The following is a 115,111-nucleotide window of genomic DNA, read 5'->3' as shown; positions in this document are numbered from 1 at the left end:
CGAGGCCGCCCTGCGCCCCAAGGACCTGGGCGAGTTCATCGGCCAGGAGAAGGTCCGCGAGCAGCTCGACCTCGTCCTGCGCGCCGCACGCGCGCGGGGCGCCACCGCCGACCACGTACTGCTCTCCGGCGCCCCCGGCCTCGGCAAGACCACCCTGTCGATGATCATCGCGGCCGAGATGGGCGCACCCATCCGCATCACGTCGGGCCCCGCCATCCAGCACGCCGGCGACCTGGCCGCGATCCTCTCCTCCCTCCAGGAGGGCGAGGTCCTCTTCCTCGACGAGATCCACCGCATGTCCCGGCCCGCCGAGGAGATGCTGTACATGGCGATGGAGGACTTCCGCGTCGACGTCATCGTCGGCAAGGGCCCGGGCGCCACCGCCATCCCGCTGGAGCTGCCCCCCTTCACCCTGGTCGGCGCCACCACGCGCGCGGGCCTGCTGCCGCCCCCGCTGCGCGACCGCTTCGGCTTCACCGCCCACATGGAGTTCTACGAACCGGCCGAACTGGAGCGGGTCATCCACCGCTCCGCGAACCTCCTCGAAGTCGAGATCGAACCGGACGGCGCCGCCGAGATCGCCGGCCGTTCCCGCGGCACGCCCCGCATCGCCAACCGCCTCTTGCGCCGCGTCCGGGACTACGCGCAGGTCAAGGCCGACGGGCTGATCACCAGGGACATCGCCGAGGCCGCCCTCGCCGTCTACGAGGTGGACGCTCGCGGCCTCGACCGCCTCGACCGTGGCGTACTGGAGGCCTTGCTCAAGCTGTTCGGCGGCGGCCCCGTCGGCCTGTCCACGCTCGCGGTCGCGGTGGGGGAGGAGCGTGAGACCGTGGAAGAGGTCGCCGAGCCCTTCCTGGTCCGGGAGGGACTCCTGGCCCGCACTCCGCGCGGCCGGGTCGCCACCCCCGCCGCATGGGCGCATCTCGGCCTCACCCCGCCCCGCTCCCAGACCGCCGGAAACGGACAACAGGACCTGTTCGGGGCGTGACGGCGCCGTTACGGCTCCGGGACGGCGAGGCCAGTGGCCGGAGCAGGAACCCCGGTGCCATGCTGAGCGTTGTTCCATGCGCGCGGACTCGCTTAGACTCCGCCGATGCCGCCTTTGTCGGCGGCGTACACACCCCCAACCATCTGGCCGCTCACAGCGCGGTCGTGTGAAGGAAGTACCGACCCGTGAGTCTCCTGACCCTCCTCCCGTTCATCGTGCTCATCGGGGCCATGTTCCTGATGACCCGGTCGGCCAAGAAGAAGCAGCAGCAGGCCGTGGAGATGCGGAACCAAATGCAGCCCGGCAGCGGTGTCCGCACCATCGGGGGCATGTACGCCACGGTCAAGGAGGTCAACGAGGACACCGTCCTCGTCGACGCCGGTCCGGGCGTCGAGCTCCTCTTCGCCAAGAACTCCATCGGCGCCGTCCTCACCGACGACGAGTACAACCGCATCGTCCACGGCGTCGAGCACGACCTGAAGTCCGACGCCGACATCGTCCCGGACGACGCCTCCTCCCTCACCGAGACCGGCGACTCCGCCGCCGACGCCACCGCTGACGACAAGGCCGTCGACCTCGGCAAGAAGGACGCGGCCGAGGAGCCGGCCGACGACGCCCCGGCCGGCGAGGCGAAGACGGACGAAGAGCCGAAGAAGACCGACGGCGACTCCGAGGCGAAGTAGTCGCGTCCCGGGGTGCACGGGCCCGGCCCGCGCATCCCGGGACACGACCGGCTCGCACGGAGTCCCGACACCATGTGATGGCCGCCCGTCCGCCGATCCGGAGCGAGGCGGCCCGAGAGGGAGTACGAGAAGGTGGCCACACCTAAAAAGGGCCGGAGCGCGAGCGCCCAGAGCAAGCCGGGGCGCTCGCTGGCCCTGATCCTGATCGCCATCGCGGCGCTCACCGGTGGGATGTTCGCCTCGGGGCACACCACCCCGCGTCTCGGCATCGACCTGGCCGGCGGCACGAGCATCACGCTCCGCGCAGTGCCCGAGGCCGGCAACGAGGCGGCGATCAACAAGACCAACATGGACACGGCCGTCTCCATCATGGAGCGCCGTGTCAACGGTCTGGGCGTCTCGGAGTCCGAGGTCCAGACGCAGGGTCGCGACAACATCGTCGTCAACATCCCCAAGGGCACGAACTCCGAGCAGGCCCGCAAGCAGGTCGGCACCACCGCGAAGCTCTACTTCCGCCCGGTCATCGCCACCGAGGTCTCCGGCGGCGGTGGCGCGGCGAGCCCCTCGCCGAGCCCCACGGGAAGCCCCTCGGACCAGCCGTCCGGCAAGGCCACCGACAAGCCCGAGGCCACCGACAAGGGCTCCGCCTCCCCGTCCGCCTCTCCGAGCACCCAGGGCCGCGCGGTCACGGACGCGCTGAAGGCCGACGCGACGCCGTCCGCGAGCGCCTCGGACAAGGGAAAGGCCAGCCCCTCCCCGTCCGCGACCGGCGGCACGGCCGGTGACGACGCGAGCAAGCTGCAGGAGCAGTACGCCAAGCTCGACTGCACCAACGAGAAGACCCGCTCCACCGTGGGCGACGGCGTCAAGGCCTCCGCCCCGACGCTGGCCTGCGGCCAGAACTCGCAGGGCCAGTGGCAGAAGTACATCCTCGGCCCCGCCGAGGTCGACGGCACGGACGTCGACAAGGCCCAGGCCGTCCTCAACACCCAGACCGGTGCGGGCTGGACGGTCACGATGGACTTCACGGACGGCGGCGCCAAGAAGTTCGCGGACGTCACCGGCAAGCTGGCGCAGAACCAGTCGCCGCAGAACCAGTTCGCGATCGTCCTCGACGGTGACGTCGTCTCCGACCCGTACGTGCGCCAGGCCCTGACCGGCGGCAACGCCGAGATCTCCGGCAACTTCACCCAGCAGTCCGCCCAGGACCTCTCCAACATGCTGTCGTACGGTGCGCTGCCGCTGACCTTCAAGGTCGACAGCATGACCACGGTGACCGCCGCGCTGGGCGGTGACCAGCTGAACGCCGGCCTGATCGCAGGCGCGATCGGTCTCGCGCTGGTCGTCATCTATCTGCTGGCCTACTACCGCGGCCTGTCGTTCATCGCGATCCTCTCGCTGCTGGTGTCCGCCGCGCTCACGTACACGCTCATGGCCCTGCTCGGCCCGACCATCGGCTTCGCGCTGAACCTGCCGGCCGTGTGCGGTGCCATCGTCGCGATCGGCATCACCGCGGACTCGTTCATCGTGTACTTCGAACGCGTCCGCGACGAGATCCGGGAGGGCCGCTCGCTGCGCCCCGCCGTCGAGCGGGCCTGGCCGCGTGCCCGGCGCACCATCCTGGTCTCCGACTTCGTGTCGTTCCTCGCCGCCGCGGTGCTCTTCATCGTCACCGTCGGCAAGGTCCAGGGCTTCGCGTTCACGCTCGGCCTGACCACCCTGCTCGACGTGGTCGTCGTGTTCCTCTTCACCAAGCCGCTGCTGACGCTGATGGCCCGCCGCCCGTTCTTCGCGAACGGCCACAAGTGGTCCGGCCTCGACCCGAAGAGCCTGGGGGCCCAGCCACCGCTGCGCCGCACCCGCCGTCCCGCCGTCCCCGTCGACCCCAAGGAGGCCTGAGATGTCGAAACTCGGCAACCTCGGCGCCCGGCTGCACCGTGGCGAGGTCGGCTACGACTTCGTCAAGAACCGCAAGATCTGGTACGGCCTGTCCATCCTGATCACCATCACGGCCATCGTCGGCCTGGCGGTCCGCGGCCTGAACATGGGCATCGAGTTCGAGGGCGGCGCCGTCTTCAACACCCCGAAGAACACCAGCGCTTCGGTGTCCCAGGCGGAGGAGTACGCGGAACAGGCCTCCGGCCACGACGCGATCGTCCAGAAGCTGGGTGACGGCAGCCTGCGCATCCAGGTCGCCGGCATCGACACCGACGCGGCGAACACGATCAAGAACACGCTCGCCGACGACCTCAAGGTCGACTCGGAGCAGATCAACGCCGAACTGGTCGGCCCCAGCTGGGGCGAGCAGATCGCGAACAAGGCCTGGCAGGGCCTCGGCATCTTCCTGGTCCTCGTGGTGATCTACCTAGCGATCGCCTTCGAGTGGCGCATGGCGCTCGCCGCGTTCGTCGCACTGATCCACGACATCACCATCACGGTCGGCATCTACGCCCTCGTCGGCTTCGAGGTCACACCGGGCACGGTGATCGGTCTGCTGACCATCCTCGGCTACTCGCTCTACGACACGGTCGTGGTCTTCGACAGCCTCAAGGAACAGACGAAGGACATCACCAAACAGACCCGCTGGACCTACAGCGACGTCGCCAACCGCTCGATCAACAGCACTCTGGTCCGCTCCGTGAACACCACGGTGGTCGCGCTGCTGCCGGTGGCGGGCCTGCTGTTCATCGGTGGCGGTGTCCTCGGCGCCGGCATGCTGAACGACATCTCGCTGTCGCTGTTCGTCGGTCTGGCCGCCGGTGCGTACTCCTCGATCTTCATCGCCACGCCGCTCGTCGCCGACCTCAAGGAGCGCGAGCCGCAGCTGAAGGCCCTGCGGAAGCGCGTCCTGGCCAAGCGGGCCCAGTCCGCCGCCAAGGGCGACACCGAGGTCCACGGTGAGGACGAGTCCTACGACGGTGAGCCCGAGGACGCCGCACCCGCGGTCGTCGGCCCGCGCAACCAGCCCGCGTCCCGCACTCGCGGCCGTGGCCGTCCCTCGGGGAAGCGCCGGTGACCGACATCAGGGAGCTGCTGCTCAGCCGCATCAGGGACGTGGCGGACTACCCGGAGCCGGGCGTGATGTTCAAGGACATCACCCCGCTCCTGGCGGACCCGGCGGCGTTCACCGCGCTCACCGACGCCCTCGCCGAGATCGCCGAGCGCACCGGCGCCACCAAGATCGTCGGCCTGGAGGCCCGGGGCTTCATCCTCGGCGCCCCGGTCGCCGTGCGCGCCGGCCTCGGTTTCATCCCCGTACGCAAGGCGGGCAAGCTCCCCGGAGCCACCCTCGCCCAGGCCTACGACCTGGAGTACGGCTCGGCGGAGATCGAGGTGCACGCCGAGGACCTGTCCGCCGACGACCGCGTCCTGGTCGTCGACGACGTCCTCGCCACCGGCGGCACCGCCGAGGCATCGGTCCAGCTCATCCGCCGGGCCGGCGCCGAGGTCGCGGGTCTCGCCGTCCTCATGGAGCTGGGCTTCCTGAGCGGCCGAGCCCGCCTGGAACCGGCTCTGAACGGTGCCCCGCTGGAGGCGCTGCTCACGGTCTAGAAAGCGCGCGGCAGCCCGGTGAACACCGGCACGGCACCGCGGAGGCGGGCCCGGAGAAATCCGGCGCCCGCCTCTCGCGTTTCTCGGGTAGACGGTCCTCACATTGGCCTGAAGGCGATCCTGGGGTCCAGGATGGCTACCATGGGGTCTCCGGAGCCTGACCGGGGGACCCGGATCGCGCACGAGGAGCCCTCTTGCCAGACGAGGCCCAGCACCTGACCGCCGCCAAGCCCGAGTCCGCCTCGGCAGCCGCGGCGAAGCCCGCGCCGAACGCGCCCCACGCGAAGAACGACACCCGCGGGCCGGTCGAGCGTGCCCAGTCGGCGCCGGTCGACAAGCCGGCCGAGCAGTCGCGGCCCAAGCCCGTCCCGCCCCCGCCCGCCGTGCGCCAGTCCGGCAACCAGTCCGCCCGCACCGGCTCCTCCAACCGCGTCCGCGCCCGTCTGGCCCGGCTCGGCGTGCAGCGCGCGAACCCGTACAACCCGGTGCTCGAGCCGCTGCTGCGGATAGTGCGCAGCAACGACCCGAAGATCGAGACGGCGACGCTCCGCCAGATCGAGCGCGCCTACCAGGTCGCCGAGCGCTGGCACCGCGGCCAGAAGCGCAAGAGCGGCGACCCGTACATCACGCACCCCCTCGCCGTGACGACCATCCTCGCCGAGCTGGGCATGGATCCGGCCACGCTGATGGCCGGCCTGCTGCACGACACGGTCGAGGACACCGAGTACGGCCTGGAGGACCTGCGCCGCGACTTCGGCGACGTGGTCGCCCTGCTCGTCGACGGCGTCACCAAGCTGGACAAGGTCAAGTTCGGCGAGGCCGCGCAGGCCGAGACCGTGCGCAAGATGGTCGTCGCCATGGCCAAGGACCCGCGCGTCCTGGTCATCAAGCTCGCCGACCGCCTGCACAACATGCGCACCATGCGCTACCTCAAGCGTGAGAAGCAGGAGAAGAAGGCGCGCGAGACCCTCGAGATCTACGCGCCGCTCGCCCACCGCCTGGGCATGAACACCATCAAGTGGGAGCTGGAGGACCTCGCCTTCGCGATCCTCTACCCCAAGATGTACGACGAGATCGTCCGCCTGGTCGCCGAGCGTGCCCCGAAGCGCGACGAATACCTCGCCATCGTCACCGACGAGGTCCAGCAGGACCTGCGGGCGGCCCGCATCAAGGCGACCGTCACCGGCCGCCCGAAGCACTACTACAGCGTCTACCAGAAGATGATCGTCCGCGGCCGTGACTTCGCGGAGATCTACGACCTGGTGGGCATCCGCGTCCTCGTGGACACCGTCCGCGACTGCTACGCGGCCCTCGGCACGGTGCACGCGCGATGGAACCCGGTCCCCGGCCGGTTCAAGGACTACATCGCGATGCCCAAGTTCAACATGTACCAGTCGCTGCACACGACGGTCATCGGCCCCGGCGGCAAGCCGGTCGAGCTCCAGATCCGCACCTTCGACATGCACCGCCGCGCCGAGTACGGCATCGCCGCGCACTGGAAGTACAAGCAGGAGGCCGTCGCCGGCGCCTCCAAGGTGCGCACCGACGCCCCCAAGTCGTCCGGCAAGAGCAAGGACGACCATCTCAACGACATGGCGTGGCTGCGGCAGCTCCTCGACTGGCAGAAGGAGACCGAGGACCCCGGCGAGTTCCTGGAGTCCCTGCGCTTCGACCTGTCCCGCAACGAGGTCTTCGTCTTCACCCCCAAGGGCGACGTCATAGCGCTCCCCGCCGGTGCCACCCCCGTGGACTTCGCCTACGCGGTGCACACCGAGGTCGGTCACCGCACCATAGGCGCCCGCGTCAACGGCCGGCTGGTCCCGCTGGAGTCCACCCTCGACAACGGCGACCTGGTGGAGGTCTTCACCTCCAAGGCGGCCGGCGCCGGCCCCTCCCGCGACTGGCTCGGCTTCGTCAAGTCGCCGCGAGCCCGCAACAAGATCCGGGCCTGGTTCTCCAAGGAACGCCGCGACGAGGCGATCGAGCAGGGCAAGGACTCCATCGTCCGCGCCATGCGCAAGCAGAACCTGCCGATCCAGCGCATCCTGACCGGCGACTCCCTGGTGACCCTCGCGCACGAGATGCGCTACGCGGACATCTCCGCGCTGTACGCGGCGATCGGCGAGGGCCATGTCTCCGCGCAGAACATCGTGCAGAAACTCGTCCAGGCCCTCGGCGGCGAGGAGGCCGCCACCGAGGAGATCGACGAGTCGGTTCCGCCGGCCCGCGGCCGCAGCCGCAAACGCCGCTCCAGCGCCGACCCGGGTGTCGTCGTGAAGGGCGTCGAGGACGTGTGGGTCAAGCTGGCCCGCTGTTGTACGCCCGTGCCCGGCGACCCGATCATCGGCTTCGTCACCCGCGGTAGTGGCGTATCGGTTCACCGCAGCGACTGCGTGAACGTGGACTCACTCTCCCGTGAGCCCGAGCGCATCCTGGAAGTCGAGTGGGCGCCCACCCAGTCGTCGGTCTTCCTGGTCGCCATCCAGGTCGAGGCCCTGGACCGCTCCCGGCTCCTCTCGGACGTCACCCGCGTGCTGTCCGACCAGCACGTCAACATCCTCTCCGCGGCCGTCCAGACCTCCCGCGACCGCGTCGCCACCTCCCGCTTCACCTTCGAGATGGGCGACCCGAAGCATCTCGGCCACGTTCTGAAGGCGGTCCGGGGAGTGGAGGGCGTCTACGACGTCTACCGCGTGACGTCGGCGCGCAACAGGTCGTGACAGGCCGTGCCAGGTCGCCGCAGTCGTAGCGACCACGCGAAAGGGGGCCCCGTACAGCGCGTACGGGGCCCCCTTTCGTCCGGCTGATCAGCCTCCGAACTCCTGGAGGCCCTTCAGCGCCTGGTCCAGCAGCGCCTGGCGGCCCTCGAGCTCACGCTCGAGCTTGTCGGCCTTGGCGTTGTTGCCCTGCGCCCGGGCCTGCTCGATCTGGCCCCTCAGCTTGTCCACGGCGGCCTGGAGCTGACCGGTCAGACCCTCGGCACGCGCGCGTGCCTCCGGGTTCGTCCGGCGCCACTCGGTCTCCTCCGCCTCCTGGAGGGCCCGCTCGACCGCGTGCATACGACCCTCGACCTTGGGCCGGGCGTCGCGCGGCACATGACCGATGGCCTCCCAGCGCTCGTTGATCGTACGGAACGCGGCGCGGGACGCCTTCAGGTCCGTGATCGGCAGGAGCTTCTCGGCCTCCTCGGCCAGCTCCTCCTTGAGCTTCAGGTTCTCCGCCTGCTCGGCGTCCCGCTCGGCGAAGACCGAGCTGCGCGCGGCGAAGAAGACGTCCTGGGCGCCGCGGAAGCGGTTCCACAGGTCGTCCTCGTGCTCACGCTGGGCGCGGCCGGCGGCCTTCCACTCGGCCATCAGCTCGCGGTAGCGCGCGGCCGTCACACCCCAGTCCGTCGAGTTCGACAGCGCCTCGGCCTCGGCGACCAGCCGCTCCTTGGTCCGCCGCGCCTCCTCGCGCTGCGCGTCCAGCTGCGCGAAGTGCTGCTTGCGCCGCTTGGAGAACGCCGACCGCGCGTGCGAGAACCGGTGCCACAGCTCGTCGTCGGACTTGCGGTCCAGCCGCGGCAGCCCCTTCCAGGTGTCCACCAGGGCCCGCAGCCGCTCACCGGCCGCCCGCCACTGGTCGGACTGCGACAGCTCCTCGGCCTCGGCGACCAGCGCCTCCTTGGCCTTGCGCGCCTCGTCGGACTGCTTCGCCCGCTGCGCCTTGCGCTCCTCGCGGCGCGTCTCCACCAACTCGGTCAGCTTGTCCAGCCGGACGCGCAGGGCGTCCAGGTCGCCCACCGCGTGGTGCGCGTCGACCTGTTCCCGGATGTGGTCGATGGCGGCCTGGGCGTCCTTCGCCGACAGGTCGGTGGTCTTCACTCGCTTCTCGAGGAGGCCGATCTCGACAACCAGGCCCTCGTACTTGCGCTCGAAATAGGCCAGCGCCTCCTCGGGGGAGCCCGCCTGCCAGGAACCGACGACCTGCTCGCCGTCGGCCGTACGCACGTACACGGTCCCCGTCTCGTCGACGCGGCCCCACGGGTCGCTGCTCACAGCGCCTCCTCCACATGATGCCTGCGAGGGGCCTCAGCACCCCCGGGCATCGTCCACAGTTTCGTCACGGCCAACATAGGCGACCGGCGGGGGGCGTGTCCGCATCCCGCGCGACCGAAATTACGCAGTTGAGGGTCAGGATTTGGTGACCGTGGCCTTGTTGATCACGACCGTCGCGTTGGGCGCCGTGTTGCCCGTCTGAGGGTCGGGAGCCTGGGCTCCGGCGTCGGCGATTTTCTTGAGGACCTTCATGCCCGCCTCGGACACCGTTCCGAACGGTGTGTAGTCGGGCGGCAGCTGACTGTCCTGGTAGACGAGGAAGAACTGGCTGCCGCCGCTGTTGCGGCCCTGCTTCGTCTGGGCGCTGTACTGGTTCGCCATCGCGACCGTGCCCGCCGGGTACACCCCGCCCTTGAGGCTCTTGTCCTTCAGATTCTCGTCCGGGATCGTGTAGCCGGGGCCGCCCATGCCGGTGCCCTGCGGGTCGCCGCACTGCAGGACGTAGATGTTCTGGTTGGTGAGCCGGTGGCACTTGCTGTGGTCCAAGTAGCCCTTGCCCAGAAGGAAGTTGAACGAGTTGACGGTGTGGGGCGCCGCCGACGCCTTCAGCGCGATGTCTATCTCGCCGCAGGTCGTGTCCAGCTTCATCGTGTACTTCGCCGACTCGTCGATGGTCATCGCCGGTTCCTTCTTCCAGGTCTCCGACTTGACCTTGCCCGCGGCGGGCTTCTCACACGGGTCCGGGGCCTTGCTGGGCGAGGCGCTCGGAGTGGCCTCCGCGTTTGCGTTCTCCGTCTTGCCGTCGTCCTCGAACGGCTTGGTCAACACGGCCGCCACCACGAGCACGGCCGTCACGCCGAGAACCGAGGCGATCACGGAGTTGCGGATACGGGCCTTGCGTCGCGCCTCAGTGCGTCGCTGCTGCTGCCGCAAGTACTTCTCACGGGCGAGCTGACGCCGCCGCTGTTCCTGGCTGGACACCGGGTTCTCTCCTCATGCGTCTGAAACGTCGACCGGTACGCGTGGGGCCTGTGCGCCGACCGCCTGCGTGTGCCCCGTACCGTATATGGGTTCGCTGAGGAATCGGCAGCGCCGGTAGGCTCTGACAGCAGCCGCAGCCGCCCGTATCGACACAACGAAGGACGATCGTGCTCATTGCCGGGTTCCCCGCCGGGGCCTGGGGGACGAACTGCTACCTCGTCGCCCCCGCCGCCGGTGAGGAGTGCGTGATCATCGACCCCGGCCACCAGGCCGCCGACGGCGTCGAGGAAACGATCAGAAAGCATCGCCTCAAGCCCGTCGCGGTCGTCCTCACCCATGGTCACATCGACCACGTGGCCTCGGTCGTCCCGGTGTGCGGCGCGCACGACGTGCCGGCCTGGATCCACCCCGACGACCGGTACATGATGAGCGACCCGGAGAAGGGAATCGGCCGTTCCATCGGGATGCCGCTGCTGGGCGAGCTGACCGTGGGGGAGCCCGACGACGTCAAGGAGCTGGCCGACGGTGCGAAGCTGGAGCTGGCGGGCCTGGAGCTGTCCGTGGCGCACGCGCCCGGCCATACCAAGGGGTCGGTGACCTTCGGCATGCCCGAGGCGGCGGACATCCCGCCGATCCTGTTCTCGGGCGACCTGCTGTTCGCCGGCTCCATCGGACGCACCGACCTGCCCGGCGGTGACATGGCCGAGATGCTCGACTCGCTGGCCCGCGTGTGCCTGCCGCTCGACGACTCGACCGTGGTGCTGTCCGGCCACGGCCCCCAGACGACCATCGGCCAGGAGCGCGCCACCAACCCGTATCTGCGGCAGGTGGCGGGCGGCCAGGGAGCATCTCCGGCTCCCCGACGAGGAATGTGACGAGACCTTCCGTGAGCACCTTCAAGGCCCCCAAGGGCACGTACGACCTGATCCCCCCGGACTCCGCGACGTTCCTGGCGGTCCGCGAGGCGATCGCCGCGCCGCTGCGCAACTCCGGCTACGGCTACATCGAGACACCGGGCTTCGAGAACGTCGAACTCTTCGCACGCGGCGTCGGCGAGTCGACGGACATCGTGACGAAGGAGATGTACGCCTTCGAGACGAAGGGCGGCGACAGGCTGGCCCTGCGCCCCGAAGGCACGGCCTCCGTCCTCCGTGCCGCGCTGGAGGCCAACCTGCACAAGGCGGGCAACCTCCCGGTCAAGCTCTGGTACTCCGGCTCGTACTACCGCTACGAGCGCCCCCAGAAGGGCCGCTACCGCCACTTCTCCCAGGTCGGTGCCGAGGCGATCGGTGCCGAGGACCCGGCGCTGGACGCCGAGCTGATCATCCTGGCCGACCAGGCGTACCGCTCGCTGGGCCTCAGCAACTTCCGGATCCTGCTCAACAGCCTGGGCGACAAGGAGTGCCGCCCCGTGTACCGGACGGCGCTCCAGGACTTCCTGCGCGGCCTGGACCTGGACGAGGACACCCTGCGCCGGGCGGAGATCAACCCGCTGCGCGTCCTGGACGACAAGCGTGAGTCGGTCCAGAAGCAGCTCGGTGAGGCCCCGCTGCTGCGCGACTACCTCTGCGACGCCTGCAAGGCGTACCACGAGGAGGTCCGCGAGCTGATCACGGCGGCCGGCGTCGCCTTCGAGGACGACCCGAAGCTGGTCCGCGGCCTGGACTACTACACCCGCACGACGTTCGAGTTCGTCCACGACGGCCTGGGCTCCCAGTCCGCCGTCGGAGGCGGCGGGCGCTACGACGGCCTGTCCGAGATGATCGGCGGCCCCGCGCTGCCGTCCGTCGGCTGGGCCCTCGGCGTCGACCGCACGGTCCTCGCGCTGGAGGCCGAGGGCGTCGAGCTCGAACTCCCCGCCACCACCAGCGTGTTCGCCGTCCCGCTCGGCGAGGAGGCCCGCCGGGTCCTGTTCGCCAAGGTCACGGAGCTGCGCAAGAACGGCATCGCGGCCGACTTCGCCTACGGCGGCAAGGGCCTCAAGGGCGCGATGAAGAACGCCAACCGCAGCGGCGCCCGCTACACGATCGTCGCCGGTGAACGCGACCTCGCCGAGGGCGTCGTCCAGCTCAAGGACATGGAGTCGGGCGAGCAGACGGCGGTCGGAGTGAACGAGATCGTGGCGGAGCTGGAGGCCCGGCTCGGCTAGCAGCAGGCCCACGGCGAAGGCGCCGGACACCCACCGAGGTGCCCGGCGCCTTCGTCACTGCTCCAGGTCACTGCTCCAGCAGCCCGTACCGCATTCGCCGCCGTCCGGTCGTCCACCCCCATCGTGCAGCCCTCGGCGACGACCCGGCCCTTCGCGACGACGGCCGGCCGGTGCGCGCGGGCCTCCGCCTCATCAGCAGGATGGTCGTGCCCTCGTCGGCCAGGGCGCGGATCAGCGACCAGAACTGCCGCCGGGCCGCCGGATCGAACCCGGTCGTCGGCTCGTCCAGAAGCAGCAGGCCCGGACCGCCGATCACGCCGAGCGCCACGTCCAGGCGCCGCCGCTGCCCGCCCGACAGCGCCTTGATCCGGCTGTCCGCCTTCGCCTCCAGACCGACCAGGCCGATGACCTCCTCCGGGTTCCGCGGCCGTGGGTAGTAGCCGGCGAAGTGCCGCACGGTCTCCCGGACCGTCAACTCCGCGGGCGCCGATTCGTCCTGCCAGACGATTCCGACACGCGAGCGCCACGCGGGCGTGCCGGCCGCCGGGTCCGACCCGAGCACGGACACCTCTCCCGCGTCCCGGTCCCGATTGCCCTGGAGGATCTCCACCGTGGTGCTCTTGCCCGCGCCCTTGGGTCCGAGCAGGCCGAACACCTCGCCTCGCCGGATCCCCAGATCGATTCCGTCGACGGCGGTCACGTCCCCGTACGTCCCCGTACCGCTTGCGCAGCCCCCGCACCTCGACGGCGAGGTCGTACCCGTGTGCTGTCATGCGACGAGCGTCGGCCGGAACGCAACCCTCAGGGACGACCTTGTGGACACGCTTATGTCCACTGAACGGTGGACACAGGCCCTCGTGCGGCAGAATGGCCCTGACCGAAGCAGTCCGGGTCTCAAGTGACGGAATCGGCGGGATGAGCAAGACGACAGTCAAGGACGTCTCCACGGAGCCCGAACCGGAGCGCGCCGAGGTCGCGCACCGCAGCGAGGGCGGCAGCCGGGCCCTCGCCCTGCTGCTGGTGATCACCGGCGCGGCCGGACTGCTCGCCGCGTGGGTCATCACGATCGACAAGTTCAAGATCCTGGAAGCCAAGGTCGAGGGCACGACGTTCACCCCCGGGTGCAGCTTCAACCCCGTCGTCTCCTGCGGCAGCGTCATGGAGAGCAAGCAGGCGGCCGTCTTCGGTTTCCCGAACCCGATGCTCGGCCTCGTCACTTACGGCATCGTCATCGGCGTCGGCGTGAGCCTGCTCGCCGGTGCCCGCTTCCCGCGCTGGTACTGGCTCACCTTCAACGCCGGCTGCCTGTTCGGCGTCGGCTTCTGCGCCTGGCTGATGTTCCAGTCCCTGTACCGGATCAACGCGCTGTGCCTGTGGTGCTGCCTGGCCTGGGTCGCGACGATCCTCATGTTCTGGTACGTGACGTCGTTCAACATCCGCAAGGGCTTCCTGCCCGCCCCGGCCTGGCTCAAGGGCTTCTTCGGCGAGTTCACCTGGGTCATGCCCGTGCTGCACATCGGCATCATCGGCATGCTGATCCTGACCCGCTGGTGGGACTTCTGGATGAGCTGAGCCGGGAGCACCAGGGCCCGGAGAGATTGTCAGTGCCGTGATTTAGGGTTTCTGACGTGGAGCCCGACCTGTTCACCGCCGCAGCAGAAGAACGCCAGGAGAAGGAGCCGTCCAGCAGCCCCCTGGCGGTGCGGATGCGTCCGCGCACCCTCGACGAGGTCGTGGGCCAGCAGCATCTGCTGAAGCCGGGCTCGCCCCTGCGCAGACTGGTCGGCGAGGCCTCCGGTCCGGCCGGTCCCTCCTCGGTGATCCTCTGGGGCCCGCCCGGCACCGGCAAGACCACCCTGGCGTACGTCGTCTCCAAGGCCACCAACGCCCGCTTCGTCGAACTGTCGGCGATCACCGCGGGCGTCAAGGAAGTCCGCTCGGTCATCGACGGCGCCCGCCGCGCCTCCGGCGGATACGGCAAGGACACCGTCCTCTTCCTCGACGAGATCCACCGCTTCAGCAAGGCCCAGCAGGACTCCCTCCTCCCGGCCGTCGAGAACCGCTGGGTGACACTGATCGCGGCGACGACGGAGAACCCGTACTTCTCGGTGATCTCGCCCCTGCTGTCCCGCTCCCTGCTGCTCACCCTCGAACCGCTCACGGACGACGACATCAAGGACCTCGTCCAGCGGGCCCTGACCGACGAGCGCGGCCTCAAGGGGGCCGTCACCCTCCCCGAGGAGACCGAGAGCCACCTCCTGCGCATCGCCGGCGGCGACGCCCGCCGCGCCCTGACCGCCCTGGAGGCGGCCGCCGGAGCCGCTCTCGACAAGGGTGAGGGCGAGATCGGCCTGACCACCCTGGAGGAGACGGTCGACCGGGCCGCCGTGAAGTACGACCGCGACGGCGACCAGCACTACGACGTGGCCAGCGCCCTGATCAAGTCCATCCGCGGCTCCGACGTCGACGCCGCCCTGCACTACCTGGCCCGGATGATCGAGGCCGGCGAGGACCCCCGTTTCATCGCCCGCCGCCTGATGATCTCCGCCAGCGAGGACATCGGCCTCGCCGACCCGAACGCGCTGCCGATCGCGGTCGCCGCCGCCCAGGCCGTCGCCATGATCGGCTTCCCGGAGGCCGCTCTCACCCTCAGCCACGCCACCATCGCCCTCGCCCTGGCCCCGAAGTCCAACGCCGCGACCACCGCGATCGGCGCCGCGCTGGAGGACGTACGCAAGGGACTGGCCGGCCCCGTCCCTGCGCACCTGCGCGACAGCCACTACAAGGGCGCCACCAAGCTCGGCCACGGCCAGGGCTACGTCTACCCGCACGACCTGCCCGAGGGCATCGCCGCCCAGCAGTACGCCCCGGACGCGCTCAAGGACCGCGAGTACTACGAGCCGACCCGGCATGGCGCGGAGGCCCGCTACGCGGACGCGGTCGAGTGGACCCGGAAGAACCTCGGTCGAAAGCGGTCCTGAGCACCCTGTAAACTCGGTCGGAGTGCCGCGTCCCGTGCAGTCAGAACGGGACAGTCGGCCGGAGTCCGGTCCTCCCGGGGATCGGCTCCAGGAGCGTCGCGCACCGTCGAAGGTGTCGCGGGCAGCCCACCACCCCTCGTCCTGCGGACGAGACCGGTCGGTGGGCCACTCGCGTGCTGCACGTATGTGCCCAGACCAGGGGAGCGGCTGCCCACCGAGGTCCACCAGGACCGAGGCGGGTTTCCCCGGCTGCGGATGCGACCTCCCACAACCCTGACAAGCCGACACTAGGAAACGAGAAACAGTGGCGAACCAGTCCCGCCCCAAGGTCAAGAAGTCGCGTGCCCTCGGCATCGCGCTCACCCCGAAGGCCGTCAAGTACTTCGAGGCCCGTCCCTACCCGCCCGGTGAGCACGGCCGTGGCCGCAAGCAGAACTCGGACTACAAGGTCCGTCTGCTCGAGAAGCAGCGCCTGCGCGCGCAGTACGACGTGTCCGAGCGCCAGCTCGTCCGCGCCTACGAGCGTGCCTCCAAGGTCCAGGGCAAGACCGGTGAGGCCCTGATCATCGAGCTGGAGCGCCGTCTCGACGCCCTGGTCCTGCGTTCGGGCATCGCCCGCACGATCTACCAGGCCCGCCAGATGGTCGTCCACGGCCACATCGCGGTCAACGGCAAGAAGGTCGACAAGCCCTCCTTCCGTGTCCGTCCGGACGACGTCGTGCAGGTCCGTGAGCGCTCCAAGGAGAAGACCCTCTTCACGATCGCTCGTGAGGGTGGCTTCGCCCCCGACGGTGAGATCCCGCGCTACCTCCAGGTGAACCTCAAGTCCCTGGCGTTCCGCCTGGACCGCGAGCCGAACCGCAAGGAGATCCCGGTGATCTGCGACGAGCAGCTCGTCGTCGAGTACTACGCCCGCTGATCCCCGGCAGGCACGCGGTACTTCAGCCCGTCGTCTCCCCGCCCCTCCGGGCGGGCGAGGCGGCGGGCTTTCGCGAATCCGCCGTCGCCCGGCGGTAATCCGGTACGGAGCCGCAGCCCCGGCGCGATAGGCTCGTCGCACGACTTTTTCGATGTTCAGGCACGTTTTCAGGGAGCGGGTGCACACAGTGTCCGGTGGAGAGGTGGCCGGAATCCTGGTGGCTGTCTTCTGGGCGATCCTGGTCTCCTTCCTCGCCGTCGCGCTGGCGAGGCTGGCCCAGACGCTCAGGGCGACCACCAAGCTCGTGGCGGAAGTGACCGATCAGGCCGTCCCGCTGCTGGCCGACGCCTCCGCGGCGGTGCGCTCCGCGCAGACCCAGATCGACCGGGTCGACTCGATCGCCTCCGACGTCCAGGAGGTCACGTCGAACGCCTCCGCGCTGTCGACCACCGTCGCCTCCACCTTCGGCGGCCCCCTGGTCAAGGTCGCCGCCTTCGGCTACGGCGTGCGCCGGGCCCTCGGCGGCCGCAAGGAGGACGTGCCCGGCAAGGCGCCGAGGCGTACCGTGATCGTGGGCCGCACGGTCTCTCGGCGCAGCGCCCGAGGGAAGAGGGACTGAGACCAGCGATGTTCCGCCGTACGTTCTGGTTCACCACCGGCGTCGCCGCCGGAGTGTGGGCCACCACCAAGGTCAACCGGAAGCTGAAGCAGCTGACGCCCGAGAGCCTCGCCAGAGCCGCGGGGAACAAGGCGCTCGAGGCCGGCCACCGGCTCAAGGACCGCGCGGTCGACTTCGCGCTGGACGTCCGCGACAACATGGCCCAGCGGGAGGCCGAACTGGGCGACGCGCTCGGGCTCAACGCCCCCGTCGACCCCGAACTCCCCGCACCCAGGCGGCACGCCGCCATCGAGAACCGCACAGAGCCGAAGACGTACGTCATCGACACCACGTCGTCCACGTACAAGAAGAATTCGTACAACCGGAATGAGGACCACTGATGGAGTCGGCTGAGATTCGCCGCCGCTGGTTGAGCTTCTTCGAGGAGCGCGGTCACACCGTCGTCCCTTCGGCGTCGCTCATCGCGGACGACCCGACTCTGCTCCTCGTCCCGGCCGGCATGGTGCCCTTCAAGCCCTACTTCCTGGGTGAGGTCAAGCCGCCCTTCGCCCGCGCCACGAGCGTGCAGAAGTGCGTGCGCACGCCCGACATCGAAGAAGTCGGCAAGACCACGCGCCACGGCACGTTCTTCCAGATGTGCGGCAACTTCTCCTTCGGCGACTACTTCAAGGAAGGCGCCATCAAGCTCGCCTGGGAGCTGCTCACCAGCCCCCAGGACAAGGGCGGTTACGGCCTCGACCCCGAGCGCCTGTGGATCACCGTCTACAAGGACGACGACGAGGCCGAGCGCATCTGGCACGAGGTCGTCGGCGTGCCGAAGGAGCGCATCCAGCGCCTCGGCATGAAGGACAACTACTGGTCCATGGGCGTCCCCGGCCCCTGCGGACCCTGCTCCGAGATCAACTACGACCGCGGCCCCGAGTTCGGCGCCGAGGGCGGCCCCGCCGTCAACGACGAGCGGTACGTGGAGATCTGGAACCTCGTCTTCATGCAGTACGAGCGGGGCGAGGGCACCGGCAAGGACAACTTCGAGATCCTCGGCGACCTGCCCAGCAAGAACATCGACACCGGCCTCGGCCTCGAGCGCCTCGCCATGATTCTGCAGGGCGTGCAGAACATGTACGAGATCGACACCTCGATGGCCGTCATCGACAAGGCCACCGAACTGACCGGCGTCCGCTACGGCGACGCCCACTCCTCGGACGTGTCCCTGCGCGTGGTCACCGACCACATGCGCACCGCCACCATGCTCATCGGCGACGGCGTCACCCCGGGCAACGAGGGCCGCGGTTACGTGCTGCGCCGCATCATGCGCCGCGCCATCCGCAACATGCGCCTGCTCGGCGCCACCGGCCCGGTCGTCAAGGACCTGATCGAGGTCGTCATCGGCATGATGGGTCAGCAGTACCCCGAGCTCATCACCGACCGCGAGCGGATCGAGAAGGTCGCCCTCGCCGAGGAGAACGCCTTCCTCAAGACGCTGAAGGCCGGCACCAACATCCTCGACACCGCCGTCAGCGACACCAAGGCCGCCGGCTCCACCGTGCTGCCCGGCGACAAGGCCTTCCTGCTCCACGACACCTGGGGCTTCCCGATCGACCTCACCCTGGAGATGGCCGCCGAGCAGGGCCTCTCCGTGGACGAGGAGGGCTTCCGCCGCCTGATGAAGGAGCAGCGGGAGCGCGCCAAGGCCGACGCCCAGTCCAAGAAGACCGGCCACGCCGACCTCGGTGCCTACCGCGAGATCGCCGACCGGGCCGGTGCCACCGACTTCATCGGCTACACCGACACCGAGGGCGAGTCCACGGTCGTCGGCATCCTGGTCGACGGCATCTCCTCCCCGGCCGCCACCGAGGGCGACGAGGTCGAGATCGTCCTCGACCGCACCCCGTTCTACGCCGAGGGCGGCGGCCAGATCGGCGACACCGGCAAGATCAAGACCGACTCCGGTGCCGTCATCGAGGTCCGCGACTGCCAGAAGCCGGTCCCGGGTGTCTACGTGCACAAGGGCGTCGTCCAGGTCGGCGAGGTCACCGTCGGCGCCAAGGCCCACTCCGCCATCGACGACCGCCGCCGCAAGGCCATCGCCCGCGCCCACTCGGCCACGCACCTGACCCACCAGGCCCTGCGCGACGCCCTCGGCCCGACGGCCGCCCAGGCCGGTTCGGAGAACCAGCCCGGTCGCTTCCGCTTCGACTTCGGCTCCCCGTCCGCCGTTCCGACGGCCGTGATGACCGACGTCGAGCAGAAGATCAACGAGGTGCTCGCCCGCGACCTGGACGTCCGCGCCGACGTCATGGGCATCGACGAGGCCAAGAAGCAGGGCGCCATCGCCGAGTTCGGCGAGAAGTACGGCGAGCGCGTGCGCGTCGTGACCATCGGCGACTTCTCCAAGGAACTGTGCGGCGGCACGCACGTGCACAACACCGCCCAGCTCGGTCTGGTGAAGCTGCTCGGCGAATCGTCCATCGGCTCCGGTGTCCGCCGTATCGAGGCCCTGGTCGGTGTCGACGCCTACAACTTCCTCGCCCGGGAGCACACGGTCGTCGCCCAGCTCCAGGAGCTGATCAAGGGCCGCCCGGAGGAGCTCCCGGAGAAGGTCTCCGCCATGCTCGGCAAGCTGAAGGACGCCGAGAAGGAGATCGAGAAGTTCCGCGCCGAGAAGGTCCTCCAGGCCGCCGCCGGTCTCGCCGAGTCCGCCAAGGACGTCCGTGGCGTTGCTGTCGTGACCGGTCAGGTCCCGGACGGCACCACCGCCGACGACCTGCGCAAGCTGGTGCTCGACGTGCGCGGACGCATCCAGGGCGGACGGGCCGCCGTGGTCGCCCTGTTCACGGTGGCGAACGGTAAGCCGCTGACGGTCATCGCCACCAACGAGGCCGCCCGCGAGCGCGGCCTGAAGGCCGGCGACCTCGTCCGTACGGCCGCCAAGACCCTCGGCGGCGGCGGTGGCGGCAAGCCGGACGTCGCCCAGGGCGGCGGCCAGAACCCGGCCGCGATCGGCGACGCCGTGGACGCCGTCGAGCGCCTGGTCGCCGAGACGGCCAAGTAAGAAACGGGTCCGGAAGATGCGCAGAGGACGTCGACTCGCGATCGACGTCGGGGACGCCCGCATCGGGGTCGCCTCGTGCGACCCCGACGGGATCCTCGCCACCCCGGTGGAGACGGTCCCCGGGCGTGACATCCCCGCGGCTCAGCGACGGTTGAAGCAACTCGTCGAGGAGTACGAGCCCATCGAGATCGTGGTCGGTCTCCCGCGCTCCCTCAAGGGCGGCGAGGGCCCGGCCGCGGTCAAGGTCCGCGGCTTCGCCCAGGAACTGGCGCGCATGATCGCCCCGGTTCCGGTGAGACTCCTGGACGAACGCATGACGACGGTGACGGCCAGTCAGGGACTGCGCGCCTCGGGCGTGAAGACCAAGAAGGGGCGATCCGTCATCGACCAGGCGGCAGCGGTGGTCATCCTGCAACAGGCGCTGGAATCCGAACGGGTGTCAGGTAAAGCACCCGGCGAAGGCGTCGAAGTGGTCATCTGATCGCGATACGGTAACGTTCCGCGCGATGCGGCGGCATTCGAACGGCCACCGCACAGCAAGAGGCGGGACGGAAGCCGAGCCGAAGCCGCGTGACCGCCGCCTCGCGGCTCTAGGGGATCGATGACTGAGTATGGCCGGGGCCAAGGCTCCGAACCGTGGCATCCGGAGGACCCGTTGTACGGGGACGGCGGATGGGGAGGAGAGCAGGCCCACCAGGGTCAGCAGTCCCCCTACGGCGGCCAGCCACAGCACTATCCAGAGCAGCCGCAGCAGCCGCAGTACGGCGACTGGGGCACCGGTGAGCAGGCCGGATACGGTCAGGCGCAGCAGCAGTACCCGTACGACCAGCAGCAGTACGCGGCACAGGCCCACGGCCATCAGCAGCAGTACCCGGGGCAGGGAAACCAGGGGCACCAGCAGGACCAGGGATACCAGGACCAGGGGTACCAGCAGGACCAGGGGTACCACCAGCAGCAGTACGACAACGGCGGCTGGGCCACCGGCCCGCACCAGCAGGTCTCGTATCCCGGCGACCCCGCCGACCCGTACGGTCAGCAAACCGGTGCCTACGGCCAGGGCCAGTCCGACTACTACGGCACGCCCGAGGCGTACCCGCCACCGGAGCCGCCCGGGCGGCGGCGGGCCGAGCCGGAGCCGGAGCCGGAACCGGAGACCGACTGGGACCCCGGCCCCGACCAGGGCGAACACGCCTTCTTCGCGGGCGGCGACGACGATGACGACGGCGACGAGCCGGGCGACCGCCGACGGCGCGACGACCAGCGAGGACGCGGCGGCAAGCCCAAGAAGCGCCGCAACGGAACGGCCTGTCTGGTGGTCGTCCTGGTCCTCGGCGGCGGCCTGGCGGGCGTCAGCTACTTCGGCTACCAGTTCTTCCAGGATCGTTTCGGCGACGCGCCGGACTACGCGGGTGACGGCAACGGGCAGGAGGTGTCCGTCGAGATCCCCGAGGGAGCGCTCGGCTACAAGATCGGCCAGGTGCTGAAGGACGCAGGGGTCGTCAAGAGCGTCGACGCGTTCGTCGCCGCCCAGGAGGGCAATCCGCAGGGCAAGACCATCCAGGACGGCGTGTACACGCTGCAAAAGCAAATGTCGGCCGACAGTGCGGTCGAACTGATGCTCAGCCCGGAGAGCCGCGACAACCTGATCATCGCCGAGGGCAAGCGCAACGCCGACATCTACCGGCTCATCGACAAGCGGCTCGAGGTCAAGGACGGCACCACCGCCGCGGTCGCCAAGAAGGACTGGAAGAAGCTCGGCCTGCCCGACTGGGCGCTCGGCCACGAGAACGTCAAGGACCCGCTGGAAGGGTTCCTCTACCCCTCCAGCTACGGCATCGCCAAGGGCGAGAAGCCCGAGGGCGTGCTCAAAGACATGGTGACCCGGGCCACCCAGACGTACGAGAAGCTCGGCGTGGAGAAGAAGGCCCAGAGCCTCGGACTCGAAGACCCCTGGCAGCTGATCACCGTCGCGAGCCTGGCCCAGGCCGAGGGCACGAGCCACGACGACTTCCGCAAGATGGCCGAGGTCGTCTACAACCGCATGAAGCCGGGGAACCCGCAGACCAACGGCATGCTGGAGTTCGACTCCACCTACAACTACATCAAGAACCAGAGCAAGATCGATCTGAGTCTGAGCGAGCTGCGGAACTACGACAACCCGTACAACACGTACTTCCACAAGGGCCTGCCGCCCGGACCGATCGACAACCCTGGCGAGGAAGCGCTCAAGGGCGCCCTCAACCCGACGAAGGACGGTTGGTACTACTTCATCTCGCTGGACGGCAAGACCAGTGAGTTCACCAAGACCAACGCGGAGCACCAGAAGCTGGTCGACAAGTTCAACGCCTCGCGGAACAACTGATCGCGGAACTACTGATCGCGGAATTACTGAGGAAGACCTGATGGCCGCACCCCGCCGAGCCGCCGTTCTCGGCTCCCCGATCGCCCACTCGCTCTCCCCGGTCCTGCACCGCGCGGCATACGAGGAGTTGGGGCTGACCGGCTGGACGTACGAGAGGTTCGAGGTCGACGAGGCCGCGCTGCCCGGGTTCTTCGAGACACTCGGACCCGAATGGGCGGGGCTCTCGCTGACCATGCCGCTGAAGAGGGCCGTGATCCCTCTGCTCGACGGGATCAGCGAGACCGCGGCCTCCGTCGATGCGGTCAACACGGTCGTCCTCACCCCGGACGGCCGCCGGACCGGCGACAACACCGACGTCCCCGGTATGGTCGCGGCTTTGCGCGAGCACGGCATCGACAAGGTCGAGGCCGCCGCGATCCTGGGCGCGGGCGCCACCGCCTCGTCCGCACTGGCCGCGCTGTCCCGGGTCTGTCCGGGCGAGATCTCCGTGTACGTGCGCAGCGAGGCCCGGGCCGCCGAGATGCGGCAGTGGGCCGAGCGGCTGGAGATCTCGGTGCGCATCGCCGACTGGGCGGACGCCGAGCAGGCGCTGCACGCCCCGCTGGTGATCAGCACCACGCCGGCGGGTGTCACCGACGGCCTCGCCCGATGCGTCCCGGAGCGCCCGACGGCCCTGTTCGACGTGCTCTACGACCCCTGGCCGACCGTCCTCGCCGCCCGCTGGTCGGCGTACGGCGGCGCGGTCGTCAGCGGCCTCGACCTGCTGGTGCACCAGGCCGTCCTGCAGGTCGAGCAGATGACGGGGCGGGCCCCGGCTCCGCTGGACGCCATGCGAAAAGCGGGCGAGCGCGCTCTGGCGGCCCGATAAGATCCGCTCTCGGTTCCGCAGGGGGCGGAACAGGGGAGGGGAGAACCAGCCATGTCCGCCGGCATGTCTCAGGCGTCCGTCAAGTCCCAGATATTCGAGTCCCTGCTGGGATTCCTGCCCGACTGGGTGCAGATCACGGTGCTCGCCCTGATCGTGCTCGCGGTCCTCGCGACCTGGGTGGTCAAGATCAAGCGCAAGATCGCCTACCGGCGGGCCGTGCGGAGCGGCGTGTCCGTCCACGCGGCGGCTCAGTACGGGCAGGGACGCGGAGCGGACTACCTGGGGGAGTACGCACCGCAGCAGGCGCAGCAGCAGGGCAGCGGAGCCGACCATCTGGGCGCCTACGCGCCGCAGCAGACGCAGACCGCGCAGCAGCAGAGCGGCGCGGACTTCCTGGGCGCGTACGCGCCGCAGCAGCAGACCGGCGGCCCGGCGTCGTCCGCCTGATGGACCGGCGGCCGGGCCCACGCTCCGGACGTGGGAGGATCGTAGGCGGCGGACTGGGGCCGCGCACCCGGTCAGGCCGTCGCCGTACGCGAGGACCTGCGTACGCTGGGCAGTAGGCAGGTCGCGAACACTGAGGAGCACCGTTGAGCAGGTTGCGCTGGCTGACCGCGGGGGAATCCCACGGTCCCGCACTCGTCGCGACGCTGGAGGGTCTTCCCGCCGGCGTGCCGATCACCACGGACATGGTGGCGGACCATCTCGCGAGGCGGCGCCTGGGCTATGGGCGCGGTGCCCGGATGAAGTTCGAGCGGGACGAGATCACCTTCCTCGGCGGCGTCCGGCACGGCCTCAGCCTCGGCTCCCCGGTCGCGATCATGGTGGGCAACACCGAGTGGCCGAAGTGGGAACAGGTCATGGCGGCCGACCCGGTCGACCCGGAGATCCTCGACGGCCTCGCCCGCAACGCGCCGCTGACCCGGCCCAGGCCCGGCCACGCCGACCTCGCCGGTATGCAGAAGTACGGCTTCGACGAGGCCCGGCCGATCCTGGAGCGCGCCTCCGCGCGGGAGACCGCGGCCCGGGTGGCCCTCGGCGCGGTGGCCCGGTCGTACCTGAAGGAGACGACCGGCATCGAGATCGTCTCCCACGTGGTGGAGCTCGCGGCCGCGAAGGCGCCGTACGGCGTGTACCCGACGCCCGCGGACGTGGAGAAGCTGGACGCGGACCCGGTGCGCTGCCTGGACGCCGACGCGTCGAAGGCGATGGTCGCCGAGATCGACCAGGCCCACAAGGACGGCGACACCCTCGGCGGCGTGGTCGAGGTGCTGGCGTACGAGGTGCCGGTCGGCCTCGGTTCGCACGTGCACTGGGACCGCCGGCTGGACGCCCGTCTCGCCGCCGCTCTGATGGGCATCCAGGCGATCAAGGGAGTCGAGGTCGGCGACGGCTTCGACCTGGCACGCGTCCCCGGCTCCAAGGCACACGACGAGATCGTCACGACCCCCGAGGGCATCCGGCGGACGTCCGGCCGCTCCGGCGGCACCGAGGGCGGGCTGTCCACGGGTGAGCTGCTGCGCGTGCGGGCCGCGATGAAGCCGATCGCGACCGTGCCGCGGGCGCTGAAGACGGTGGACGTCGTCACCGGCGAGGCCACGGCCGCCCACCACCAGCGTTCCGACGTGTGCGCGGTGCCGGCCGCCGGCATCGTCGCCGAGGCGATGGTCGCCCTGGTCCTCGCGGACGCGGTCGCGGAGAAGTTCGGCGGCGACAACGTGGCCGAGACCCGCCGCAACGTCCGGTCCTACCTCGACAACCTGGCCATCCGATGAGCCCGCTGATCGTGCTGGTCGGCCCGATGGGCGTGGGCAAGTCCACCGTCGGGCAGCTGCTGGCCGAGCGGCTCGGAACCGGCTACCGGGACACCGACGACGACATCGTCGCCGCGCAAGGCCGGACGATCGCCGAGATCTTCGTCGAGGAGGGCGAGTCCGCCTTCCGCGCGATCGAGAAGCAGGCCGTGCACGAGGCACTGGCCGGGCACGACGGTGTGCTGGCGCTGGGCGGCGGCGCCGTCCTCGACCCGGACACCCGCGCACTGCTCGCGGGGCAGCGGGTGGTGTACCTGTCGATGGACGTCGAAGAGGCGGTCAAGCGCACCGGCCTCAACGCGGCCCGGCCGCTGCTCGCCATCAATCCGCGCAAGCAGTGGCGCGAGCTGATGGAGGCCCGCCGGCACCTCTACGAGGAGGTCGCCACGGCCGTGGTCGCCACCGACGGCCGCACCCCCGAAGAGGTCACCCGAGCAGCCCTGGACGCAGTGGAGTTGAAGGAAGCATGAGTGAGGCAGTGACCCGGATCCAGGTCGGCGGCACGGCGGGCACCGAGCCCTACGAGGTCCTCGTGGGCCGGCAACTCCTCGGCGAACTGCCCGGGTTGATCGGCGGCAAGGCCAAGCGGGTCGCCATCGTCCACCCCGAGGCACTGGCCGAGACCGGTGACGCCCTGCGCGCCGACCTGGCCGGGCAGGGCTACGAGGCGGTCGCCATCCAGGTGCCCAACGCTGAGGAGGCCAAGACCGCCGAGGTCGCCGCCTACTGCTGGAAGGCGCTGGGCCAGTCCGGGTTCACCCGGACGGACGTCATCATCGGTGTCGGCGGCGGCGCGACCACGGACCTGGCCGGGTTCGTGGCCGCCACCTGGCTGCGCGGGGTGCGCTGGATCGCGATCCCGACCACCGTGCTCGCCATGGTCGACGCGGCCGTCGGCGGCAAGACCGGCATCAACACCGCCGAGGGCAAGAACCTGGTCGGTGCCTTCCACCCGCCCGCGGGCGTCCTCTGCGACCTCGCGGCGCTGGACTCCCTCCCGGTCAACGACTACGTCTCCGGGCTCGCGGAGGTCATCAAGGCCGGCTTCATCGCCGACCCGGTGATCCTCGACCTCATCGAGTCCGACCCCGAGGCGGCCCGCACCCCGGGCGGCCCGCACACCGCCGAGCTCATCGAGCGCTCCATCCGGGTCAAGGCCGACGTGGTGTCGTCCGACCTGAAGGAGTCCGGCCTGCGCGAGATCCTCAACTACGGCCACACGCTCGGCCACGCCATCGAGAAGAACGAGCGCTACAAGTGGCGGCACGGCGCGGCGGTCTCGGTGGGCATGCACTTCGCCGCCGAACTCGGCCGCCTGGCAGGCCGGCTGGACGACGCGACGGCCGACCGCCACCGCACCGTCCTCGAAGCCGTCGGGCTGCCGCTGCACTACCGGCACGACCAGTGGCCCAAGCTGCTGGAGACCATGAAGGTCGACAAGAAGTCGCGCGGCGACCTGCTGCGCTTCATCGTCCTCGACGGTCTGGCCAAGCCCACCGTTCTGGAGGGACCCGACCCGGCCGTGCTGCTCGCCGCGTACGGCGAAGTCGGACAGTAAGTACCCAGGCGCGCCTTCCGCCCGAAATCACCTTACGGGGCCGGGCACTTCGGACCGCCCCAGGCCGTTCACACAACACCGGCCGGGGGCGGTACCGTTCGGTAGCAGCGGGTTCCGCCCCCGCTGTTCAGCGCCCATCGCCTGTACGAGACGGAGTGGCACCGGATGCAGCACGCAGTGGGTTCTCCGCTGCCGCCGCCCCATCAGCCGGGGCACGGACCGGCCGTCGGCTGGTCGCCGGCCGCACACCACCCGGGGTCGCACCACCCGGGTGCCCATCAGGGCTCCGTGCCCGTGCCCCCGCCGCCCCCGGCGCCCGGTTATCCCGTGCCCCCGCCCGGGCCGGCCGCGCCCCCGCCGCAGGCCTCTGTTCCTCCGCCGCCGGACACCACCGGCCATGTGCCGCTGCCGCCCGGCGGTCCGGTCGCCATGCCCAGCCCCCCGCCCGCGGCGGCGGTTCCCGACCCGGCCGGTACGACGCTCGCCGTGCTGCTCATCGGGCCCGCTGGTGCCGGGAAGACCAGTGTCGCCAAGTACTGGGCGGACCATCGCCGGGTCCCGACGGCGCACATCAGCCTCGACGACGTACGCGAGTGGGTCCGCTCGGGCTTCGCCGACCCCCAGTCCGGGTGGAACGACAACTCCGAGGCGCAGTACCGCCTCGCCCGCCGCACCTGCGGTTTCGCCGCGCGGAACTTCCTGGCCAACGGCATCTCCTGCATCCTCGACGACGCGGTCTTTCCCGACCGGCCCGTCGTCGGCCTCGGCGGCTGGAAGCGGCACGTCGGGCCCGGCCTGCTGCCGGTCGTCCTCCTTCCCGGGCTGGACATCGTCCTGGAACGCAACGCGGAGCGCTCGGGCAATCGGCGGCTGACCGACGAGGAGGTCGCCCGGATCCATGGGCGGATGGCCGGGTGGTACGGGTCCGGTCTGCCGATCATCGACAACTCGCAGCTGGATGTGCCGGAGACGGCGCGGGTGCTGGACGATGTGCTGGCCAGGTCGATCGCGAGTCCGCCGCAGTGGTAGTCGGCGTGGGGTCGGTGCGGTAACCGGCGTTTCCGGTGCCCTGAGCGTCGGTGCTGAGGCCGGGGCGTCGCGCAGCCCGGCGCGACGGGGTGCCGCTTCTTTGGGACGGGTGCCGCCCTGGGGGTACCTCCCAGGCCCTTAAGGCACTGGGGGAGGCACGATTGCCCGCAGCTCAGGGCGCGTGCCCGCAGCGGCCCGGCCCACCACCCGCGCGCAGGCGTACCGCCCAGCCCCCGCGGACAACCCCCACTCGGCCCTCCCGACCGGCGGCATCCCCCCGGCGCTCGTAGGCTCGGGTCATGTCAGAGGTGTACGCGGCCCGCCGGACGCGTCTGAGGGAATACTGCAACGCGGGCGGCAGCGCGGCGGCGCTGGTCTCCCGCCCCGCCAATGTGCGCTATCTCGCGGGCGCCGCCCCGCACGGCGCCGTTCTGCTGCTGGGCAAGACCGAGGACCTCCTGGTGTGTGCGGGCCCGACGGCCGACCGCCCCACGCAGGAGCGCCCCGACGAGGCCCTGCGCGTACAGGCCCTGCCCGGTGTCGGCGGAGGCGACCCGGCCGTCGCGGCCGCCGGTCTCGCCGCGGGCCAGGGTGCCGACTCCCTCGCCGTGGAGGAGCACCACCTCACCGTGGCCCGGCACCGCGCCCTCGGCTCGGTCGCCCCCGGGCTGCGCCTGGCCAACCTCGGCGGCGCGGTCGAGCAGCTCAGGGTCGTCAAGGACGAGGAGGAGATCTCCTGCCTCCGCATCGGCGCCGAGATCGCCGACCAGGCACTCGGCGAACTGCTGGAGTCCATCCTCGTCGGGCGGACCGAGCGCCATCTCGCCCTGGAGCTCGAAAGACGCCTCGTGGATCACGGGGCCGACGGACCGGCCTTCCCCACCTCCGTCGCCACGGGTCCGAACGCCGGACGGCCCGGGCACCGGCCCACCGACCGCCGCGTCGAGGAGGGCGACTTCCTCTCGGTCTGCCTCGGCGCGACGTACCGCGGCTACCGCTGCGAGATCGGCCGTACCTTCGTCATCGGCACCGCTCCCGCGGACTGGCAGATCGAGCTGTACGACCTGGTCTTCGCGGCGCAGCGCGCCGGACGTGAGAGCCTGGTACCCGGTGCCGCCTGCCGGGACGTCGACCGCGCGGCCCGCCAGGTGCTGGACTCCGCGGGGTACACGGAGGGCCTCACGGCCCTGACCGGACACGGGGTGGGGCTCGAAATCGACGAGGACCCTCAATTGAGTCCCGCGGCCATGGGTAAACTGGACGCTTGCGTGCCGGTCACCGTCGAACCTGGGGTCCACCTCCCGGGACGGGGCGGTGTCCGGATCGATGACACGCTCGTCGTCCGCCCCGAGGCGGATGGCGGACCCGAGCTACTCACCATCACGACCAAGGAGCTGCTCGCCCTGTAGGCAGGTGCGTGCCCCGGGGTCGTACGTCAGTCCAGGAGATTCCGCAACCGTGGCTTCCACGAACGACCTCAAGAACGGCATGGTGCTCAAGCTCGAAGGCGGCCAGCTCTGGTCCGTCGTCGAGTTCCAGCACGTCAAGCCCGGCAAGGGCCCGGCCTTCGTGCGCACCAAGCTCAAGAACGTGCTCTCCGGCAAGGTCGTCGACAAGACCTTCAACGCCGGCGTCAAGGTCGAAACGGCCACCGTCGACAAGCGCGACATGCAGTTCTCCTACATGGACGGCGACTACTTCGTCTTCATGGACATGGAGACCTACGACCAGCTCATGGTCGACCGCAAGGCCGTCGGCGACGCCGCCAACTTCCTGATCGAGGGCTTCACGGCCACGGTCGCCCAGCACGAGGGCGAGGTGCTCTTCGTCGAGCTGCCGGCCGCCGTCGAGCTGGTCGTCCAGGAGACCGAGCCGGGCGTCCAGGGCGACCGGTCCACCGGCGGCACCAAGCCCGCCACGCTGGAGACCGGTCACCAGATCCAGGTCCCGCTCTTCATCACCACCGGTGAGAAGATCAAGGTCGACACCCGCACCAGCGACTACCTCGGCCGGGTGAACAGCTAACCGTGGCTGCCCGCAACACGGCCCGCAAGCGCGCCTTCCAGATCCTCTTCGAGGGCGACCAGCGCGGCGCCGAGGTCCTGACCGTCCTCGCCGACTGGGTCCGGCTCTCCCGGGCCGACACCCGGCAGCCGCCGGTGAGCGAGTACACGATGGAGCTGGTCGAGGGCTACGCGCAGCGCGCGAAGCGCATCGACGAGCTGCTCGCCCAGTACTCGGTCGGCTGGACGCTCGACAGGATGCCGGTCGTCGACCGCAACATCCTGCGGCTCGGCGCCTATGAGCTGATCTGGGTCGACGAGACCCCGGACGCCGTCGTCCTCGACGAGATGGTGCAGCTGGCGAAGGAATTCTCCACGGACGAGTCGCCCTCGTTCGTGAACGGCCTGCTCGGACGGCTGAAGGAGCTCAAGCCCTCGCTCCGTCGCGACGAAGTCTGAGACGACGAGTCTGAGGCAGACAGAACGCCGGAGGGCCCGCAGCGTGACTGCCGCGGGCCCTCCGGCGTTCCCGTACCTTCGAGGGCTGCCAGGCCCTCAGAAAGCCGCCGGGGTGGCCGGAACCATATGGTTCCGGCCACCCCGGCGGCACGTTTCTGCTGTCCCCCCCGAAGCGGTCAGGCCTCCTCGTGGGTGGCCACCGCGCGGCGCGCGTCCGCGTCCAGGACACCCCAGCTGATCAGCTGCTCGGTGAGGACCGAAGGCGACTGGTCGTAGATGACGGCGAGTGTGCGCAGGTCGTCCTGGCGGATCGAGAGCACCTTGCCGTTGTAGTCACCGCGCTGCGACTGGATCGTGGCCGCGTAGCGCTGAAGGGGGCCCGCCTTCTCGGCCGGCACCGGGGCCAGCCGCTCCAGGTCCAGGACCAGCTTCGGCGGCGGCTCGGCGGCGCCGCCCGGGGTGGTGCCCGGGAGCAGCTCCTGCACCGGAACGCCGTAGAAATCCGCCAGCTCGGCAAGGCGCTGCACGGTCACGGCACGGTCGCCGCGCTCGTACGAACCGACCACGACCGCCTTCCAGCGTCCCTGGGACTTCTCCTCGACACCGTGGAGGGAAAGGCCCTGCTGGGTGCGGATCGCCCGGAGCTTGGCCCCGAGCTGTTTGGCGTATTCGCTGGACATATAGCTCCCCGGCACTGTGTCGACGCGTCTGGCGTGGGTGCCAGGCCGCGCGGCTGGTAACTCACTGTGAGGTTACGCAGCGTTACTCTGCCGCGTCAAGCCGAATGGTCCGCACCGACTCTTCCGTGGTATCAGCACTCTGTTAGGCCGAGTGGGTGATCCGAGGGGGCCGTCCGGGCGGCGGCGAGGGCCTGCTACCGTGGATGGCGCAATCCCGACGTCCTTTAAGGTCCGTCCCGTGAGGCGGAGAAGGAGGTCCGTTTCGTATGGACACGCACGACTCGCAGTCCGATGCCCGGCCCGTTCTCGAAGGGCCCGACATCGCACGGGTACTGACCCGCATCGCCCACGAGATCGTCGAACGCGCAAAGGGCGCCGACGACGTGGTGCTCCTCGGCATTCCGACCCGGGGCGTCTTCCTCGCCCGGCGGATCGCCGACAAGCTCGAGCAGATCACCGAGCGCAAGGTTCCGTGCGGCTCGCTCGACATCACCATGTACCGCGACGACCTGCGCATGCACCCGCCGCGTGCGCTGGCCCGCACCGAGATCCCCGGTGACGGCATCGACGGCAAGCTCGTCGTCCTCGTCGACGACGTCCTCTTCTCCGGCCGCACCATCCGCGCCGCCCTCGACGCCCTGAACGACATCGGGCGCCCCCGCGCGGTGCAGCTCGCGGTCCTCGTCGACCGCGGCCACCGCGAACTGCCCATCCGCGCCGACTACGTCGGCAAGAACCTCCCCACGTCGTTGCGGGAGACGGTCAAGGTCCAGCTCGCCGAGGAGGACGGTCGCGACACCGTGCTGCTCGGCGCCAAGCAGACCGCCCAGTAGCGCTCCAGGCGCACGCCGCCGTCGTACGCCGGCTCGGTGCGCCCTCGCGCGCCCGTCTGCCCCATTTCTCCAGCTTGAACTGCCTTACGGAGCCTGACAGATGCAGCGTCATCTCATCTCGGCCGCCGACCTCACCCGCGACGACGCCGTCCTGATCCTCGACACCGCCGAGGAGATGGCCCGGGTCGCAGACCGGCCGATCAAGAAGCTGCCGACCCTGCGCGGCCGCACGATCGTCAACCTCTTCTTCGAGGACTCCACCCGCACCCGGATCTCCTTCGAGGCCGCCGAGAAGCGGCTGTCCGCGGACGTCATCAACTTCTCCGCCAAGGGTTCGAGCGTGTCCAAGGGCGAGTCCCTGAAGGACACGGCCCAGACCCTGGAGGCCATGGGCGTCGACGCCGTGGTCATCCGGCACGGCGCCTCCGGAGCCCCGTACCGCCTGGCGAACTCCGGCTGGATCGACGCGGCCGTCGTCAACGCAGGCGACGGCACCCACCAGCACCCCACCCAGGCCCTGCTGGACGCCTTCACCATGCGCCGCCGCCTGATCGGCCCGGACGCCGGGATCGGCCAGGACCTCGAAGGCAGGCGCATCACCATCGTCGGCGACGTCCTGCACAGCCGGGTCGCCCGCTCCAACGTCGACCTGCTGCACACCCTCGGCGCCGAGGTCACCCTCGTCGCCCCGCCGACCCTGGTGCCCGTCGGCATCGAGAGCTGGCCCTGCGAGGTGTCGTACGACCTCGACAGCACGCTGCCCAAGTCCGACGCGGTGATGATGCTGCGCGTCCAGCGCGAGCGCATGAACGCCGCGTTCTTCCCGACCGAGCGCGAGTACTCCCGGCGCTACGGCCTCGACGGCGACCGCATGGCGCGGATGCCCGAGCACGCCGTCGTGATGCACCCCGGCCCGATGGTCCGCGGCATGGAGATCACCGCCGAGGTCGCCGACTCCGACCGCTGCACCGTCGTCGAGCAGGTCGCGAACGGAGTCTCCATCCGGATGGCCGTCCTGTACCTGCTGCTGGGCGGAAACGAACCCGCCGTCACCCAGACCCGTACCGAGGAGAAGTAAGACAGATGAGCAAGATCCTGATCCGTGGTGCGAAGGTGCTGGGCGGCGAGCCGCAGGACGTGCTGATCGACGGCGGGACGATCGCGGAGGTCGGCAGCGGGCTGTCCGCCGAGGGCGCGGAGATCGTCGAGGCCGAGGGCAAGGTGCTGCTGCCGGGCCTGGTCGACCTGCACACCCATCTGCGCGAGCCGGGCCGCGAGGACTCCGAGACCGTCCTCACCGGCACGCGCGCGGCGGCGAGCGGCGGCTACACCACCGTGTTCGCCATGGCCAACACCTTCCCGGTCGCCGACACCGCCGGTGTCGTCGAGCAGGTCTGGCGGCTCGGCAAGGAGCACGGCTACTGCGACGTTCAGCCGATCGGGGCCGTCACCGTCGGCCTGGAGGGCCGCAAGCTCGCCGAGCTGGGCGCCATGCACGAGTCGGCCGCCGGGGTCACCGTCTTCTCCGACGACGGCAAGTGCGTCCATGACGCGGTGATCATGCGCCGGGCCCTGGAGTACGTGAAGGCCTTCGGCGGTGTCGTCGCGCAGCACGCGCAGGAGCCGCGGCTGACCGAGGGCGCCGAGATGAACGAGGGCGTCGTCTCCGCCGAACTCGGGCTCGGGGGCTGGCCCGCGGTGGCCGAAGAATCGATCATCGCCCGGGATGTCCTGCTCGCCGACCACGTCGGCTCCCGCGTCCACATCTGCCACCTGTCGACCGCCGGGTCCGTCGAGATCGTCCGCTGGGCCAAGTCCCGCGGCATCGCCGTCACCGCCGAGGTCACCCCCCACCACCTCCTCCTCACCGACGAGCTGGTCCGCACGTACAACCCCGTCTTCAAGGTCAACCCGCCGCTGCGCACCGAGCGCGACGTGATGGCCCTGCGCGAGGCGCTCGCCGACGGCACGATCGACATCGTCGCCACCGACCACGCCCCGCACCCGCACGAGGACAAGGACTGCGAGTGGGCCGCGGCCGCCATGGGCATGGTCGGCCTGGAGACCGCGTTGTCAGTGGTGCAGGAGACCATGGTCGACACGGGTCTGCTGGACTGGGCCGGCGTCGCCGACCGTATGTCCTTCAAGCCCGCGCAGATCGGACAGGCCAAGGGCCACGGCCGTCCCGTCTCGGCAGGTGAGCCCGCCAACCTCACCCTCGTCGACACGGCATACCGTGGCTCTGTGGACCCCGCGGGCTTCGCCTCGCGCAGCCGCAACACCCCCTACGAGGGTCGTGAGCTGCCGGGCCGTGTGACGCACACGTGGCTGCGGGGCAAGGCCACGCTCGTCGACGGGAAGCTCACGTGACACCTGTACTTTTGCTGGCCGCCGAGAAGGAATCGGCGCAAGTGACCGACTGGGCCGCCCGCATCGGCTGGGTCGTCGGCCTCGCCCTGTTCGTCGCGCTCGTCTACTGGCTGATGCGCGAGGGCTGGAAGTGGCGCGGCACGCTCCAGGGCGACCTGCCCGAGCTGCCCACCACCCCGGACGAGACGGGCCCGGAGCGCCTCGCCATGAGCGGCCGCTACCACGGCTCCACCACCGCCGGACAGTGGCTCGACCGCATCGTCGCGCACGGCCTGGGCACCCGCAGCCGCACCGAGCTGACTCTCACGGACGCCGGACTGGACGTCGTACGCCCCGGGGCGAACGACTTCTTCGTCCCGGCCGCACAGCTGCGCGAGGCCCGGCTCGACAAGGGCATCGCCGGCAAGGTGCTCACCGAGGGCGGCCTGCTCGTCGTCACCTGGGAGCACGGCGACAAGCTGATCGACTCCGGCTTCCGCTCCGACCACGCGGCCGAACACAACGAGTGGGTCGAGGCCATCAACTCCATGATCGAAACGAACAGCAGGGAAGGCGCCGAACGATGACCACCTCCACCAGGGGAGCCGCCAAAACTCCCGCCGTACTCGTCCTGGAGGACGGCCGGGTCTTCCGCGGCCGTGCCTACGGGGCCGTGGGGGAGACCTTCGGCGAAGCGGTGTTCTCCACCGGCATGACCGGCTACCAGGAGACCCTCACCGACCCGTCGTACCACCGCCAGGTCGTGGTGATGACCGCCCCGCACGTCGGCAACACCGGCGTCAACGACGAGGACATGGAGTCCAAGAGGATCTGGGTCTCCGGCTACGTCGTGCGCGACCCCGCGCGCGTGCCGTCCAACTGGCGCTCCCGGCGCTCGCTGGACGAGGAGCTGGCGGCGCAGGGCGTCGTCGGCATCTCCGGTATCGACACCCGCGCCCTCACCCGCCACCTGCGCGAGCGCGGCGCGATGCGCGTCGGCATCTTCAGCGGCGACGCCGTCCGGGACGACAGCGCACTCCTCGCGCGCGTGCAGGAAGCCCCGCAGATGAAGGGCGCGAACCTCTCAGCGGAGGTCGCCACCACCGAGCCGTACGTCGTCCCCGCGATCGGCGAGAAGAGGTTCACCGTCGCCGCCGTCGACCTCGGCATCAAGGGCATGACCCCGCACCGCATGGCCGAGCGCGGCATCGAGGTGCACGTGCTCCCGGCGACCGCGACCGTCGAGGACGTCTACGCGGTGAACCCGGACGGCGTGTTCTTCTCCAACGGCCCGGGCGACCCGGCCACCGCCGACCACCCCGTCTCCGTCATGCAGGGCGTCCTGGAGCGCGGCACCCCGCTGTTCGGCATCTGCTTCGGCAACCAGATCCTGGGCCGCGCGCTCGGCTTCGGCACCTACAAGCTGAAGTACGGCCACCGCGGCATCAACCAGCCGGTGCAGGACCGTACGACCGGCAAGGTCGAGGTCACCGCGCACAACCACGGCTTCGCCGTCGACGCCCCGCTCGACCAGGTCTCCGAGACCCCGTTCGGCCGCGCCGAGGTGTCCCACGTCTGCCTGAACGACAACGTGGTGGAGGGGCTCCAGCTCCTCGACCGCCCCGCCTTCAGCGTCCAGTACCACCCCGAAGCGGCAGCCGGCCCGCACGACGCCGCCTACCTGTTCGACCGCTTCGTATCCCTGATGGAGGGCCAGCGTGCCTAAGCGCACCGATATCCAGTCCGTCCTGGTCATCGGCTCCGGCCCGATCGTCATCGGCCAGGCCGCCGAGTTCGACTACTCCGGCACCCAGGCGTGCCGCGTTCTGAAGGCCGAGGGCCTGCGGGTCGTCCTGGTGAACTCCAACCCGGCGACGATCATGACCGACCCGGAGATCGCCGACGCCACCTATGTCGAGCCGATCACCCCCGAGTTCGTCGAGAAGATCATCGCCAAGGAGCGCCCGGACGCGCTGCTGCCGACCCTGGGCGGCCAGACGGCCCTCAACACGGCGATCTCGCTGCACGAGAACGGCGTCCTGGACAAGTACGGCGTCGAGCTGATCGGCGCCAACGTCGAGGCGATCCACAAGGGCGAGGACCGCGACCAGTTCAAGGAGGTCGTGGAGGAGGTCCGCAAGAAGATCGGCCACGGCGAGTCGGCGCGGTCCTACATCTGCCACTCCATGGACGACGTCCTCAAGGGCGTCGAGGAACTCGGCGGCTACCCGGTCGTCGTCCGCCCCTCCTTCACCATGGGCGGCGCCGGATCCGGCTTCGCCCACGACGAGGAGGAGCTGCGCCGCATCGCCGGGCAGGGCCTCACGCTCTCGCCGACCACCGAGGTGCTCCTGGAGGAGTCCATCCTCGGCTGGAAGGAGTACGAGCTGGAGCTGATGCGCGACAAGCACGACAACGTCGTGGTCGTCTGCTCCATCGAGAACTTCGACCCCATGGGCGTGCACACCGGCGACTCGATCACCGTCGCGCCCGCGATGACGCTGACGGACCGCGAGTACCAGACCCTCCGTGACATCGGCATCGCCGTCATCCGTGAGGTCGGTGTCGACACCGGCGGCTGCAACATCCAGTTCGCGGTGAACCCCGAGGACGGCCGGGTCATCGTCATCGAGATGAACCCGCGCGTCTCGCGCTCCTCGGCCCTCGCCTCCAAGGCGACCGGCTTCCCGATCGCCAAGATCGCCGCCAAGCTCGCCGTCGGCTACACGCTGGACGAGATCCCGAACGACATCACGCAGGAGACCCCGGCCTCCTTCGAGCCGACGCTCGACTACGTGGTCGTGAAGGCCCCGCGCTTCGCCTTCGAGAAGTTCCCGAGCGCGGACTCCACCCTCACCACCACCATGAAGTCGGTCGGCGAGGCCATGGCCATCGGCCGCAACTTCACCGAGGCCTTCCAGAAGGCCCTGCGTTCGCTGGAGAAGAAGGGCAGCCAGTTCACCTTCGTCGGCGAACCCGGCGACAAGGACGAGCTGCTCCGCGAGGCCGTGCGCCCCACCGACGGCCGGATCAACACCGTCATGCAGGCCATCCGCGCGGGCGCCACGCCCGAGGAGGTCTTCGAGTACACGAAGATCGACCCCTGGTTCGTCGACCAGCTCTTCCTGATCAAGGAGATCGCGGACGAACTGGCCGAGGCCCCCGAGCTGACCACCGACCTGCTCGCCGAGGCCAAGCGGCACGGCTTCTCCGACACGCAGATCGGCGAGATCCGCGGCCTGCGCGAGGACGTCGTCCGCGAGGTCCGGCACGCGCTCGGCATCCGCCCGGTCTACAAGACGGTCGACACCTGCGCCGCCGAGTTCGCCGCGAAGACGCCGTACTTCTACTCCTCCTACGACGAGGAGACCGAGGTCGCGCCCCGCGAGAAGGCCGCCGTCATCATCCTGGGCTCCGGCCCGAACCGCATCGGCCAGGGCATCGAGTTCGACTACTCCTGCGTCCACGCCTCCTTCGCGCTGAGCGAAGCGGGCTACGAGACCGTGATGGTCAACTGCAACCCTGAGACCGTCTCCACGGACTACGACACCTCCGACCGTCTGTACTTCGAGCCGCTGACGCTGGAAGACGTGCTGGAGATCGTCCACGCCGAGCAGCAGGCCGGGCCGGTCGCGGGCGTCATCGTCCAGCTCGGCGGCCAGACCCCGCTGGGCCTGTCGCAGGCGCTGAAGGACAACGGCGTGCCCATCGTCGGCACGTCCCCGGAGGCCATCCACGCCGCCGAGGACCGGGGTGCCTTCGGCCGGGTCCTCAAGGAGGCCGGCCTCCCGGCCCCCAAGCACGGCACCGCCACCACCTTCGCCGAGGCCAAGGCCATCGCCGACGAGATCGGCTACCCGGTCCTGGTGCGTCCCTCGTACGTCCTGGGCGGGCGCGGCATGGAGATCGTCTACGACGAGACCCGGCTGGGTTCCTACATCGCGGAGTCGACCGAGATCAGCCCCTCGCGGCCGGTCCTGGTCGACCGGTTCCTCGACGACGCGATCGAGATCGACGTGGACGCGCTCTACGACGGCGAGGAGCTCTACCTCGGTGGCGTCATGGAGCACATCGAGGAGGCCGGCATCCACTCCGGCGACTCGGCGTGCGCCCTGCCCCCGATCACGCTCGGCGGCTTCGACATCAAGCGTCTGCGCGCCTCCACGGAGGGCATCGCCAAGGGCGTCGGGGTGCGCGGCCTGATCAACATCCAGTTCGCGCTGGCGGGCGACATCCTCTACGTCCTGGAGGCCAACCCGCGCGCCTCCCGGACCGTCCCCTTCACCTCGAAGGCGACCGCGGTGCCGCTGGCCAAGGCCGCCGCGCGGATCTCGCTGGGCGCGACCATCGCGGAGCTGCGCGCCGAGGGCCTGCTGCCGGCCGACGGCGACGGCGGCGAGCTGCCGTTCGACGCGCCGATCTCCGTGAAGGAGGCCGTCATGCCGTGGTCGCGCTTCCGCGACATCCACGGCCGCGGCGTCGACACGGTCCTCGGCCCGGAGATGCGCTCGACCGGCGAGGTCATGGGCATCGACTCCGTCTTCGGCACGGCGTACGCCAAGTCGCAGGCGGGCGCCTACGGCCCGCTGCCCACCAAGGGCCGCGCCTTCATCTCGGTCGCCAACCGCGACAAGCGCTCGATGATCTTCCCGGCCCGCGAGCTCGTCGCCCACGGCTTCGAGCTGCTCGCCACCTCCGGCACGGCCGAGGTGCTCAAGCGCAACGGCATCAACGCCACGATCGTGCGCAAGCAGTCCGAGGGCACCGGCCCGAACGGCGAGAAGACCATCGTCCAGCTCATCCACGACGGCGAGGTCGACCTCATCGTCAACACCCCGTACGGCACCGGCGGCCGTCTCGACGGCTACGACATCCGTACGGCGGCCGTGGCGCGCTCCGTGCCGTGCCTGACGACGGTCCAGGCGCTCGCGGCGGCGGTCCAGGGCATCGACGCCCTCAACCGCGGCGACGTGAGCGTCCGATCGCTCCAGGAACACGCGGAACACCTGACCGCGGCCCGCGACTAGCAGCCCCGAGGGGGACACCGGAAACGGTGTCCCCCTCTTCGTGAGGACGTCCATGTCTTCGTGAGGACACCATGTACAAGATCTTTTTCAGTCTGCTCTTCAAGCGGATGGACCCGGAGCAGGCCCACCACCTAGCCTTCCGCTGGATCCGGCTGGCCGCCCGCGTACCCGTCCTGCGCACGTTCCTCGCGGCCGCCCTCGCGCCCCGCCACAAGGAGCTGCGCACGGAGGCCTTCGGGCTGCGCATGCACGGCCCCTTCGGGCTCGCCGCGGGCTTCGACAAGAACGCCGTCGGCATCGACGGCGTGGCCATGCTCGGCTTCGACCACGTCGAGATCGGCACGGTCACCGGTGAGCCCCAGCCCGGCAACCCCAAGCAGCGGCTGTTCCGGCTGGTCAAGGACCGGGCGCTGATCAACCGCATGGGCTTCAACAACGACGGATCGCTCCGCGTCGCCGCCCGCCTGGCCTCCCGGACGCCCGTCTTCAAGACCGTCGTCGGCGTCAACATCGGCAAGACCAAGGTCGTACCCGAGGAGAACGCCGTCGCGGACTACGTGAAGTCCGCCGAGCGGCTGGCGCCCTACGCCGACTACCTCGTGGTCAACGTCTCCTCCCCGAACACGCCCGGTCTGCGCAACCTCCAGGCCACTGAGGCGCTGCGCCCCCTGCTGAGCGCGGTCCGCGAGGCCGCCGACCGCGCGGTGTCCGCGCGGCGCGTCCCGCTCCTGGTCAAGATCGCGCCGGACCTCGCCGACGAGGACATCGACGCCGTCGCCGACCTCGCGGTGGAACTCGGCCTGGACGGGATCATCGCCACGAACACCACCATCGCGCGCGAGGGACTCGGCCTGAAGTCCGACTCCTCCCTGGTCAAGGAGACCGGCGGCCTGTCCGGAGCACCCTTGAAGGATCGCTCCCTGGAGGTCCTGCGCCGCCTCTACGCGCGCGTGGGCGACCGGATCACCCTGGTGGGCGTCGGGGGCGTCGAGAACGCCGAGGACGCCTGGCAGCGCATCCTGGCCGGCGCCACGCTGGTCCAGGGCTACAGCGCCTTCATCTACGAGGGGCCCTTCTGGGGCCGGGCTGTCCACAAGGGGCTCGCCGCGCGCCTGCGCACCAGCCCGTACGCCACGCTCGCCGACGCGGTGGGCGCCGATGTGAGGAAGACGGCATGAGTGGTCTCGAACCCTTCGGCGCCCGCCTGCGCCGCGCCATGGACGAGCGCGGCCCGCTGTGCGTCGGCATCGACCCGCACGCCTCGCTGCTCGCCGAGTGGGGCCTCAACGACGACGTCGCGGGCCTGGAGCGGTTCAGCCGCACGGTCGTCGAGGCCCTGGCGGACCGGGTCGCCGTGCTCAAGCCGCAGAGCGCCTTCTTCGAGCGGTTCGGCTCGCGCGGCGTCGCCGTCCTGGAGAAGTCGGTGGCCGAGGCGCGGGCTGCGGGCGCGCTGGTCGTGATGGACGCCAAGCGCGGCGACATCGGCTCGACCATGGCCGCGTACGCCGAGTCCTTCCTGCACAAGGACGCGCCGCTGTTCTCCGACGCGCTGACCGTCTCGCCCTACCTCGGCTACGGCTCGCTGAGCCCGGCCGTCGCGCTGGCGCGGGAGAGCGGCGCCGGGCTGTTCGTGCTGGCGCTGACCTCCAACCCGGAGGGCGGCGAGGTGCAGCACGCCGTGCGGTCCGACGGCCGGAACATCGGAGCGACCATGCTCGCGCACCTGTCCGCCGAGAACGCGGGGGAGGAGCCCCTGGGGTCCTTCGGCGCGGTCGTCGGCGCGACGCTCGGTGACCTGTCGTCGTACGACCTGGACATCAACGGCCCGCTCCTCGCGCCCGGCATCGGTGCCCAGGGGGCCACGCCGGCCGATCTTCCCCGGGTCTTCGGGACGGCGGTGCGCAATGTCGTGCCGAACGTCAGCCGTGGAGTGCTACGCCACGGTCCCGAAGCGATCACGCTGCGTGATGCCGCGGAGCGCTTCGCGGAGGAGATCCGTCACACCGTGACCTCCTCCTGACCTCCTCCTGACCTCTTCCGGAGTCCTCCGATGAGTGGTCCGGGGCGTGCTTGAGTCTGAATACATCCTCAAATCCGGGGCAGTATGTCCTAAATGTCCCTTCAGATGAAGGCTGACCAGGACTTTTCCGCTGTTCTCGCTGACTCTGGCGGACTTGCCCGCTAGTCTCCGACGAGAGTGAACGGGCAAGCGTGTTGCTCGTAGCTCCCCAGGTGTGGGGCGACTAGGTTCCTCACCGGTCCGTATCCGACAGTTCGACATCCGAGGTGACGTAGGCGTGGCTCTTCCGCCCCTTACCCCTGAACAGCGCGCAGCCGCGCTCGAAAAGGCCGCCGCGGCTCGCCGGGAGCGGGCCGAGGTCAAGAATCGACTCAAGCACTCCGGCGCCTCCCTTCACGAGGTCATCAAGCAGGGCCAGGAGAACGACGTCATCGGCAAGATGAAGGTCTCCGCCCTCCTCGAGTCGCTCCCGGGCGTGGGCAAGGTCCGCGCCAAGCAGATCATGGAACGACTCGGTATCTCCGAGAGCCGTCGCGTGCGCGGCCTCGGTTCCAACCAGATCGCCTCCCTGGAGCGCGAGTTCGGCAGCACCGGCTCCTGAACCGGGCACTCCGGGGAAGCGAGTCCCGGGCACTCCGGGATTGCTGGATAATCGCTGCATGGCTGCAACACCCCGGGGGACGACCCCCGTACCCCCGGACGTACGTCCGCGGCTGACCGTGCTCTCCGGCCCCTCCGGGGTCGGCAAGAGCACGGTCGTCGCCCATATGCGCAAGGAACACCCCGAGGTCTGGCTCTCGGTGTCGGCGACGACCCGCAAGCCCCGCCCCGGCGAGAAGCACGGGGTCCACTATTTCTTCGTCACCGACGACGAGATGGACAAGCTGATCGCCAACGGCGAACTGCTGGAGTGGGCCGAGTTCGCCGGCAACCGGTACGGAACGCCGCGTGCGGCCGTGCAGGAGCGCCTGGAGAAGGGCGAGCCCGTACTCCTCGAGATCGACCTCCAGGGCGCCCGTCTGGTCCGGGAGTCGATGCCCGAGGCCCGGCTGGTGTTCCTGGCTCCCCCCTCCTGGGAGGAGCTGGTGCGCAGACTCACCGGGCGGGGCACCGAACCGCCCGAGGTGATCGAGCGCCGGCTCCAGGCGGCGAAGACCGAACTGGCCGCCGAGCCGGAGTTCGATACGACCCTGGTCAACACCTCCGTCGAGGACGTGGCTCGCGAGCTGCTAGCCTTGGTGGACGTCGTGTGACCATCGCTGATCGATTCCGGGTCTCGCTGATCACCCCGACAGAATCTTTCCCATCCATCGGAAGGTAGAGCGTGTCCTCTTCCATCTCCGCGCCCGAGGGCATCATCAACCCGCCGATCGACGAGCTCCTCGAGGCCACCGACTCGAAGTACAGCCTCGTGATCTACGCGGCCAAGCGGGCCCGCCAGATCAACGCGTACTACTCGCAGCTCGGCGAGGGTCTCCTCGAGTACGTCGGTCCTCTCGTCGACACCCACGTCCACGAGAAGCCGCTCTCGATCTCCCTTCGCGAGATCAACGCGGGGCTGCTGACGTCCGAGGCCGTCGAGGGCCCGGCGCAGTAAGTACTATTTGCAGCTTGACGCTGACTTTTCCACAGGCCCGGCAGGCCGACTGCCGGGCCTGTGGTGTGTCATGGAGTCGTACGTTGTGCCGGTTGCCGAGGTCCGGGGAGAGACGTGGACAAGCCGAAGGTCGTTCTGGGGGTCAGCGGCGGCATCGCCGCGTACAAGGCCTGTGAGCTGCTGCGGCGGCTGACGGAGTCGGGCCACGACGTGCGCGTGGTGCCCACCGCCTCCGCGCTGCACTTCGTCGGCGCCGCCACCTGGTCCGCGCTCTCCGGGAAGCCGGTCTCCACGGAGGTGTGGGACGACGTGCAGGAGGTCCCGCACGTCCGCATCGGACAGCACGCCGACCTGGTCGTCGTCGCCCCCGCCACCGCCGACATGCTCGCCAAGGCGGCCCACGGCCTCGCCGACGACCTCCTCACCAACACGCTGCTCACCGCCCGCTGCCCGGTCGTCTTCGCCCCCGCCATGCACACGGAGATGTGGGAGCACCCGGCCACCCAGGAGAACGTGGCGACGCTGCGCCGCCGCGGCGCCCTCGTCATCGAACCGGCCGTGGGCCGTCTCACCGGAGTCGACACCGGCAAGGGCCGGCTGCCCGACCCGGGAGAGATCTTCGAGGTCTGCCGCCGCGTGCTGGCCCGGGGCGTGGCCGAGCCGGACCTGAAAGGCCGGCACGTCGTGGTCAGCGCCGGCGGCACCCGCGAGCCCCTGGACCCCGTCCGGTTCCTCGGCAACCGCTCCTCCGGCAAGCAGGGCTACGCCCTCGCCCGTACAGCGGCGGCCCGCGGCGCCCGTGTCACGCTGATCGCGGCCAACAGCGCCCTGCCCGACCCGGCCGGCGTGGACGTCGTCCCCGTCGGCACCGCCGTGCAGCTGCGCGAGGCGGTGCTGAAGGCCTCCGCCGACGCGGACGCGGTGGTCATGGCGGCGGCGGTGGCGGACTTCCGCCCGGCGGTGTACGCGGCCGGGAAGATCAAGAAGAAGGACGACCAGGAGCCGGAGCCGATCACCCTGGTACGGAATCCGGACATCCTCGCGGAGGTCTCCGCCGACCGCGTACGCCCGGGACAGGTGATCGTCGGCTTCGCGGCGGAGACCGACGACGTGCTCGCCAACGGCCGCGCGAAACTGAAGCGCAAGGGCTGTGATCTGCTGGTGGTGAACGAGGTCGGGGAGAGCAGAACCTTCGGTTCCGAGGAGAACGAGGCCGTCGTCCTCGGCGCCGACGGCAGCGAGACCCCGGTGCCGCACGGCCCCAAGGAAGCCCTGGCCGAAACCGTCTGGGACCTGGTGGTCGAACGCCTTCGCTGATGTTTGAGTCCCCCTGCACCCCGGTGAAACCCGGCCGATCGGGGCGTGGCGCCTCTGGCCAACGCAGCACGGCATTGGGCAGAATGCCCGTGCCGCAGGTCACAGCGCTTCCGAGTGTCGAGACAGGGAGACCGTGGCCTAAGCGTGACCGATAAGCTGTTCCACGGACGGCGCCGGGTGCAGCCCCCGCCGTCCGCCAAATGATCAGCCAGCAGCCGCTGCAACCCCAGGGAGCGTTGTGTCCCGTCGCCTGTTCACCTCGGAGTCCGTGACCGAGGGTCACCCCGACAAGATCGCTGACCAGATCAGCGACACCATTCTCGACGCGCTGCTCCGCGAGGACCCGACCTCCCGGGTCGCCGTCGAAACCCTGATCACGACCGGCCTGGTGCACGTGGCCGGCGAGGTCACGACCAAGACGTACGCGGACATCGCGACGCTGGTCCGGAGCAAGATCCTCGAAATCGGCTACGACTCCTCGAAGAAGGGCTTCGACGGCGCCTCCTGCGGCGTCTCGGTCTCCATCGGCGCACAGTCCCCGGACATCGCCCAGGGCGTGGACACGGCTTACGAGTCCCGTGTCGAGGGCGATGAGGACGAGCTCGACAAGCAGGGCGCGGGCGACCAGGGCCTGATGTTCGGCTACGCGACGGACGAGACGCCGACGCTGATGCCGCTGCCGATCTTCCTGGCGCACCGCCTGTCGAAGCGCCTGTCCGACGTGCGCAAGAACGGCACCATCCCCTACCTGCGCCCGGACGGCAAGACGCAGGTCACCATCGAGTACGACGGCGACAAGGCGGTCCGCCTCGACACCGTCGTGGTCTCCTCGCAGCACGCCTCCGACATCGACCTGGACTCGCTCCTGGCTCCGGACATCAAGGAGTTCGTCGTCGACCCGGAGCTCAAGGCGCTGCTCGACGAGGGCATCAAGCTCGACACGGAGAACTACCGCCTCCTGGTCAACCCCACCGGCCGCTTCGAGATCGGCGGCCCGATGGGTGACGCCGGCCTGACCGGCCGCAAGATCATCATCGACACCTACGGCGGCATGGCCCGCCACGGCGGCGGCGCCTTCTCCGGCAAGGACCCGTCCAAGGTCGACCGCTCCGCGGCGTACGCGATGCGCTGGGTCGCCAAGAACGTGGTCGCCGCGGGTCTCGCCACCCGCTGCGAGGTCCAGGTGGCCTACGCCATCGGCAAGGCCGAGCCGGTCGGTCTGTTCGTCGAGACCTTCGGCACCGCCAAGGTCGACACGGAGAAGATCGAGAAGGCGATCGACGAGGTCTTCGACCTCCGTCCGGCCGCCATCATCCGCGACCTCGACCTGCTCCGCCCGATCTACTCCCAGACAGCGGCGTACGGCCACTTCGGCCGTGAGCTTCCCGAGTTCACCTGGGAGCGGACGGACCGCGTGGACGCGCTGCGCAAGGCCGTGGGGCTGTAAGTCCCCGCAAGACGGCGGGGCGGCAGGCCCGGACGCCGTCGCGGTACCTCGCGAGGCCCGGCACCCTTCGGGGTGCCGGGCCTCGTCGTGCGTCCGGTGGGCGGGCGACGGGTACTCGGGCGCCGCCGGATGTCAGTGGCGTTTGGTAAGAATGCAAGCGTGAGCAGCGAGAACGAACAGGCGGGCGGCGGCGCGGAGGGTGCGCCGCCCGAGCAGCTCGCGCTCATCCGGGAGAGCGTGCGGAAGGCCAAGACGCCCCGGGCCAAGCCGCGGACCTGGCGGGGGGCCGCGCTCGCCAAGGACCTGCCCATCGCGCGGGTGCTCGTCGACAAGGGCGTGCTCCATCTCGACCGGTACTTCGACTACGCCGTGCCCGAGGAACTGGACGAGCAGGCCCAGCCGGGCGTGCGGGTGCGGGTGAGGTTCGGGGCCGGGCGACACCGCGTGCGGGAAGGACGGCGCGAGGGCGGTGGCCTGATCGACGGGTTCCTCGTCGAGCGGCTGCCCGAGTCCGACTACTCGGGGCCGCTGGCCGCCCTCGCCCAGGTCGTGTCGCCCGAGCGGGTGCTGAGCGAGGAACTGCTGAGCCTGTCCCGGGCGGTCGCCGACCGGTACGCGGGCAGCCTCGCCGACGTCCTCCAGCTCGCCGTACCGCCGCGCAACGCCCGGGCCGAGCAGCGCCGCTCGCCCGCACCGCTGCCGTCGCCCCCGGCGCCCGGGGCGGGCTCCTGGCAGCGGTACGAGCGGGGAGCGGCCTTCCTGGAGTCGCTGGCCTCCGGCGGTGCGCCACGGGCCGTGTGGAACGCGCTGCCCGGCCCTGAGTGGAGCGAGGAGCTGGCCCGGGCGGTCGTGGCGACACTGGCCTCCGGCCGGGGGGCCCTCGCCGTCCTGCCCGACGGGCGGGCGGTCGCGCGGGTCGACGCCGCCCTGACCGCCCTGCTGGGGGAGGGGCGGCACGCGGTGCTCACCGCCGACGCGGGGCCCGAGAAGCGGTACGCGCAATGGCTCGCGGTCCGGCGGGGCTCCGTCCGGGCCGTGATCGGGACCCGGGCCGCGATGTTCGCGCCGGTCCAGGACCTCGGGCTCGTGGCCATCTGGGACGACGGGGACGACAGCCACAGCGAGCAGCACGCCCCGCAGCCCCACGCACGCGAGGTGCTGCTGCTGCGGGCCGCCCAGGACAGGTGCGGCTTCCTGCTGGGCAGCTGGGGCTGCACGGTGGAGGCCGCGCAGCTCGTCGAGAGCGGGTGGGCTCGCCCGCTGGTCGCCGGGCGTGAGCAGGTGCGCGCAGCCGCTCCGCTGGTCCGCACCGTCGGGGACGGGGACCTCGCACGGGACGAGGCCGCCCGGGCCGCCCGGCTGCCGACCCTCGCCTGGCAGGTCGTCAGGGACGGCCTGCGGCACGGTCCGGTGCTGGTGCAGGTGCCCCGGCGGGGATACGTGCCGCGCATGGCGTGCGCCAGCTGCCGGGCGCCCGCGCGGTGCCGGCAGTGCTCCGGACCGCTGGAGACGCGGGACGGCGGCGCGTTGTGCTGCGGATGGTGCGGCCGTGAGGAGAGCGGCTGGCACTGCCCGGAGTGCGGCGCCTTCCGGCTGCGCGCCTCGGTGGTGGGCGCCCGGCGGACCGCCGAGGAGCTCGGACGGGCCTTCCCCGCCGTTCCGGTGCGGACGTCGGGCCGTGAACACGTGCTCGACACGGTGCCGGGGGTGCCCGCACTGGTGGTGAGTACGCCGGGGGCCGAGCCCGTCGCGGAGGGCGGGTACGCGGCGGCGCTGCTGCTGGACGGGTGGGCCATGCTCGGGCGGCCCGATCTGCGCGCCGGCGAGGACGCGCTGCGGCGGTGGATCGCGGCCGGGGCGCTCGTCCGGCCGCAGCCGGCCGGCGGCACGGTGGTGGTCGTGGCCGAACCGACGCTGCGGCCCGTCCAGGCGCTCGTACGGTGGGACCCCGTCGGTCACGCGGTGCGGGAACTCGCCGAGCGGGCAGAGCTGGGGTTTCCGCCGGTGTCGCGGATGGCGGCGGTGTCGGGACCGGCGGAAGCCGTGGCCGAGTTTCTCCGTGCGGCAGAACTGCCGGCGGAGGCCGAGGTGCTGGGGCCGGTGCCGTTGCCCGTCCCCGCAGCGGGACGACCGCGTCGGGCGGGGGCGCCGCCGCCCGGGGAGCAGTGGGAGCGGGCGCTGATCCGGGTGCCGCCGGGGAAGGGCGCCGCGCTGGCCGCCGCGCTGAAGGCCGCGCAGGCGGCGCGGATGGCTCGGGGGAGTGGGAGCGGGAGCGGCGGCGGGAGTGGGGTCTGGGTGCGGATCGATCCGGCGGACATCGGGTGAGTCACTGCCGGGGCCCGGCGGGGGTGGCTTGCGCAGGACTCCCAGACGGCAGCGGCCGGATACGTCGCTGCCCTCCCAGAAGGCGGTCCGGGAGGGCAGGGGTGCGGGAGGGCGGCTCAGCCGTTGCGCGGGCCGGGGAAGGCCGTCGGCCTGGCCTCGTCGCGGAGCGCCGGGCTGCCCGCCGTCGGCTGGGTGGGCATGGAGCGGGCCGCCGGGACCGTCGGGACCGTGGGGAGGCCGGTGTTCACACTGACCGTGCGGGAGCCCGACGGCTCCGGGGTGCGCTCCGCCTCGGCCGCGGCCGGCTGGGGCGTGGCACGGCGCGCGCCGTAACGGCGGTGGACCGCCTGTTTCGTGACTCCGAGCGCGGAGCCCACCGCGTCCCACGAGAAGCCCAGTGAGCGGTCGAAGTCCACGGCCGCCGTGACCAGGGTCTCGACACTGTCCCGCAGCTCCTGGGCGAGACGTACCGTCGGGGCGGGGGCGCGTCCGTAGACGACGAAGCCCGTGGAGGGGCCGGAGCGGCGCGGGCGGTAGACGTTGCCCAACTGGGCGGTGAGGGTGCGCAGTGCGTCCACCTGCCGGCGGACCCGCTCGATGTCCCGCACCAGCAAGTGCAGGCTGGCCCGAGCCTGGGCGTCGTGGGTTGCGTGGTCGGCCATGAACAAGCCTCTCGAACCGGCGTTGAAAGGAATGGGCCGCGATCGCGGCCCGTTGTGGTCAACTCTGTCTTGACCAACGCGGATTCGCTCCGCGGGTCACGGGGTGGGGGCGTGGGGGCATATGCGTGCGCCCGTTTGCGCGGGGTGTGCGCCTCGGCCTTCGGTCTTTGGCTCTGGTCTCCCACCCGCGCACCACTCGTAATAGTTGGCCAAGAGGCTGAGGTCTCCGGTGGGGGGGCCGGGCGCCGTCGGCGGGTTCCCGTTCGAGGGCTCATAGACTTGGGCGTTGCCCGTCTTCGACCCCCTGCCCGAGAGGCCCCCACCACCCCATGAAGCTCGTCTTCGCCGGTACACCCGAGGTCGCCGTTCCCGCTCTGGACGCTCTTCTCGCCTCCGGGCGGCACGAGGTCGCCGCCGTCGTCACGCGGCCCGACGCGCCGGCCGGGCGGGGGCGCAGGCTCGTCGCGTCGCCCGTCGCCGAGCGTGCGGAGGAGGCCGGGATCGAGGTGCTGAAGCCCGCGAAGCCGAAGGACCCGGAGTTCCTGGATCGGCTGCGGGAGATCGGGCCGGACTGCTGTCCCGTCGTCGCCTACGGCGCCCTGTTGCCCCGGGTCGCCCTCGACGTCCCCGCGCACGGCTGGGTCAATCTGCACTTCTCCCTGCTGCCGGCCTGGCGTGGTGCCGCGCCCGTGCAGCACGCCATCATGGCCGGGGACGAGATCACCGGGGCTTCCACGTTCCTGATCGAGGAGGGGCTCGACTCCGGGCCGGTCTACGGGACGGTCACCGAGGAGATTCGGGCCACCGACACCAGCGGGGACCTGCTGACCCGGCTGGCGTTCGCCGGTGCCGGGCTGCTCGCGGCGACCATGGACGGGATCGAGGACGGCACACTGAAGGCCGTACCGCAGCCGGCCGAGGGCGTCAGCCTGGCCCCGAAGGTCAACGTCGAGGACGCCCGCATCGAGTGGACCGCTCCCGCGCTGCGCGTCGACCGGATGGTGCGGGGCTGCACTCCCGCGCCCGGCGCCTGGACCACGTTCCGCGGTGAGCGGCTCAAGCTCATCCAGGTCGCCCCCGTGCCGGACCGGACGGAGCTCGCCCCGGGGCAGATCTCCGCCGGGAAGAACAACGTGTACGTCGGCACCGGCTCGTACGCCGTCGAGCTGGTCTGGGTGCAGGCCCAGGGCAAGAAGCCGATGCGGGCGGCGGACTGGGCACGCGGCGTGCGGATCGCCGAGGGCGAGCGGCTCGGGGGCTGACACAGCGGCACGTCCGGGGCGGCGTAGGCTGGACGGCGCACTTCTTCTCACACCCGGAGCACCTTTTTCGTGAGCGACCAGCCCCGCCGGCCCCGTACGTCCGGCAAGCCCTACCGTCGGCCCAAGAAGGACCCGGTCCGCATCCTCGCCTTCGAGGCGCTGAGGGCCGTGGACGAGCGGGACGCCTACGCCAACCTCGTTCTGCCGCCGCTGTTGCGCAAGGCGCGGGAGAAGGAGGGGCCCGAGGCGTTCGACACCCGGGACGCGGCGCTCGCCACCGAGCTGGTGTACGGGACGCTGCGCCGGCAGGGGACCTACGACGCGGTCCTCTCGGCCTGCGTGGACCGGCCGCTGCGGGAGGTCGACCCACCGGTGCTGGACGTGCTGAGTCTCGGCGCCCATCAGCTGCTCGGGACGCGGATCCCGACGCACGCGGCCGTGTCCGCCACCGTGGAGCTCGCGCGCGTCGTGCTCGGCGACGGGCGGGCCAAGTTCGTCAACGCCGTGCTGCGGAAGGTCGCGCAGCACGATCTGGACGGCTGGCTGGAGCGGGTCGCGCCGCCCTACGACGCGGATCCCGAGGACCACCTCGCCGTCGTCCACTCGCATCCGCGGTGGGTCGTGTCGGCGCTGTGGGACTCCCTCGGCGGCGGTCGCGCCGGCATCGAGGAGCTGCTGCGCGCCGACAACGAGCGGCCCGAGGTGACCCTGGTGGCGCGGCCCGGGCGGGCCACCGCCGAGGAACTGCTGGAAGAGGACGCCGCCGTGCCGGGGCACTGGTCGCCGTATGCCGTGCGGCTGACCGAGGGCGGTGAGCCGGGCGCCGTCGCGGCCGTGCGGGACGGACGCGCGGGCGTGCAGGACGAGGGCAGCCAGCTCGTGGCGCTCGCCCTCGCCAACGCGCCGCTGGACGGGCCCGACCGGCGGTGGCTGGACGGGTGCGCGGGGCCCGGCGGCAAGGCCGCGCTGCTCGGCGCCCTCGCGGCCCAGCGGGGCGCGCTGCTCGTCGCCTCCGAGAAGCAGACCCACCGCGCCGGGCTCGTGGCCAAGGCGCTGGAGGGGAACCCCGGGCCGTACCAGGTGATCGCCGCGGACGGGACGCGTCCGGCGTGGCGGCCCGGCAGTTTCGACCGCGTGCTGGTCGACGTGCCGTGCACCGGACTCGGTGCCCTGCGGCGCCGCCCCGAGGCACGCTGGCGGCGCCGGCCGGAGGACCTGGAGGGATTCGCGCCGTTGCAGCGCGGCCTGCTGCGCACCGCCCTGGAGTCGGTGCGGATCGGCGGTGTCGTCGGCTACGCGACCTGCTCGCCGCACCTCGCCGAGACCAGGGCCGTCGTCGCCGATGTCCTCAAGCAGCACCCGGACAGCGAGCTCCTCGACGCCCGGCCGCTGCTGCCCGGAGTACCGGACCTGGGAGAGGGGCCCGACGTGCAGCTGTGGCCGCATCTGCACGGGACCGACGCGATGTACCTGGCCCTCATTCGCCGGACCGGCTGACTCCCGCTGCGACGCGCTCCCGGGCCGCCGCACCGCCGTCCTCCTTGGCCAGCCGGTGCGGCCACCACACCTTCGGGCCCACGTCCAGGAACAGAGACGTCACCAGGACCGAGCGCACGATGAACGTGTCGATGAGGACGCCGAGGGCGACCGCGAAGCCGATCTCGGCGAAGGCGACCATCGGGAGGGTGCCGAGGGCGGCGAAGGTGCCGGCCAGGACCAGGCCGGCGGAGGTGATGACCGCTCCGGTGGTGGCGAGCCCCGTGACCACGCCAGGTCTGGTGCCCTGGCGGCCCGCCTCCTCGCGGATGCGCGTGGTGAGGAAGATGTTGTAGTCGATGCCCAGGGCGACCAGGAAGACGAAGACGAACAGCGGGAAGTCGGTCGCCTCGCCCGCGTAGTCGAAGACGTACCGGAACGCGAGCGCGCTGATGCCGAGCGCCGCCGTGAACGACAGGATCACCGTCCCGATCAGCAGCAGCGGGGCGATCAGGGCGCGCAGCAGGACGCACAGGATCAGCAGGACGACCACCAGCACCAGTGGGATGATCAGCATGTTGTCGTGCGTGGTCGCCTCGTCCATGTCCAGCAGGGCCGCCGTACCGCCGCCCACCTGGGCGTCGGCGTCCGGCACCGCGTGCACGGTGTCCCGCACCCGCTCCACCGTCTCCTTGGCGGCCTCGCTGTCCGCCGGGGCGGTCATGGTGGCCTCGAACAGGACCTTGCCCTCGAAGGCCGGTTTCGTGCCGGGCGGCAGCCCGAGGGACTGCGGGACCACGCCCTGCGTCGCCGCCACCGCGCGGCCCACCTGCTCGGCCTGCGCCTGGTTGCTGATGATGACCAGGGGATCGCCGCTGCCCGCCGGGAAGTAGCGCGCCGAGACCTCCTGGCCGGTGATCGAGTCCGGTTTCCCGGTGAACGCGTCCGCGTTGCCGATGCCCTCCGCGCGCAGCTGGATCAGCCCCAGCGAACAGACCGCCAGGGCCAGTGCCGTGACGGCCCAGGTCATGCGCGGGCGGCGGGCGATACGGCGGCCCATGCGCGCCCAGACGCCGCGCTCGGTCGGGTCGGGCGTGCCGTAGTGCGGGATCACCGGCCAGAAGATCCACCGGCCGAAGATCACCAGCAGGGCGGGGAAGAGGGTCATCATCGCCAGCAGGGCGACCGCGACACCGATCGCGGCCACCGGGCCCAGGCCGCTGGTGGAGTTCATCTCGGCGGCCAGCAGCACCAGCATGCTCAGCACGACCGTCGCGCCGGAGGCGAGCACCGCGGGGCCCGCGCGGTGCAGCGCCAGGGCCATCGCCTCGTGCCGGTCCTCGTGCCGGCGCAGCTCCTCCCGGTAGCGGGCGACCAGCAACAGGGCGTAGTCCGTCCCCGCGCCGAAGACCAGCACCGTGAGGATGCCGGCGCTCTGGCCGTTGACCGTCAGGCCCGCGTGCTCGGCCAGCAGGTAGATCAGCGCCTGGGAGGCGAACAGCGCGCAGACCACCGAGACCAGGGGGACCAGCAGCAGGGTCAGGCTGCGGTAGGTGATGAGCAGCATGACGATGACGACGGTCATCGCCGCGAACAGCAGCGTGGAGTCGATGCCCTCGAAGGCCTCAGCGAAGTCCGCCGACGTACCGCCCGGGCCCGTGATGTGCACGGCCAGCCCGCCGCCGCCCTCGCCGACGTCGTCCCGGATGGAGTCGACGGCGGGCGAGATCCGCTCCCAGCCCTCCTCGTCCATCGTGATCGGCACGAAGACCTGCGCCGCCCGCGGATCGTCCGGCCGGTCGAAGACCGGTCCCCGCGTCTCCGCGCCCCGGATGCCGTGGTCACGCAGCTCCTTGAGCTGCCGCACGTCCTCGGCGATCTCCGCCCGGTCCTGGGCCGTCAGCCCGCCGTCCCGGGCGTAGATCACGATCGCCGGGATCTGCTCCGGCCGGAAGTCCTCGGAGATCTCCAGCACCTGCGTCGACTCCGCGGACCCCGGTAGCCAGGACGACGCGTCGTTGTCCTGCGCGTCGGTGAGCTTCATGGCGAACGGCGCGGCGACGAACAGCACCACCACCCACAGCACCAGCACCAGCCACTTGGCCCGCCGCCCGCAGACGAGGTGCGCGACGCCCTGTTTCATGGCAACCCCCTGTGCGACCCGGGACCGATGCCCACAACCCCTGGAGGGCATGGCAGTCTTAGGACATGGCCGTGCAGATCAACCCCAGCATCCTCTCCGCCGACTTCGCCCGCCTCGCGGACGAGGCGAAGGCCGTGGAGGGAGCCGACTGGCTCCACGTCGACGTCATGGACAACCATTTCGTCCCGAACCTCACGCTCGGTGTGCCGGTCGTGGAGTCGCTCGCCCGTGCGACGGCCACTCCCCTGGACTGCCATCTGATGATCGAGGCCCCCGATCGGTGGGCGCCCCAGTACGTCGAAGCGGGGGCCGGTTCCGTCACCTTCCATGTCGAGGCGGCCGCCGCCCCGGTCCGGCTCGCCCGGGAGATCCGCGCCAAGGGCGCCCGCGCCTCTATGGCGCTGAAGCCCGCGACTCCCATCGAGCCGTACGAGGACCTGCTCCCCGAGCTCGACATGCTGCTGATCATGACGGTCGAACCGGGCTTCGGGGGACAGGCCTTCCTCGACATCATGCTTCCTAAGATTCGCCGCACCCGCGAGTTGATCAGCAAGCACGGTCTGGAGCTCTGGCTCCAGGTCGACGGCGGAGTCTCCGCCTCCACTATCGAGCGGTGCGCGGACGCAGGAGCCGACGTCTTCGTGGCCGGATCGGCGGTCTACGGGGCAAACGACCCGGCAGAGGCGGTACGTGCACTACGCACGCAGGCGGAGGCGACCACGGCCAAGGCCTCCTGGGCCTGCGACCACTGAGCCACAGCAAAGTGAACGGCTCTCATCAGGGCTGATCATCCGCGCCGGATCTGCAAGGATGAACGGCGAATCCAGAGTGTGAACAGCAGTGAGGAGATCGCCGTGTCGGGTATGTCGGCGGGCCGGTCAGCCATGCGGATGGGACCCGCTGAGCTGGTGCAGGCGGCGGCCATGGCCCGCCGCTTCTACCTCGAGGGGAAGTCCAAGATCCAGATCGCGGAGGAGTTCGGCGTCAGCCGCTTCAAGGTGGCCCGGGTCCTGGAGACCGCCCTCGAACGGGATCTCGTACGTATCGAGATCCGTGTGCCTGCGGAGCTGGACGCCGAGCGCTCGGACGCGCTCCGCGCCCGCTACGGCCTCAGGCACGCTGTCGTGGTCGAGTCCCCGGCCGAGGCCGAGGAGTCACCCGACCCCGAGAACCTGGGAGAGGTGGCCGCCGACCTGCTCGGCGAACTGGTCAACGAAGGTGATGTGCTGGGTCTGGCCTGGGGCCGCTCCACCATCCACATGGCGGCGGCGCTCGACCGGCTGCCCCCGTGCACGGTGGTGCAGCTGACGGGCGTGTACGACGCCGGGACCGCCGAGCGAGGCTCGGTGGAGGCGGTACGCCGTGCCGCCCAGGTGTCCGGCGGTGACGCGCACCCCATCTACGCGCCGATGCTGCTGCCCGACGCGGCCACGGCCACGGCGCTGCGCAACCAGACGGGCATCGCCCGGGCCTTCGAGCACTTCGACAAGGTCACCGTCGCCTGCGTCTCCATCGGCTCCTGGGAGCCCGGCATCTCCACGGTGCACGACATGCTCAGCGACGAGGAGCGCGCGCACTACGCCTCTCTCGGTGTCGCCGCCGAGATGTCCGCGCACCTCTTCGACTCCGAGGGCCGCAGGGTCGGCCGCGACCTGGGCGAGCGGTGCATCACCGTCAAGGCCGACCAGCTCCGCCGCATCCCCGAGGTCGTCGCGATCGCCGGCGGACAGCGCAAGGGGCCCGCGATCGACGCGGTGCTGCGGTCCGGGCTCGTCACCAGCCTGGTGACGGACACGTCGGCCGCGGACTATCTGATGACGGCGGGCCCGGCACCGAAGTCGGCGCTCAACAGGACCGACCCGGACGGAGTCTGACGTATGGCCAGACAGGTGCGGGAGGTGCCGGACGATCCGGCCGGCCGGATCGTGCTCGTGCTGGACCTGGAGGGGGTCACGGACAAGGCGGGCCTCATGGACCGCTGCGCCCGGGATCTCTCCCTGCCCGAGTGGTTCGGCCGCAACTGGGACGCCCTCGCCGACTGCCTGTCCGACCCCGCCCTCTGGCCCGGGGGAGCCGTGGAGCGGGGGCTGCTGGTCGTCGTCCGGGGCTGGCGGGGGTACGCCGAGGAGCGGCCAGAGGAGTGGCAGGTGGCGGAGGAGATCTTCGCGGAGGCGACGGACCGGGGCCCGGGTCTCTTCGTGACCCTCGGGCTTGGAGCATCCTCCTAAGGCGCCCCTGACCAGCCTGGATGATCCGCTGGGGGACGTGCGCACATCCGGCATGGGACAATGAAGTACGTGCTCTTTCCCCCTGGCCGGCCGGTCGGGGGGTCACCTCTGATCGACTGGGATGTGCAGCACGTGCGTTTCCTCAATGACATCCAGCCCGGGTACGACCTGACGTACGACGACGTCTTCATGGTGCCGAGCCGCTCCTCGGTGGGCTCGCGGCAGGCCGTCGACCTCAGCTCCCCGGACGGCACGGGCACCACCATCCCGCTCGTCGTCGCCAACATGACCGCCATCGCCGGGCGGCGCATGGCCGAGACCGTGGCCCGCCGCGGCGGCCTCGTCGTCATACCGCAGGACATCCCGATCGACGTGGTCACCGACGTCGTCTCCTGGGTGAAGAGCCGGCACCTGGTCCTGGACACCCCGATCATGCTGGCGCCCCACCAGACCGTCGCGGACGCGCTGTCCCTGCTGCCCAAGCGCGCGCACAACGCCGGGGTCGTCGTCGACGACAACCACCGGCCGGTCGGCGTGGTCACCGAATCCGACCTGTCCGGCGTGGACCGCTTCACGCAGCTCGCCGAGGTCATGTCCCGGGATTTGCTGCTCATCGACGCGGACATGGACCCGGGCGAGGCCTTCGACACCCTCGACCACGCCAACCGCCGCTACGCCCCCGCGGTCGACAAGGACGGCACGCTCGCCGGCATCCTCACCCGCAAGGGCGCCCTGCGCGCCACGCTCTACACGCCGGCCACGGACGCGCGGGGGCGGCTGCGCATCGCCGCCGCCGTCGGCATCAACGGCGACGTCGCGGGCAAGGCCAAGCAGCTGCTGGACGCGGGCGTCGACACGCTCGTCATCGACACCGCGCACGGCCACCAGGAGTCGATGATCAGCGCCCTGAAGCTGGTGCGCGACCTCGACCCGCAGGTGCCGATCGTCGCGGGCAACGTCGTGGCCGCCGCGGGCGTGCGCGACCTGATCGAGGCGGGCGCGGACATCGTCAAGGTCGGTGTCGGACCCGGCGCCATGTGCACCACGCGCATGATGACCGGCGTCGGCCGGCCGCAGTTCTCCGCCGTCCTGGAGTGCGCCGCCGAGGCGAAGAAGTACGGCAAGCACGTGTGGGCCGACGGCGGCATCCGCCACCCGCGCGACGTGGCCATGGCGCTCGCCGCCGGCGCGTCCAACGTGATGGTCGGCTCCTGGTTCGCGGGCACCTACGAGTCCCCGGGCGACCTCCAGCACGACGCCCAGGGGCGTGCCTACAAGGAGTCCTTCGGCATGGCCTCCGCCCGGGCCGTGCGCAACCGCACGTCGGAGGAGTCGGCGTACGACCGGGCTCGCAAGGCGCTGTTCGAGGAGGGCATCTCCACGTCCCGGATGTTCCTCGACCCGGCCCGCCCCGGCGTCGAGGACCTGATCGACTCGATCATCGCGGGCGTCCGCTCCTCCTGCACGTACGCCGGCGCCGGCTCCCTGGAGGAGTTCGCCGAGAAGGCCATCGTCGGCATCCAGAGCGCCGCCGGCTACGCCGAGGGCAAGCCGCTGCACGCCAGCTGGATCTGACCGTCCCCGCGTCTCGTCCAGGCCCCCGATGAAAAATCGGGGGCCTGGTGCGTGCGGGCGCCCTACCGTCGTACGCCATGGAGATCACAGTCTGCCGGGCCGCCGATGTGGCGGTGCTCGACCAGTACATCGGCTCCCCGGGCGCCACCTCGTTCCACGCGCGCCGCTTCGAGCGCCAGGAGCGGGGACGGAGCACGTATCTCGTAGCCTGGCTCGAGGGACGGCCCGTGGGGCACACGGAGCTGCGCTGGGGCGGCTGCGACGACGCGACCGTACGGGCGGCACGGCCCGGCTGCCCGGAGATCAACGCGCTTTCCGTGTGGCCCGAGACGCTGCGCTCGCGCGGCATCGGCAGCGCCCTCGTCCGGGCCGCCGAGGACCTCGCCCGGGAGCGGGGCCGCACGGCCGTCGGCCTCGGCGTCGCCGACGACAACCCGCGCGCCGCCGCCCTCTACGCCCGGCTCGGCTACCGGCCCCTCACCCCCTACGTCGGCCGCTGGTCCTACGAGGACCACGACGGCGTCACGCACGAGTGTGTCGAGGAGCTCACGTTTCTGGTGAAAGAGCTGGTCCGGACAAGGCCCGTGCAACGGACGAACGCAGCCGTGCAACGAACCTCCGGCCAGTCACGAGGAACGCAATGATCTTGCGGGCACGCGCAAGGTTGCTGCATTACACGGGCAACGTCCCTGCTCGTAGGCTGTCGCCTCGTACGTGGCGTGGCGGGGACCCCGCTCGGTGGGTCCCGGCTGTCGGGCGGGGCGCTGCCGTCCCTGCCACCCGAGACCGGCAGTGACGAAGGAGTCAGCGCGTGCTCGACCAAGGCGCACCCCCGCACAGCAGTAGTCAGACCGCCCCGCCGTCCCCGGGCGTCGGTGCGCGCCTCATGCGTCGCAAGCCGGTGGAGAACCTGGTCGCGGAGGGTGGCCAGGGCGAGGGAGGCTCGCTGCGGCGCACCCTCGGGCTGTGGCAGCTCACCATGATCAGCATCGGCGCCACCCTCGGCACCGGCATCTTCGTCGTGCTCGGCGAGGCCGTCCCAAAGGCGGGCCCGGCCGTCACGCTCTCCTTCGTCATAGCCGGCCTGACCGCCCTGTTCTCGGCCCTGTCCTACGCCGAGCTGGCGGGCACCATCCCGGTCTCCGGCTCCTCGTACTCGTATGCGTACGCAACGATGGGTGAGCTGATCGCCTGGATCTGCGGCTGGTGCCTGGTCCTGGAGTACGGCGTGTCGGTCGCCGCCGTCGCCGTCGGCTGGGGCGAGTACCTCAACGAACTGCTCGACGGGACCGTCGGCGTCACCATCCCGGCCGCCCTGTCCGCACCGCCCGGCGACGGCGGCGTGTTCAACCTGCCCGCGCTGATCGTCGTCCTGCTCGCGATGGCGTTCCTGCTGGGCGGCGCCCGCGAGTCCGCCCGTGCCAACACCGTCATGGTCATCGTGAAGATCGCCGCGTTGGTGATGTTCTGCGCCATCGGCGTCCAGGGCTTCCGCTCCGGCAACTACGAGAACTTCATGCCGCTCGGCATGGCCGGTGTCAGCGCCGCCGGTGCCACGCTGTTCTTCTCCTACATCGGCTTCGACGCCGCCTCCACCGCCGGCGAGGAGGCGAAGAACGCCCAGCGCGACCTGCCGCGCGCGATCATGCTGTCGCTGGTCATCGTCACGGCGCTGTACGTCCTCGTCGCCGCCGTCGCGGTCGGCGCCAAGCCGTGGGAGAACTTCACCGACTCCGAGGCCGCCCTCGCCCAGATCATGCGCGAGGTCACCGGGCAGACGTTCTGGGGCACGCTGCTGGCGTTCTGCGCCGTCGTCGCCATCGCGAGCGTGGTGCTGACCGTGCTCTACGGCCAGACCCGCATCCTGTTCGCGATGTCCCGCGACGGCCTGGTGCCGAAGGTGTTCGCCAGGGTCCACCCGAAGACCGGCACGCCCCGCGCCAACACCCTGATCGTCTCCCTGTTCTGCGGTGTCCTGGCCGCCGCGATCCCTCTCGGGCAGCTCGCCGACGCCACCAGCATCGGCACCCTGTTCGCCTTCGCGCTGGTCAACGTGGCCGTCGTGGTGCTGCGCCGGACCAAGCCGGACATGCCCCGCACCTTCCGGGTGCCGCTCTCCCCGGTCCTGCCCGCGCTGGGCTTCGCCTTCTGCGTCTGGATGATGGGCAGCCTGTCGACCGTGACCTGGGTCGTCTTCGGTGTCTGGATGGCCGCCGGGCTCGTGTTCTACTTCGTGTACGGCTATCGCCGTTCCCGACTCGCACCATCCGAAAAGTGACCAACCCACTGTGCTGAACGATCTCGACGAACGCATCGTGCACGCCCTCGCCGAGGACGCCCGCCGCTCCTACGCCGACATCGGCCACATCGTCGGCCTGTCCGCGCCCGCCGTGAAACGGCGCGTGGACCGGCTGCGGGCCACCGGGGCCATCACCGGCTTCACCGTACGGGTGGACCCGGGCGCCCTCGGCTGGCAGACCGAGGGGTTCGTCGAGATCTACTGCCGGGGCAACACCTCCCCGGAGACCATCCAGCGCGGCCTGGAGCGCTACCAGGAGGTCGTGGCCGCGTCCACCGTCACCGGGGACGCGGACGCGATCGCCCAGGTCTTCGCCTCCGACATGCGGCACTTCGAACGGGTCCTGGAGCGGATCGCCGGGGAGCCGTTCGTCGAGCGGACCAAGTCCGTGCTCGTACTGTCGCCGCTGCTGCGGCGCTTCTCGTCGGGTTCGCCGACCTAGGGCCTGTCCGCAAAGTCCCGCCTGCCCCGCGACGCCCGGCACGCTCCCCCACTGCCTTAAGGGCGTGGGAGGTGCCCCCACTCGCCGCACCGGTCGAACACCCGCGTACTACCAGTACGCGGGCGTCCGCCCGGCACTCCCCCAGCCTTCGGCCGGGGGACCCCCAGAGCACGCACCGAACGCCGCGGGGCCCGCCCTCCGGGCGGACGACGGGACTTTACGGACACGCCCTAGCCTTCCCGCCGGCGCGTGTCGGCGGTGTCGCCGACCCTGCGCACCGCCGTCAGCAGGCGCCGAACGCCGAGCGCGTGTCCGCCCGTGGTCATGAGGAGGCGACCGTAGAGGGCGCCGGCCGGGCCGGAGAATCTCGCCCGGGTCTCGGCACGCAGCCGGGTGCGTCCCGGGCCGGCCTCGTCCAGGTGGAAGAGCAGGGCGTACGTCGAGAAGTGATGACGCCCGATCAGGACCAGCTCCGCACCCGGAACCGCGGAAGCCACCCGGAAACCGGGAATCGTCGAGCCCATCCCCAAGGGACGGGGCCCGGAGGCCGTGCGGTCGGCGCAGCCGACCAGGCGTGCGCCTGCGGCCGCTCGGCCACCCCCGAAGGAGCGGTCCAGAACCTCACCGAGCGCGCCCCACACGACCTCTGCGTCCGCCGTGACGACCGTCGTGTGCTCGTCGACGTACGGCAGGGAGAGCAGTGCGGCGGCGTCCATGGAGACCCCCTGCGCCGGCCGGTCGGGTTCGGCCGGCCCAGCCAGTCTCGCGCGCCGGTTCGTGCGGGGGCCTCCTCCGGCATGCGGACATCCGTCGCCGCGCGGCGGAGACGGGCGGCGCCCGCCCTCCTCCCGGCGGAGGACGCACCTGAGGGCATTCTCGCTGTCCTCCGGGCCCCGGCCCGCCTACCATCGGTGTCATGACCTGGCGACATTGATCCACCAGCCGCGCCTCCCGAGGGCCGCCTCGGACGCCGTACCTCCGGCATCCGATCCGTCCCTGCGGGAAGGCCTCATGACACTCTCACCTGCACGCGTGCCCGCCACCGGCGTCCGGCGACTGACGACCACGCTGTACGGCTACGCGTTCCTCGACGACTTCGTCCTGCTCTACCCGGTGTACGCCCTGCTGTTCGCCGACACCGGCATGTCGCTCTGGCAGATCTCCTCCCTGTTCGCCCTGTGGTCGATCACCTCGGTGGTGCTGGAAGCGCCCTCCGGGGCCTGGGCCGACGCCATGTCGCGCAGGCGGCTGCTGTGGATCGGCCCGCTGCTCACCGCCGCCGGCTTCGCGCTGTGGGTGATCGTGCCGTCGTACTGGGCCTTCGCGGCCGGCTTCGTCCTGTGGGGGGCGGGCGGGGCGCTCGGCTCCGGCGCGCTGGAGGCGCTGGTGTACGACGAACTGGACCGGCTCGGCGCCGCCGGCCGGTACGCGCGGGTCATGGGCCGGGCCCGGGCCGCGCGGCTGGTGGGCACCGTGGCCTCCCTCGGTCTCGCGGGGCCCGTCTTCGCCCAGGGCGGTTACGCGGCGGTCGGTGCCGCGAGCTTCCTGGCCTGTGTGCTGACCGCCGTCACCGCGACCCGGTTCCCCGAGCACCGGGTGCGGCCGGACGACGCGGGCGACAACTGGGCCACGACCCTGCGAACCGGACTCGCCGAGGTCCGCGGGGACCGTTCCGTGCGCGGCGCCCTGCTGCTGATCCCGGCCGTGGCCGCGGTGTGGGGCGCGCTGGACGAGTACACCCCGCTGCTGGTCCGGGACATCGGCTTCGCCGAATCGACGGTGCCCTACCTGATCATGCTGATCTGGGCGGGCGTCACCGTCGGCAGCCTCCTGACCGGACCGGCCGAACGCCTCGGCCCGGCCGGTCTCGCCGCGTTGCTCGCGGGCGCCGCACTCGCCCTGGCCGTGGGAGCCGCGGCCCGCTCACTGGCCGGCATCGCTCTCGTGAGCCTCGCCTTCGCCGGATTCCAGCTCGCGGAGGTGCTGGCCGACGCCCGCCTCCAGCACCGTATCGACGAGTCCCGCCGGGCCACGCTCACCTCCGTGGCGAGCCTGGGCACCGAGCTGGCGACGGTCGCCACGTTCGGCGTGTACGCGCTGCTCGGCACGGACATGGCGCACAGCACCGTCTTCGCGGTGCTGGCGCTGCCTTATGCGGTGACGGCGCTGGCGCTGGCTAGAGCGCGGGCCGCCACGGCACGACCGTGAAGTCGCCCGTCCCCTTCTTGACCTTCTCGAAGGGGGCGGAGCCCACGCACTTGGGCAGCTCCTTCGTCTCGACAGGACTGCCCGTGGACGCCCAGCTGTAGCCGAGGCGGTCGCGCCGGCCGACATCGTGGACGGTGATGCCGACCCGCTTGCCCTCGGCGCCCGGCAGGTCGGAGTCGGTGATCACACCGGAGACGACGGCCACCTTCCCGCCGGTCAACAGGCAGTCGACCTTGGCCTTCGCCCGGGCGCCCTCGCCGTTCAGGTAGTGGCTGAACTCGAAGGTGCCGGTGGCCTTCATCGGGTCGGCCTTGTCCTTCGCGGCCAGGTGGGCGTCGAAGGAGAAGGTGATGTCGTCCCCGGCCGACCGGTACAGCTTGGCCTTGCCGGTGAGGGCGGCGGCCTCACGCTCGCTCTCGCCGGTGGCGGACACTCCGGCGGGAACGGTTTCACGCTTGCTCTCGTCGAATGCGGAGGCCCCGGCGGAGCCGGTCGCGGCGGCGACGGTGAGCAGCAGGGCGGAGCCGAGTAAGGCGGTCCTCGTACGGCGGTTCATGGCGGTCCTTTCCGCAGGTGACGCACGTCAACTGGACGCTCACCACTGTCCCGGCGCAGCGCCCGCGCCACATCGCACCGGGGACGGGACCCCGCCTCCGCCGCCCGGCGGGGGAAACCCGCCCGGGCCTGCGCCCACGGGCGGACCGGACGTACGACCGGAGATGCCGCAACGAATCGCCGCCTACCAGGCGGCGAACGCAATGATCCGCTCACGGACGCGCAACGGCTGCTCCTTGTCCGGCCGGAGCCGCCGACCGTACCGTCTATCAGGCCCCCGAAACCCCCGCGTACCGGTGAGGAACACGCATGCGCACCGCCCTGCTCCAGAGCTCCGGCCGACCCGGCTCCACCGTCGAGAACCTCAAGGTCCTCGACGAGGCCGCGGGCCGGGCCGCCGCCGCGGGCGCCGGGCTGCTGGTCGCGCCGGAGATGTTCCTGACCGGGTACGCGATCGGCGACGACATCGCCCGGCTCGCCGAGCCCGCCGACGGCGACTGCGCGGACGCCATCGCCGAGACCGCGACCAGGCACGGACTGGCGATCGCCTACGGCTACCCCGAGCGGGCCGGCGACGCCGTGTTCAACTCCGCCCAGCTGATCTCCGCCGACGGCACGCGTCTCGCCAACTACCGCAAGACGCACCTCTTCGGCTGCTTCGAGCGCGATCACTTCACGGCCGGGGACCAGCCGGTCGTCCAGGCGGAGCTCGACGGTCTGCGCGTCGGGATCCTGATCTGCTACGACGTCGAGTTCCCGGAGAACGTCCGCGCCCACGCCCTCGCCGGCACCGACCTGCTGGTCGTCCCGACCGCGCAGATGCACCCGTTCCAGTTCGTCGCCGAGTCGATGATCCCGGTGCGGGCCTTCGAGAACCAGATGTACGTCGCGTACGTCAACCGGGTCGGCCGGGAGGGCGAGTTCGAGTTCGTGGGGCTGTCCACGCTCGCCGGTCCCGACGGGGTCGCCCGCACCCGGGCCGGGCGCGCCGAGGAACTCGTCCTCGCGGACGTAGACCCCGCCTTCCTCGCCGCGTCCCGCGAGGCCAACCCGTATCTGCGGGACCGGCGCCCGGGCCTCTACGGGCCGCTCGTCTGACCTCCCCCTCCCCGCACCCGCCTGTTTCTTCTGCAAGGAGTCCGTACCCCATGACGTCCACCGTGCCCAACGCCGTCGAGCACGCAGACGCGCAGCAGCCGCCGATCACCATGTTCGGCCCGGACTTCCCGTACGCGTACGACGACTTCCTCGCCCACCCGGCGGGCCTCGGGCAGATACCCGCGACCGAGCACGGCACGGAGGTCGCGGTCATCGGCGGCGGCCTGTCCGGCATCGTCGCCGCGTACGAGCTGATGAAGATGGGCCTCAAGCCGGTCGTGTACGAGGCCGACCGGATCGGCGGCCGGCTGCGGACGGTGGGCTTCGACGGGTGCGACGACTCCCTCACCGCCGAGATGGGCGCGATGCGCTTCCCGCCGTCCTCCACCGCCCTCCAGCACTACATCGACCTGGTCGGCCTTCAGACGCGGCCCTTCCCCAACCCCCTGGCGGAGACGACCCCGTCGACCGTCGTCGACCTCAAGGGCGAGTCGCACTACGCCGAGACGATCGCCGACCTGCCCCAGGTCTACCGGGACGTCGCCGAGGCCTGGAACCGGTGCCTGGAGGAGGGCGCCGACTTCTCCGACATGAACCGCGCCCTGCGCGAGCGGGACGTCCCGCGCATCCGCGAGATCTGGTCCAGGCTCGTCGAGAAGCTCGACAACCAGACCTTCTACGGCTTCCTCTGCGACTCCGAGGCGTTCCGGTCCTTCCGGCACCGCGAGATCTTCGGCCAGGTCGGCTTCGGCACGGGCGGCTGGGACACCGACTTCCCGAACTCCATCCTGGAGATCCTCCGCGTCGTCTACACCGAGGCCGACGACCACCACCGCGGCATCGTCGGCGGCTCCCAGCAACTGCCGCTGCGCCTATGGGAGCGCGAGCCGGAGAAGATCGTCCACTGGGCCTACGGGACCTCGCTCGCGAGCCTCCACGAGAACCGTCAGCCCCGCCCGGCCGTCACCCGACTGCACCGCACCGCCGGCAACCGCATCACGGTGACCGACGCGCACGGCGACATCCGCACCTACCCGGCGGCGATCTTCACCGCCCAGTCCTGGATGCTGCTGTCGAAGATCGACTGTGACGACTCGCTCTTCCCGATCGACCACTGGACGGCCATCGAACGCACCCACTACATGGAGAGCTCCAAGCTCTTCGTGCCGGTCGACCGCCCGTTCTGGCTGGACAAGGACGAGGAGACCGGGCGGGACGTCATGTCGATGACGCTCACCGACCGGATGACGCGCGGGACCTACCTGCTCGACAACGGCCCGGACCAGCCCGCCGTCATCTGCCTCTCCTACACCTGGTGCGACGACAGCCTCAAGTGGCTGCCGCTGTCCGCGAACGAGCGGATGGAGGTCATGCTGAAGTCGCTCGGCGAGATCTATCCCAAGGTCGACATCCGCAAGCACATCATCGGCAACCCGGTGACCGTCTCCTGGGAGAACGAGCCCTACTTCATGGGCGCGTTCAAGGCCAACCTGCCCGGCCACTACCGCTACCAGCGGCGCCTGTTCACGCACTTCATGCAGGACCGGCTGCCCGAGGACAAGCGCGGCATCTTCCTCGCCGGCGACGACATCTCCTGGACGGCCGGCTGGGCCGAGGGCGCCGTCCAGACCGCCCTCAACGCGGTCTGGGGCGTCATGCACCACTTCGGCGGCACGACCGACCCGGCCAACCCGGGGCCCGGCGACGCCTACGACGAGATCGCGCCCGTCGAGCTGCCGGAGGACTGAGGCAGGCAGGAGGGCTGCGGCAGGCAGGAGGGCTGCGGCAGGGGCGTGAGCAGCATGCGCCCCGCGAAGCCCACCGCCGTGTCCAGGCGGTCGGTGAACTCCTCGGCCACGTCGGGGAGTCCGCGCAGCGCCCACAGGGCCCGGGCCGCCGTCCAGGTGGCGTCCCGGGCGCGCTCCAGACTCCATGCGCCGAGCAGATGGGTCAGCGGGTCGGCGATCTGGAGGATATCGGGGCCCGGCATCAGATCTTCGCGGATGCGCTCCTCCAGCGAGACGAGGAGATCGCCCACCGCGTCGAACTCGTCCTCCAGGTCGGCGGGTGCGCAGCCGAGCGTACGGCAGGTGTCCACGACGGCCAGCGCGAGATCGTGCCCGATGTGCGCGTTGATGCCCGCGAGCGCGAACTGCAACGGACGTACCCCGGGATGACGGCGGAACTGGAACAGCGGCCGCCAGCAGGCCGGCGGGCGCCGCTCGCCGGCCACCTCCTCGACGGCCTCCAGGTACCGCTGCGCGAACCGTACGTCCAGCGTGATCGCGGCGTGCGGGTCCGCGAACCGCCCGGTGTCGACGTACCGGTCCACCACTTCCGTCACGGCGAGGTAGACGCGGTTGAAGACGGCCACCCCGTCCCGGGGGTGCAGGGTCGCGTCGAGGGCGCGCATACGGGAGATGACTCCGTCGACCGGAGTGTCCACGGCTGGGGGGACTTGTTCGCATCGCGGCATGCGGGCAGAGTCCCAGCTCTAGGCTGGCGGGAGTACCGGCAGGCCCGGCGCTTCCCCGAAACGGGGGAACGTCGCCCGCCGCAGGGGGAGGGGGACCGGCACCGTGTCAGGCTCGCGTGCCCAGCGCCTGGCCGCCCGCAGGACCGAGCGCAGGCGCGCCTTCCGGCGTGGCGCGATGGTCGTGGCGGCCTCCGTCGTGGTCGCCGCCGGCGCGGTCACCGGGGTGCTGTCGGCCTTCGACGACCGGACCGGCCCGGACCAGGCCAGGCGCCCCGAGGTGTCCGCGTCGCCCCGCCTGGCGCCGCTGCCCGCGGTGCCGTCGGCGTCCCCGTCACCCACCGAGTCTGCTTCCCCCACGCCCGCCACCTCCGCGCCCGGGACGCCGAGCCCCACGCCGTCGCGGTCGGCAACCCGGAAGAAGCAGGAGCGGACCACCCCCGTGAGCTCCCGGCTCTACCGCCACCCCGACTCGCAGGTGCTCGACTGGGTCCGGGCCAACGCGGGCGACCCACGCCACGCGGTCATCGCCTCCCGCATAGCCGACCAGCCGGCCGCCGTCTGGTTCGCCGACTACTCCCCGGACACGCTGACCGCCCGGGTCGCCGCGGTGACGTCGGGCGGTGCCGCACAGGGCCGGGTGCCCGTCCTCGTGCCCTACGCGATCCCCGGCCGGGACTGCGGCGGTCACTCCCAGGGCGGGGCGCCCGACCTGGACGCCTACGACGCGTGGATCGACCGGTTCGCCGACGGGCTGGGCTCCGGCGAGGTCATCGTCGTCCTGGAGCCGGACTCGGTCGCCCAGGCCGAGTGCCTGTCCGCCGGTGAGCGCGCGGACCGCTTCGCCTCGCTGGCCAGGGCGGGACGCGTCCTGAAGGCCGCCAACCCCCGGGCACGCGTGTACTTCGACGCGGGGCACTCCGGCTGGAACGCGCCCGGCAAGCAGGCGGCGTGGCTGCGGCAGGCCGGTGCCGCCTCGCCCGAGTCCTCCGACGGGATCTTCAGCAACGTCTCCAACTTCCACACCACGGCCGACGAGGTGGCTTACGACCGGCGGGTCCTGGACGCGCTCGGCGGCCCGGCGGGCCTGGGCGCCGTCATCGACACCAGCCGCAACGGCAACGGCGCCCCGCCCGACGGCACCTGGTGCGACCCGGCGGGCCGCGAGCTCGGCCGGGCACCGACCCTCAGCACGGGCGAGGACCGGATCGACGCCTACCTGTGGATCAAGCTGCCGGGGGAGTCGGACGGCTGCAAGGGCAAGCCGGGGACGTTCACGGCGTCGTACGCCTACGACTTGGCCTCGTCGTAGGAGCTGGTGCCCTCGTCCAGCAGCGGCTGCTGCGTCTTCAGGTGGGGCGGGGCGAAGGCCCGCAGCGCGTGGTAGCCCGTGATGACGACGAGCGTGCCGAGCGCGATGCCGCTCAGCGAGAAAGTGTCCGTGATCTCCAGGGAGACGTTGCCGACGCCGATGATGATGCCGGCGGCCGCCGGGACCAGGTTCAGCGGATTGCGCAGGTCCACTCCGGCGTTGATCCAGATCTGGGCGCCGAGCAGGCCGATCATGCCGTACAGGATGACGGTGATGCCGCCGAGCACACCGCCCGGGATCGCCGCCACGACCGCGCCGAACTTCGGGCAGAGGCCGAAGAGCAGGGCGAACCCGGCGGCGGCCCAGTAGGCGGCCGTCGAGTAAACGCGGGTCGCGGCCATCACGCCGATGTTCTCGGAGTACGTGGTGTTGGGCGGGCCGCCGACCGCGGTGGACAGCATCGAACCCACGCCGTCTGCGGCGATCGCCGTGCCGAGCTTGTCGTCCAGCGGGTCGCCGGTCATCTCGCCGACCGCCTTCACATGCCCGGCGTTCTCCGCGACCAGGGCGATGACGACCGGCAGGGCGACCAGGATCGCCGACCACTCGAACGACGGGCCGTGCAGGGTCGGCAGCCCGATCCAGTCGGCCTGGCCCACGCCGGAGAGGTCGAGCCGCCAGTGGTCGGTGAGCTTGCCGCTCGCGTCCACCGAGTGGATCTTGCCGAAGACCAGGTCGAAGACCCAGGAGACGCCGTACCCGAAGACCAGCCCCAGGAAGATCGCGATCCGGGACCAGAAGCCGCGCAGACAGACGACCGCCAGCCCGGTGAAGAGCATCACGAGCAGGGCCGTCCACTGGTCCTGCGGCCAGTACGTCGAGGCGGTCACCGGCGCCAGGTTGAAGCCGATCAGCATCACCACCGCGCCGGTCACGATCGGCGGCATCGCGGCGTGGATGATCCGCGCCCCGAACCGCCGCACGGCGAGCCCCACCAGGAACAGCGCGGCGCCGACGACGAACACCGCGCCGGTGACGGTGGCGCTGCTGCCGCCCTGGGCGCGGATGACCGCCGCCACGCCGACGAAGGACAGCGAGCAGCCCAGGTAGCTGGGGACGCGGCCGCGGGTGGCGAGCAGGAACACGACGGTCGCGACGCCCGACATCATGATCGCGAGGTTGGGGTCCAGGCCCATCAGAACCGGGGCCACGAAGGACGCACCGAACATGGCCACCACGTGCTGGGCGCCCAGCCCGGCCGTGCGGGGCCAGGAGAGCCGCTCGTCGGGGCGGACCACGGCGCCGGGCGCCGGGGTGCGTCCGTCGCCGTGCAGTTTCCAGCGGACGCCGAGATCCATGGTGCGGTTTCGCTTTCGTCGTACGTGCGAGTGTCCGGACCATTGTCGGGGTGCGCCGGAAGCGCTGGTGACCGGGGCTGCCCGGGCCGGCCCGGCGTCCGTTCAGGGCCGGGGGTCGCGGACCACCGAGTCCGGCCGGCCGGTCTTCACCCGGTCGCCGGGGCGCAGCACGGGCGCGAACGCCACCAGTCCGCAGGACAGCAGCGTCACCAGGGCGAACGACACCATCAGGCTGGTCGCCTGCGCCAGCATGCCGATCGCACTCGGCGCGATCAGACCCGAGGTGTACGTGATGGTCGCGACGCCCGCGATGGCCAGGCTCGGGTTGGAGCCGCTGCGGCCCGCCGCCGCGAAGCACAGCGGTACGACGACGGCGATGCCCAGCCCCATCAGCGCGAACCCGGCCATCGCCACCGCCGGCTGCTCCGCCACGACGATCAGCAGCCCGCCGAGGACGGCGAGCACACCGCTCGCGCGCACGGTCCGCACGGCGCCGAAGCGGTCCACGATCCGGTCGCCGGCGATCCGGGCGATGGCCATGGTGAGTGTGAAGCCGGTCGTGCACGCCGCCGCGAGACCGGCCGAGGTCTCAAGCTGTTCGCGCAGGTAGACCGCCGACCAGTCCAGACTCGCGCCCTCGGCGAACACCGCGCAGAACCCGATCGCGCCGATGAGCAGCGCCGACCGCGGCGGCAGGGCGAACCTCGGCGGCGGATCCTCGTCCTCGGCGGGCTGGAGGTCGAGCACCCACTGGCAGGAGAGCACGCCGACGACGGTGAGGACCGCGGCGGCCAGGACGTGGTGCAACCGGGCGTCCGAGCCGAGGTGCGCGGCGAGTGTGCCGGCCGCCGAGCCGACCAGGGCGCCCGCGCTCCACATGCCGTGCAGCCCGGACATGATCGACCGGCCGAGGCGGTTCTCGACCTCGACGCCCAGCGCGTTCATCGCCACGTCCGCCATGCCCGCCGTGGCGCCGTAGGTGAACAGGGCCAGGCAGAGCGTGAGCAGGTTCGGGGCGAGGGACGGCAGGACCAGCGAGAGCGTCCACAGGGCGATCAGTACGCGCAGCGCGTTGCGGGCACCGAAGCGGTGGCTGACGCTGCCGGCGAGCGGCATCGCGACGGACGCGCCGAGAGCGGGGAAGGCGAGCGCGATTCCCAACTGTCCGGCGCTGACGCCCGCGTGGTCCTGGATCCACGGCACGCGAGTGGCGAACGAGCCGGTCACGGCGCCGTGCACCGCGAAGACGGCGGCCACGGCGTACCGTGACCGTTTCACCTCGCGCTGTTCGTAGACCACGTTGCTCATTCTCCGGCCCCGTCCTCTCCTGGTCTTCCCCGCTCGCCTCGCGTCTCCACGTCCGTGGCGCGGGTCGGCGTGAGTTGGGGTGTGTTGGCGCGCGTAAACTATCAGGAACCCTGCCTGATAGATAAGGGGACGACCGGCTGGCCGGAGGACCCGGCCGTGCGGTCCCGCAGATCTGGAAGGATCCCGGCATGCCCGCATCCCCGAGCACCGCCCGGGCCATCAACGACCGGCTCGCCCTGCGCCTGCTCCAGCAGGAGGGCCCGCTGACGGCGGGGCAGTTGAAGCAGCTGACCGGCCTGTCCCGGCCGACCGTCGCCGATCTCGTCGAACGCCTCACCGCCGCCGGGCTGATCACGGTGGTCGGCGAGTCGGGGGAGCAGCGGCGCGGACCCAACGCCAAGGTGTACGGCATCGTCGCCGACCGGGCGCACCTCGCCGCGCTGGACATACGCACCGAGGGCGTCGCCGTGGCCGTCGCCGACCTCGTGGGGCGGGTGCTGGCCGAGGCGTCGGCGCCCATCGGCGACGACACGGGCACGGGCCCCGCCGTGGAGCAGGCGGTCACGCTGGTCGAGCGCGTGGTGAAGGAGGCCGGCGCCGACCGGCTGCACACGGTGGGGATCGGGGCGCCCGGCCTGATCGACCCCGCCAGCGGCGAACTCCGCGATTCCTCCGGGCTGCCGGAGTGGCACCGCCGGCTCGTCGCCGCCCTCCAGGAGCGGCTGCCCGAGGCCCGGGTCAGTGTGGAGAACGAGACCAACCTCGCGGCTTTGGCGGAGCAGCGCGACGGGGTGGCGCGGGACCGGGACACCTTCGTCCTGCTGTGGCTGGGCCACGGAACGGGCGCGGCGGTGGTCCTCGACGGTGCGCTGCGGCGCGGTGCCTCCGGCGGCACCGGGGAGATCGGCTTCCTCCCGGTCCCGGGCGCGGCAGCGCTGCCCTCCTCGACGGACTGCGAGGGCGGCTTCCACTCCCTGGCGGCGTCGGGCGCGGTCGTGGACCTCGCGGCGCGGTGCGGGATTTCCGTGGAGCCGGGGCAGGAGCCGTCGGCGGTGGGGGTCGTACGGGCGGCGGCCGGTCTGGTGCGGTCGGCGGTGCGTGATGTGCGGGGGGTGGAGACGGGGGCCGGGGCGTCCGGGACAGCGAGTAAGGGCGGGGCGTCCCGGTCCATGGGCGGGACCGAGGCGTCCGTGTCCCCGAGAGCCGTCCCCGTTGCGTCCCCGAGAGCCGTTCCCGCCACCCGTTTCCTCGACGCCCTCGCCGACCGTCTCGCCGTCGGCGTCGCCTCGGTCGTCGCGATCCTGGACCCCGGTTGCGTGGTGCTCGGCGGGGAGGTCGGCCAGGCGGGCGGCGACGAACTCGCCGCCCGCGTGCAGGACCGCATCGCCCGGATGACCCCCCTGACCACGGAGGTACGGACCACCACACTCGGTGGCAGTGCCGTACTACGCGGCGCCCTCCTCACGGCCCGCGACCGCGCCCAGGAGGAACTCTTCACCCCGGGGGAGCGACCCCTACGGCGGTCGTAGCCCGGCCCCGGCGGTCACGCCCGGGACTGCCCGCTGCCCGCCCGCTCCTGCTCACCCCCGTAGCGCCGCGCCAGGTACTCCTCGAACGTGCCCGTGCCGGTCGCCCGCTGCGGCGTCAGGTGACCACCACCGCGGAAACCGCGGTACGCCGCGCCCCACAGCGGCACGTTCACGACCGCCCGGCGCCGGCCGGCCGCCTTCAGATACGCGCGGGCCAGCGACTCGAGCGTCCGCACCTGTGGCCCGCCCAGGTCCTCGACCCGCCCCGCCGGCGCCCCCGCCGCCAGTCCCGCCAGCCGGTCGGCGACCTCGGCCACCTCGACCGGCTGGTCCCGGACACCGGCCGGCAGGAACAGGACCGGCAGCTTCGACAGCCCCTGGAGCAGCATGACGAGCAGGTCATGGAACTGCGTGGCCCGCAGCACGGTCCAGTCGAGACCCGACTCCTCGACCAGCCTCTCCACCGCGAGCTTGCTCTTGTAGTAGCGGAACGGCACCCGGTCGACGCCCACGATGGAGATGTAGACGAGGTGCCGCACACCGGCCCCGCGCGCCGCGCGGACCAGGTTCGCCGCCGCCTGCTCGTCCCCCTTCGGCGACGACGCGCAGTGCACGATCGTCTCCACACCGGCGACGGCCGCGTCCAGCGCGGCACCGCCCTCCCGCAGGTCGACCGCGTACGGCTGGGTGTGCCGGCTGAGCACCCGCACCTCGTGCCCGTCCGCGCGCAGCCGCTCGACGACGAGCCGGCCGAGCGTTCCGGTGCCGCCGGTCACCAGGATCGTGGTCATGCTGTTCAGTCCCTTCGGAACGCCGACGCTCCCGGACGGAGCGCCCCTCTGCAACTGAGACCGGACAGCCCCTGCCGGATGTGACATCCCGGCGCGGTGTTCCTCGACCGCGCCCGGCGTCCCGCCCGGCGATCCGCGACCGCGCCCGGCGTCCCGCCCGGCGATCCGCGACCGCGCCCGGCGTCCCGCCCGGCGATCCGCGACCGCGTCCGGAGTTCCGCGCCTCGTGCCCGTCGCGACTGTCGTCCCGCGCCGAGCCCCGCGACCGGCCTGACGATCCGCGACCGCCTGGCGTTCCGCGCCTTGTGCCCACGGCGCGCCCGGCGTCCCGCGCCGACGATCCGTGACCGCGCCGGCGTTCCGCGACCGCGCCCGGCGTCCCGCGCCGACGACCCGCGACCGGCCGGACGCTCCGCGACCCCGCCCTGCGATCCGCGACCGCACCCGACGACCCGCGCCTCGTGCCAGGCCCGCCCGGTGCCCCGCGCCCGACGACCCGCGACCGCGACTTCGGCGTCCCCCGCCCCGCCGGCGCCCCGGCGACCCCGCGACCCCGCGACCCCGCGACCCCGCCCGGCGGCCCTACGGCCGGGTGAGCTGACGCCGCGCGAACGCCAGCTTCTCCGGGTTGACCACGGCCCGTACCCCCGCGACCAGTCCGTCGCGCACCTCGAACGCCGCCAGGCCGACGAGGGTGTCGCCCGCCCAGCTGGCGAGACCGGTCGCGCCGTTCACCTCGGTGACGGTGAACTCCAGACCCGCCGCGAACTTCGGGCCCCCGCCCGCCAGGAACCGGGCGAGCTTGGACCCGCCCTCGATCGGCCACCGGGCCGCCGTGACCTTCCCGCCCCCGTCGCTCCACCAGGTGGCGTCGGCCGCGAGCAGCTTCTCCAGCCCGGCCAGGTCGCCGTCGCGGGCCGCCGTGATGAACGACGTGACCAGCTCCTCCTGCCGCTCCGACGCGGCCTCGAACCGGGCATGCGGCTCGCCCACCCGCCGCACGGCCCGCCGGTACAGCTGGCGGCAGTTGGCCTCGCTCAGGTCCAGCACCCCGGCGATCTCCCGGTGCCCGTACCCGAACGCCTCCCGCAGCACGTACACCGCCCGCTCGGCCGGCGTGAGCCGCTCCAGCAGCACCAGCATCGCCATCGACACGGAGTCCCGCTGCTCCGCCGACTCCAGGGGTCCGAGCGCGCCTTCCGCGGTCACCACCGGCTCGGGCAGCCAGGTACCGACGTACGTCTCGCGCCGGGCGCGCGCCGAGGTCAGCCGGTTGAGGCAGAGGTTGGTGACGACCTTGGCGAGCCAGGCCGCCGGATGCTCGATCCCCGTTCGGTCGGCGCCGCTGAAGCGCAGATACGCGTCCTGGACCGCGTCCTCCGCCTCCGCCGCGGAGCCCAGCAGCCGGTAGGCGAGCGAGAACAGCCGGGGCCGGTGGGTCTCGAACTCGTCGGCGAGCGTGGTGGTCATACGCCTCACCCTGCCAGAACGCCGTCCGTGCGGCGTGGGAAGGCCCGACGGCGGGCAAGGGCCGTCGTCACCGCCGCCGGGCCGGTCCGGGCGAGATGCGCACGACCCTAGAAAGGACTAGACCACACCGTCAATAGGTGTGTACCAACCCGAGGGGCCGCCGACAAGGGTGGGTGCGCGCAGGGGAGTTGCATCGTCCGGTCGCGCTCGGGAAGGATCGGGACACGTTCTGTGAGGCACCCCACACCGTTCGCCCGTCTGGACGTCGATCAGGCGTGGCACACTGGCCATGTATCAGTAGCAGCGCACTCCGGGGTCGGTGAAAGTCCGAACCGGCGGTTACAGTCCGCGACCCGGTCGCCTCCAGCGGCCGGTTGACCAGGTGAAATTCCTGGACCGACGGTTAAAGTCCGGATGGGAGGCAGTGCGCGGCGAGCGGGCATACATGCGCGCCGCCCAAGAAGTCCGTCCTCCGGGCGGACTCCGTCCGGCGTCGTTCCCGGTGTCCTCGCTCGTACTTCTGTCGTCATCGACAGCCCCGGAGTCCGTGCCCGAAGAGGCAGGAGGACCCGGGAAGTGTTCACCGGAATCGTCGAAGAGCTGGGCGAGATCACCGCCGTCGAGACCCTCGACGACGCCTGTCGCTTCCGCCTGCGAGGCCCCGTCGTCACCCAGGGCGCGAAACACGGCGACTCCATCGCCGTCAACGGCGTCTGCCTCACGGTCGTCGATCACGAGGGCGACGAGTTCACGGCCGACGTGATGGCCGAGACCCTCAACCGCTCCAGCCTCGGCGCGCTCGAGGCCGGCTCCCGCGTCAACCTCGAACGCCCCATGGCCGTCGGCGAACGCCTCGGCGGGCACATCGTGCAGGGCCACGTGGACGGCACCGGCGAGATCCTGGAACGCAAGCCGTCGGACAACTGGGAGATCGTGAAGATCTCCCTCCCCGTGGACCTCACCCGGTACGTCGTCGAGAAGGGCTCCATCACCGTCGACGGCATCAGCCTCACCGTCGTCGACGCCGGCCCCGACTACTTCACCGTCAGCCTCATCCCCACCACCCTCGACCTGACCACGCTCGGCCACAAGCAGCCCGGCGACCCGGTCAACCTCGAGGTGGACGTCATCGCCAAGTACGTCGAGCGGATGCTCGGCGACCGCGCGCAGGGGGCGGCCCAGTGAACTGGCTCAACTCCGAGGCGTTCACGCTCTTCGGCCAGCACATCAAGTGGTCGGACATGATCGGCAACGTGATCGGCCTGCTCGCCCTCGCCCTCGGCTGGCGCCGCTCCATATGGACCTGGCCCGCCCAGTTCGTCTCCGGCCTGATCCTCTTCGCGGCCTTCGCCACCGCCCACCTCTCCGGCAGCGCCGGCAAGCAGGTCGTCGTGATGCTCGTCGCCACGTACGGCTTCTGGCAGTGGAACCGCGGCCGGCAGCAGGCCCAGGACGGCTCCATCGCCGTACGGTTCGCCACCTGGCGTGAGCGCGGGGTGCTGGCCGGCGTGGCCGCCCTCGGCACCCTCGCGGTCGGCGGCCTGTTCACGGCCTTCCCGACCCTGTCCTGGGACCCCTGGCCGGACGCGTACATCTTCGTCGGCACGATCGTCGCGATGTACGCCCAGGCCCGCGGCATGGTCGAGTTCTGGTTCGCCTGGCTGCTGGTCGACCTGGTCGGCGTCCCGCTGAACTTCGCCAACGGCTTCGCCTTCTCCGGCTTCGTCTACGTCATCTACGGCGCGCTCGTCCTGTGGGGCCTGCGCGACTGGTGGCTGCGCTCCCGTGCGGCAGCGCAGCCCGCCCTGGAAGGAGCGCCGGCATGAGCACGGCACCGATCCTGTACGGCACCGACGGCTTCGAGGACTTCGCGCTCGACCCGGTCGAGCAGGCCATCGCCGATATCGCGGCCGGCCGCCCGGTCGTGGTCGTCGACGACGAGGACCGCGAGAACGAGGGCGACCTCGTCATCGCCGCCGAGAAGGCGACCCCCGAGATCGTCGCCTTCATGATGAGCGAGTGCCGCGGCTTGATCTGCGCCCCGATGGAGGGCGAGGAGCTGGATCGCCTGAAGCTCCCGCAGATGGTCGAGGACAACACCGAGTCGATGAAGACCGCGTTCACGGTCTCCGTCGACGCCTCCGCCGCGCACGGCGTGAGCACCGGCATCTCGGCCTCCGACCGCGCCACCACCCTCCAGCTGCTCGCCGACGGCATCTCCGGCCCCGACGACTTCGTCCGCCCCGGCCACATCTTCCCGCTGCGCGCCCGGCCCGGCGGGGTCCTGACGCGCGACGGCCACACCGAGGCCGCCGTCGACCTCGCCCGCCTCGCGGGCCTGCGCCCGGCCGGCGCGATCGTCGAGATCGCCGGGGAGGACGGCACGATGCTGCGCCTGCCCGAGCTGATCCCCTTCGCCCGCAAGCACGGCCTGACGATCATCTCGATCGAGGATCTGATCGCCTACCGCCGTAGCAGCGAACCCACCGTCCGCCGCGAGGCCAGGACCCAACTGCCCACCGCCCACGGCACCTTCACGGCCTACGGCTACCGCTCCACCGTCGACGGCGTCGAGCACGTCGCCCTCGTGCACGGCGACATCGGCGACGGCGACGACGTCCTGGTCCGCGTCCACTCCGAATGCCTCACCGGCGACGTCTTCGGCTCCGCCCGCTGCGACTGCGGCCCCCAGCTCGACGCCTCGCTGGCCCGTATCCAGGCCGAGGGCCGGGGAGTCGTGGTCTACCTGCGCGGACACGAGGGCCGCGGCATCGGCCTGATGTCCAAGCTGCGCGCCTACGAACTCCAGGAGCAGGGCCACGACACCCTCGACGCCAACCTCGAACTCGGCCTGCCCGCCGACGCCCGCGACTACGCCGCAGGCGCCCAGATCCTCGCCGACCTCGGCGTGCGCGGCGTCCGCCTGCTGACCAACAACCCCGACAAGACCGACGCGCTCGTCCGCCACGGCATCGCGGTCAAGGCCCGCGTGCCGATGCCCGTGAGCGCCGGCGAGCACAACCTCCGCTACCTGCGCACCAAGCGGGACCGGATGGGCCACGACCTGCCCTGGCTCGACACGACCACCGTGCCGGCCTGCGGCAACCAGTAAGACAGCACAGCAAGTCAGCACAGCGAGAAGGCTCTGAGGAGAGACGTGAGCGGCAAGGGTGCACCGGAGCTGTCCGTACGCAATGTGGGTGACCTCCGGGTCGCCGTCATCGCGGCACAGTGGCACGAGAAGGTGATGGACGGTCTGGTCGACGGCGCCCTGCGCGCCCTGCGCGACCTCGGCATCGACGAGCCGACCCTCCTCAGGGTCCCCGGAAGCTGGGAGCTCCCCGTGGTCGCCAAGGTCCTCGCGGGCCGCGGCTACGACGCGATCGTCGCCCTCGGCGTCGTCATCCGCGGCGGAACCCCCCACTTCGAGTACGTGTGCCAGGGCGTGACCCAGGGCCTCACCCAGGTCTCCGTCGACACCGGCGTCCCCGTCGGGAACGGCGTGCTGACCTGCGACACGGAGGAGCAGGCCCTGGACCGCGCCGGCCTAGAGGGCTCCAACGAGGACAAGGGGCACGAGGCGGTGACGGCGGCCGTGGCGACCGCGGCCACCCTCCGCTCAGTATCCGAACCCTGGCGCTGACGAAAGCCGCGTGTGGCATAGGCTGAGCGACACCATGTCCAAGAAGACGTTCGAGGAGCTCTTCACCGAGCTCCAGCACAAGGCCGCCCAGGGCGACCCCGCCACTTCCCGCACCGCAGAACTGGTCGAGAAGGGCGTCCACGCCATCGGCAAGAAGGTCGTCGAAGAGGCCGCCGAGGTCTGGATGGCCGCCGAGTACGAGGGCAAGGAGGCGGCCGCCGAGGAGATCTCGCAGCTGCTGTACCACGTCCAGGTGATGATGGTCGCCTGCGGCATCTCCCTCGACGACGTCTACGCCCACCTGTAAGCCGCACCCCGTTCCCGCACGACACCACGCAAAGGAAGCCGACCTCATGCTGCGCATCGCCGTCCCCAACAAGGGTTCCCTGTCAGGCCCTGCGGCGGAGATGCTGCATGAGGCCGGCTACCAGCAGCGCCGGGAGTCCAAGGAACTGCGGATCGTCGACCCGACGAACGAGGTCGAGTTCTTCTACCTCCGCCCCCGCGACATCGCCATCTACGTCGCCTCCGGCCAGCTGGACATCGGCCTCACCGGCCGGGATCTGCTGATCGACTCCGGCGCCGACGCGGAGGAGATCCTCGCCCTCGGCTTCGCCCGCTCCACGTTCCGCTACGCCGGCAAGCCCGGCACCATCAGTGGCCTGGCGGACCTCGCGGGCAAGACCGTCGCCACCTCCTACGAGGGCATCGTCGCGGCGCACCTCGCCGACAACGGCATCGACGCCTCCGTCGTCCACCTCGACGGCGCCGTCGAAACCGCCATCCAGCTCGGCGTCGCCCAGGTCATCGCCGACGTCGTCGAGACCGGCACCTCGCTGCGCAACGCGGGCCTGGAGGTCGTCGGCGAGCCGATCATGCAGTCCGAGGCCGTCGTGATCCGCCGCACCGGCGCGGACGGTGACGACCCCAAGGTGCAGCAGTTCCTGCGCCGTCTCCAGGGCGTCCTGGTCGCCCGGACGTACGTGATGATGGACTACGACTGCCGCGTCGAGCAGCTGGAGAAGGCGGTCGCCCTCACCCCCGGCCTGGAGTCGCCGACCGTGTCCCCGCTGCACAACGAGGGCTGGGTCGCCGTCCGCGCGATGGTCCCGGCCAAGGAGGCGCAGCGGATCATGGACGACCTGTACGACATCGGCGCCCGGGCCATCCTGACCACGGCCATCCACGCCTGCCGTCTTTGAGGGGCGCGCACTGATGTCCGATCTGCCCACCCTGCCCGTCACCTTCCGGCCGGTCACCACCCGCGCGGTGCTGCTCACGGCCGCCGTCGCGATCCTCGTGGTGATCACGACCGTCGCGATGCTGCTGAAGCAGCTCGGCCCCGCGGAGCGTCTCAGCTTCGTCGTCACGGCGCTCCTGCTGGACGCGGTACTGCTCGTGCTGGCGCGGCCCAAGGTCGTCGCCGACGAGGACGGCGTCACCGTGGTCAATCTCACCAGCAAGCGCCGGCTGGAATGGGCCGAGATCCTTCAGGTGACCCTCCGGGCCGGCGACCCCTGGGTGTTCCTCAACCTCAGCGACGGCACCAGTCTGCCCGCCCTGGGCATCCAGCCCGGCCTGGCCAAGCAGCGCGCCATCGCCGACGCCCGGGCCCTGCGGGCGCTCGTCGAGACCCGTTCCGTCGCGAGCCCCGAACGGCATCAGAGCTGACGCGTGGCAATCCGCACGGCGGTCGCCACTGCCGCACCGGGCGGTGTCTTGATTAATCTGTTGGCGGAGGCGCTACGGACGCGCCTCCGCCCCTGCTGCCCCGCCCGGTGCGCAGAGGCTTCCTGCTAACCGAGGAGTGACCCCCTCCGGCGATGGACGGATCGTCCTGCAGTACCTGCGCCGCCCCCTGCCGACATAGCGCGGACCGTGTCCGCGACCGTGCGGAGGCGGCGGCATCATGACCATCCCCCTGCTGCTTCTGGCAGCCGCGTTCCTGCTGATTCTCGCCAACGGATTCTTCGTGGCGGCCGAGTTCGGACTCGTGACGGTCGAGCGGCCGGAGGCCGAGAAGGCCGCCGCCGAGGGCGACCGGCGCGCCCAACGCGTCGTCGAATCACTCAAGGAACTGTCCTTCCAGCTCTCCGGCACCCAGCTCGGCATCACCATCACCTCCCTCGTCGTCGGCATGCTCGCCGAACCGGCGCTGGCCGAGCTGCTGCACGGCCCGTTCACCTCGATCGGCGTCCCCGAGGGTGCCGTCTCCGGTGTCACGGTCGTCGTCGGCATGCTGCTGGCCTCCGCCGTGCAGATGGTGATCGGCGAACTCCTGCCCAAGAACTGGGCGGTGTCCAGGCCGCTCCAGGTCGCCCGCTTCGTCGCGGGCCCGCAGCACGTCTTCGCAGGGCTGTTCCGGCCGGTCATCGCCGGCCTCAACGCCGTCGCGAACCGGCTCGTGCGCGCCCTGGGCTTCGAGCCCGCCGAGGAACTGGCCTCGGCCCGCACCCCCGGGGAACTCGTCTCCCTCGCCCGCCACTCGGCCCGGGCCGGCGCCCTGGAACAGGACACGGCCGATCTCTTCGTCCGGACCCTGTCGCTGGGCGAGCTGACCGCGCAGCACGTGATGACGCCGCGCGTGAAGGTCAGCGCCCTCCAGTCCTCGGCCACCGCCGAGGACGTGGTCAACCTGACCCGCGCCACCGGCCTGTCCCGCTTCCCCGTCTACCGGGAGAGGATCGACGAGGTCGTCGGCATGGTCCACCTCAAGGACGCCCTGGCGGTACCCGTGCGGGACCGGCTGCGCACCCCGGTCGGCCGCATCGCCCGCCCGGCGCTGCTCGTCCCCGAGACGCTGCCCGTACGACCGCTGCTCGCCCGTCTGCGCAGCGAGCAGCCGATCGCGGTCGTCGTCGACGAGTACGGCGGCACGGCCGGTGTCGTCACGCTGGAGGACATCGTCGAGGAGATCGTCGGCGAGGTCCGCGACGAGCACGACGGACACGACCTGCCCGAGCTGGCCTCCGCGCCGCCGGAGGACGGCAGGCCCGCCTGGGACGTCGACGGCAGCTGCCGGGTCGACATCCTCCAGCGCATAGGCCTCGAGGTGCCCGAAGGCCCGTACGAGACCGTCGCGGGTCTGATCGCCGACCTGCTGGGGCGTATCCCGGCCGTCGGCGACAAGGCGGAACTGCCCGGCTGGCGGCTGTCGGTACGCCAGGTCGGCCACTACCGGGCCGAGCGGGTCCGGCTGGTCAGAACGGCCCCCGTCGCCATGGTGGAGGCAGCCCGATGAGCGTGCTCCAGCTGACCTTCGCCGCACTCCTGGTGCTCGCCAACGGCTTCTTCGTCGGTGCCGAGTTCGCGCTCGTCTCCGTACGCCGCAGCCAGATCGAACCCCTCGGCACGGCCCGCGCCCGGCAGGTCCTCTACGGCCTCGAGCGGCTGCCGCAGATGATGGCGGCGGCCCAGTTCGGCATCACGATCTGCTCCCTCACCCTCGGGGCGGTCGCCGAACCGACCGTCGCGCACCTCCTGGAGCCGGTCTTCGAGTGGGTCCACCTGCCGCACGGCATGATCCACCCGCTCACCTACGTCATCGCCCTCGCCGCCGTGGTCTTCTTCCACCTCGTCATCGGCGAGATGGTCCCGAAGAACCTGGCGATGGCGGCCCCCGAGAAGGCCGCGCTGTGGCTCAGCCCCGGCCTGGTGTGGTTCGCCCGCTTCTGCAAGCCGATCACCGCCGCCCTCGGGGCCTGCTCCCAGGGCATCCTGCGGCTCTTCCACGTCGAGCCCAGGGACGAGGTCGAGGCCGTCTTCACCAGCGAGCAGCTCAACCGGCTGGTGGAGGACGCCGGCCAGGCGGGCCTGCTCGACCCCGAGGAGGCCGAAAGCCTGGAGGACGCCCTGGAGCTGGGCTCCCGCCCGGTGACGGACGTCCTGCTGACCCGCGAGTCACTGGTGACGGTCAGCCCGTCGGTCACCCCCGGCCGCATCGTCGAGCTCACCGCCCGCACCGGGTACTCCCGGTTCCCGGTGGCCGCGGAGAACGGTGTGTTCATGGGCTACCTGCACGTCAAGGACGTCCTCGACCTGGAGCACTCGGACCGGGCCGTGCCGCAGCAGTTGTGGCGGCCCATGACGACGCTGCGGTCCGAGCTGCCGTTGGACGACGCGCTGACGGTGATGCGGCGGGCGGCGACACACCTGGCCCAGGTGGCCGACGCGTCCGGGAAGGTGCTCGGGCTGGTCGCGCTGGAGGACGTGCTGGAGCTGTTGGTGGGGGAGGTGCGGGATCCCGCGCACCGGGAGGTGCGAGAGGTCAGGCTGACCGAGCCCAGGTCCGGCGAGGAGGTGCTGGCGACGTAGCTGCGGTCGGGTGGGGGCAGGCGGTGGACCTCACAGTCCGGGCGGATCCTGCGGCCCCCGCCCGGACAGCACCTCCCCGTACGCCTGCATCAGATCCGGCAACCGCAACGTCGCCAGGTCCTCCCTGCCCAGCACCCCGGGATACACGGACAACCGCAGATCCCGGTACGCGCAGCTCTTCTCGTACAGCGTCCGCAGGAACCGCCCGTTGCCCAGCTCGTCGATCCACCCCTGGTCCACCACATGCCCGGCGATGGAGCGCAGCTCGTCGAGGGCCTCCTCGTCCCACAGGTCGCCGTTCTCCGCGGCGAGGACCTTGCCGATCTCGGTGAGTTCGAGGGGCCGGTAGGAGGGGAAGTCGACGCGGGAGGTGAAGCGGGAGGACAGCCCGGGGTTGGCGGCGAGGAGGCGGTCCATGCCCTCGGGGTAGCCGGCCAGGATCACCACGAGATGGTCGCGGTTGTCCTCCGCCCGTTTCAGCAGCACCTGGAGCGCCTCGTCGCCGTACGCGTCCCCCTTCCCGTAGCCCGAGTTGGACAGCGAGTACGCCTCGTCGACGAAGAGCACGCCGCCGAGTGCCGAGTCGATCAGTTCGTTCGCCTTCACGGCCGTCTGCCCGAGGTACTCGCCGACCAGGTCGGCCCGCTGCGCCTCCACGAGATGGTCGCCGCCGAGCAGGCCGAGGGCGTAGAAGACGCGGCCGAGGATGCGGGCGACGGTGGTCTTGCCGGTGCCGGAGGGGCCGGAGAAGACGAAGTGCCGCTTGGGCGGCTGGACCGGCAGGCCCTGCCCGGCCCGCAGCCGGGCCATGTTCAGCTGTGCCGACAGCGCCTTGACCTGGCGTTTCACCGGCTCCAGACCGACCATGCGCTCAAGCTCGGCGAGCGCCGACTCGAGCAAGGCGGGGTCGGTGGGCCCGGCGGGCAGCGACGGCGCCGGACCGGTCCGCGAGCGCACCGCGGGGTCGGTGAGTGGCGGCAGGGGAGCGGAGGCCGGCGGTTCGGGATCGGGCAGTCGCAGGTCGCGGCCCTCGATGCCGAAGAGCGGGTCGAATCCGTCCGGGCCGTCCACGGCGTCCTGCCCGGCGCCGGTGAGTGTGATCGCCGCCAGGTCCGTGGAGTCGTCGTACCCGTCTCCCTCGGCGATCGCGGCGAGCCGGGCGGAGGTGTCCATGAAGGCAGGGTCGACGCGGTGCACGGCCCGGTACAGGGGGAGCGCGGCGGCGCTGCGGCCGGTGCCCTCGTGAGCCCGGGCCAGCCAGTAGCGCAGCTCCTTGCGCTGGGGCTGCTCGCTGCGGCAGCGCATCAGCGCGGCGGACAGCAGCGGTTCGGCCTGCCCGTACATCTCCAGGCGGACCCGGGCCATGCCGCCGAACAGGCCCGCCTCGATGCCGAGCATCGGGTCGTCGAGGAGCGGATCGGTGTGGCGGACGAGCTGCTCCCAGTCCTTGACCAGATAGGCGCGGCAGGCGTGCAGGAAGCGGACGTGGGCGTCCGTGTCCACCGGCGGCAGCCCGGCGAGGGCGCGGTCCAGCTCGGGGACGTGGCGGCCGTCCAGCCAGTGGGAGGCGTGCGCGAGCAGCAGGTCGCGGGGGCTCTCCAGCACGGGCTGCACCCACCAGCCCAGCCAGTACCAGGAGTTGAGGGTGCGGTGATAGCGGGCGCGCTGCTCCCCGAAGCGGTCCCGGTGCCGGAACATCCTGAGCAGCGCGGTCGTCGTGTCGACGCGCAGCGCGTGCAGCCCGAGCCAGCCGTCGGCCATCCCGGAGTCCATCCGCACGGCGGCGCGGAACTCCTCCTCCGCCTGCGGATAGGCGCCCATGGTGTAGGCGTCCACGCCTCGCAGCCAGGCGAGGTCGGCCGGGGCCTGCGGGCCCTGCGTGCCGAAGTCCATCACGTCCCCCACGAACCGTGCCCCCGTCGGTATGCCAACGAGCCGTCCCCCGGCCGGCTGCCCTGCTCGAACCGCTGTGCCACGGACCGGAGTTGCAAGGTGAGCGAAGCAACCGTCCGTAGGTCGCAACGAAGGCATCGTACCTGCGGGGGCGGCGCCCCCGTAGGGTGCCGCACGCTGCGTTCGGCGAGGTGGGAGCGGATGCGGCGCCCTCCCGCACGGTGACCGAGGGTGAGCACTCGGCGGCGCGCGGCACCCGGAAAACCGGAAGAAGACAGAACGAAGCCCCCGATCACGGGGGAACAACCGGGGGCTTCGCGTCTGTGGGCGACTCAAATGGCCGCACATTGAGAACGTAAGACCTGTACGGGCCCCCGGTCAAGCCGAGTTGAAGCACTCCGGCAAGTTGTTCCGCAAGGCCCTTCACAAGTTCAGCACACTGCGGGTGGTTCGTCACCCTGAGTGAGGGGCTGGTCCGGTCCAACAGGCCCCCCAGGCCCCGGAGTCACCTCATACCCCTTCTCTCGCTGTCGTACCAGGAGATCGGCGAACGGCCGCGAGGGATCGTCGGCGAAATGCCGGCGTTCGGCCGGTACCCATCCGTTCCAGAACTCCCGCTGTTCCTCCCCGTCCCGCGACCTTCCCCGAGCCCAGGCCTCCTCACGGGGCAGCTCCATCCACAGCAGCAGGGCCAGGTGGGGCCGCAGGGCCCGGCGTCCCGCACCGACGCCCTCGACGAGGACCACCGGAGCGGGCGGCAGGGGGCGCGGCGGGCCGAAGTGGCGGGCGCGCCAGTCGTAGGGGGCGTAGTGCGCGGTCCGGCCGTGGGCCAGCGGCTCGATCACCTGGTCCAGCAGGCGCCCGGTCCAGCCGAACAGTTCGTCGTGGGTGGCGATGTCGTCGAGGCGCAGCACCGGCGCGCCACCCAGTGCCACGGCCAATTGCTCCGCGAACGTGGTCTTTCCGGAGCCGGCGTGCCCGTCGACGCCGACGAGACGGACCGGGCCGCAGGAAGGGGGGAGGCGGCGGATCCGGGAGGCCAGGTCGCGGACGGCGGACCCCGGTGCGGGGCGGAAGGGCGGATTCATCTCGCGCAGCACTCTAACGACGGCGCCCCGGGCGCGTGCCAGTGGTCGACGCCAATATTGGTGGGCGTGGCGCAGGCCGAAGTGCTGGCGGGACCCGGCGGGCTGTGCTGCTATGTGGCGCATACACGTGTGCGACCGACCGTGCCACGGACCTGCCCCGCCCCTGCCCGACTCCGACTTCCGGGGGTACCGCCATGCGCAGAGCCGAACAGCCGTCCCGCAGAACCGTCCTGGCCGCCGCGGTCACCGCCGCCGTCGCGGCGGGCTCGAGCCGGGCGGCCGCCTACACCGAGGAGCCCATGACGACCGACACGGCGGAGACCGCCCGGGCGGTCCCGGCCCGCACCGTGGACAACCGGGCCTGGGTCTCGTACGGCGACTGGTACGGCGGCACCGCCAAGGGCACCACTGCCGTCGCGGGCGCCCGCCCGGGCGTGGTGATCACGAGGCCCGCCGGAACCACCGACTACACGGACCCGCACACCGGCGCCACCGCCCGCTGGGAGTACGGCACCTGGACTTCCCCGGTCCACCGGCTCGCCGTCCCCGCGACGGAGGCGATCGTCTCCTGGAACGCGCGCACCCCGGCCGGCACCTGGCTCCAGGCGGAGATCAAGGCCGCCTACACCGACGGCACCAGCACTCCCTGGTACGTGATGGGCCGCTGGGCGGCAGGCGACCAGGACATCCGGCGCACCTCGGTCGACGACCAGAGCGACGGCAGGAGCACGGTCTGGACCGACACCCTGGCGATCGACGACCCGTCGACAGGCCTGCGCCTCGCCTCGTACCGGCTGCGCCTGGCCCTCTACCGCAAGCCCGGCACCAAGGCCACGCCCACCGTGTGGCGGCTCGGCGCGATGGGCTCCGACGTACCCGACCGGTTCACCGTCCCGGCGTCCGTGCCCGGCCTCGCCCGGGAACTGATCGTCCCGCGGTACTCGCAGGAGATCCACAAGGGCCAGTACCCCGAGTACGACAACGGCGGCGAGGCCTGGTGCAGCCCGACGTCCTCCCAGATGATCATCGAGTACTGGGGCGGCCGGCTCACGCCGGAACAGCTGGCCTGGGCGGATCCGTCGTACGCCGATCCGCAGGTGTGCCACGCGGCCCGCTTCACCTACGACTACCAGTACGCCGGCTGCGGCAACTGGCCGTTCAACGCCGCCTACGCGGCCACGTTCAAGGACCTCCAGGCCGTGGTCACCCGGCTCGGCTCGCTCACCGACCTGGAGAAGCTGATCGCGGCGGGCATCCCGGCCATCACCTCCCAGTCCTTCCTGAGGGAGGAGCTGACCGGCGCCGGGTACGGCACTGCTGGGCACCTGATGACCGTCATCGGCTTCACCGGCGACGGCGACGTGATCGCCAACGACCCGGCCTCGGAGAGCAACGAGGCCGTGCGGCGCGTCTACCGGCGGCGCGAGTGGGAGAACATCTGGCTGCGGACGAAGCGGTACAACGCCTCCGGCAAGGTCGTCTCCGGCACGGGCGGTGTCTGCTACCTGTACTTCCCGGCGCGCCCGAACGCGGCCCAGCGCGAGGCGCTGACGGCCGTGGGCGTGCGCGTGTGACCAACCTCTCGGCCGCACAAGCCGCTTCCGGTGGCAAAGTAGACAGGCCCTCCGGGGAAGTCCCTCCACACCATCGAATCAGCGAGAAGCCATGACCGCGCACTCTGTCACCGCAGCCCGCGTCCGCACCGGCGGCCCTCAGGACGACGGCCCGAAGATCGTCGAGCACATCGCGGGCTGGACCCTCGTCGTGGTCCTCGCGATGCTCGTGACCCAGCTCGGGCTGCTGTGACCGGACGCGGCGTGCTGTGACCTGACCCACGACCCGGCCCTCCGGCCTGCCATACTGCGGATGTCCCGCCTCGCCGCCCGTTGGAACCAGGGTCGAAATTGAATATCAGTCCGCAACCTGCCGCGCGTCCGAGAGCCCGCGGCACCGAGCGCTCGCTGGCGCGCCGTGCCGAACTCATCGCGATCGGGCGGAGGTTGTTCGCCGACACGTCCTACGACGCCCTGTCGATGGACGACATCGCCCGGCAGGCGCACGTCGCCAAAGGGCTGATCTACTACTACTTCCAGTCCAAGCGCGGCTACTACCTGGCCATCATCCAGGACTCGGTCACCGACCTGGTCACCCTGGCGGCGAGCGGACACGAACTGCCCCCGGTCGACCGGGTCCAGCGCACCATCGACAGCTATCTGCGCTACGCCGAGCACAACCAGGCCGCGTACCGCACCATCGTCAGCGGTGGCGTCGGCTTCGACACCGAGGTGCACGCCATCCGTGACGGCGTGCGCGCGGCCATCGTCGCCACCATCGCCGAGGGGGCGTACGGCCGCGTCGACATCACCCCCCTGGCGCGCATGGGACTGCTCGCCTGGGTGTGCGGTGTCGAGGGCACCACCCTCGAATGGATCGACCGCCCCGAACTGCCCCGCCAGACCATGTGCGAGCTGCTGGTGAAGGGGCTCGGCGGCGCCCTGCGCGCGATCGAGGACCTGGACCCCGCCTACCCGGCTCCGGAGGCCGCCCGCCAGGGCGCGTGAGCCGGGGGGCGGAGGCACCGTCACGGTCCCTCCGCCCCCGGTCGTCCAGGCTTACTTGATGGCCTTGATCAGCTCACCGCTCGCCGTGTCGCCGCTCAGCTCCCAGAAGAACGTGCCGCCCAGACCCTGCTGGTTCTTGTAGTTCATCTTGGTCGCGATGGTCGCCGGGGTGTCGTAACTCCACCAGTCGCTGCCGCACTTGGCGTACGCCGTGCCGGCCACCGTCCCCGTCGCCGGGCACTTGGTCCTGAGCACCTTGTAGTCCTCGATGCCCTGCTCGTACGTGCCCGCCGCCGGGCCGGTCGCGGTGCCGCCGGGTGCCGACTGGGTGACGCCGGTCCAGCCGCGGCCGTAGAAGCCGATGCCCAGCAGCAGCTTCGACGCGGGGATGCCGAGGCCCTTGAGCTTGGCGATGGTCGCCGAGCTGTGGTTGTCCGCCTTCGGTATGCCGGAGTACGAGGTCAGCGGGGAGTGCGGGGCCGTCGGGCCGGCGGCGTCCCAGGCGCCGAAGAAGTCGTACGTCATCGGGTTGTACCAGTCGACGTACGGGGCGGCGCCCGCGTAGTCCGCCGCGTCGATCTTGCCGCCCGGGGTGGCGTCGGCGGTGATCGCCGCGGTGACCAGGTTCTTCGGACCGAACTTGGCGCGCAGCGCCTGCATCAGGTTCTTGAAGGCCGCCCTGCCGCTGGTGTCGCAGGTGGCGCCGCAGGCGTTCGGGTACTCCCAGTCGATGTCGATGCCGTCGAAGACGTCGGCCCACTTGGAGTTCTCGACCAGGTCGTAGCAGGACTGGGCGAAGGCGGCCGGGTTCTTCGCGGCCTCGCCGAAGCCGGCCGACCAGGTCCAGCCGCCGAAGGACCACAGGACCTTGAGGTTCGGGTGCTTACGCTTCAGCTCGCGCAGCTGGTTGAAGTTGCCGCGCAGCGGCTGGTCCCAGGTGTCGGCCTTGCCGTCGACGGACTCGGCGGCGGTGTAGGCCCGGTCGGTGGCGGCGTAGGCGTCGCCCATCGCGCACTTTCCGCCGGTGACGTTGCCGAAGGCGTAGTTGATGTGCGTGAGCCTGGCCGCGGAGCCCGACGTCTCGATGTTCTTGACGTAGTACTTGCGGTCGTAGGTGCCCCATTCGGTGAAGTACCCGATGACCTTGGTGCCGGCGGCCTTGGCCTGGGGAGCGGCCTTCGTACCGGCGGCGGCCTCCTGAGCCGAGGCCGCCGCCGTCGCGGTCGAGGTGCCCGCGCCGGCGAGCAGGCCGGCGCCGAGAACGGCACAACAGGCCGCTGTCACGACGGCCCGGAATCGGGAGCGTTGGGGGTTGTGCATCCGGTGTCTCCTCGGGGGAGAGGGGAGCGCGCGCCGATTGGCATGAACGCGGTGAATCGTGGGCGAAACAGTAGGAGGACTAGACCAGTCCGGTCAATGGTTCGGACCAATTTCGCCCGTCGGGGCGCACTCGGGTATTTCTTGAAGTAAGCGGTCGTTAACTGGTGACGGGATGCCTCCGATCGGGCATACTCACAGCGCAGAGCCGCTGGTCAGCAGCTTCCGAGACCCGGGACTGCAAGCATCGGCCAGGCACCAGAACGACCAGGCGGCGCCGCCCCCACCCACGGGCCCGTCCGCCAGTGCCCGACAGGGAGGAGAGCGTCGCCATGCCCGACCGCGCCCCGCAGCCGGTGGACCGGCAACTGCCCACGGAGGAGGCCCGGGACCTGATCTCGTTGGTCCGCGACATCGCGCAGCAGGAGATCGCCCCGAAGGCGGCCGAGGAGGAGGACGCCGGCCGCTTCCCGCGCGAGCTGTTCACCCTCCTCTCGCGCTCCGGCCTGCTCGGTCTGCCGTACGACTCCGAGTACGGCGGCGGCGACCAGCCCTACGAGGTCTACCTCCAGGTCCTCGAAGAGCTCGCCGCGGCCCGCCTCACCGTCGGCCTCGGCGTGAGCGTGCACACCCTGGCCTCCTACGCGCTCGCCGCGTACGGCACCAAGGAGCAGCAGGTCGAGCACCTGCCCGCGATGCTCGGCGGCGGCCTGCTCGGTGCCTACTGCCTCTCCGAGCCGCACTCCGGCTCGGACGCGGCCGCCCTGCGCACCAAGGCGGTGCGCGACGGCGACGCCTGGGTGATCACCGGCACCAAGGCCTGGATCACGCACGGCGGCATCGCCGACTTCTACACGGTCATGGCGCGCACCGGCGAGGAGGGCCCGCGCGGGATCACCGCGTTCCTGGTACCCGGCGACGCGCCGGGGCTCAGCGCCGCGCCCCCCGAGAAGAAGATGGGCATGAAGGGCTCGCCCACCGCCCAGGTCCACTTCGACGGCGTACGCGTCGGTGACGACCGGCGTATCGGCGAGGAGGGGCAGGGCCTCGCGATCGCCCTGTCCGCGCTCGACTCCGGGCGGCTCGGCATCGCCGCGTGCGCGATCGGCGTGGCGCAGGCGGCCCTTGGAGAGGCACTGGCGTACGCCACCGAGAGGCGCCAGTTCGGCAAGCCGATCGCCGACTTCCAGGGGCTGCGCTTCATGCTCGCCGACATGGCGACGCAGATCGAGGCGGGCCGGGCGCTCTACCTGGCGGCGGCGCGACTGCGGGACGCGGGCCGGCCGTTCGCCATGCAGGCGGCCATGGCCAAGCTGCACTGCACCGACACGGCGATGCGGGTCACCACCGACGCCGTGCAGATCCTCGGCGGCTACGGCTACACCGCGGACTTCCCGGCGGAGCGCTACATGCGCGAGGCGAAGGTGCTCCAGATCGTCGAGGGCACCAACCAGATCCAGCGGATGGTCATCGCCCGCCATCTCGTGGGTCCAGAGGGACGCTGAACTGGTCGAGGCCCCGCCAGGGCGCCGCGAGCCGCGTCCACTCCGGGTCGTGCCGACCCGGAAGGGTGCGGCCGTGCTCGGCCCAGGCCCGCATCAGGTCGCGGTAGATCGGCGGGTCCTGGTGGCGCGGCGCGGTCGGCCGAACCGATTCTGCGGGGGGCGGGACGAACAGGAGGCGTTGACGCCCGGTCGCTGAGGAGATGGGGGTCATACCAGGGCAACGCGGAAGAGGCCGGACAGGTCACCCGCGGGCGGAATCGGGCGTGCGTTCAGGGGCGTTGTGGTGCCCGGTCACGTGCCGACGGCCTTGTGAGCCAGCGGGGGGAGCCGCGTCCGGTGGCGACCTGGCCCCGGATGCACTGATCCCGCACCACGGCGGACCGCGAGCCGTGGTGCGGGGCAGTCACTGGGATGGGGCGAGCGGGCGGAGAAGGCCCGCGCTCAGGCCGCTTGGCGGCGCATGACGGGGACCCTGAGGGGGCGTGAGCCCGGGCCGCCGACGTGCGAGAAGGGCTGCGTCCGCCAGTCGAGTCCCTGAGGGAGCGTCAACAGCAGGGCGGTGTCCTGCTCCTGGGGTTCGACGGACTCGTCCGCGGGGCGGGCGTCCGTGGCCCTGCGGCCGGTTCCGGCACAGACCGTGAGTCCGAACGGGTTCCACGGCGAGGCGCACAGCGCGTGCTCCGGCAGAACCTCCTCGTCCGCCAACAGGGCGATCGGCTGTGCGCAGTCCGGGCAGACGACCCGGAACATCTCGAAGGTGTCGTAGGCGTCGAGTTCGTCGTCGAAGGTGTCGGGTTCGACGCCCTCCGGCTCGGGCTCGACGACGAGCTGCTGCCGCTTGGGTGCGGTGCGACCTGGGCGCTTAAGACTCTGCATTGGGTTCTCCCCCTCGGGCTGGGCCGTATCAGGCACTGCGGCCTCGACCACAGCAAGCACTTCCCGTCCCCCCTGGGCGGTAATCACGAGAACATTACGGAGACTGTTCGAGCCCTGTGGCGTTCGTCACATGCCGCACGCAGGTGCCCACTGAGGGGGGTTTGTCCCCCGGACGGCTGACAGCCGCCGCGGGCCAGATCACGAACCGGTGGTGGCCTGGGCCGCTCAGGTATCGGAGGAGATCAACCGCACTGTAGGTTCTTGCGCCATGGAGGAGCTGGACCGACAGATCGTGCAGCTGCTCGTCAAGGACGGGCGGATGAGCTACACCGACCTGGGCAAGGCCACGGGCCTGTCCACGTCGGCCGTGCACCAGCGGGTGCGCCGGCTGGAACAGCGTGGCGTCATCCGCGGCTATGCCGCGGTCGTCGACCCGGAGGCCGTCGGTCTGCCCATGACCGCGTTCATCTCGGTCAAGCCCTTCGACCCCAGCGCGCCCGACGACATCGCGGACCGCCTCGCGGACGTGCCCGAGATCGAGGCGTGCCACAGCGTCGCGGGCGACGAGAACTACATCCTCAAGGTGCGGGTCGCGACGCCGCACGAGCTGGAGGAACTGCTCGCGCGGGTGCGGTCCTTGGCGGGGGTGTCCACGCGGACGACGGTGGTGCTGTCCACACCGTACGAGGCGCGGCCGCCCAGGATCTGACCGGTGGTCCCACCCCTTCGCGGGGCGTGGCAGCGAGGCCTGTGAAACTGTGCTCCATGAGTGAGTCCAGTACGCCGCCCCAGACCGTTCTTCTCCGTCGGGGAGAGGTCCACAGCCCCGCTGATCCGTTCGCCACGGCGATGGTCGTCGAGCGAGGGCAGGTCGCCTGGGTTGGTTCCGAGGGTGCCGCCGACGCCTTCGCGGACGGGGTCGACGAGGTGGTCGATCTCGACGGAGCGCTGGTCACCCCCGCGTTCACGGACGCGCACGTGCACACCACGGCCACCGGGCTCGCCCTCACCGGCCTGGACCTGTCCGGCGCGCCCTCGCTGGAGGCCGCCCTCACCCTCGTACGGGACTTCGCCGCCGCCCGGCCGGACGACCGTGTACTGCTCGGACACGGCTGGGACACCGCCCGCTGGCCCGGCGGCCGTCCCCCGACGCGAGCCGAACTCGACGAGGCCACCGGCCACCGGCCCCTCTACCTCAGCCGCATCGACGTCCACTCGGCGGTCGTCACGACGGCCCTGCTCGACCTGGTCCCCGACGCACCCCGCGAGGACGGACCGCTCACCGCCGACGCCCACCACGCCGTCCGCGCCGCGGCGTTCGCGGCCGTGACGCCCCGGCAGCGCGCCGACGCCCAGCGCGCCGCCCTCGCGCACGCCGTCTCGCTCGGCATCGGCACGATCCACGAGTGCGCCGGCCCGGAGATCTCCTCCGAGGACGACTTCACCGGCCTGCTGCGCCTCGCCGCCGAGGAGCCCGGCCCGCGCGTCGTCGGCTACTGGGCCGAGGAGGACGTCGCCAAGGCCCGGGAGCTGGGCGCGGCCGGCGCCGCGGGCGACCTGTTCGTCGACGGCTCCCTCGGCTCGCACACGGCCTGCCTGCACCAGCCGTACGCCGACGCCGGCCACACCGGCCGGGCCTACCTGGACACCGCCGCCGTCGCCGCCCACGTCGTGGCCTGTACCGAGGCGGGCCTCCAGGCCGGCTTCCACGCCATCGGCGACGCGGCGGTGGACTCCGTGGTCGACGGTGTGCGGGCCGCCGCCGAGAAGGTCGGTCTCGCCCGTGTCCGGGCCGCCCGCCACCGGGTCGAGCACGCCGAGATGCTCACGCCCGAGGCCGTCGCGGCCTTCGCCGAACTCGGTCTCACCGCCTCCGTCCAGCCCGCCTTCGACGCCCTGTGGGGTGGCGAGGACGGCATGTACGCGCAGCGACTGGGGATCGAGCGGGCGCGTGCGCTGAACCCCTACGCGGCGCTGCTGCGCGCCGGTGTGCCGCTCGCCTTCGGCTCCGACAGCCCCGTCACCCCCCTCGACCCCTGGGGCACGGTGCGAGCCGCCGCCTTCCACCGCACGCCGGAGCACCGCGTCTCCGTGCGCGCCGCTTTCACGGCGCACACGCGCGGCGGCTGGCGGGCCGTCGGACGCGACGACGCCGGCGTCCTGTCGCCGGGCGCGCCCGCCGACTACGCGGTGTGGCGCACCGGCGAGCTGGTGGTCCAGGCCCCGGACGACCGGGTCGCGCGCTGGTCGACGGACCCCCGCTCCGGCACCCCCGGCCTGCCCGATCTGACCCCTGGCCACGACCTGCCCGTCTGTCTGCGCACCGTGGTGGGCGGACGCACGGTCTTCGTACGGCCGGGCGAGTGATCTACGGGGGTGGCGCGCGGGCGATCGGGCGCCGGGCCCCCGTCGCGCGACCTGGGCATCCTCCGCACTGACCAGGGCTTTGCCGGGATACGCGCAGGTCAAACGCCTGTTGACAGGCGGCCGCAGGAGGCCGGTAGGTTCGGCCGAGTCCACCACCGGACGCCCGACCGGGGAACGTCCGCGCACTCGCCGCAGCGCCGCCGGGTCAGGGACGGTGTGCCGCACCGGGGCACCGCCACTGGGAGCCAGGCTCAGGCCGGCACGGCGCCGAGGCAGCGTTCCGGCCGGTCGGGGAGGTGTGACCCGGGTGGGGCCCGGGAGCTCAGTAGACAACGGCTTTCGGTCGATCCGCAGCCAGCGGATCCCAGGTCGGCCCGAAGGGCACTGGGCCCCCATCCGCCGTACGCTCGCACCCGGAGGCGCATTCTTACCCGCCTCTGGCGGATTCGACACCACTATTCGAACGTCCTGTCACGTCATCGCAGGCCGGGCCCACTATGGTGGACCCCTGCGTACGGACATGAAGGGGCATCAGTGAACGACGGCGACGGAACCCTCGCGGCAGGAGCCCAGGGGAGGAAGTTCGGCCCGCTCGGCACGGCCTTGGTGATCATCCCGACCTACAACGAGGCGGAGAACATCAAGAGCATCGTCGGCCGGGTGCGCGAGGCCGTCCCCGAGGCGCACGTACTCGTGGCCGACGACAACAGCCCGGACGGCACGGGCAAGCTGGCCGACGAGCTGACCGTCGACGACGACCACGTCCACGTGCTGCACCGCAAGGGCAAGGAGGGCCTGGGCGCCGCCTACCTCGCAGGCTTCCGCTGGGGCCTGGAGCGCGACTACGGCGTGCTGGTCGAGATGGACGCCGACGGTTCCCACCAGCCCGAGGAACTGCCCCGACTGCTCACCGCCCTGAAGAGCGCCGACCTGGTGCTCGGCTCGCGCTGGGTGCCCGGCGGCCGGGTGGTGAACTGGCCGAAGTCCCGCGAGGTGATCTCCCGGGGCGGCAGCCTCTACTCCCGGCTGGCGCTCGACCTGCCGCTGCGCGACATCACGGGCGGCTACCGCGCCTTCCGCCGCGAGACCCTGGAGGGCCTCGGCCTCGACGAGGTCGCCTCGCAGGGGTACTGCTTCCAGGTCGACCTCGCGCGTCGCTCGGTCAAGGCCGGCTATCACGTCGTCGAGGTGCCGATCACCTTCGTCGAGCGCGAACACGGCGACTCCAAGATGAGCCGCGACATCCTCGTCGAGGCGCTGTGGCGGGTCACGGCGTGGGGCGTGGGGGAGCGGGTCGGGAAGGTCACGGGCCGCGGCGGCAAGCCGTCGAAGCCGTAGCCGGCGAAGCCGTAGCCGTCGGCCGAGCCCCTTTCGGGACGGCTGCTCACAGGAACAGCTGATCGTGGCCTTATCCCGTGCTGAGCCGCGCCCAGGCACACTGGAGGCATGACGACTGGCGCTCAGACCCCCAGGTACCCCGCCCGGCCCCCGCGCTCCCGGCTGCGCACGTTCCTGCCGTTGGGGATCGCCGCGTGGCTCGTGCTGGAGATCTGGCTGCTCACGCTGGTCGCGGGGGCGTCGAGCGGGCTGGTGGTCTTCCTCGTCCTGGTGGCGGGCTTCATCCTCGGCTCGGTCGTCATCAAGCGGGCCGGCCGGCGGGCCTTCCGCAAGCTCTCCGAGGCGCTGCAACAGCAGCAGAGCGGCGTGATGCCCGCGGCGACCCGGCCGAACAGCGAGGGCAACGGCCTGATGATGCTGGGCGGACTGCTGCTGATGATCCCCGGCCTGGTGTCGGACGCGGTGGGTCTGCTCCTGCTGCTGCCCCCGGTCCAGAAGGCCGTGAGCCGCTCCGCCGAGCGCACCTTCGAGCGCAAGCTCCGCGAGGCCGACCCGGGCACCCTGGGCGGCGCCTTCCAGCAGGCCCGCATGCACCAACCCGACGGCAAGGTCGTCCAGGGCGAGGTCATCAAGGACGAGCCGGGCGGCACACCGCAGGAACCGCGCCCGCCGCTGACGCACTGAGCGTCCCGGCGTCCGGGCGCACGCGGCAGGAGCCGCAGGAGCGCGGGCACGGCAAAAACCGCGGGCGCCGTACTTCACGTACGGCGCCCGCGGTCCTTGACGCGCTGTAACTTCGGCCAGACCCCGGAGGGACTTATGCCGACTTGCGGCTGTCTCGGGGATGAATCGCGATGTTCATCGCACCGGAGCGCAGAACCGCCAGGCGCTCCTCGAGGACCTCTTCGAGTTCCTCACGGGTGCGCCGCTCCATCAGCATGTCCCAATGCGTACGCGCGGGCTTGGCCTTCTTCTCTTCAGGGCCGTCACCGTCCACGAGGAGTGCCTGGGCCCCGCAGACCTTGCACTCCCACTCCGGCGGGATCTCCGCCTCGACCGAGAAGGGCATCTCAAACCGGTGCCCCTTCTCGCATGCGTACTCCACGGCCTGGCGCGGGGCCAGGTCGATGCCGCGGTCCGTCTCGTAGCTGGTCACCACGAGGCGCGTGCCGCGAAGAGCTCGCTCACTCATGAATCGTGCCTCCCGGGCTTGTCGCCCACAGGACAGGTGTCGCTGTCGTCGTCATCCGGTCAACGTCCGGTCGGCGGTAAAGATTCCCGTTCCGAGTCCCGTTCCGGGTCATGCGTCGCCGTCGTAGCCGCCCTTGTTGTACCCACCAGCGCCCGGTTTGTCACATCTACTAGCAGATGTAACCTAGCGTTTCGGCATCTTTGACGCGCAGTAACGGTACGCCTGGCAGGCCAAACGCGTACACTACAGCCCTTTCGCGCCGAGTGCTAAATCCTGTCAGGAACCGGGTTCCCCGCTTCTTCGATCGCACGCCGCACCGGAACCCGCGCGAGCAGGGCGAACCCGATGACGAAGAAACCCACCAGCGAGATGATCGCGTCCCGGTAGCTCCCGGTCAGCTGGTAGGTGAGCCCGAACAGCAGAGGCCCGAGCCAGCTCATTCCGCGGTCGCTCATCTCGTACGCGGAGAAGTATTCGGCCTCCTTGCCGGGCGGGACGAGATGGGAGAACAGGGACCGGGACAGCGCCTGGCTGCCGCCGAGGACCAGGCCGATGCCCGCGGCCAGGACGAAGAACCACACCGGCGCCCCGGCCGGCAGGAAGTACCCGGCCGCCAGTGTCAGCGTCCACGCGATCAGAGAGCCGAGGATCGTGCGTTTGGCCCCATAGGTCCGGGCCAGCCGGCCCATCGTCAACGCGCCCGCCACCGCCAGCACCTGCACGAGCAGGATGGCGCCGATCAGGGTGGACTGCCCGAGGCCGAGTTCCTCGGAGCCGTAGACCGAGGCCTGGGAGATCACCGTCTGGATGCCGTCGTTGTAGACGAGGTACGCGAGCAGGAAGGCGAGGGTCAGCGGATGGCGGCGCATGTCGCGGACGGTCGCCGCGAGCTGCCGGAAGCCGGGCAGGGCCGCCTCCGGCGCGGCGGACCTGCGATCGCGCAGCCGTGTCAGCGGGATGAGGGCGAACGCGCCCCACCACAGGCCGGCCGACGCCAGGCAGATCCGGACCGCGGTGCTCTCGGAGACGCCGAAACCGTCGTGCCCGGTGTAGAGGACCAGGTTGACGACGAGGACCAGCGAACCCGCCGCGTAGCCGAAGGCCCAGCCGCGGGAGGAGACCGCGTCCCGCTGCTCGGGCGGGGCGATCTGCGGCAGGTAGGAGTTGTAGAGCATCATCGCCACGGACTGCGCGGCGTTGGCGACGATCAGGAGTGCCCCGCCGAGCAGGTAGCGGTCGCCGTCCAGGAAGAACATGGCCGTCGTGGCCGTGGCCCCCAGATACGCGGCGGCCGCGAGGAGGGGCTTCTTGCGGCCGGTGCGGTCGGCGGCGGCGCCCACCAGAGGCATCACCAGTACGGCCACGATCACCGACAGGGACACCGAGTACGCGAAGAAGGACCCGGCACGCACCGGGATCCCGAGCGGGTGGACGTACCCGTCGGCGTCGGCCGCCGACTCGGCGACCGACGTCAGATACGGGCCGAGGAAGACGGTGAGCACGCTCGTCGAGTAGACGGAGCACGCCCAGTCGTAGAAGTACCAGCCACGCTGCTGGCGCTTGAGCTCCGCGGCCCCGTCGGCCGGCGGCGTCCGCACGGTGTCGGTGCCCACCCGTGCCCTCGCTTCCCCGTGAACGCGCAGGGGCGCCGGGCCGGGGTCTCAGATCCAGACGCCGCGGTCCTCCATGACCTTGCGCAACGTGTCGATGTGATCGGTCATGATGCCATCCACGCCGAGGTCCAGAAGCCGGTGCATGCTCTCGGGGTCGTTGACGGTCCACACGTGTACCTGGAGGCCGCGGGCGTGGGCGGCGCGGAGGAAGCGGTGGTCCACGACCTGGATGCCGGACTGGATCTCGGGGACCTGGGCGGCGACCGCCGAGCGGCGCACCGCCGCCGGCAGCCCCCAGGAGCGCAGCCGCAGGTTGAGCACGCCCCGGGTGCCGTACGAGGTGGCCAGGCGCGGGCCGGCCAGCCGCTGGGCGCGCACCACGCGGGCCTCGGAGAACGAGCCGAGGCAGATCCGGTCCCAGGCGTTCGTCCGGCCGACCAGATCGAGGAAGGGCAGCAGGGCGGCCTCCGCCTTGACGTCGACGTTCCAGCGCACGTCGGGGAACGTCTCCAGGAGTTCCTCGAAGAGCGGCACCGGTTCCTCGCCCGCCACGCGCGCGTGGCGGACCTCCTGCCACGGAAGGTCGGTGATCCGGCCCGCGCCGTCCGTCACCCGGTCCAGGGTCGCGTCGTGGAAGGCGACGAGTTTCCCGTCCCGGGTGGCGTGGACGTCGGTCTCGATGTACCGGTAACCCGCCTCGACGGCGCACCGGAACTGCCGCGCGGTGTTCTCCAGGCCGTCCGCGGCCCCGCCCCGGTGGGCGAAGGCGATCGGGCCGGGATGGTCGAGATAGGGATGGCGTATCCGCGGGGTCACGGTCGCAGTATCGCTCCTCGGGGTTGACCTGTGGCAACGACCGTGCTGCCGCCGGATGCCGTAGGAACGGCGAACACACGCAGGAAGAGCTGCGCGAGCGGGCCGATGGCAACCGCGTACAGGAGGGTGCCGAAGCCGACGGTGCCGCCCAGGGCGAAGCCGGTCGCCACGACCGTGAACTCGATGACCGTGCGCACCAGGCGGATCGAGACGCCCGTGCGCTGGTGCAGTCCCGTCATCAGGCCGTCGCGCGGGCCCGGGCCGAACCGCGCCGCGATGTACAGGCCGGTCGCCGCGCCGTTCAGGACGATCCCCGCCACCATCGTGCCCACGCGCAGCGTCCAGCCGTGAACGTCGGGCACCAGGGCCAGTGTCGCGTCCATCGCCATGCCGATGACCAGCACGTTGGAGACCGTGCCCAGGCCCGGTCGCTGGCGCAGCGGGATCCACGCGAGCAGCACCGCGGCGCCCACGATGGTCAGCACGACGCCGATCGACAGACCGGTCCGCTCGGCGAGGCCCTGGTGCAGCACGTTCCACGGCTCCAGACCGAGCCCCGACCTGACGAGCAGCGCCGAACTCGCCCCGTACAGCGCGAGACCGGCGTAGAGCTGCGTCAGTCGTCGGACCAGACGCCCGTGCGTGGCCATGATGTGCCCCCCCAGTGGTGGTAGTGGACTGCTACATGACACCCTGTGGCTTGGATGGAGAGGCCATCCATGGCCAATCCCAGGAAGGTGGACTGATTCTCATGGCGCAGTGGACCTCGGCCGTGGGTGCGGCGCAGCTCGCACGGCTGCTCAACTCCCAGCAGGATCGCCCGGCGGGGCCCGGCACGCGCCGACCGCCCGCCTACCGCGCGCTCGCCGACGGCATCCGCCTGCTGGTGCTCGAAGGGCGGGTCCCGGTGGCCGCCCGGCTGCCCGCCGAGCGGGAGCTCGCCCTCTCCCTGTCCGTCAGCCGTACGACGGTCGCCGCCGCCTACGAGGCGCTGCGCAGCGAGGGCTTCCTGGAGTCCCGGCGCGGGGCGGGCAGCTGGACCGCCGTACCGGCCGGGAACCCGCTGCCCGCGCGCGGCCTGGAACCCCTGCCGCCCGAGGCGCTCGGCTCGATGATCGACCTGGGCTGTGCGGCGCTGCCGGCCCCCGAACCGTGGCTCACCCGGGCCGTGCAGGGCGCGCTGGAGGAGCTGCCGCCGTACGCGCACACGCACGGCGACTATCCCGCCGGGCTGCCCGCGCTGCGGTCGATGATCGCCGAGCGCTACACCGCTCGTGGGATCCCGACCATGCCCGAGCAGATCATGGTGACGACCGGGGCGATGGGCGCGATCGACGCGATCTGCCATCTGTTCGCCGGGCGGGGCGAGCGCATCGCCGTCGAGTCGCCCTCGTACGCCAACATCCTTCAGCTGATGCGGGAGGCGGGGGCCCGGCTCGTGCCCGTCGCGATGGCCGATGGGCTCGCCGGGTGGGACATGGACCGCTGGCGGCAGGTCCTGCGGGACGCCGCGCCCCGGATCGCGTACGTCGTCGCGGACTTCCACAATCCGACGGGTGCGCTCGCCGACGAGGACCAGCGGCGGCGGCTGGTCGACGCGGCCAGGTCCGCGGGGACCGTGCTGATAGCCGACGAGACGATGACCGAGCTGTGGCTCGACCCGGACGTGCGGATGCCGCGGCCGGTGTGCGCCTTCGACCCGGCGGGGTCGACGGTGATCACCGTGGGGTCGGCGAGCAAGGCCTTCTGGGCCGGGATGCGCATCGGCTGGGTGCGGGCCGCGCCGGACGTGATCCGCAGCCTGGTCGCGGCTCGGGCGTACGCGGATCTCGGTACGCCCGTGCTGGAGCAACTGGCCGTCAACTGGCTGTTCGGCACGGACGGCTGGGAACAGGCCGTGGAGGTGCGGCGCGAGCAGGCGCGGCAGAACCGGGACGAGATCGTGGCGGCGGTGCGGCGGGAGCTGCCCGAGTGGGAGTTCGAGGTGCCCCGGGGCGGGCTGACGCTGTGGGTGCGCACGGGAGGTCTGTCCGGGTCGCGGCTCGCGGAGGCCGGGGAGCGGGTGGGCGTGCGGGTCCCGTCCGGGCCGCGGTTCGGGGTGGACGGGGCGTTCGAGGGGTATGTGCGGTTGCCGTTCACCGTGGGGGGTGCGGTGGCTGAGGAGGCGGCTGCGCGGCTGGCCGCCGCGGCGCGGATCGTGGAGGACGGCGGCGTGGCAGCGGGCGAGTCGCCGCGTACGTTCGTGGCGTAGTCCGCGACTGCCGCGGTCGGCCTGACCGGCCGCGGCTAGGACGTCTTGCTGGGCTTCGTCAGGACGGGCACCGGCTTACTTTCCGTCGGTTCCGTCTGCACCGGAACCGGCTCTGGTTCGGTGAGGACCGGTACTCGCTCCCGCTTCACCGGCTCGGGCTCCGGCACCGGCTCGGGCTCCGGCACCGGCTCCGTCTCCGGTTCGACCGGCTCCGGCTCGCTCCGCGTCGGGTCCGGATCGGGCACCGTCTCCCCGTCCGCCGGTGTCGTGCGGGGCGGGAGGAGGTCCAGGACCGCTTGGCAATGGGCGTCGGACGTCGCGTCGTCATAGGGGTTGGGCGTGGCCGGGACCTGGAGGCGGTGGACCGGGCCCGTGCCCAGACGGGCGTAGCCGCGGCCGGGCGGGACCTGGTCGACGGGGGTGGTGTACGGGGGCGCGCCCAGGACGGACTCGACCTGGTCGGCCGTCGCCGGGCCGAGGACCACGCGCGCGCGGGTGTGCTGCCGTACGGCGTCGGTGAGGGCGTCGGCGCTGTCGAGCTGGTCGGCCACCACCACCGTCACGTTCGCCGGGCGGCCGTGCCGCAGGGGCACCTGGAGGAGGGACAGCGGATCCTTGCGGTCGTCCGCTGCGGCCAGGTGGGTGAACGCCGTCGGGCGGTCCACGAGGATCCACAGGGGACGCTTGGTGTCGTCGGGCGGCGGATGGCCCGCCTGATGAGCCCGGTTGGCGGCGATGAGGCGGCGCTCGGTCTCGGTCGCGGCCCACTCCAGGCTGGCCAGCACCCCGGTGAGCCCGCACTCGACGGCCAGGACGCCGTCCCGGCCGGTCAGGCAGGCGTACTCGCCCGTGCCGCCACCGTCGACGATCACCACGTCGCCGTGCTGGAGGGCCTGGAGAGCGATGGAGCGCAGCAGGGTCGAGGTGCCGCTGCCAGGCTGGCCGAGGGCGAGCAGATGGGGCTCGGTCGAGCGCAGGCCCGTGCGCCAGATGACCGGGGGCACGTCCCGCCGCTGCTCGCCGTAGGTGAGGGGGAGCGTGCGCCGGACCTGCGTGGGGTCGGTGAAGCCGAGGACCGTCTCGCCGGGAGTGGTGACGAAACGCTGGGCGGCGATGTCGACGGGCAGCGGCAGGAGCACGCTGACCGTCAACTGGTTGTCCTCCTCGTCCCACGTGAAGTGGTATTCGCGGCCGCGGCCCGATTTGGCCGCGAGCAGGTGCTCGATCCGCGCGCGGGCCTCGGCCTCGCCGTCGGTGAAGTACGCCGGGTAGCGGACCACCAGGTGCGAGATCCGGCCGCCGCCGTCGAAGGCGTAGGTGGGGAAGGCCTTGTCCCAGGCACCGCCGTGGGCGTAGAGCGGCTCGGGGTCCTCGGCGGTGGAGAAGTACGGGACGAGGGCCTCGTAGAGCGCCTTGAGGCGTTCCGTCTGTGACTCGTCGGGTCCGTCGGCTGCCGCCGGGGTGCGATCCCGGCCTTTCCAGGCCGCAGCCGCCATCAGTGTGACGGCGGCGAGCAGCGGTCCGTACGGCAGCAGCGCCACGACCAGGAGCACGGAGGACACCAGGAACAGCAGCGCCCCCCGTTTCTCCTTGGGGGTCTCGGCCACTCTGCGCCGCCCGGCCGCTGCCAGCCGGCGCAGACCGCGCGTGATCGTGATCAGCGGGTGGAGGACGTCAGTGGCGCTGTCGGCCGCCGTCCGGGCCAGCTCCCGGCTCCGGGCGAGCTGCGCGCCGCCGTTGCTCAGGATGCGGGGGAGGGGGCGCCGGGCCACTGCTGCCTCCAGGGAGTGCGGACGGGCGGGATGCGTACGGGGAGTGGGAGTGTCAGAACTTGATTCCGCCCAGGAGGCTCGCCAGGCTCTCGCCGCCCGCCTTGATGCTCGGGGCGATGGCCGTGCTCGCCAGATAGAAGCCGAACAGCATCGCGACCACCGCGTGCGACGCCTTGAGGCCGTCCTTGCGGAGGAAGATGAAGACGACGATGCCGAGCAGGACCACGCCTGAGATCGAGAGGATCATTTGAGTCTCCTGGTTCGCGGGGACAGTCACCATGAGTACTTCCAGGCTCACAGGATGTATCCATACGATAAAAGGTGCAACTGGGTGAAAGTCGGACCATTTCCCCCGAGCGGCGGAGCGGTCCCCGGCCCGGTCGCGCTGGGCTCTTACCTGGGCGAGGTCTGTAGTGATCTTTACCTCGGGCACATCGGGTCATGTGCCGCGCGAGCCAGTACTCTGGCGATTCACTCGTACGGCTGCGCCGCTCGCAGGCGTACGCACCCGACGTGATGTGTGAGACATGAGAGGCGGTCCGGCCGATGACCGAAGCCCCCGACCCCGAGGTCGTGGAGCTGGCGACCAAGATCTTCGATCTGGCCCGGCGGGGACAGACCGAGGCGCTCGTGGCGTACGTCGACGCGGGCGTTCCGGCCAACCTCACCAACGACCGCGGTGACTCGCTCGTGATGCTCGCCGCCTATCACGGCCACTCCGAGGCCGTACGCGCGCTGCTGGCCCGCGGAGCCGAGGCCGACCGGGTGAACGACCGGGGCCAGACCCCGCTCGCGGGAGCGGTCTTCAAGGGCGAGACGGACGTCATCAAGGCCCTCCTGGAGAGCGGCGCCGACCCGTCCGCCGGCACCCCCTCGGCGGTCGACACCGCCCGGATGTTCGGTCGGACGGAATTGCTGGAACTGTTCGGCGAGCACTGAGCCGACCAGTCTGACCTGGAACGACAACGAAAACGGGGGAGGCGGGACGGGGCCGCCGAAATTTCGGTCGCGGCAGACGGAAGTACCGGGTCATCATGACGACGTGGTTCACGGACGTGATGGATGGGCAGGTGTTGCCGCACCGCGCGGGCCGTGACGCGGTCCGTAAGGGCCACCGACGAGAGGCAGAGGAAGATGGTCTACAGCAAGCAGGAAACGGCGGGCACTCCGACGTGTTGTCGCGCGGCCAGGTAGTACACGTCCCCGGTTGCGTCGACGCTTGATGTGAGGCTGTTTCCCATGTTCGAACCGGTCATAGCGCCCAGCGGTACGCTGCTCGGCCTGCTCCAGCGGGGCCGCGGCGACGGCACGCTGCACGCGCTCACCGCCCCGCGCCCCGAGGCGCTCGCGGCGTTGAACCACTGCGTGCTGCGCGATCCCCGCCACGACTGGCAGGTGGAGAACCGCTCCCTCTACTACGCCCGCCTCTACCTCGACCTGAACGGCGAGCTGGACGCGATCGAGGCCCACCTCTTCGGTGCCGAGGACGTCCTCGACACCGACGAGTCGCGCACCGGGCTCGCCCTCGCCGTCCTCGGGCACCTCGCCTCCTACGGCAGGCGGGACGCGCTCGAACTGCTGCGCAGGTACGCCGCCCACGGCTCCAACTGGGCCTGGGCCCTCGACGAACTGGCCCTCAGGGACGACGACGCGGGCCTGCGCGCCCTCGCCGCACCCGTCCTCGCGCGGTTCCCCGCCGATCCGGAGGGCGACGCCGAGCTGGCCGCGACCGTCCGGGACGCCTTCGAACCCCGGCCGTGGCGGCTGTGGGCCGAGGATCCGCGCGAATCCATCGCCACGCGCGTGCGTGCCGCCCACGAGACGGGCTGTTTCGACCGCTGGCAGCGGCAGATGCGGCCGACCGGGCCCCGCCCCGGGTGGAGTGTGCGAGCCGTCTTCGAATGGGCCCAGCAAGGCCTCGAACGAGGCGCCGCACTCCATGTACCGGCCGCACGCTGTCTCACCGCCGTGGCGGGGCCCGAGGACCGGGCCGAGATCGTCCAGGCGGCGAAGGACGGCGGCGACGGAGCCCGGTGCACCGCCCTGCGCTACCTCGCCGACGGCAACGATCCCGACGCCCTCGGCCTGATCGAGGACGCCGTGGCCACCGGCTCGACGGTCGTCGTGGACGCCGCCGTCGACGCCTTCGAACGCATGCGCTCGCTCGCCGCCATCGACCGGGCGCGCGGCTGGGCCCGGCGGCCGGACGCGCTGGGCGCCGCCGCCGGACGCGTCCTCGCCTGCCGGGGCGGGGCGCAGGACCGCGACCTGGTCCTCGCGGCACTCCGCGAAGCCGTGCGGGGCGAAGGCCCCGACGCACCGACCCTGTGGACCCTGGTCGACGGCACCGGACGGCTCGGCATCGCCTGCGCCGCGCCCGTGCTCCGCCATATCTACCGTGAGACCGCCTCCTCCCATCTGCGCGGCCGGGCCGCCCGTGCCCTCGCCGCCACTGACCCCTCCTTCGCCACCGGCTTCGCCGTCGAGTGCCTGTGGGACTGTGAGGAGACCACCCGCGAGATCGCCGCCCGGCACGCCGAGACCGGGGACACCCGTGTCGTCGAGCGACTGCGCCGGCTCGCCGCCGACCCGGCCGAGGAGGCCGAGGTCCAGACGGCCGTACGCAGCCGGATCGGTCCCGAGGAGACCGCTGTGTGACCCCGCTCCGTGTGAGCGTGTGACTCCCTTTGCGCAAGAACGCCGGGGCGGAATCAGGCCGCCCGGGTGAACGAGGGGTGACTCGCGGGTCAGGGGCGTATGGACGCGGCCTGACCTGCGCGGGTGCGCCTCAGAACGCTCATAGGACGTTCCTCGGCCGGAAAGATCCACGTTGACGCGGCCACGTCCGGTACGGCGACAACACGGGTATGCGTGTCGTCATCGTGACCGAATCCTTTCCCCCCGATGTGAACGGCGTGGCCCACTGCGCTCTCCAGACCGCCCGGCACCTCGTCGATCGCGGTCACGCCCCCGTCGTCGTCGCCCCGGCCCCCGCGCCCGGGAACAAGCCCGACGCCGACGTGCCGTGCCCCGTCGTCCACGTCCCCTCCCTCCCGCTCCCCGGCTACCCCCAGGTCCGCGTCGCCCTCCCCAGCCGCCGCCTGGCCGCCACCCTCATCGAGCACCGTGCCGATGTCGTCCACCTCGCCAGCCCCTTCGTCCTCGGCGTGCGCGGCATGGCCGCCGCCGCCCGCCTCGGCACCCCCGCCGTCGCCGTCTACCAGACCGACCTGGCCGGATACGCCCGCACCTACATGGGCGCCGGAGAGGCCGCCGCCTGGCGGCGGATCCGCTCCGTGCACGGCGCCGCCGACCTCACTCTCGCCCCGTCCAGCGCGGCCCTGCGCGACCTGGAGACCCACGGTGTCCCCCGGGTCGAGCTGTGGCCGCGCGGCGTCGACACCGTACGTTTCCGGCCCGACCGCCGCGACGAGGCCCTGCGTCGTGAACTCGCCCCGAACGGTGAACTGATCGTCGGCTACGTCGGCCGGCTCGCCCCCGAGAAGCAGGTCGAACTCCTCGCCGGTGCCTGCGGCCTGGAGGGCGTCCGGGTCGTGGTCGTCGGCGACGGCCCGAGCCGGCCCGGCCTGGAGCAGGCGCTGCCCGGCGCGGTCTTCCTCGGCCGCCGTACCGGCGACGACCTTGCCCGGGTCTTCGCCTCGTTCGACGTCTTCGCGCACACGGGTCCCTTCGAGACCTTCTGCCAGACGGTGCAGGAGGCCATGGCCAGCGGCCTGCCCGTCGTGGCGCCCGCCGCGGGCGGGCCGCTGGACCTGGTCGCCCACGGACGCACCGGCCTGCTGGTGCCGCCGCGCGACACGGCCGCCGTCCGGGACGCGGTGCGTGCCCTGGCGGCGGACCCCGCGCTGATGGCCGCCTTCGGCGCCGCCGGGCGGGCCACCGTCGAGGGCCGCACCTGGGCGGCCGTCGGGGACCAGCTGATCGGGCACTACGCGAACGTGCTCGCCGCGCGCAGGACGGCGGTGGCGGCATGAGCCACTCGCGTTCGGGCGACAGCAGCCGCCAGTCGCTGCGGATCGTGCGGCTCGCCAACTTCGTCGCGCCCGCGTCCGGCGGTCTGCGCACCGCCCTGCGGGAACTCGGCAAGGGCTTCAAGGCGGCGGGGCACGAGCCCGTCCTCGTGATCCCCGGCGAGCGGATGAGCGACCGGGAGACCGAGCAGGGGCGGGTGATCACCGTCCCTGGGCCGCTGCTGCCCGGCACCGGCGGCTACCGCGTGCTCGCCGACAAGCGGCGGGTGGCCCGGCTCCTGGAGGAGCTCGCGCCGGACCGGCTGGAGGTGTCCGACCGGACGACCCTCAGGTGGACCGGCAAGTGGGCGCGGCGCGCCCGGGTCCCGGCCGTGATGGTCTCCCACGAGACCGCCGACGGCGTGCTGCGCACCTGGGGCCTGCCCGAGGGGGCCGCCCGGCGCGCCGCCGACGCCCTCAACGTCCGTACGGCCCACACGTACACGCGCGTGGTGTGCACCACCGAGTTCGCCGAGCGGGAGTTCGTGCGGATCGGGGCACGCAACGTCGTCCGCGCCCCGCTGGGCGTCGATCTGGTGCAGAGGCACCCCGCGCTGCGCGACCCGGAGGTGCGGGCGCGGCACGCGCGCGTGGACGAGACGCTGCTGGTGATGTGCTCGCGGCTGTCCGTCGAGAAACGGCCCGGCACGGCGCTGGACGCCCTGGAGGCGCTGCGGCGGCGCGGACGCCGGGCGGTGCTGGTGGTGGCCGGGGACGGGCCGTTGCGCGCCCGGCTCGAACAGCGGGCGCGCGAGGGCGCCCTGCCGGTCACCTTCCTCGGGCACGTCTCCGACCGCGGGCTGCTCGGCGCGCTCCAGGCGTCCGCCGACGTGGCACTGGCGCCGGGGCCCGCCGAGACGTTCGGGCTCGCCGCGCTGGAGGCCATGGCGTGCGGCACACCCGTGGTGGCGAGCGCGTCGTCCGCGCTGCCGGAGGTGATCGGCACCGCCGGGGCCGTCGCGGCGGACCACGGGGAGGCCTTCGCGGACGCCGTGGACCTGCTGCTGGAACGCCTGGAGACGGACCGGCGCGAGGGGGCACGCGCGCGTGCGGAGTGCTTCGGGTGGGACGCGGCGGTCGACGCGTTCCTCGCCGCGCACGACGCGGCCGTCCCCGTACGTCCGTTCGCGCCCGGAGGCGTGGCATGAGACCCGTGCGGTTCGGGGGGTCTTCCCGGCTCGGCGGGGCCCCGGATTTCGTGGCCCTCGGTGACTCGCTGACCGAGGGGGTGGGTGATCGTGTCGGCGACGGGGCGTGGCGCGGCTGGGCCGCGCTGCTGGCCGCCGGGCTCGGCGAGGGACCCGCCCGGTTCACCAACCTCGCGGTGAGCGGGTCGCAGACCCGGGACGTGCTGGAGCGGCAGTTGCCTGCCGCGCTGGAGCTGCGGCCGGGCCTCGTGTCCGTCGTCGTCGGCGTCAACGACACCCTGCGCTGCACCTTCGACATCCAGGCCGTGGCGGCCCGGCTCGACCAGGTGTACGCGGCCCTCACCGAGCAGGGCGCGGTGCTGCTCACCGCCTGCCTGCCCGACCCGGGCACGATGCTCGGGCTGCCGGGGGCACTGGCCCACCCGCTGGCCCGGCGGCAGCGGGCCGTGAACTCGGTCGTCCACGCGCTGTCCGACCGGTACGGAGCGCTTCATCTGCACGCGTGCGAGGGCGACTGGATCACGGACCGCGCCATGTGGAGCGCGGACCGGCTGCACCCCGGAGAGCGCGGGCACCGGCAGCTGGCCCTGCGCTTCCACACGCTGCTCGCGGAACACGGCCTCGCGACGGGGCCCGCGCCCTCGCCCGAGCCGGAGTTCCCCGGTCCGACCAGGTCGGCGAGCCTGCGGTGGCTGGCCACGGCAGGGACCGGCTGGGTGGCCCGCCGGTGCACCGACCTGCTGCCCCAGCTCCTGACCCTCGCCGCCGACGAGCTCCGGCACCGGGCCCGGGGCACGAGCGCCCGGCTCGATCTGCGGACCTCCGCGGCCGTGTCCGCCGCGCTCGCCGCCCTGTCGGTGGCCGAGCAGCCGGACGCGGCCTGACAGGCCGGCGGTGACCGGCGTGATCCGGCGGTTCAGCGGCGCCGTACGGCCACGAAGCGGACCGGCGTGCCCGGAACCGCCTGGGCGACCGCCGGCAGGTCGGCGGCGCGGACCACCGCGATCACCGGGTAGCCCCCGGTGGTCGGGTGGTCGGCGAGGAACACCACCGGCCTGCCGTCGGGCGGGACCTGGACCGCGCCCAGCACCATGCCCTCGCTGGGGAGTTCCCCGGGCCGGGCCCGCTCCAGGGCGGGGCCCTCCGTGCGCAGCCCGATGCGGTTGCTCGCGGGGGACACCCGGTAGGGACGTGAGACGAAGGCGCGTACGGCCTCCGGCGTGAACCAGCCGTCGCGCGGGCCGAGTGTCACCCGCAGGACCAGCTCGGCCGGTGGCGCCGGCTGCGGGGCGACGTCCACGCGCGCGTGCGCGTCCGTCGGCCGGCCCAGGGGCAGCACCGTGCCGTCCGTGAGAGGCGGCGGACCGAGCCCCGACAGCAGGTCCGTCGAGCGGCTGCCGAGCACCGGCTCGACCGCGATGCCCCCGGAGACGCCCACATAGCTGCGTACGCCCGACACGGCGGGTCCGACGTCCAGCAGCGCCCCGGCGGGCACGTGCACCGGCGCGCCCCAGGCGACGGGCCGTCCGTCCACCGTGACCCGGCAGGGCGCGCCCGTCACGGCCGCTGTGACGGGCGAACGGGGACGTAGGGCACAGCCGTTGAGGGTCGTCTCCAGCACGGCCGCCGCGGGCGGATTGCCCGCCAGCCGGTTGACGAGGTCCGCCGCGGGCCGGTCCAGCGCCCCGGAGCGGGGCACCCCGAGGTGGGCGTGCCCGGGGCGTCCCAGGTCCTGCACGGTGGTCAGGGCCCCGGCCCGGACGACGGCGAGCGCGCGGTCGGTCACGATCGCCCCACCGGCTCGACGGGGACGAACCGCACCCGCGTGCCCGGCGACAGCAGCGCGGCCGGCACGCGCGCGTGGTCCCACAGAACGGCGTCCGTCGTGCCGATCAGCTGCCAGCCGCCCGGCGACGAACGCGGGTACACACCCGTGTAGGGGCCCGCCAGCGCCACCGACCCCGCCGGGACGGCCGTGCGCGGAGTGGCCCGGCGCGGCACGTCGTAGCGCGGTGGCAGGCCGGTGAGGTAGCCGAAGCCGGGAGCGAAGCCGCAGAAGGCGACCCGGAACTCCGTCCGCGCGTGAATGCGGGCGACCTCCCGCTCCGGCACGCCCCAGTGCGCGGCGACGTCGGCCAGGTCCGGGCCGTCGTAGCGCACCGGGATCTCGACCGCCTCACGCGCGTGTGGGGGAGCGGGCGGCAGTTCGGCGGCGGTCAGTTCGGCGGCCACCCGGGCAGGGGCGTCGAGGCCGTCGAGCAGGACCGTGCGGGCCGCGGGCACGATCTCGCGGGCGGACAGTGAGCCCTCCGCGCGGCGCCGCAGCAGCTCGGCGTGGAGGGCCTGGGCCTCGTCGCCCGAGGAGACCTCGACGAGCAGGGCGTCCTCACCGACCGGCAGGACCCTCATGCGAAGGCCTCCACCCGGACCCCCGACGCCTCCAGCCGCTCCCGGACGCGGCGTGCCAGCTCCACCGCGCCGGGCGTGTCGCCGTGCAGGCACAGGGAACGCGCGCGTACCTCGATCCGTGCCCCCGAGTGGGAGACGACCTCACCGGAGCGGGCCAGGCCCAGCGACCGCTCCACGACGGTGTCGGGGTCGGTGAGCACGGCGCCCTCCAGGGAACGCGGCACGAGCGTGCCCGCGTCGGTGTACGCGCGGTCTGCGAACGCCTCCGTGACGACCGGCAGTCCGGCCTTCCCGGCCAGTTCCAGCAGGCGCGAGCCGGGCAGGCCCAGCACCGGCAGCGCGGCGTCCGCGAGGAGCACGCCGTCGACGACCGCGGCGGCCTGCTCCTCGTCGTGCACGACTCGGTTGTAGAGCGCGCCGTGCGGCTTCACGTAGGCCACGCCGGCGCCCGCCGCCCGGGCGAAGACCTCCAGGGCGCCGATCTGGTAGGCCACCTCGGCCGCCAGCTCGGCGGACGGCACGTCCATCGCGCGCCGCCCGAACCCGGCCAGGTCCCGGTAGGACACCTGGGCGCCGATCCGGACGCCGCGCTCGGCCGCCAGCTCGCACACCCGGCGCATGGTGGGCGCGTCCCCGGCGTGGAAGCCGCAGGCCACGTTGGCGCTGGTGACGACGGACAGCAGCCGTTCGTCGTCGGTGAGCCGCCAGCGGCCGAAGCCCTCGCCGAGGTCGGCGTTCAGGTCGATGCAGGCCATGAATCCAGTGTCTCCTGTCAGGCCACGCGGTACTGCTCGTCGCGGGCGTCGGTGAGGAACATCTGCCCCGGGGCGTGCGTGAGGGCGAACGGCGGACGCGACGCCATCACGGCCGCCTGCGGGGTCACACCGCAGGCCCAGAACACCGGGATGTCGTCCGGTTCGGTGTCCACCGGGTCGCCGAAGTCGGGGCGGCCGAGGTCCTCGATGCCGAGCGCCGAGGGATCGCCGCAGTGTACGGGGCTGCCGTGCACCGCCGGCAGCAGACTGCTCTCCCGGATCGCCGCCGCCAGGTGCTTCGGCGGCACCGGCCGCATGGACACCACCATCGGTCCGTGCAGCCGCCCCGCCGGACGGCACTGCCGGCCGGTGACGTACATCGGGACGTTGCGGCCCTGTTCGACATGGCGGATCGGCACGCCCGCCTCGCCCAGCGCCCACTCGAAGGTGAAGCTGCACCCGATCAGGAACGACACCAGGTCGTCCCGCCAGTACGCGCGCACGTCCGCCGGCTCGTCCACCAGCTCGCCGTCCCGCCACACCCGGTAGCGCGGCAGGTCGGTGCGCAGATCCGCGCCCTGAGCGAGCACCGTGGTCCAGGACCCCGCGTCCGTGACGTCGAGGACCGGGCAGGGCTTGGGGTTGCGCTGGCAGAACAGCAGCATGTCGTAGGCCCAGTCGGCGGGCACCGAGATCAGGTTGGCCTGGGTGTGGCCCGCCGCGACCCCGGCCGTGGGGCCCGTCAGACCCTCCCGGAAGCGGGCGCGGGCCGTTTTCGGGCTCCACGCGCGCGCGTGCTCGTCGACGAGGACGACGGGACGGTCCCCGGTCTCGGTACTCGTGCGGTTCATGCGAGTTCCTTCCCGCGCGTCTCGGGCAGCCCCAGCAGCGCCAGGGCCGCGATGCCGTAGCCGATCGCCCCGAAGACCAGCGCGCCGCCCACGCCCCAGCTGTCGGCCAGGAAACCGACCGTCGTCGGGAAGACGGCACCCACCGCCCGCCCGGTGTTGTACGTGAAGCCCTGCCCCGTGCCGCGCACCGCCGTCGGGTACAGCTCGCTCAGGTACGAGCCGAAGCCGCTGAAGATCGCCGACATGCAGAACCCGAGCGGGAAACCGAGTACCAGGATCAGGGTGTTGGCGCCGCTCGGGATGTTCGTGTACGCCAGGATGCAGATCGCTGACAGCAGGGCGAAGAGCCAGATGTTGCGCCGCCGGCCCAGCTTGTCGGTGAGGTAACCGCCCGTCAGGTAGCCGATGAAGGCGCCCGATATCAGGAACGTCAGATAGCCGCCGGTGCCGACGACCGAGAGGTTGCGCTCGGACTTGAGGTAGGTGGGTACCCAGGTGGCCAGCGTGTAGTAGCCGCCCTGTACGCCGGTCGAGAGCAGCACCGCGAAGACCGTCGTCCGCAGCAGGCCGGGCTTGAAGATCGCCGTGAACGAGCCCTTCTCCGCGCTCTGTTCACGAGCGGCGGCCGCCTCGGGCGCGTCGTGCACACTGCGCCGCACCCAGATGACGAGCAGCGCGGGCAGCGCCCCGGTCCAGAACATGATGCGCCAGGCCAGATCGTCGCCGGCCACCGAGAAGATGAGGGTGTAGGCGATCACGGCCATGCCCCAGCCCACGGCCCAGGAGCTCTGGATCGCGCCGAGCGTGCGGCCCCGGTGCTTGGCGCTCGCGTACTCGGCGACCAGGATCGCGCCGACCGCCCACTCGCCGCCGAAACCGAGGCCCTGGAGGGCGCGGAAGACCAGCAGTGTCTCGTAGTTGGGTGCGAAGCCGCAGGCGACGGTGAAGACCGCGTACGTGATGACCGTGATCATCAGGGCCTTGACCCGGCCGATGCGGTCGGCGAGGACGCCCGCGAGGGCGCCGCCGATCGCGGAGACCACCAGGGTGACCGTCGTGAAGAGGCCGGTCTGGCCGCTGTTCAGGCCGAAGTACGCGGACAGCGCGACCATGCTCAGCGGCAGCGTGAAGTAGTCGTACGAGTCCAGGGCATAGCCGCCGAAGGCACCGGCGAACGCGCGGCGGCCGCGCGGGCCCAGGGCGCGCAGCCAGCCCAGCGCCCCGTCGTCCGAGGTGCGTTCAGCGGACGCGGGGTGAGTGTCGTCGGTCAGGGCTTGCGGTGGAGGGGTCGTGCTCATGGGCACCTCGCAGAAGGAGGGACGGAGGGTGCTTCGGAGTGAGCTGTGCCGTGCCGGGAGCGGTCGGCGCCGCGCTGCGAGAGCGACACCGTGCGTAGCACCGTAGAGTATTGTTCAACGATCCCTCAATACCCATGTTGTTTCGTTCTTGTAATCTGCGATTGAATTCCGGCATGACAGAGCAGTTGAGGGATCTCTCCGACGACCGGGCACTCCTGGGCCGCACCAGCACCGCCGAACGGGTCTCGGACATCCTCAGAAGCCGGATCGCCGAGGGCTACTTCCCGCCCGGCACCCGGCTCTCGGAGGACAGCATCGGCGGCGCGCTCGGCGTCTCCCGCAACACCCTGCGCGAGTCGTTCCGGCTGCTCACGCACGAACGCCTGCTGGTCCACGAGCTGAACCGGGGCGTCTTCGTCCGGGTCCTGACCGTCGAGGACGTGGAGGACATCTACCGCACCCGGCGGCTCGTCGAGTGCGCCGTCGTACGTGGTCTCGGCGAGCCACCGTACGGCCTCGACGGGCTCTCCGGGGCCGTGGACGAAGGGCGGCGGGCGGCTCGGGAAGGCGACTGGAAGGGTGTGGGCACGGCCAACATCCACTTCCACAAGGAACTCGTCGCTCTCGCCGCGAGCGAGCGTACCGACGAGTTGATGCGGAGCGTTTTCGCCGAACTGCGCCTGGCCTTCCACGTGGTGGACGAGCCGCAGCGGCTGCACGAACCGTACATCGCGCGAAATGTCGCGATTCTCGAGGCTCTTCAGGTGGGGGATCGCGAGAAGGCCGAGGGACTGCTCGCCGGGTACCTCGACGACTCGCTGAAGCGGGTCGTCGAGGTGTACCGGCGGCGGGTCGGCGAGGACGGCTGAGGGGACGCAGCGGCGTCGGAGAGCCCCCTGCCGCCGGGGCGTATCCCCGTCGTTTGGGTCGTTGTCAGACCCAGGACCTAGTCTGTGCACCGTGACTTCGCCTGCATCGACGGACAGTGTTCCGCCCCAGCTCAGCGCGGGGCCGCGCCCTGCCCTGGGGCCGGCCGCCGACGAGGGCCTGGCGCGGCGCCTGCGCGCGCTCGCCTGCACCGCGCCGCTGCACGACCTCGACGCGCGCAAGGCCAACCTCGCCGGCGAGTACTCGGTCTACGGCATGGCGGAGGTCGCCCTCGCGGCCATCGACCTCGTCACCCTGAACATGGACTTCGACACGGGCGCGGACCACGATCAGATCGTCGCCCGCCTCATCCCGCGCATCGCCGCCCAGGCCCCGCAGCGCCCCGCGGCCGAGCACGAGCGGGTGGCCCGCTGGGTCCTGGAGAACCTGATCAACGTCGGCAGCGTCGACCGCGGCTTCCGCGCGGTGTACGGCACGTTCGGGGCGGACGGCACGTATGTGCGCCGTGACTACGACTTCAAGCTGATCGAGGAGGTCCCGGGCCCGGGCGGCACGGTCTACCTGCGGACCACGGACGAGGCGGTCAACGTCCTCGTCGGCGCCCTCGACACGGACGTCACCAGCGCGCAGATCGCCGCCGAGGTGAAGCTGGAGGTGCTGATCAGCCGCGGCCGGCTCGCCGACGCCCAGCTCGCGGCCGAACAGGCCCGCTACCGCACCGTGCAGTACTCGGAGACCCTGCGCCGCGCCCTGGACGCCACCCGGCGCAACGTGCGCGCGGTGGACTGGCTCACCACCGTGCCCGACATGATCGCCGAAGCCCTGGAGCACGTGGCCGACCGCTACCGCCACGAGAACGCGATCCTCACCAACATCCGCAAGGCCCGCGACGAGTCCGAGGACCCCGAGCACAAGCGCCGCGCCGCCGAGCTCGTCGACATCGTCAAGGACTGCATCCGGCGGCACACGCAGTTGCAGTCCCGGCTGCTCGAAGCCGGACCGCTGTTCCGCGCCGAGCAGGACCGGCAGGCCTTCGCCACGCCGATGACGACATCGGGGATCGACCTGTACGGGCATCTCGTCTCGCCCGTCCTGCCGCTGCCGCTGGAGCAGGCCGTGCGGGTCACGGACGCCTTCTTCGGGCGCGGCACCGGGTTGCGCACGCCGGTGTCCGTCCGCGTCGGGGACCTGGTCGACATACTGCTGACCCCGCCGGTGGAGCGGGAGCATCTGGGCGCGGAGATGCCCGAGCCGGATGTCATCGCCACGCCCGACGACAGCCGGTTCAGCGAGGAGCAGATGGCGGCGGCGCAGGAGTTGCTCGACCTGCCGGCGGATGCGCCG

General features: G+C 71.5%; 105 protein-coding genes, 1 pseudogene and 1 riboswitch (2 of these 107 only partly in view). Of the genes and pseudogenes, 78 read left to right on the top strand and 28 right to left on the bottom strand.

Annotated elements, in window-relative coordinates:
- The 6 genes from ruvB to relA form a co-directional block, all read left to right on the top strand.
- A protein-coding gene (gene ruvB, locus CP976_RS08510) for a Holliday junction branch migration DNA helicase RuvB (RefSeq protein WP_150479793.1) crosses the window boundary here: on the top strand, window positions 1-991 show its 3' portion. It extends 80 nt beyond the left edge of the window; the window shows 991 of its 1,071 coding nt (coding positions 81-1,071); its start codon lies off the left edge, out of view; the stop codon is at window positions 989-991.
- Window positions 992-1,176: 185 nt separating this feature from the next.
- Window positions 1,177-1,674: a preprotein translocase subunit YajC gene (gene yajC / locus CP976_RS08505; protein ID WP_150479792.1), complete on the top strand. Its 498-nt coding sequence runs from the start codon at window positions 1,177-1,179 to the stop codon at window positions 1,672-1,674.
- A gap of 132 nt (window positions 1,675-1,806) precedes the next feature.
- Complete coding sequence (gene secD / locus CP976_RS08500; protein ID WP_150479791.1) at window positions 1,807-3,573, top strand: protein translocase subunit SecD; 1,767 nt, start codon at window positions 1,807-1,809, stop codon at window positions 3,571-3,573.
- Between the two features lies 1 nt (window position 3,574).
- A complete protein-coding gene (gene secF, locus CP976_RS08495) occupies window positions 3,575-4,690 on the top strand; it encodes a protein translocase subunit SecF (RefSeq protein ID WP_150479790.1) in 1,116 nt (371 codons plus the stop codon).
- Window positions 4,687-5,226: an adenine phosphoribosyltransferase gene (locus tag CP976_RS08490; RefSeq protein ID WP_150479789.1), complete on the top strand. Its 540-nt coding sequence runs from the start codon at window positions 4,687-4,689 to the stop codon at window positions 5,224-5,226. The genes secF and CP976_RS08490 overlap by 4 nt, the downstream gene beginning before the upstream one ends.
- A 194-nt stretch (window positions 5,227-5,420) precedes the next feature.
- Entirely contained in the window at window positions 5,421-7,946 is a 2,526-nt protein-coding gene (gene relA / locus CP976_RS08480; RefSeq protein ID WP_150479788.1) for a GTP pyrophosphokinase, read from the top strand.
- Between the two features lie 87 nt (window positions 7,947-8,033).
- On the opposite strand, the gene CP976_RS08475 is transcribed toward relA, so the two are convergent.
- Both CP976_RS08475 and CP976_RS08470 read right to left on the bottom strand, forming a co-directional pair.
- The gene (locus CP976_RS08475; protein WP_150479787.1) at window positions 8,034-9,263 is read right to left on the bottom strand and encodes a DUF349 domain-containing protein; all 1,230 of its coding nucleotides are present in this window, start codon (window positions 9,261-9,263) and stop codon (window positions 8,034-8,036) included.
- Window positions 9,264-9,398: 135 nt separating this feature from the next.
- Window positions 9,399-10,244 (bottom strand): peptidylprolyl isomerase, encoded by an 846-nt coding sequence (locus tag CP976_RS08470; RefSeq protein WP_150479786.1) that lies wholly within the window; start codon window positions 10,242-10,244, stop codon window positions 9,399-9,401.
- 167 nt (window positions 10,245-10,411) lie between these two features.
- Here CP976_RS08470 and CP976_RS08465 point away from each other — a divergent pair, with 167 nt between their 5' ends.
- Complete coding sequence (locus CP976_RS08465; RefSeq protein ID WP_150479785.1) at window positions 10,412-11,119, top strand: MBL fold metallo-hydrolase; 708 nt, start codon at window positions 10,412-10,414, stop codon at window positions 11,117-11,119.
- Between the two features lie 11 nt (window positions 11,120-11,130).
- A complete protein-coding gene (gene hisS / locus CP976_RS08460; RefSeq protein WP_150479784.1) occupies window positions 11,131-12,393 on the top strand; it encodes a histidine--tRNA ligase in 1,263 nt (420 codons plus the stop codon).
- Window positions 12,394-12,517: 124 nt separating this feature from the next.
- Here hisS and CP976_RS08455 read toward each other — a convergent pair.
- A pseudogene (locus CP976_RS08455) lies at window positions 12,518-13,166 on the bottom strand (ABC transporter ATP-binding protein); the annotation flags it as partial.
- A 142-nt stretch (window positions 13,167-13,308) separates the two neighbouring features.
- Between CP976_RS08455 and CP976_RS08450 the strand changes: the two are divergent.
- The 17 genes from CP976_RS08450 (at window position 13,309) to nusB (ending at window position 30,057) form a co-directional block, all read left to right on the top strand.
- Window positions 13,309-13,965 carry a vitamin K epoxide reductase family protein gene (locus CP976_RS08450; protein ID WP_150479783.1) on the top strand — a complete coding sequence of 219 codons (657 nt, stop codon included), beginning with the start codon at window positions 13,309-13,311 and terminating at the stop codon, window positions 13,963-13,965.
- Between the two features lie 56 nt (window positions 13,966-14,021).
- Window positions 14,022-15,374: a replication-associated recombination protein A gene (locus tag CP976_RS08445; protein WP_150479782.1), complete on the top strand. Its 1,353-nt coding sequence runs from the start codon at window positions 14,022-14,024 to the stop codon at window positions 15,372-15,374.
- Window positions 15,375-15,678: 304 nt separating this feature from the next.
- Window positions 15,679-16,293: a 30S ribosomal protein S4 gene (gene rpsD, locus CP976_RS08440; RefSeq protein ID WP_062925769.1), complete on the top strand. Its 615-nt coding sequence runs from the start codon at window positions 15,679-15,681 to the stop codon at window positions 16,291-16,293.
- A 178-nt stretch (window positions 16,294-16,471) separates the two neighbouring features.
- Complete coding sequence (locus CP976_RS08435; RefSeq protein ID WP_086855479.1) at window positions 16,472-16,912, top strand: DUF948 domain-containing protein; 441 nt, start codon at window positions 16,472-16,474, stop codon at window positions 16,910-16,912.
- A gap of 8 nt (window positions 16,913-16,920) precedes the next feature.
- The gene (locus CP976_RS08430) at window positions 16,921-17,292 is read left to right on the top strand and encodes a hypothetical protein (protein ID WP_150479781.1); all 372 of its coding nucleotides are present in this window, start codon (window positions 16,921-16,923) and stop codon (window positions 17,290-17,292) included.
- On the top strand, window positions 17,292-19,964 hold the full coding sequence (gene alaS, locus CP976_RS08425) for an alanine--tRNA ligase (protein ID WP_150479780.1): 2,673 nt from the start codon (window positions 17,292-17,294) through the stop codon (window positions 19,962-19,964). Before CP976_RS08430 ends, alaS begins: the two co-directional genes overlap by 1 nt.
- Window positions 19,965-19,980: 16 nt before the next feature.
- Window positions 19,981-20,445, top strand: a complete 465-nt coding sequence (gene ruvX, locus CP976_RS08420; protein ID WP_086601147.1) for a Holliday junction resolvase RuvX — start codon at window positions 19,981-19,983, stop codon at window positions 20,443-20,445.
- A gap of 120 nt (window positions 20,446-20,565) precedes the next feature.
- Entirely contained in the window at window positions 20,566-22,326 is a 1,761-nt protein-coding gene (gene mltG, locus CP976_RS08410; protein ID WP_150479778.1) for an endolytic transglycosylase MltG, read from the top strand.
- 40 nt (window positions 22,327-22,366) lie between these two features.
- Window positions 22,367-23,194 carry a shikimate dehydrogenase gene (locus tag CP976_RS08405; protein ID WP_150479777.1) on the top strand — a complete coding sequence of 276 codons (828 nt, stop codon included), beginning with the start codon at window positions 22,367-22,369 and terminating at the stop codon, window positions 23,192-23,194.
- Between the two features lie 51 nt (window positions 23,195-23,245).
- Window positions 23,246-23,641, top strand: a complete 396-nt coding sequence (locus tag CP976_RS08400; RefSeq protein WP_150479776.1) for a hypothetical protein — start codon at window positions 23,246-23,248, stop codon at window positions 23,639-23,641.
- Window positions 23,642-23,784: 143 nt separating this feature from the next.
- Window positions 23,785-24,969: a chorismate synthase gene (gene aroC, locus CP976_RS08395; protein WP_150479775.1), complete on the top strand. Its 1,185-nt coding sequence runs from the start codon at window positions 23,785-23,787 to the stop codon at window positions 24,967-24,969.
- Window positions 24,966-25,478 carry a shikimate kinase gene (locus tag CP976_RS08390; protein ID WP_150479774.1) on the top strand — a complete coding sequence of 171 codons (513 nt, stop codon included), beginning with the start codon at window positions 24,966-24,968 and terminating at the stop codon, window positions 25,476-25,478. The genes aroC and CP976_RS08390 overlap by 4 nt, the downstream gene beginning before the upstream one ends.
- A complete protein-coding gene (aroB, locus tag CP976_RS08385) occupies window positions 25,475-26,566 on the top strand; it encodes a 3-dehydroquinate synthase (RefSeq protein ID WP_150479773.1) in 1,092 nt (363 codons plus the stop codon). Before CP976_RS08390 ends, aroB begins: the two co-directional genes overlap by 4 nt.
- A gap of 165 nt (window positions 26,567-26,731) precedes the next feature.
- Window positions 26,732-27,595, top strand: a complete 864-nt coding sequence (locus CP976_RS08380; RefSeq protein ID WP_150479772.1) for a Pro-rich N-terminal domain-containing protein — start codon at window positions 26,732-26,734, stop codon at window positions 27,593-27,595.
- A 299-nt stretch (window positions 27,596-27,894) separates the two neighbouring features.
- A complete protein-coding gene (locus CP976_RS08375) occupies window positions 27,895-29,004 on the top strand; it encodes an aminopeptidase P family protein (protein ID WP_150479771.1) in 1,110 nt (369 codons plus the stop codon).
- A gap of 49 nt (window positions 29,005-29,053) precedes the next feature.
- The gene (gene efp, locus CP976_RS08370; protein WP_150479770.1) at window positions 29,054-29,620 is read left to right on the top strand and encodes an elongation factor P; all 567 of its coding nucleotides are present in this window, start codon (window positions 29,054-29,056) and stop codon (window positions 29,618-29,620) included.
- Between the two features lie 2 nt (window positions 29,621-29,622).
- A complete protein-coding gene (nusB, locus tag CP976_RS08365) occupies window positions 29,623-30,057 on the top strand; it encodes a transcription antitermination factor NusB (RefSeq protein WP_150479769.1) in 435 nt (144 codons plus the stop codon).
- Window positions 30,058-30,233: 176 nt separating this feature from the next.
- Here nusB and bldD read toward each other — a convergent pair whose 3' ends face one another.
- Window positions 30,234-30,737, bottom strand: coding sequence for a transcriptional regulator BldD (gene bldD, locus CP976_RS08360; protein WP_150479768.1), 504 nt, complete (start codon window positions 30,735-30,737; stop codon window positions 30,234-30,236).
- A 266-nt stretch (window positions 30,738-31,003) separates the two neighbouring features.
- Between bldD and pyrR the strand changes: the two genes are divergently transcribed.
- The 14 genes from pyrR to CP976_RS08290 all read left to right on the top strand — a co-directional run bounded on the left by pyrR (window position 31,004) and on the right by CP976_RS08290 (window position 47,652).
- Window positions 31,004-31,570 carry a bifunctional pyr operon transcriptional regulator/uracil phosphoribosyltransferase PyrR gene (gene pyrR, locus CP976_RS08355; RefSeq protein WP_059420843.1) on the top strand — a complete coding sequence of 189 codons (567 nt, stop codon included), beginning with the start codon at window positions 31,004-31,006 and terminating at the stop codon, window positions 31,568-31,570.
- A 100-nt stretch (window positions 31,571-31,670) separates the two neighbouring features.
- Window positions 31,671-32,648, top strand: a complete 978-nt coding sequence (locus CP976_RS08350) for an aspartate carbamoyltransferase catalytic subunit (RefSeq protein ID WP_150479767.1) — start codon at window positions 31,671-31,673, stop codon at window positions 32,646-32,648.
- Between the two features lie 5 nt (window positions 32,649-32,653).
- Window positions 32,654-33,940 (top strand): dihydroorotase, encoded by a 1,287-nt coding sequence (locus CP976_RS08345; RefSeq protein ID WP_150479766.1) that lies wholly within the window; start codon window positions 32,654-32,656, stop codon window positions 33,938-33,940.
- Window positions 33,937-34,506 carry a PH-like domain-containing protein gene (locus CP976_RS08340; protein WP_150479765.1) on the top strand — a complete coding sequence of 190 codons (570 nt, stop codon included), beginning with the start codon at window positions 33,937-33,939 and terminating at the stop codon, window positions 34,504-34,506. Before CP976_RS08345 ends, CP976_RS08340 begins: the two co-directional genes overlap by 4 nt.
- Window positions 34,503-35,645 (top strand): glutamine-hydrolyzing carbamoyl-phosphate synthase small subunit, encoded by a 1,143-nt coding sequence (gene carA, locus CP976_RS08335; protein ID WP_150479764.1) that lies wholly within the window; start codon window positions 34,503-34,505, stop codon window positions 35,643-35,645. The genes CP976_RS08340 and carA overlap by 4 nt, the downstream gene beginning before the upstream one ends.
- On the top strand, window positions 35,638-38,946 hold the full coding sequence (gene carB, locus CP976_RS08330; RefSeq protein WP_150479763.1) for a carbamoyl-phosphate synthase large subunit: 3,309 nt from the start codon (window positions 35,638-35,640) through the stop codon (window positions 38,944-38,946). The genes carA and carB overlap by 8 nt, the downstream gene beginning before the upstream one ends.
- Window positions 38,947-39,017: 71 nt before the next feature.
- The gene (locus CP976_RS08325; RefSeq protein ID WP_150479762.1) at window positions 39,018-40,124 is read left to right on the top strand and encodes a quinone-dependent dihydroorotate dehydrogenase; all 1,107 of its coding nucleotides are present in this window, start codon (window positions 39,018-39,020) and stop codon (window positions 40,122-40,124) included.
- A complete protein-coding gene (gene pyrF, locus CP976_RS08320; protein ID WP_150479761.1) occupies window positions 40,121-40,966 on the top strand; it encodes an orotidine-5'-phosphate decarboxylase in 846 nt (281 codons plus the stop codon). Before CP976_RS08325 ends, pyrF begins: the two co-directional genes overlap by 4 nt.
- A gap of 277 nt (window positions 40,967-41,243) precedes the next feature.
- Window positions 41,244-41,567: an integration host factor gene (locus CP976_RS08315; protein ID WP_003977346.1), complete on the top strand. Its 324-nt coding sequence runs from the start codon at window positions 41,244-41,246 to the stop codon at window positions 41,565-41,567.
- A 58-nt stretch (window positions 41,568-41,625) separates the two neighbouring features.
- Window positions 41,626-42,219, top strand: coding sequence for a guanylate kinase (gene gmk, locus CP976_RS08310; protein ID WP_150479760.1), 594 nt, complete (start codon window positions 41,626-41,628; stop codon window positions 42,217-42,219).
- Window positions 42,220-42,290: 71 nt separating this feature from the next.
- Window positions 42,291-42,563, top strand: a complete 273-nt coding sequence (rpoZ, locus tag CP976_RS08305) for a DNA-directed RNA polymerase subunit omega (protein ID WP_030247008.1) — start codon at window positions 42,291-42,293, stop codon at window positions 42,561-42,563.
- Between the two features lie 114 nt (window positions 42,564-42,677).
- On the top strand, window positions 42,678-43,880 hold the full coding sequence (gene coaBC, locus CP976_RS08300; RefSeq protein WP_150479759.1) for a bifunctional phosphopantothenoylcysteine decarboxylase/phosphopantothenate--cysteine ligase CoaBC: 1,203 nt from the start codon (window positions 42,678-42,680) through the stop codon (window positions 43,878-43,880).
- A gap of 238 nt (window positions 43,881-44,118) precedes the next feature.
- The gene (gene metK / locus CP976_RS08295) at window positions 44,119-45,327 is read left to right on the top strand and encodes a methionine adenosyltransferase (RefSeq protein ID WP_086599754.1); all 1,209 of its coding nucleotides are present in this window, start codon (window positions 44,119-44,121) and stop codon (window positions 45,325-45,327) included.
- Between the two features lie 159 nt (window positions 45,328-45,486).
- On the top strand, window positions 45,487-47,652 hold the full coding sequence (locus CP976_RS08290; RefSeq protein WP_150479758.1) for a primosomal protein N': 2,166 nt from the start codon (window positions 45,487-45,489) through the stop codon (window positions 47,650-47,652).
- A 116-nt stretch (window positions 47,653-47,768) separates the two neighbouring features.
- Here CP976_RS08290 and CP976_RS08285 read toward each other — a convergent pair whose 3' ends face one another.
- Entirely contained in the window at window positions 47,769-48,314 is a 546-nt protein-coding gene (locus CP976_RS08285; RefSeq protein ID WP_150479757.1) for a hypothetical protein, read from the bottom strand.
- A gap of 329 nt (window positions 48,315-48,643) precedes the next feature.
- Here CP976_RS08285 and fmt point away from each other — a divergent pair, with 329 nt between their 5' ends.
- Entirely contained in the window at window positions 48,644-49,576 is a 933-nt protein-coding gene (gene fmt / locus CP976_RS08280) for a methionyl-tRNA formyltransferase (protein WP_150479756.1), read from the top strand.
- A gap of 69 nt (window positions 49,577-49,645) precedes the next feature.
- Complete coding sequence (locus CP976_RS08275) at window positions 49,646-51,073, top strand: RsmB/NOP family class I SAM-dependent RNA methyltransferase (protein WP_150479755.1); 1,428 nt, start codon at window positions 49,646-49,648, stop codon at window positions 51,071-51,073.
- Here the strand turns inward: CP976_RS08275 and CP976_RS08270 are convergent.
- On the bottom strand, window positions 51,054-53,195 hold the full coding sequence (locus CP976_RS08270) for an MMPL family transporter (RefSeq protein WP_190147064.1): 2,142 nt from the start codon (window positions 53,193-53,195) through the stop codon (window positions 51,054-51,056). The genes CP976_RS08275 and CP976_RS08270 overlap by 20 nt on opposite strands.
- Before the next feature lie 65 nt (window positions 53,196-53,260).
- Between CP976_RS08270 and rpe the strand changes: the two genes are divergently transcribed.
- From rpe to CP976_RS08235, 7 genes are all read left to right on the top strand, one after another.
- A complete protein-coding gene (rpe, locus tag CP976_RS08265; protein WP_150479753.1) occupies window positions 53,261-53,947 on the top strand; it encodes a ribulose-phosphate 3-epimerase in 687 nt (228 codons plus the stop codon).
- Between the two features lie 78 nt (window positions 53,948-54,025).
- Window positions 54,026-55,069, top strand: coding sequence for a sugar-binding transcriptional regulator (locus CP976_RS08260; RefSeq protein ID WP_150479752.1), 1,044 nt, complete (start codon window positions 54,026-54,028; stop codon window positions 55,067-55,069).
- A gap of 3 nt (window positions 55,070-55,072) precedes the next feature.
- Window positions 55,073-55,423 carry a barstar family protein gene (locus CP976_RS08255; protein WP_373304944.1) on the top strand — a complete coding sequence of 117 codons (351 nt, stop codon included), beginning with the start codon at window positions 55,073-55,075 and terminating at the stop codon, window positions 55,421-55,423.
- 132 nt (window positions 55,424-55,555) lie between these two features.
- Window positions 55,556-56,998: a GuaB1 family IMP dehydrogenase-related protein gene (locus tag CP976_RS08250; protein ID WP_167537300.1), complete on the top strand. Its 1,443-nt coding sequence runs from the start codon at window positions 55,556-55,558 to the stop codon at window positions 56,996-56,998.
- Window positions 56,999-57,075: 77 nt separating this feature from the next.
- On the top strand, window positions 57,076-57,642 hold the full coding sequence (locus tag CP976_RS08245; protein WP_150479751.1) for a GNAT family N-acetyltransferase: 567 nt from the start codon (window positions 57,076-57,078) through the stop codon (window positions 57,640-57,642).
- A gap of 167 nt (window positions 57,643-57,809) precedes the next feature.
- A complete protein-coding gene (locus tag CP976_RS08240) occupies window positions 57,810-59,276 on the top strand; it encodes an amino acid permease (RefSeq protein ID WP_150479750.1) in 1,467 nt (488 codons plus the stop codon).
- Between the two features lie 10 nt (window positions 59,277-59,286).
- A complete protein-coding gene (locus tag CP976_RS08235) occupies window positions 59,287-59,739 on the top strand; it encodes an Lrp/AsnC family transcriptional regulator (protein ID WP_010046396.1) in 453 nt (150 codons plus the stop codon).
- Between the two features lie 230 nt (window positions 59,740-59,969).
- Here CP976_RS08235 and CP976_RS08230 read toward each other — a convergent pair whose 3' ends face one another.
- Window positions 59,970-60,455, bottom strand: a complete 486-nt coding sequence (locus tag CP976_RS08230; protein ID WP_150479749.1) for a hypothetical protein — start codon at window positions 60,453-60,455, stop codon at window positions 59,970-59,972.
- 295 nt (window positions 60,456-60,750) lie between these two features.
- Here CP976_RS08230 and CP976_RS08225 point away from each other — a divergent pair, with 295 nt between their 5' ends.
- Window positions 60,751-61,947: an MFS transporter gene (locus CP976_RS08225; protein WP_150479748.1), complete on the top strand. Its 1,197-nt coding sequence runs from the start codon at window positions 60,751-60,753 to the stop codon at window positions 61,945-61,947.
- On the opposite strand, the gene CP976_RS08220 is transcribed toward CP976_RS08225, so the two are convergent.
- Window positions 61,916-62,503 carry a Repetin gene (locus tag CP976_RS08220; protein WP_150479747.1) on the bottom strand — a complete coding sequence of 196 codons (588 nt, stop codon included), beginning with the start codon at window positions 62,501-62,503 and terminating at the stop codon, window positions 61,916-61,918. The genes CP976_RS08225 and CP976_RS08220 overlap by 32 nt on opposite strands.
- A gap of 308 nt (window positions 62,504-62,811) precedes the next feature.
- Here CP976_RS08220 and CP976_RS08215 point away from each other — a divergent pair, with 308 nt between their 5' ends.
- Together CP976_RS08215 and CP976_RS08210 are read left to right on the top strand one after the other, a co-directional pair.
- A complete protein-coding gene (locus CP976_RS08215; protein ID WP_150479746.1) occupies window positions 62,812-63,600 on the top strand; it encodes a carbon-nitrogen hydrolase family protein in 789 nt (262 codons plus the stop codon).
- 50 nt (window positions 63,601-63,650) lie between these two features.
- Window positions 63,651-65,348, top strand: coding sequence for a flavin monoamine oxidase family protein (locus CP976_RS08210; RefSeq protein ID WP_150479745.1), 1,698 nt, complete (start codon window positions 63,651-63,653; stop codon window positions 65,346-65,348).
- Here CP976_RS08210 and CP976_RS08205 read toward each other — a convergent pair.
- Window positions 65,309-66,076: a DUF5995 family protein gene (locus CP976_RS08205; RefSeq protein WP_150479744.1), complete on the bottom strand. Its 768-nt coding sequence runs from the start codon at window positions 66,074-66,076 to the stop codon at window positions 65,309-65,311. The two genes, CP976_RS08210 and CP976_RS08205, sit on opposite strands and share 40 nt — an antisense overlap.
- Before the next feature lie 175 nt (window positions 66,077-66,251).
- Here CP976_RS08205 and CP976_RS08200 point away from each other — a divergent pair, with 175 nt between their 5' ends.
- Entirely contained in the window at window positions 66,252-67,385 is a 1,134-nt protein-coding gene (locus CP976_RS08200) for a glycoside hydrolase family 6 protein (protein ID WP_150485272.1), read from the top strand.
- On the opposite strand, the gene CP976_RS08195 is transcribed toward CP976_RS08200, so the two are convergent.
- The gene (locus CP976_RS08195) at window positions 67,364-68,743 is read right to left on the bottom strand and encodes a uracil-xanthine permease family protein (protein WP_150479743.1); all 1,380 of its coding nucleotides are present in this window, start codon (window positions 68,741-68,743) and stop codon (window positions 67,364-67,366) included. The two genes, CP976_RS08200 and CP976_RS08195, sit on opposite strands and share 22 nt — an antisense overlap.
- A 102-nt stretch (window positions 68,744-68,845) precedes the next feature.
- A complete protein-coding gene (locus CP976_RS08190) occupies window positions 68,846-70,051 on the bottom strand; it encodes an MFS transporter (protein WP_150479742.1) in 1,206 nt (401 codons plus the stop codon).
- A gap of 188 nt (window positions 70,052-70,239) precedes the next feature.
- On the opposite strand from CP976_RS08190, the gene CP976_RS08185 reads away from it, so the two are divergent.
- Entirely contained in the window at window positions 70,240-71,580 is a 1,341-nt protein-coding gene (locus CP976_RS08185; RefSeq protein ID WP_150479741.1) for an ROK family transcriptional regulator, read from the top strand.
- A 14-nt stretch (window positions 71,581-71,594) separates the two neighbouring features.
- On the opposite strand, the gene CP976_RS08180 is transcribed toward CP976_RS08185, so the two are convergent.
- Entirely contained in the window at window positions 71,595-72,371 is a 777-nt protein-coding gene (locus tag CP976_RS08180; protein WP_150479740.1) for an SDR family oxidoreductase, read from the bottom strand.
- Between the two features lie 582 nt (window positions 72,372-72,953).
- Window positions 72,954-73,841, bottom strand: coding sequence for an RNA polymerase sigma-70 factor (locus tag CP976_RS08175; protein WP_150479739.1), 888 nt, complete (start codon window positions 73,839-73,841; stop codon window positions 72,954-72,956).
- A gap of 301 nt (window positions 73,842-74,142) precedes the next feature.
- Window positions 74,143-74,273: riboswitch (FMN riboswitch) on the top strand.
- Window positions 74,274-74,417: 144 nt separating this feature from the next.
- On the opposite strand from CP976_RS08175, the gene CP976_RS08170 reads away from it, so the two are divergent.
- From CP976_RS08170 to CP976_RS08130, 9 genes are all read left to right on the top strand, one after another.
- Window positions 74,418-75,026, top strand: a complete 609-nt coding sequence (locus CP976_RS08170) for a riboflavin synthase (protein WP_150479738.1) — start codon at window positions 74,418-74,420, stop codon at window positions 75,024-75,026.
- Entirely contained in the window at window positions 75,023-75,667 is a 645-nt protein-coding gene (locus CP976_RS08165) for a nicotinamide mononucleotide transporter family protein (protein WP_086851260.1), read from the top strand. The genes CP976_RS08170 and CP976_RS08165 overlap by 4 nt, the downstream gene beginning before the upstream one ends.
- Entirely contained in the window at window positions 75,664-76,953 is a 1,290-nt protein-coding gene (locus tag CP976_RS08160; protein WP_150479737.1) for a bifunctional 3,4-dihydroxy-2-butanone-4-phosphate synthase/GTP cyclohydrolase II, read from the top strand. Before CP976_RS08165 ends, CP976_RS08160 begins: the two co-directional genes overlap by 4 nt.
- Before the next feature lie 45 nt (window positions 76,954-76,998).
- The gene (gene ribH, locus CP976_RS08155; RefSeq protein ID WP_150479736.1) at window positions 76,999-77,484 is read left to right on the top strand and encodes a 6,7-dimethyl-8-ribityllumazine synthase; all 486 of its coding nucleotides are present in this window, start codon (window positions 76,999-77,001) and stop codon (window positions 77,482-77,484) included.
- A gap of 34 nt (window positions 77,485-77,518) precedes the next feature.
- Window positions 77,519-77,791, top strand: a complete 273-nt coding sequence (locus CP976_RS08150; RefSeq protein WP_150479735.1) for a phosphoribosyl-ATP diphosphatase — start codon at window positions 77,519-77,521, stop codon at window positions 77,789-77,791.
- Window positions 77,792-77,837: 46 nt separating this feature from the next.
- Window positions 77,838-78,686: an ATP phosphoribosyltransferase gene (hisG, locus tag CP976_RS08145; protein ID WP_150479734.1), complete on the top strand. Its 849-nt coding sequence runs from the start codon at window positions 77,838-77,840 to the stop codon at window positions 78,684-78,686.
- A gap of 13 nt (window positions 78,687-78,699) precedes the next feature.
- Window positions 78,700-79,155 (top strand): PH domain-containing protein, encoded by a 456-nt coding sequence (locus CP976_RS08140; protein ID WP_150479733.1) that lies wholly within the window; start codon window positions 78,700-78,702, stop codon window positions 79,153-79,155.
- 238 nt (window positions 79,156-79,393) lie between these two features.
- Window positions 79,394-80,725, top strand: coding sequence for a hemolysin family protein (locus tag CP976_RS08135; protein WP_150479732.1), 1,332 nt, complete (start codon window positions 79,394-79,396; stop codon window positions 80,723-80,725).
- On the top strand, window positions 80,722-81,798 hold the full coding sequence (locus CP976_RS08130) for a hemolysin family protein (RefSeq protein ID WP_150479731.1): 1,077 nt from the start codon (window positions 80,722-80,724) through the stop codon (window positions 81,796-81,798). Before CP976_RS08135 ends, CP976_RS08130 begins: the two co-directional genes overlap by 4 nt.
- A gap of 30 nt (window positions 81,799-81,828) precedes the next feature.
- Here the strand turns inward: CP976_RS08130 and CP976_RS08125 are convergent, their stop codons facing one another.
- Together CP976_RS08125 and CP976_RS08120 are read right to left on the bottom strand one after the other, a co-directional pair.
- The gene (locus CP976_RS08125; protein WP_150485271.1) at window positions 81,829-83,691 is read right to left on the bottom strand and encodes an AAA family ATPase; all 1,863 of its coding nucleotides are present in this window, start codon (window positions 83,689-83,691) and stop codon (window positions 81,829-81,831) included.
- Window positions 83,692-84,122: 431 nt separating this feature from the next.
- On the bottom strand, window positions 84,123-84,779 hold the full coding sequence (locus CP976_RS08120; RefSeq protein WP_150479730.1) for a uridine kinase family protein: 657 nt from the start codon (window positions 84,777-84,779) through the stop codon (window positions 84,123-84,125).
- 194 nt (window positions 84,780-84,973) lie between these two features.
- Between CP976_RS08120 and CP976_RS08115 the strand changes: the two genes are divergently transcribed.
- The 3 genes from CP976_RS08115 (at window position 84,974) to CP976_RS08105 (ending at window position 87,340) form a co-directional block, all read left to right on the top strand.
- Window positions 84,974-86,353, top strand: a complete 1,380-nt coding sequence (locus CP976_RS08115; protein ID WP_150479729.1) for a peptidase C39 family protein — start codon at window positions 84,974-84,976, stop codon at window positions 86,351-86,353.
- A gap of 91 nt (window positions 86,354-86,444) precedes the next feature.
- Window positions 86,445-86,585 (top strand): SCO1431 family membrane protein, encoded by a 141-nt coding sequence (locus CP976_RS08110; protein WP_150479728.1) that lies wholly within the window; start codon window positions 86,445-86,447, stop codon window positions 86,583-86,585.
- Window positions 86,586-86,683: 98 nt separating this feature from the next.
- Complete coding sequence (locus CP976_RS08105; protein WP_150479727.1) at window positions 86,684-87,340, top strand: TetR/AcrR family transcriptional regulator; 657 nt, start codon at window positions 86,684-86,686, stop codon at window positions 87,338-87,340.
- A 51-nt stretch (window positions 87,341-87,391) separates the two neighbouring features.
- Here the strand turns inward: CP976_RS08105 and CP976_RS08100 are convergent, their stop codons facing one another.
- Window positions 87,392-88,660, bottom strand: coding sequence for a glycoside hydrolase family 18 protein (locus CP976_RS08100; RefSeq protein ID WP_150479726.1), 1,269 nt, complete (start codon window positions 88,658-88,660; stop codon window positions 87,392-87,394).
- Window positions 88,661-88,989: 329 nt separating this feature from the next.
- Here CP976_RS08100 and CP976_RS08095 point away from each other — a divergent pair, with 329 nt between their 5' ends.
- The gene (locus tag CP976_RS08095; RefSeq protein ID WP_150479725.1) at window positions 88,990-90,162 is read left to right on the top strand and encodes an acyl-CoA dehydrogenase family protein; all 1,173 of its coding nucleotides are present in this window, start codon (window positions 88,990-88,992) and stop codon (window positions 90,160-90,162) included.
- Between the two features lie 441 nt (window positions 90,163-90,603).
- Here CP976_RS08095 and CP976_RS08085 read toward each other — a convergent pair whose 3' ends face one another.
- Complete coding sequence (locus tag CP976_RS08085; protein ID WP_150479723.1) at window positions 90,604-91,038, bottom strand: hypothetical protein; 435 nt, start codon at window positions 91,036-91,038, stop codon at window positions 90,604-90,606.
- A 268-nt stretch (window positions 91,039-91,306) separates the two neighbouring features.
- On the opposite strand from CP976_RS08085, the gene CP976_RS08080 reads away from it, so the two are divergent.
- The 4 genes from CP976_RS08080 (at window position 91,307) to fxsA (ending at window position 95,427) form a co-directional block, all read left to right on the top strand.
- A complete protein-coding gene (locus CP976_RS08080; protein ID WP_010046337.1) occupies window positions 91,307-91,747 on the top strand; it encodes an Lrp/AsnC family transcriptional regulator in 441 nt (146 codons plus the stop codon).
- Between the two features lie 56 nt (window positions 91,748-91,803).
- Window positions 91,804-93,405, top strand: a complete 1,602-nt coding sequence (locus tag CP976_RS08075; protein WP_150479722.1) for an amidohydrolase — start codon at window positions 91,804-91,806, stop codon at window positions 93,403-93,405.
- Between the two features lie 534 nt (window positions 93,406-93,939).
- On the top strand, window positions 93,940-94,743 hold the full coding sequence (locus CP976_RS08070) for a polyprenol monophosphomannose synthase (RefSeq protein ID WP_150479721.1): 804 nt from the start codon (window positions 93,940-93,942) through the stop codon (window positions 94,741-94,743).
- 108 nt (window positions 94,744-94,851) lie between these two features.
- A complete protein-coding gene (gene fxsA, locus CP976_RS08065; protein ID WP_150479720.1) occupies window positions 94,852-95,427 on the top strand; it encodes an FxsA family membrane protein in 576 nt (191 codons plus the stop codon).
- 133 nt (window positions 95,428-95,560) lie between these two features.
- Here fxsA and CP976_RS08060 read toward each other — a convergent pair whose 3' ends face one another.
- From CP976_RS08060 to yczE, 4 genes are all read right to left on the bottom strand, one after another.
- On the bottom strand, window positions 95,561-95,935 hold the full coding sequence (locus CP976_RS08060; RefSeq protein ID WP_010046329.1) for an RNA polymerase-binding protein RbpA: 375 nt from the start codon (window positions 95,933-95,935) through the stop codon (window positions 95,561-95,563).
- Between the two features lie 266 nt (window positions 95,936-96,201).
- Window positions 96,202-97,548 (bottom strand): MFS transporter, encoded by a 1,347-nt coding sequence (locus tag CP976_RS08055; RefSeq protein ID WP_150479719.1) that lies wholly within the window; start codon window positions 97,546-97,548, stop codon window positions 96,202-96,204.
- 48 nt (window positions 97,549-97,596) lie between these two features.
- Window positions 97,597-98,364: a glycerophosphodiester phosphodiesterase family protein gene (locus tag CP976_RS08050; protein ID WP_150479718.1), complete on the bottom strand. Its 768-nt coding sequence runs from the start codon at window positions 98,362-98,364 to the stop codon at window positions 97,597-97,599.
- Window positions 98,361-99,014, bottom strand: a complete 654-nt coding sequence (gene yczE, locus CP976_RS08045) for a membrane protein YczE (RefSeq protein WP_150479717.1) — start codon at window positions 99,012-99,014, stop codon at window positions 98,361-98,363. Before yczE ends, CP976_RS08050 begins: the two co-directional genes overlap by 4 nt.
- 101 nt (window positions 99,015-99,115) lie before the next feature.
- Between yczE and CP976_RS08040 the strand changes: the two genes are divergently transcribed.
- Window positions 99,116-100,615 (top strand): SCO1417 family PLP biosynthesis transcription factor, encoded by a 1,500-nt coding sequence (locus CP976_RS08040; RefSeq protein ID WP_150479716.1) that lies wholly within the window; start codon window positions 99,116-99,118, stop codon window positions 100,613-100,615.
- Window positions 100,616-100,650: 35 nt separating this feature from the next.
- Here CP976_RS08040 and CP976_RS08035 read toward each other — a convergent pair whose 3' ends face one another.
- Together CP976_RS08035 and CP976_RS08030 are read right to left on the bottom strand one after the other, a co-directional pair.
- The gene (locus CP976_RS08035) at window positions 100,651-102,387 is read right to left on the bottom strand and encodes a hypothetical protein (RefSeq protein ID WP_150479715.1); all 1,737 of its coding nucleotides are present in this window, start codon (window positions 102,385-102,387) and stop codon (window positions 100,651-100,653) included.
- Between the two features lie 52 nt (window positions 102,388-102,439).
- Window positions 102,440-102,634, bottom strand: a complete 195-nt coding sequence (locus tag CP976_RS08030) for a hypothetical protein (RefSeq protein ID WP_059416083.1) — start codon at window positions 102,632-102,634, stop codon at window positions 102,440-102,442.
- A 299-nt stretch (window positions 102,635-102,933) separates the two neighbouring features.
- Between CP976_RS08030 and CP976_RS08025 the strand changes: the two genes are divergently transcribed.
- The 5 genes from CP976_RS08025 (at window position 102,934) to CP976_RS08000 (ending at window position 108,450) form a co-directional block, all read left to right on the top strand.
- A complete protein-coding gene (locus CP976_RS08025; RefSeq protein WP_150479714.1) occupies window positions 102,934-103,326 on the top strand; it encodes an ankyrin repeat domain-containing protein in 393 nt (130 codons plus the stop codon).
- Between the two features lie 300 nt (window positions 103,327-103,626).
- Window positions 103,627-105,045 carry a HEAT repeat domain-containing protein gene (locus tag CP976_RS08015; protein ID WP_150479713.1) on the top strand — a complete coding sequence of 473 codons (1,419 nt, stop codon included), beginning with the start codon at window positions 103,627-103,629 and terminating at the stop codon, window positions 105,043-105,045.
- 209 nt (window positions 105,046-105,254) lie between these two features.
- Window positions 105,255-106,382, top strand: coding sequence for a glycosyltransferase family 4 protein (locus CP976_RS08010; protein WP_150479712.1), 1,128 nt, complete (start codon window positions 105,255-105,257; stop codon window positions 106,380-106,382).
- Window positions 106,379-107,566, top strand: coding sequence for a glycosyltransferase (locus CP976_RS08005; RefSeq protein ID WP_150479711.1), 1,188 nt, complete (start codon window positions 106,379-106,381; stop codon window positions 107,564-107,566). Before CP976_RS08010 ends, CP976_RS08005 begins: the two co-directional genes overlap by 4 nt.
- Window positions 107,563-108,450 carry an SGNH/GDSL hydrolase family protein gene (locus CP976_RS08000; protein ID WP_150479710.1) on the top strand — a complete coding sequence of 296 codons (888 nt, stop codon included), beginning with the start codon at window positions 107,563-107,565 and terminating at the stop codon, window positions 108,448-108,450. The genes CP976_RS08005 and CP976_RS08000 overlap by 4 nt, the downstream gene beginning before the upstream one ends.
- Before the next feature lie 32 nt (window positions 108,451-108,482).
- Here CP976_RS08000 and CP976_RS07995 read toward each other — a convergent pair whose 3' ends face one another.
- Genes CP976_RS07995 through CP976_RS07975 form a run of 5 tightly spaced genes read right to left on the bottom strand, consistent with a single transcriptional unit; the run spans window position 108,483 to window position 112,879 of the window.
- A complete protein-coding gene (locus CP976_RS07995; RefSeq protein ID WP_150479709.1) occupies window positions 108,483-109,352 on the bottom strand; it encodes a 5-oxoprolinase subunit C family protein in 870 nt (289 codons plus the stop codon).
- Window positions 109,349-109,975: a 5-oxoprolinase subunit B family protein gene (locus CP976_RS07990; RefSeq protein WP_150479708.1), complete on the bottom strand. Its 627-nt coding sequence runs from the start codon at window positions 109,973-109,975 to the stop codon at window positions 109,349-109,351. Before CP976_RS07990 ends, CP976_RS07995 begins: the two co-directional genes overlap by 4 nt.
- The gene (locus CP976_RS07985; protein ID WP_150479707.1) at window positions 109,972-110,730 is read right to left on the bottom strand and encodes a LamB/YcsF family protein; all 759 of its coding nucleotides are present in this window, start codon (window positions 110,728-110,730) and stop codon (window positions 109,972-109,974) included. Before CP976_RS07985 ends, CP976_RS07990 begins: the two co-directional genes overlap by 4 nt.
- A 17-nt stretch (window positions 110,731-110,747) precedes the next feature.
- Window positions 110,748-111,581, bottom strand: a complete 834-nt coding sequence (locus CP976_RS07980; protein WP_150479706.1) for a putative hydro-lyase — start codon at window positions 111,579-111,581, stop codon at window positions 110,748-110,750.
- Window positions 111,578-112,879, bottom strand: coding sequence for an MFS transporter (locus CP976_RS07975; RefSeq protein ID WP_150479705.1), 1,302 nt, complete (start codon window positions 112,877-112,879; stop codon window positions 111,578-111,580). The genes CP976_RS07980 and CP976_RS07975 overlap by 4 nt, the downstream gene beginning before the upstream one ends.
- A 173-nt stretch (window positions 112,880-113,052) precedes the next feature.
- Between CP976_RS07975 and CP976_RS07970 the strand changes: the two genes are divergently transcribed.
- Both CP976_RS07970 and CP976_RS07965 read left to right on the top strand, forming a co-directional pair.
- Complete coding sequence (locus CP976_RS07970; protein ID WP_150479704.1) at window positions 113,053-113,748, top strand: GntR family transcriptional regulator; 696 nt, start codon at window positions 113,053-113,055, stop codon at window positions 113,746-113,748.
- Window positions 113,749-113,839: 91 nt separating this feature from the next.
- Window positions 113,840-115,111, top strand: partial view of a hypothetical protein gene (locus CP976_RS07965; protein WP_150479703.1) — the 5' portion only. It continues 255 nt past the right edge of the window; 1,272 of the gene's 1,527 nt are visible here — the first part of the coding sequence; it begins with the start codon at window positions 113,840-113,842; its stop codon lies beyond the right edge, outside the window.

Source organism: Streptomyces coeruleorubidus, from assembly GCF_008705135.1.
Lineage (GTDB): Bacteria > Actinomycetota > Actinomycetes > Streptomycetales > Streptomycetaceae > Streptomyces > Streptomyces coeruleofuscus.
The sequence above is the reverse complement of the archived record's forward strand: the minus strand, read 5'-3'. Positions and strand labels throughout refer to the sequence as shown.

Coding starts and splice junctions, on each gene's coding strand:
- secF (WP_150479790.1), top strand. CDS start 3,575: ATGTCGAAACTCGGCAACCTCGGCGCCCGGCTGCACCGTGGCGAGGTC.
- CP976_RS08450 (WP_150479783.1), top strand. CDS start 13,309: ATGAGCAAGACGACAGTCAAGGACGTCTCCACGGAGCCCGAACCGGAG.
- CP976_RS08430 (WP_150479781.1), top strand. CDS start 16,921: ATGTTCCGCCGTACGTTCTGGTTCACCACCGGCGTCGCCGCCGGAGTG.
- alaS (WP_150479780.1), top strand. CDS start 17,292: ATGGAGTCGGCTGAGATTCGCCGCCGCTGGTTGAGCTTCTTCGAGGAG.
- ruvX (WP_086601147.1), top strand. CDS start 19,981: ATGCGCAGAGGACGTCGACTCGCGATCGACGTCGGGGACGCCCGCATC.
- mltG (WP_150479778.1), top strand. CDS start 20,566: ATGACTGAGTATGGCCGGGGCCAAGGCTCCGAACCGTGGCATCCGGAG.
- CP976_RS08405 (WP_150479777.1), top strand. CDS start 22,367: ATGGCCGCACCCCGCCGAGCCGCCGTTCTCGGCTCCCCGATCGCCCAC.
- CP976_RS08400 (WP_150479776.1), top strand. CDS start 23,246: ATGTCCGCCGGCATGTCTCAGGCGTCCGTCAAGTCCCAGATATTCGAG.
- CP976_RS08390 (WP_150479774.1), top strand. CDS start 24,966: ATGAGCCCGCTGATCGTGCTGGTCGGCCCGATGGGCGTGGGCAAGTCC.
- aroB (WP_150479773.1), top strand. CDS start 25,475: ATGAGTGAGGCAGTGACCCGGATCCAGGTCGGCGGCACGGCGGGCACC.
- CP976_RS08380 (WP_150479772.1), top strand. CDS start 26,732: ATGCAGCACGCAGTGGGTTCTCCGCTGCCGCCGCCCCATCAGCCGGGG.
- CP976_RS08375 (WP_150479771.1), top strand. CDS start 27,895: ATGTCAGAGGTGTACGCGGCCCGCCGGACGCGTCTGAGGGAATACTGC.
- bldD (WP_150479768.1), bottom strand. CDS start 30,737: ATGTCCAGCGAATACGCCAAACAGCTCGGGGCCAAGCTCCGGGCGATC.
- pyrR (WP_059420843.1), top strand. CDS start 31,004: ATGGACACGCACGACTCGCAGTCCGATGCCCGGCCCGTTCTCGAAGGG.
- CP976_RS08350 (WP_150479767.1), top strand. CDS start 31,671: ATGCAGCGTCATCTCATCTCGGCCGCCGACCTCACCCGCGACGACGCC.
- CP976_RS08345 (WP_150479766.1), top strand. CDS start 32,654: ATGAGCAAGATCCTGATCCGTGGTGCGAAGGTGCTGGGCGGCGAGCCG.
- carA (WP_150479764.1), top strand. CDS start 34,503: ATGACCACCTCCACCAGGGGAGCCGCCAAAACTCCCGCCGTACTCGTC.
- CP976_RS08325 (WP_150479762.1), top strand. CDS start 39,018: ATGTACAAGATCTTTTTCAGTCTGCTCTTCAAGCGGATGGACCCGGAG.
- pyrF (WP_150479761.1), top strand. CDS start 40,121: ATGAGTGGTCTCGAACCCTTCGGCGCCCGCCTGCGCCGCGCCATGGAC.
- gmk (WP_150479760.1), top strand. CDS start 41,626: ATGGCTGCAACACCCCGGGGGACGACCCCCGTACCCCCGGACGTACGT.
- CP976_RS08285 (WP_150479757.1), bottom strand. CDS start 48,314: ATGGCCGACCACGCAACCCACGACGCCCAGGCTCGGGCCAGCCTGCAC.
- fmt (WP_150479756.1), top strand. CDS start 48,644: ATGAAGCTCGTCTTCGCCGGTACACCCGAGGTCGCCGTTCCCGCTCTG.
- CP976_RS08270 (WP_190147064.1), bottom strand. CDS start 53,195: ATGAAACAGGGCGTCGCGCACCTCGTCTGCGGGCGGCGGGCCAAGTGG.
- rpe (WP_150479753.1), top strand. CDS start 53,261: ATGGCCGTGCAGATCAACCCCAGCATCCTCTCCGCCGACTTCGCCCGC.
- CP976_RS08255 (WP_373304944.1), top strand. CDS start 55,073: ATGGCCAGACAGGTGCGGGAGGTGCCGGACGATCCGGCCGGCCGGATC.
- CP976_RS08245 (WP_150479751.1), top strand. CDS start 57,076: ATGGAGATCACAGTCTGCCGGGCCGCCGATGTGGCGGTGCTCGACCAG.
- CP976_RS08230 (WP_150479749.1), bottom strand. CDS start 60,455: ATGGACGCCGCCGCACTGCTCTCCCTGCCGTACGTCGACGAGCACACG.
- CP976_RS08225 (WP_150479748.1), top strand. CDS start 60,751: ATGACACTCTCACCTGCACGCGTGCCCGCCACCGGCGTCCGGCGACTG.
- CP976_RS08220 (WP_150479747.1), bottom strand. CDS start 62,503: ATGAACCGCCGTACGAGGACCGCCTTACTCGGCTCCGCCCTGCTGCTC.
- CP976_RS08215 (WP_150479746.1), top strand. CDS start 62,812: ATGCGCACCGCCCTGCTCCAGAGCTCCGGCCGACCCGGCTCCACCGTC.
- CP976_RS08210 (WP_150479745.1), top strand. CDS start 63,651: ATGACGTCCACCGTGCCCAACGCCGTCGAGCACGCAGACGCGCAGCAG.
- CP976_RS08205 (WP_150479744.1), bottom strand. CDS start 66,076: ATGCCGCGATGCGAACAAGTCCCCCCAGCCGTGGACACTCCGGTCGAC.
- CP976_RS08200 (WP_150485272.1), top strand. CDS start 66,252: ATGGTCGTGGCGGCCTCCGTCGTGGTCGCCGCCGGCGCGGTCACCGGG.
- CP976_RS08195 (WP_150479743.1), bottom strand. CDS start 68,743: ATGGATCTCGGCGTCCGCTGGAAACTGCACGGCGACGGACGCACCCCG.
- CP976_RS08190 (WP_150479742.1), bottom strand. CDS start 70,051: ATGAGCAACGTGGTCTACGAACAGCGCGAGGTGAAACGGTCACGGTAC.
- CP976_RS08185 (WP_150479741.1), top strand. CDS start 70,240: ATGCCCGCATCCCCGAGCACCGCCCGGGCCATCAACGACCGGCTCGCC.
- CP976_RS08180 (WP_150479740.1), bottom strand. CDS start 72,371: ATGACCACGATCCTGGTGACCGGCGGCACCGGAACGCTCGGCCGGCTC.
- CP976_RS08175 (WP_150479739.1), bottom strand. CDS start 73,841: ATGACCACCACGCTCGCCGACGAGTTCGAGACCCACCGGCCCCGGCTG.
- CP976_RS08160 (WP_150479737.1), top strand. CDS start 75,664: ATGAGCACGGCACCGATCCTGTACGGCACCGACGGCTTCGAGGACTTC.
- CP976_RS08150 (WP_150479735.1), top strand. CDS start 77,519: ATGTCCAAGAAGACGTTCGAGGAGCTCTTCACCGAGCTCCAGCACAAG.
- hisG (WP_150479734.1), top strand. CDS start 77,838: ATGCTGCGCATCGCCGTCCCCAACAAGGGTTCCCTGTCAGGCCCTGCG.
- CP976_RS08140 (WP_150479733.1), top strand. CDS start 78,700: ATGTCCGATCTGCCCACCCTGCCCGTCACCTTCCGGCCGGTCACCACC.
- CP976_RS08135 (WP_150479732.1), top strand. CDS start 79,394: ATGACCATCCCCCTGCTGCTTCTGGCAGCCGCGTTCCTGCTGATTCTC.
- CP976_RS08130 (WP_150479731.1), top strand. CDS start 80,722: ATGAGCGTGCTCCAGCTGACCTTCGCCGCACTCCTGGTGCTCGCCAAC.
- CP976_RS08125 (WP_150485271.1), bottom strand. CDS start 83,691: ATGGACTTCGGCACGCAGGGCCCGCAGGCCCCGGCCGACCTCGCCTGG.
- CP976_RS08120 (WP_150479730.1), bottom strand. CDS start 84,779: ATGAATCCGCCCTTCCGCCCCGCACCGGGGTCCGCCGTCCGCGACCTG.
- CP976_RS08115 (WP_150479729.1), top strand. CDS start 84,974: ATGCGCAGAGCCGAACAGCCGTCCCGCAGAACCGTCCTGGCCGCCGCG.
- CP976_RS08110 (WP_150479728.1), top strand. CDS start 86,445: ATGACCGCGCACTCTGTCACCGCAGCCCGCGTCCGCACCGGCGGCCCT.
- CP976_RS08100 (WP_150479726.1), bottom strand. CDS start 88,660: ATGCACAACCCCCAACGCTCCCGATTCCGGGCCGTCGTGACAGCGGCC.
- CP976_RS08095 (WP_150479725.1), top strand. CDS start 88,990: ATGCCCGACCGCGCCCCGCAGCCGGTGGACCGGCAACTGCCCACGGAG.
- CP976_RS08085 (WP_150479723.1), bottom strand. CDS start 91,038: ATGCAGAGTCTTAAGCGCCCAGGTCGCACCGCACCCAAGCGGCAGCAG.
- CP976_RS08080 (WP_010046337.1), top strand. CDS start 91,307: ATGGAGGAGCTGGACCGACAGATCGTGCAGCTGCTCGTCAAGGACGGG.
- CP976_RS08075 (WP_150479722.1), top strand. CDS start 91,804: ATGAGTGAGTCCAGTACGCCGCCCCAGACCGTTCTTCTCCGTCGGGGA.
- fxsA (WP_150479720.1), top strand. CDS start 94,852: ATGACGACTGGCGCTCAGACCCCCAGGTACCCCGCCCGGCCCCCGCGC.
- CP976_RS08060 (WP_010046329.1), bottom strand. CDS start 95,935: ATGAGTGAGCGAGCTCTTCGCGGCACGCGCCTCGTGGTGACCAGCTAC.
- yczE (WP_150479717.1), bottom strand. CDS start 99,014: ATGGCCACGCACGGGCGTCTGGTCCGACGACTGACGCAGCTCTACGCC.
- CP976_RS08040 (WP_150479716.1), top strand. CDS start 99,116: ATGGCGCAGTGGACCTCGGCCGTGGGTGCGGCGCAGCTCGCACGGCTG.
- CP976_RS08030 (WP_059416083.1), bottom strand. CDS start 102,634: ATGATCCTCTCGATCTCAGGCGTGGTCCTGCTCGGCATCGTCGTCTTC.
- CP976_RS08025 (WP_150479714.1), top strand. CDS start 102,934: ATGACCGAAGCCCCCGACCCCGAGGTCGTGGAGCTGGCGACCAAGATC.
- CP976_RS08015 (WP_150479713.1), top strand. CDS start 103,627: ATGTTCGAACCGGTCATAGCGCCCAGCGGTACGCTGCTCGGCCTGCTC.
- CP976_RS08010 (WP_150479712.1), top strand. CDS start 105,255: ATGCGTGTCGTCATCGTGACCGAATCCTTTCCCCCCGATGTGAACGGC.
- CP976_RS08005 (WP_150479711.1), top strand. CDS start 106,379: ATGAGCCACTCGCGTTCGGGCGACAGCAGCCGCCAGTCGCTGCGGATC.
- CP976_RS08000 (WP_150479710.1), top strand. CDS start 107,563: ATGAGACCCGTGCGGTTCGGGGGGTCTTCCCGGCTCGGCGGGGCCCCG.
- CP976_RS07990 (WP_150479708.1), bottom strand. CDS start 109,975: ATGAGGGTCCTGCCGGTCGGTGAGGACGCCCTGCTCGTCGAGGTCTCC.
- CP976_RS07985 (WP_150479707.1), bottom strand. CDS start 110,730: ATGGCCTGCATCGACCTGAACGCCGACCTCGGCGAGGGCTTCGGCCGC.
- CP976_RS07980 (WP_150479706.1), bottom strand. CDS start 111,581: ATGAACCGCACGAGTACCGAGACCGGGGACCGTCCCGTCGTCCTCGTC.
- CP976_RS07975 (WP_150479705.1), bottom strand. CDS start 112,879: ATGAGCACGACCCCTCCACCGCAAGCCCTGACCGACGACACTCACCCC.
- CP976_RS07970 (WP_150479704.1), top strand. CDS start 113,053: ATGACAGAGCAGTTGAGGGATCTCTCCGACGACCGGGCACTCCTGGGC.